This window comes from Flagellimonas meridianipacifica, assembly GCF_003001695.1.
In the GTDB taxonomy this organism is placed as follows: domain Bacteria; phylum Bacteroidota; class Bacteroidia; order Flavobacteriales; family Flavobacteriaceae; genus Flagellimonas; species Flagellimonas meridianipacifica.
This window is the reverse complement of sequence record NZ_PVYX01000002.1, coordinates 1,614,193-1,729,535: the sequence shown is the minus strand read 5'-3', so window position 1 is coordinate 1,729,535 and position 115,343 is coordinate 1,614,193. Positions and strand designations below refer to the sequence as shown.

Below are 115,343 nucleotides of genomic sequence, written 5' to 3'. Positions count from 1 at the left end.
GAATTAATGTCCATAGAGAATAACCAACTTTTAAGATTTACCACAGCTGGAAGTGTGGATGACGGAAAAAGCACGTTAATAGGCCGACTTCTCTATGATTCGAAATCTATTTTTGAAGACCAACTGAAGGCCGTTGAGAGTGTAAGCAGAAAAAAGGGAAATAACTGTGTAGACCTTGCGCTCTTTACCGATGGTCTTCGTGATGAAAGGGAGCAGGGAATCACTATTGACGTGGCCTATCGCTACTTCACCACACCCAAACGGAAATTCATTATCGCAGATACTCCAGGGCATATTCAGTACACGAGAAATATGGTGACTGGGGCATCCACAGCCAACGCAGCTATAATTCTGATTGACGCAAGACACGGAGTCGTAGAACAGACCAAAAGACATACATTCATTGCTTCTTTGTTGAACATACCCCACCTTATTGTATGCATCAATAAAATGGATTTGGTGGATTTTAAAGAGGAGGTCTTTAATACCATCGTTCAGCAATTCGTGGAGTTTACATCGAAAATGATTATTCGGGATATCCGTTTTATCCCATTGAGTGCTCTCTTGGGCGATAACGTGGTAAACAAATCCCAAAATATGGATTGGTACCTCGATGCGCCATTGCTGCACACCCTCGAAACGATACATATAAGTAGCGATGTAAACAAAATAGACTTAAGATTTCCTATTCAGACCGTATTGAGGCCCCAAAGCAAGGAGCATCCCGACTTTAGGGGATATGCAGGCAGAATCGCCAGTGGTGTCCTGCGTGTAGGTGATACGGTAATCATTATGCCGTCTGGCTTTGCCTCAACAGTAACCGGCATTCAAGGTCCAAAGGAATCGCTCAAAGAAGCATTCGCCCCAATGTCAATAACAGTTACGTTAAAGGATGATTTCGACATTAGCAGAGGTGATATGATAGTTCGCCCCAACAATGTTCCTGATACGGCCCAGGATATTGAGGTAATGCTTTGCTGGTTGCATAGAAATCCAGCCAGAACAAGAGCTAAATATATCATAAGGCACACCACAAACGAACAAAAAGCAATTATAAAGGAGGTTATTTACAAACTTGACATTCAAACATTGAGCAGAAATCTAGAAGACAGCCAAATAGATATGAACGATATCTGCAAAGTCAGAATTAGAATTACAAAGCCATTGATGGTCGATTCCTATCGGGTAAATCGAATAACTGGAAGTATTATTCTGATAGATGAGTCAACAAACGAAACTGTTGCCGCTGGAATGATTTCTTGATTGTACATCATATGAAAAGTGAATCTAATTAAAGTTCGAAATTGCTTAGTTCAGAATCTCACCTAAACTTTCAGGATATAGTGGTTAAACTAAATCAATATTCCATTTTATTAATATTTCCCTATCTCGAACTTATTTAGTAGTTCAGTTCATAGACTTTCGAAAGTTACTATTAAGGCTAATTTGTTTTCAGATTTTTCCCATATCCAACTCGGGAATCATGTTGGCGGCCTCTTTCATCTTCTTATCAATGATTTTTGCATAAATTTCTGTCGTTCGAATTTCTCGATGTCCCAAGCGTTTTGAAACCGTATAAATATCCGCCCCATTTTCAAGTAATAGCACTGCATTAGTGTGTCTTGCGCTATGGAAAGTTATATGCTTTGTTATTCCACCTTTCATGCACCATCGAAGGATTTCAGTATTGTAAACCGCACCATATTTTAATCCTTTAAAAACTCTTTCATTTCTATTAGTTCTCTTCCCTAATAATTCTCTCGCTTGGCCTGAAATATAAAGGTATTCAAGCCCATCGGTTTTTTTCTGCCTAAAAATAATTCGTGAGGTTCCATCTTCGTCTCTTACTTCCGCCCAGGTTAATTTGTTGATGTCACTCCATCGCAATCCAGTAAGACAACTGAATATGAACGCATTCTTAAGGATGGGATATTTACATTCGGTTTGTGTCAAGGCTTGTAATTCAGAATAGGTTAGATATTCCCGTTGTGATTCGGCCTGCTCAAATCCCTTGACCGATTTGATAACATTGGTATCAATATAATTCTCGTTGTAGGCTTCCCTAAGCGCGGCCTTAAGTTTATTGAAATAGGTGTATTTAGAATTTTGAGATAGGGGAGTATTACTCTTAGTTTTCGCCTTAGTGTTAAGGTAACGTCTGAATCCTCTAACAAAATCGGTATCAACATCCTTTAATTGAATATGTGTAGGAGCATATTTTTCTAGATGTTTAAAGGCAGCATCCCAATTCCCGTAGTTCCCTTTGGATTCGTAACGCTCTTCTTGCAATTTTTTATAGAAATCAAAAAGGAGGATATTCCCTTTTTTATTGTCTTTTAGTTTATACTTACCTTGATAGAATTCTGATTTCCGAATCGAAAGGATTTTCTCAGCCAATTCATAGATCTCTTTGTTCTTTCTTTTTTCATCCGGAGTCGAGGGATTTTCCAAAGGGTACATTTTCAAATACTCAAAATCCCTGTTGTATTTATTGATTCCGTTCTTGTCAATAAAGTGACCCTTATAATATTCTATAAAAAGGCTCAACTTTCCATTTTTAATCTTTTTGCTTTTTAGACTTATTTTCATTTCGAGGTGAAATTTTTTCACCTCTTTTGTCAAAAATCATGTTAAGGTGAAAATTAGGTGAAATAAATGTATGAAAATAGGCTATAAAAAGAAACGAAGAAAAGAAATATTTTTAAACAACTTATTGATTATCAATTAAATGAAAACAAATGAATCTAAATGAAATTTAAAAATCAACTTATTTATTTTCCGATGCAAAAGTTGGAAAAAATATTTCCCAATAAATCATCTGTGGTTACACTTCCGGTAATTTCTCCTAAATGAAACAAGGCTTGACGAATATCTATGGCCATTAAATCTCCTGCTACGCCGATATCCAAGCCCTCTTTTACCTTTTGTATTTCTTCCAGTGCTTTCAAAAGGGCATCGTAGTGTCTGCTGTTGCTTACAACAATGTTGTCACCTTTCAAGGTCCCAGTCTCAACAGAATTATATAGTTTTTCTTTCAAGGTTTCAACGCCTTCCCCAGTTTTTGCCGATATAAATGAGACGCCAGGAACGGAAGCTTTTAATTTTTCCATCGTTTCCTTATCCAAAGTATCGGTTTTGTTGCAAATGGGCAAAAGAGGTTTGTCTGGAAACTTTGTTGTGATTTCTTGGAGGGTTGAATCATTATAGTTTTTTCCATCAAAAAGGTAAATAACCAATTTAGCCTTATTAATTTTTGAAAAAGTAAGTTCAATTCCAATTTGCTCGACAGTATCTTGGGTATCTCGAATACCTGCCGTATCAATAAATCTAAAGTTTATTCCTTTAATGCTTATTTGGTCCTCAATGGCATCTCTAGTGGTACCTGCAATATCGCTAACAATGGCTTTTTCCTCATTCAACAGCACATTAAGTAAGGTGGACTTTCCAACATTGGGTTCTCCCACTATGGCAACAGGCACCCCATGTTTCATCACATTTCCTAGAGAGAATGAATCAATGAGCTTTTTTAGGACTTCGCTTATTTTTAAAAGAAGGGTGTTGAATTGATCTCTATTGGCAAACTCAACATCTTCTTGCGAAAAATCCAATTCCAACTCAATCAGCGAGGCAAAGTTCAAGAGTTCTTGACGCAATTCTTCAATTTCGTTACTGAATCCACCCCGCATTTGTTTCAATGCGATTTCATGGGCCGATGCACTGTCGCTGGCAATCAAATCGGCAACGGCTTCTGCTTGGCTGAGGTCCATCTTTCCATTTAAAAATGCTCTTAGGGTGAATTCACCGGCCGAGGCAGTTCTACAGCCATTTCTCAATAAAAGCTGTACAATTTGTTGTTGGATATATGGAGAGCCGTGGCAGGATATTTCAACAACATTCTCACCTGTATAGGAATTAGGGCCTTTAAAAACTGAAACCAATGCTTCATCCAATGCCTTGGTTCCATCTTTAATATGTCCCAAATGGACAGTATGTGTTTTTTGATTGCCCAATTTCTTCCCTCGAACTGAGGCGAACAAGGAGTCGACTATGGAAATAGCCTCTTCTCCTGATACGCGAATTATTGCGATTGCCCCAACGCCTGGAGGGGTTGCCAAAGCTACAATGGTATCTTGATACGACATGGGCGCAAAAATACAAATTAGTCAAGTGTAACGTTATGAAGAAATTATATACTAATATGTTATATCATCAATATCAATCAAAAAATGGAATTAGTTAATCAAAATGTTCTACGCAAGGATAATACCTTGCTAACTATTATGCACCTTACCCAATTATTAAGTTACGCCATTGGATTTGGAGGATTTATTGTACCCCTGATTATCTGGTTAAGTTCTCGAAAAAGTGTAGAAGGAATGAACGAGCATGGTAAGGCGGCAGTGAATTTACAGTTGAGCTTATTGCTTTATATATTGATAAGCATCCCGGCTATTTTACTTTTAGGTCTAGGGATATTAGGCTTAATTGGAGTGGCTATTTTAGGGTTTGTGCTTCCGATAGTAAATGCAGTTAAAGCGTCTAATGGAGAATCGCCATCAAATTTCTTGACCATACCTTTTCTATAAAAAGAAAAAGCCAAAGCATTTGCCTTGGCTTTTTCCAATTTTTATGGTTGGTGACTAATTGTTCAACATAACGGGCATAACCAGCATAGTGATATGTTCGCCTTCATCCAATCCATCTGCAGGGGTTAAAATACCTGCACGATTGGGAAGACTCATCTCCAAAGTGACATCATCTGCGGAAAGATTGCCCAACATTTCTACCAAAAATCTGGAATTGAAACCTATTTGCATATCATCCCCTTGGTAGGAACAAGACAAACGTTCGTCCGCCTTATTGCTGTAATCCACGTCTTCTGCTGAAATATTCAATTCCGCTCCAGCAATTTTCAACCGGATTTGATGGGTGGTTTTATTGGAGTAAATGGATACCCTTCGCACCGAACCCAAAAACTGTCCTCTGGAAATAGAGAGTACATTTGGATTCTCTTTAGGAATGACCGCTTCGTAATTGGGGTATTTTCCATCTATTAGCCTACAAATAAGCTCGGTATTATCAAAAATAAACTTGGCATTGCTATCATTGTACTCAATGGTAACCTCAGATTCTGAACCTGCCAAAATTCCCTTCAAAAGATTCAAAGGCTTTTTGGGCATTATAAATTCGGCGGTCTGATTTGCCTTTACATCAGTACGTTGATACTTTACCAATTTATGGGCATCAGTGGCTACAAAAGTTAGGTTCTCTGTTGAAAACTGAAAAAATACACCACTCATTACTGGTCTCAGGTCGTCATTGCCAGCTGCAAAAATCGTTTTGTTGATAGCGGTCGCCAATATATCTCCTAGAAGTACCGTGGAACTAGGATTAGAAACCTCTATGGCCTTGGGGAATTCAGCCCCGTCAGCATAAGCAAGGGCATATTTTCCATGATTGGAACTGATTTCAACCGTATTATTATCTTCAACGACAAAGGTTAGGGGTTGTTCCGCAAATGTTTTTAAAGTATCCAAAAGAATTCTTGCTGGTACCGCAATAGCACCCTCGGAATCGGAATCAACATCCAAAACAGAGCTCATAGTGGTTTCCAAATCGGAAGCAGATACCGTTAACTTATTCTGCTTTAAGTCGAACAAAAAATTGTCCAAAATTGGCAAGGTGTTGCTGTTATTGATAACCCCACCTAAAACCTGAAGATGTTTTAATAAATATGTACTGGATACTATAAATTTCATTAAAGAAAGTCTTTTGGAATTTTGTTCGAGCCCATCACGTCAATCGGCCAAAACTAAATCGATAAAAACAAATATATCTCAAATGAGCGAAGCTAAGAAACAAATTTATCAACACTTACGTGCTATATTTCCGTTTTCGGAAATAGCCGAAAGCCAATCCCGATAGCAGCGTTAAAACCACGGGAAGCCCTATGTTCAGTAACCGCCATTTGGTTCTTTTGTTCGCTACCTTTTCTACGTCCAAAACTGGGATGGTCACTTTTTTGTTCCGGATGTTTATAAGTCCGGTATCATCCAAGAGGTAGTTGGTACAGTTAATCAAAAATTCCTTGTTACCGTAAAAGCTGCTTGTCCATTTATCAAACCCGAGTTCAAGGGGTTGACCGTTCCGTAGTTGGTTTTTTATAAGATCTCCATCAGCAATGACAATCATCTTGTTAGCTTCTCCATCTTCCACAGCGTTCTTTGGTTGAAAGGGCTTGACCCTGTTTTTATAGGCAGAGCTGAATTCTCCTTCCACCAGTACAGCCAAAGGTTGATTCCCATCATTATAAGAATCTTTGTTTGGAGGCGTGTTCAAAATATCCAAACCAATTTGTTTGGGCGTTCCCTCGGTTTTGGACAATGGTGAACTTTGTAGCAAAATCGTTTTCTCATAGCCATTATCCAACAAATCAATTGAATTTGCAAATTGATAGCGCACAGCTTCGATATTGGAGTTGATGGGGTGGCTGTTTTTTGAAAAAACCATGGGATTATAGTACCAGGGCACTGGATTGAATTGTGAATCATTTCCTTCTCCAGATGCCAATACGATTTGAGTAAAGTAAAGGTCATTTACAAGCACTGGATTAATGCGAACGCCATATTTGAAAAAGAAATCATTCAGGTTTAGTTCCCTTGGAAGGGCCATGGCCTTACCACCGCCTGCAAATATACTGTCTACTTCCATGGCCACTTTATCAATGAGCCAAATGGATTTGCCTCCATTCACAATAAACTGGTCCAATACATATTTTTCTTTTTCAGAAAAGGCTTTTGTCGGCTTGGCAATGAGTGCCAAATCAAAATTGTTCAGTTGGTCCAGAACTGCCTGAGGGTTGCCGGCCACTGAATCCAAAGTGATGATTCCCAAATTATAGTAATCCCGTATTGAAGTGAGATAGTCGGCTATATAGATGTCATCCAACTCCCCATTACCCTTTATTACTGCGATGCGTTTCTTTTCTTTAAAACTTAGCTTGGTGAACGCATCAGCAAAAACATATTCCAATTGCTGCACAGAGTTATTGATACGTTCTTCGGCACTTGACCCCAGCTTATTTTTGAGTAAAGGGACTTTTACCGTTTGGTCATTGTAATTCACCATGGCCCATGGAAAAATAAGCTCTTGGGACACTTTGCCTCCTTCTTCGACGGTGACATTGGCAGGTTTCAAACCAATACGTTGCAAATCCAAAATGGTCTGTTGACTTTGCGCTTCGTCTTCCAAAGGATTGACAAGGTTAAATTTGATATTACTGTTAATTGAAGAGAAGGATTTAACCAATTGCAGCGTTTCTGATTTCAGTTTTGCAAACTCGGGTGGGATATTCCCATCCAACAGAACATCAATTATCACGGGACCTTTAAACTTTTTTACAGCTTTCATAGCAGGCTCTGACAGGGTAAAGCGAGCATCTTCGGTTAAGTCAAATCTTTTGTAGATAAAACTTCCCAAAATATTTAGCAAAAGAAGAATTGCCAGACCTTTTATAATACTAATAACAAACTTTCCTTTCATTGGGTCAAACGGCTTAATCGTGCATGGGTCAAATACAAAAAGAAAAAGGCTATGGATAAGAAATAAATCAAATCCCGTGTATCCATGATTCCCCTGGCTATGCTATCAAAATGGACTCTCGCCCCCAGCTGTTGGATTTGAAGCTGTGTATCTCCATTGGGAAACAAAGTGGAGAAAGCATCAAACCCGTTGAACAACAAGAAACAAAGCAAAATTCCAATGATAAATGCGACAATCTGATTCTCCGATAGGGTAGAAGCAAAAAGACCTATACCAACGTAAGCCGAAATAAGAAAAAGAAGGCCAAAATAAGACCCGAGTACGACGCCCAAATCATAGTTTCCTGGAATGATGCCCAAATCAGATATGGCAAACACGTATATTATGGTTGGTATTATGGCAATCAAACAAAGAGAAAAGGTTCCGAAAAACTTTCCAAGGATCATTTTCCAGATAGAAATAGGCTTTATCAATAGCAATTCGAGGGTGCCAAGCTTTCGTTCTTCAGAAAAACTCTTCATGGTTATGGCAGGAATAAGAAATATAAAAACCCAAGGAGCCAATAAAAAGAAGTTGCCAAGGTCTGCAAAGCCATAATCAAAAATGTTGTAATCTCCTTTAAAAACCCAAAGGAACAAACCATTCAGCAAGAGGAACAATCCAACTATAAGATAGCCAATGGGTGCTGTAAAAAATGATTGGATTTCTCTTCTAAAAACTGCAAACATTAAAATTCATTTGAAGATTGAAGTTTGTTGACGCTCCATGCCTCTGGCTTTTCGGAAAACAAGGTTTTGGTATTCTGCCAAACTTCTTTAAAAAAGCTTGAATTTCTGTAGGCCTCCAAGCAAGATTCATTTTCCCAGAAACTGTAGGTGAAAAATATGTTTGGACGTTCTATGTCTTGGTACAATTCCAATAAGTTACAACCTGAAAATCCCAATATTGTGTGTTTGGATGATTCAAAAATGCTTTCAAAACTAGCGATATTTTCGGGTTTAAAGGTCAATTTTACAATGCGTATCAACATTTATAAAAAATTAATGGTTATGGTATCGCGATAGTTAAGTCCCAATAGGGTGGAAGCTCCTCCAACACTATTTAAATCACTTTTATAAATGGACAGCTCCACAAGACCCGCAGTATTAAATAAGGCTAATGCATCTCCTGGCCCCTTCCTTTGACCTTTGTCAAGTTCATAATTAATAATGCCATTATAGGCATTGTGCAAGGTTCTTATTTTGTTGGTTCTCGCGACTATTTCGAAATCCCTTCCATTTCGATAGGCTTCAAAAAGGGTTTTCCGAATATTGGTGACAGCATTTCCATAATTATCAATGTAAATTACATTGCCAATAATGGTTCTTCCGTCATTGGTAATTCTAGGTTCAAATTCTTTGGATTCCTTAAGATTTTTAAAAGGCCGACCTATGACTTCCAACTTTCCGCCACGGGCCAAATGGCATGCCACCGGGACAAAAACCGCCAGTGCAGGGAATGAATCTATCTCATCTTGTGGTAAAATGATTTCCATAATGGAATCAATATTTAAATCAGAAGTTACTAGGGATATGATTCCATTGTTGGCCCCAATAAAAAAATGACCATCTGCCTCAACCACAATGTGCTCATTCTCTGGAGAAAGCTCGGAATCCACACCAATCAAATGAATGGTTCCCTTAGGGAAATAATGGTAACTGTTCTTCAGTATATAGGCGCATTCTTGAATATTAAAAGGACTAATTGTGTGGGAAATGTCAACAACAGTTACTTCAGATACATGGTTTAGAATAGTTCCCTTTATGGCGCCTACAAAGTGGTCTTTTTGCCCAAAATCAGTAGTTAAAGTTATGATTGCCATGCAATACTGTTGATATGTTTTTCGGCGCCCAAAATGATTTTTGGTTAAGTTTGTGGGGTAAAAATAAACAAATTAGAACGAAAACATTTCTTCGAAAATAACCCTAAAACACCCCTCTTTTTTTGAACGAACTCATTATTGAACTTACAGAAATAAGCCCCCAAGATTTTTTTGGGCAGCGCAATGAGAACATAGAACTCCTTAAAAAGTATTTTCCCAAACTTAAGATTGTAGCCAGAGGCAATAAGATAAAGGTCTATGGTGATGAAGAGCTTTTAGAGGAATTTGACCAACGTTTTGATATGTTGACCTCTCACTTTGCCAAGTACAACAAGCTGGATGAAAACATGATAGAACGTGTTTTGACCAGTAATGGCGAAGAGGATTATCAATCTTCAAAGGCGAGCAATGAAGTATTGGTTCATGGAGTCAGTGGTAGATTGATAAAAGCGCAAACGCTTAACCAAAGAAAAATGGTGGATTTGTGTAGGGAAAACGATATGGTTTTCGCTATTGGCCCCGCTGGTACTGGAAAAACATACACCGGTGTTGCTTTGGCAGTAAAGGCTTTGAAAGAAAAACAGGTGAAGCGCATCATCTTAACACGTCCTGCTGTTGAAGCGGGGGAGAACCTTGGTTTCTTGCCAGGCGATTTAAAAGAGAAGCTCGATCCCTATATGCAGCCTCTGTATGACGCTTTACGGGATATGATTGCCCCGGAAAAGTTGGCCAAATACATAGAGGACGGTACCATACAAATAGCGCCTATGGCCTTCATGCGGGGTAGAACGTTGGACAATGCCTTCGTAATCTTGGACGAAGCCCAAAACACAACCCATGCCCAGATGAAAATGTTTTTGACACGTATGGGGAAAAATGCAAAGTTCTTGCTTACAGGAGACCCAGGTCAGATTGATTTGCCTAGAAGAGTTATCTCTGGCCTCAAAGAAGCACTACTTATTTTAAAAAATGTGAAGGGCATTGGTATCATTTATCTTGATGATAAAGACGTCATTCGACATAAGTTGGTCAAAAAGGTAATAGACGCCTACAAGAACATAGAACACCAAAACTAGCAGTATGGCCAATACCTTGATGGAAACCAATTTTCAGTTTCCAGGACAACGTTCAGTGTATAAAGGTAAAGTTCGCGAAGTGTACACCTTGGACAATGATATTTTGGTGATGATTGCTACAGACCGTCTATCTGCTTTTGACGTAGTAATGCCAAAGGGAATACCTTATAAAGGTCAGATTCTCAATCAGATTGCCACTCAAATGATGAAAGCTACAGAGGACTTGGTTCCCAACTGGCTTTTGGCTACGCCAGACCCGAATGTTGCTGTAGGGAAAGCATGCGAGCCATTCAAGGTTGAAATGGTAATTCGGGGCTATCTTTCTGGTCACGCAGCTAGGGAATATAAGGCAGGGAAACGAGTGTTATGCGGGGTAGCCATGCCTGAAGGAATGAAAGAAAATGATAAATTTCCTGAACCAATAATCACTCCGGCCACGAAAGCAGAAAAAGGAGACCATGATGAAGATATTTCAAGGGAAGAAATTCTTGCGAGAGGCATTGTTTCTGAAGAAGACTACCTAATTCTTGAAGAGTATACCCGAAAGCTTTTTCAAAGAGGAACTGATTTGGCTGCTGGTCAAGGGTTGATTTTGGTGGATACGAAGTACGAATTTGGCAAAACCAAAGAAGGTGAAATTGTATTGATTGATGAAATACATACACCGGATTCATCTCGTTACTTTTATGTCGAGGGTTATGAAGAGCGGCAAGAGAAGGGAGAGGCCCAAAAGCAATTGTCCAAAGAATTTGTGAGGCAATGGCTTATATCCAGTGGTTTTCAAGGGCTTGAAGGACAAAGAGTTCCGGAGATGAGTGATGATTACATCCAAACAGTTTCTGACCGTTATATTGAACTCTATGAAAGTATTACTGGGGGAAGCTTTGATAAAGCCGATGTTTCCAATATTCAAAAACGTATTACAAAGAATGTTTTGGGTTGTTTAGAACAGCTTTGAACCAATTTCTTATTATCTGAAATCCTTTATTTTTTTGATAGTTTGTTAAGGCATTGATTTTAATGATTAAACAATTGTTTTGTTTAATGCTAAATTGATATATTTATGCTAAATAAGTATATCTCAAATGGATTCCTGTCCAAATTGCTCATCTGAACGTTATATTAAGGCTGGGGTTGTTAAAAATCGGCAACGATACAAGTGCAAATCCTGTGGTTATTTTTTTACCGTTGGAAAGCTTGGGAAGCAGATTGATGACTATTATGTAAATAAAGCACTTCAATTGTATCTAGAGGGCTTGACGTATCGTGAAATAGAAAGGATTCTTGGAGTTTCCCATGTTTCTGTAATGAACTGGGTACGCAAATACAATATTAAACGCCCTTACAACTCCAAATATCATCCAACCTACAAAATTCTTAATCAAAGCGAGCTTCAGCAATATTTTCAAAATTCCGATAATATTACGGGTGCCGGCGTTTTGGTTACAGAGCTGGGAGATAAGTTTATGCTTATAAAATGGGAACGTTTTAGGGAATAGATATACTTAATTTACAAATAAATATATTAACTTTCAATTAAGACATTTTTTTTAGGATGTTCGTGGTGCATGCAAAAAAACCATAACATCTTAAAAATGAAAAAAATAGTTTTTGGATTGGCATTTTCACTGCTAATCATCCCATTGGCTTTTTCGCAAGGAAGCACCGAATATACAGGTGGTTACAAAGTTAAGTTTAACGAAGATGGTTCAAAATATCTTCGAATAATCGCGTGGGGTCAATTTTGGGCCCAGTACAATGAAGACGTACCTGATGATGTAAGTCAGTTTAACTTTAGCATCAGAAGGGCAAGGGTTTTGACTTTTACCCAGTTAAACAAAAAGTTCTTGATCCTGACCCATTGGGGTCTCAACAGTCTTAACGGTAATAATCAAAGTCCCCTTGGTTTTGGTGAAAATGCCCAGTTGTTCTTCCACGATTTTTGGGGAGAATGGAAAGTAGTGGACAACCATGACATAGGGGCTGGATTGCATTATTGGAACGGCATTTCAAGGTTAAACAACCAGAGTACGCTTAATATGATGACCTTGGATAACAATCGTCAGTCTTGGGCCACTATTGGACTTTCAGACCAATTTGCCAGGCATATTGGAGTGTATGCCAAAGGAAAATTTGGCAAATTGCAGTATCGCGTAGCATTTAACGAGGCGGGAACCAGTACTTTGGATACCAGAGACCCTGTAGCTGACGGAGTAACCGTTTATGGTGGTCGTCGCATATTGGGCTCTGCAGATGCAGGTAAGGTTTTACAAGGATATTTTGATTTCAACTTCTTAGACCAGGAATCCAACTTCTTACCTTATAAAGTGGGGTCTTACTTGGGTAGTAAAAAGGTATTCAATATCGGTGCTGGCTTTTTTAACCATGCCAATGGTGTGGTTGAAGCTGATGGAGAAGGAGCCGATGTCAATATTTTTGCTGTTGACGCCTTCTATGATGCACCCCTTGGACAAGATGGTTCAGCAATTACCGCCTATTTAGTGTATCAGAACAACGATTATGGGGAAAACTACAATTTTGGGCCCTACGCAACTGGCAACATGGTCTATGGCCATGTAGGATATTTAGTACCCGGACCAGCAGATAAGACGCGATTACAGCCCTATGTCTCATATAACAACAGGTCTATTGACGCTATAGATGACAATGCGACACGATTTGGCTTGGGAGCCAACATCTTCATGACTGGCCATCATTCCAAACTGAGTTTAGAATATGCAAACTCCAAAGTCGGAGATGCTGATGGGACAGGTGTATTTACCGTTCAAGCAATGATTTACTTATAAACCAACATATTATGACAGAAAAGCAAAAAAAGGCTACTGCGTATTGGAAAGAGAACCTAAGGTATTTGGTTATCCTTTTGATTATTTGGTTCGCAGTTTCCTACGGTGCAGGCATCATCTTTAAAGATGCGTTGAACGCAATTCGAATCGGAGGCTTTAAACTCGGTTTTTGGTTCGCACAGCAAGGTTCTATCTACGTATTCGTAATACTCATTTTCGTGTATGTACGATTGATGAACAAATTGGACAAAAAATACGGATACAACGAGGATTAACTAACTAAAGAATTAAAATTATGAGTGTACAACTTTGGACATATATTTTAGTCGGCATCACCTTTACGCTTTACATCGGTATTGCAATTTGGTCAAGAGCTGGTTCTACAAAGGAGTTTTATGTTGCTGGTGGAGGAGTTTCTCCGTTGGCGAATGGTATGGCCACCGCTGCGGATTGGATGTCGGCAGCATCTTTTATCTCCATGGCCGGAATTATATCATTTGCAGGATATGATGGGGCAGTATATTTAATGGGATGGACAGGAGGTTATGTACTTCTGGCATTGCTTTTGGCACCTTACCTGCGGAAGTTTGGAAAGTTTACAGTACCGGATTTTATTGGAGAGCGATATTATTCAAAAACCGCTAGAGTAGTTGCTGTAATCTGCGCATTGATTGTTTCGTTTACCTATGTCGCCGGACAAATGCGTGGTGTAGGTATCGTATTCTCTCGGTTCTTGGAAGTAGATATTGATACCGGTGTGATCATAGGTATGGTTATTGTACTTTTCTATGCTGTATTGGGCGGAATGAAAGGTATCACCTATACCCAGGTTGCACAATATTGTGTTTTGATTTTCGCCTTTATGGTCCCAGCTATTTTTATTTCCATTCAAATGACAGGAAATCCAATTCCACAATTGGGTATGGGGGGAACCATTGCAGATGGCAGCTATCTTTTGGACAAATTGGATGGACTCTCAACTGAACTTGGTTTTGCAGAATACACTAATGGTTCCAAGAGTCTAATTGATGTTTTTGCCATTACTTGTGCTTTGATGGTAGGTACTGCTGGATTACCTCACGTAATCGTTCGCTTCTTCACTGTAAAACGTGTTAAGGATGCTAGAAAATCCGCTGGGTTGGCATTGTTATTTATTGCCATTCTATATACCACAGCACCTGCTGTTGCCGTTTTCGCAAGAACAAACCTCATTGAAACCGTAAGCAATAAAGAATATGACGCGATGCCTGAATGGTTCAAAAATTGGGAAACCACGGGTTTAATTGGTCATGACGATAAAAATGGTGACGGAAAAATTCAGTATGTCGCAAATCCTGAAATCAATGAACTAAAAGTGGATAGGGATATTATGGTACTAGCCAACCCTGAGATAGCCAACCTCCCGGCATGGGTAATTGCCTTGGTGGCCGCGGGTGGTTTAGCTGCCGCTTTATCTACTGCAGCTGGATTGTTATTGGTAATTTCCTCATCCGTTTCCCATGACTTGATTAAGAATGTATTTAATCCGGGTCTTTCGGAAAAAGGAGAGCTTTGGGCCGCTCGTTTGTCTGCAGTTGGCGCAGTATGTATCGCTGGATATTTCGGAATCAATCCGCCAGGTTTTGTAGCTGCGGTGGTGGCACTCGCCTTTGGTTTAGCTGCGGCTTCCTTCTTTCCGGCGATTATTTTAGGGATTTTCTACAAGAAAATGAACAGTAAGGGAGCTATTACCGGTATGGTTGTAGGTATTTCTCTCATGCTATTCTACATGCTCAAATTCAAATTTGGAATCTTTGATGGAGGAAAAGAAGCCGTTGGTAGTCTTAAAGATAGCTGGTGGTTTGGTATTTCACCAGAAGGCTTTGGAACAATTGCAATGGTTGTGAACTTTGCTGTAGCCCTTGTGGTAAACAAATTCACTGAAGAACCACCAGAAGAGGTTCAGGATATTGTGGAGAATATAAGAATTCCTAGTGGAGCAGGAGAAGCTGTATCCCACTAAAAATTGTTAGTTGGTTAAAGAAAGCGGTGTGGTGTTTAAATACCGCGCCGTTTTCATAATTTTATGGAAGGACCTGAGAGATGAAAATGAAAAAGAGACATCAGCAGAAATTAGTGATGGTTGCGATTATCCTGTTTTTTTTATGGAACGTTCCCTTCGTTACCATTTTTGATGGTGATTTTCATCTATTTGGATTTCCGGCATTTTACGTTTTCATTTTTTTGAGCTGGTTTATTAGTATAGCAGTGGCGTATTACATCCTAAAAAAATTCTATGAGTAATTATGCCCTGATACTGATTATAGTCGCCTATCTAGCATTTCTTTTTTTCTTGGCGTACTGGGCCGAAAGGAAGCATCGGGGAAAGTTGGTCAATAACCCATACATCTATGTGCTGTCTTTGGCAGTTTATTGTACAGCGTGGACCTACTATGGAAGTGTGGGTATAGCTTCACAATCCGGAATTAGTTTTTTGACCATATACCTTGGACCTGTAATCGCAATGCCACTTTGGATTGTTCTCATGAGAAAAATCATTCGAATATCCAAACAACATAAGATTTCAAGTATTGCTGATTTTATTTCAATGCGTTATGGTAACAACAGACCTCTAGGGGCTTTGGTCACGGTAACCTGTCTTTTGGCCATTATCCCTTACATATCATTGCAGCTAAAGGCAGTCTCAGAAACTTTTGCGTTGGTATCCAGTAACAACAGTTATATTTCTTCAGGCATATTGGACGATTCGACTTTTTACATTGCCTTGCTCATCGCCATTTTTGTTGCTTTTTTCGGAACTCAATCCACTGATGCCTCACTTGGGAAAAGAGGTATTATGGCAACGGTGGCTTTAGAATCTATTTTGAAATTAGTTTTCTTCTTGGCCATCGGAATTTTTGTAGTGTATTTTCTATTTGACGGAACAACAGATGTCTATCAAAAGGCATCCCTAACCGAAAACTTCCAGAAACTGAGTTCATTTGGTGGTTTGGAAAATGGCTTTAATTGGATGTTTACCATATTCCTTTCCTTTTTTGCCATTTTCTTATTGCCCAGACAGTTTCATGTAGCGGTTGTAGAAAATCAAAATATCAATCACTTAAAAAAGGCAATTTGGTTATTTCCTTTGTATCTCCTGGTGTTCAATGTTTTTGTGATTTTTATTGCATGGGCTGGTAACATCAAACTACCGGATACGGTAAACCACGATTATTACTCACTTTTGCTTCCTATTCAAGAAGGTAATACGTTTTTGACTCTATTGGTTTTCATTGGAGGTTTCTCTGCTGTTATTTCCATGATTGTGGTGTCCACCTTAGCATTATCCACAATGGTAAGCAATAATGTCATCATTCCTTATGGTTTTATTAAAAAACTTGTAGAGGGTAATCCTGAGGAAAATGCTAAAAACATTAAAAACATAAGGAGAATAGCCATCTTTATATTAATCATTGTTGCCTATTTTTTCTACATTCTCTTTTCCAATCAACTTTCCTTATTTTCTATTGGCCTGATTTCATTCGTGATAATTGCCCAATTAGCCCCTTCATTCTTTCTGGGACTTTTTTGGAGACGTGGAACGGCCAAAGCGGCCAAAGCAGGTATGGCTGTTGGAATAATGGTAGTTATCTATACGCTATTACTTCCTATTGTGGCCGATGTAATCTCTCCGGATTTGCAAATAACCGACAAGGGGCTATTTGGCTTTTCATGGTTACGTCCAACCCAGTTATTCGGTCTAGAATACTTAACTCCAGAAAGCAATGCTTTCTTATGGAGCATGAGTTTTAATACCATTGCTTTCGTGGGTTTCTCCCTTATGGCAAAAGGGAATTACCGTGAGCGGAATTATGCGGAAATGTTTGTCCACAATGAGAATTACGAAAATCTACAAGAAGGTGCTTTTGTCTGGAAAGGAGAAGCATATGTTGCCGATATTAGAAGATTACTGAATCGGTTTTTGGGGGAGACAAGAACAAAACGCGCCCTTACTATCTTCAATAGAAAATACAATATTTCAGAACAGGAAGAAAAAGCCGATGCTCGACTCATCAACTTTTCTGAAAAGCTACTTACAGGTTCTATAGGAAGTGCATCTGCCAAGATACTTTTAGCTTCGGTATCCAAAGAGAAACCAATTAGTCTGGTTGAGGTCTTAAATATTTTAGAGGAAAACAAGGAAACTAAAGCCACCAACAAACTTCTTGTTGAAAAATCGGAGGAGTTGTCCCAAATGGCTTCCAAATTACAGTTGGCCAACGATGAACTTTTGTTTCAAGATAAACAAAAAGACGAGTTTTTGGATACAGTTGCCCATGAGCTCAAGACACCAATTACTTCAATCAAAGCTGCTTCAGAAATTCTCGAGGATGATGAAATGCCATCCGAGCTCCGTCAACAATTTTTAAAAAACATCAGCAAAGACACGGACCGTTTGGCAAAATTGATTCATGACATTTTGGATCTTGAAAAGCTTTCTTCTGACCGCACTGAACTGAAAATACGAAGTGGTAAAATCAATAAAACCATTAAGAAGGCGATAAACGGAATAGAACGTATCGCAGAGCAACGAAAGGTACATGTGGTTTTTGAGGAATCTGATTATTTGGAAGGAATGTATGATGAAGACAGAATTCTGCAGGTTCTAACTAATTTATTGTCCAATTCTTTGAAGTTTACAGATGAAGAGAAAGGAATGATTAAAGTGTTGCTGGAAGAAAAAGAAAAAGAAATAGCAGTGGTTGTTGAAGATAACGGAAGAGGAATTCCAGAAGAAGACCACAACTACATTTTTGAAAAATTTTATCAGTCGAAGAATCAGAACACCAAAAAACCTCAAGGAAGTGGTTTTGGTTTGGCCATTTGCAAGCAAATTGTTGAAAGCCATAACGGAAGTATTTGGGCTGATAAAACAGTTACGCACGGAGCGAGACTGGTATTCACAATACCTAAGACAATATGAGTAGAAAGATTTTGATAGTGGATGATGAACCCAACATTGTGATGTCGTTGGAATATGCATTTAAGAAAAAGGACTTTGAGGTGTTTATTGCACGGGACGGGACTGAAGCCTTGGAAATAGCAGGTAAAGAGCTTCCCAATATTGTTCTCTTGGATATTATGATGCCCAAGATAGATGGATATGAAACCTTAAAACAAATACGAAATAATAAGGATCTCAACGGAACCAAGGTGGTTTTTTTATCGGCTAAAAGTAAACTTGCCGATGTGGAAAAGGGCCTAAAACTTGGAGCCGATAGTTATGTGACCAAACCATTTTCAGTAAAGAAGGTCATTGCAGAAATTGAAGAAATGATAGCCTGAATCAGCATGAAGTACAACGATTTTTATTCAGAAAGTATCCGAAATCCAGAGGATTTTTGGAAGGAACAAGCCCAGGCTTTGGCTTGGAACCGTTTTCCAACGGAAATATTGAAGGATGCTCCAAATGGCGGAAACGAGTGGTTTTCGGATGGGGAATTGAACATGAGTTATCTCTGCATAGACAGGCATATTGAAGCGGGCTTTGGAGACCAAGTGGCTATTTATTATGACTCTCCAGTAACCAATGTCAAAGCCAACATTACCTATATGCAACTTAGGGATGAGGTATCAAAACTTGCAGGAGGTTTAAAGCATTTGGGGTTGGAAAAAGGTGATACGGCCATTATCTATATGCCCATGATTCCACAAGCCGTTTATGCCATGCTTGCCTGTGCCCGTTTGGGCCTAATACATTCAGTGGTTTTTGGAGGATTCGCGCCGCATGAACTCGCTATTCGAATAGATGATTGTAAGCCAAAAGTTATCATCACTGCTTCAAATGGGATTGAAATCGAAAAAATTATTCCCTACAAGCCATTTGTAGATGAAGCTATCGCCCTGGCAAAGCATAAAACGGAACGCGTGGTTATATTCGACAGAAAGTTAGGGGTACACATTCCAAAAATGAACTATGATGTGGATTATGATACGTTGGTGAAAGAATCAGAACCTGCAGAACCCGTGCAGGTGAAATCCACACATCCCCTCTACATTTTATATACCTCGGGCACTACGGGAACTCCCAAAGGAATAGTAAGGGATACTGGTGGATATGCCACAGCGCTCAAAGCATCTATGAAATATGTGTATGGAATTGAGGAGGGCGATGTGTATTGGGCGGCAAGTGATGTAGGTTGGGTGGTAGGGCACAGCTATATTGCGTATGCTCCGCTTCTAAACCGAAACAGCACTGTGCTTTTTGAAGGTAAACCTATCAAGACCCCAGATGCATCAACCTTTTGGAGAGTGATTTCTGAATATAAGGTCAAGGTAATGTTTACGGCACCTACGGCCATACGGGCCATAAAAAAGGAAGACCCTGATGGGCTTTTGCTCAAAAAATATGACTTGAGTTGTCTGGAATATCAATTTTTGGCAGGGGAACGATGCGATGTAGCTACTTTGGAATGGACCCAAGAGAAACTGGGCATACCCGTTATTGACCACTGGTGGCAAACGGAATCCGGTTGGCCCATGTTGGCCAATATGGTGGGAGTTGAACTTCAACCGATAAAACCTGGTTCGGCCGGATTTCCCGTTCACGGATACAATATTCAGATAATGGGAGAGGATGGTAACCTTTGCGGCACCAATGAAGAAGGTTATGTATTGGTGAAGTTACCACTACCTCCCGGTTGTTTGTTGGATGTATGGCAAAACACCAAACGATTTGTTTCCGGATACCTCGAAAAATTCCCAGGATATTATTTTTCTGGTGATGGAGGATATAAAGATGAAGAAGGATATGTATTCATTACGGGTAGGGTAGATGATATAATAAACGTAGCGGGCCATCGACTTTCAACAGCTGAAATGGAGGAAATTGTGGCTTCACATCCGGCAATTGCGGAATGCGCCGTTTTTGGAATTCATTGCGATTTAAAAGGTCAGAGACCCTTAGGCCTAGCGGTTCTCAAGTCGGGAACGGATATCACTTCCCAGAAACTGGAAAAGGAGGTAATACACAATGTACGCCGAGATATTGGTGCTGTGGCTTCCTTTAAAGAACTATTGGTGGTGAACCGATTGCCAAAAACTCGATCAGGGAAAATCTTGAGAAAGCTGCTTCGAAATATTGCGGACAAATCAGAATATCCCATTCCATCTACCATAGATGATGTGGCCATTATTGACGAAATTAAACAAGCATACAGTGCTAGAAACATTGGAAAACCTAAAAAACAAACCATATGAGTAATTATCACATAAAACATCTTGAAGAATATTTTCAAGTATATCGAAAGTCCGTTCGTGACCCAGAAAATTTTTGGGAAGAAGTTGCAGAAGAGCACTTCGTTTGGCGGAAAAAATGGGACAAAGTCTTGGAGTGGGATTTTAGTAAACCTGAAATCAAATGGTTTCAAGGGGCACAATTGAACATTACCGAAAACTGTATTGACCGACATTTGCGCATTCGGGGCGAAAAAACAGCGATACTCTTTGAACCCAACGACCCAAATGAGGAAGCAGAAAATATCACATACAAAGACCTTCATGGTAGAGTATGTAGAATGGCCAATGTGCTCAGTGAAAAAGGTATCAAAAAAGGGGATAGGGTAGTTATTTATCTTCCCATGATTCCAGAACTTGCAGTTTCGGTGCTTGCCTGTGCGAGAATAGGGGCAATTCACTCCGTAGTCTTTGCCGGTTTTTCCTCGACAGCCCTGTCAACACGAATCAATGATTGTGGAGCTAAAATGGTGATTACTTCCGACGGTTCGTATCGCGGTAAAAAGACTATCGATTTGAAGGGAATTGTAGATGAAGCATTGAATGATTGTCCTGACGTTGAAACAGTTTTGGTAGCAAAGCGTATTGATTCTAAAATAGACATGAAAGCAGGCCGTGATGAATGGCTGGCTCCACTGTTGGAAGGCGCTTATGGCGATTTTCCACCTGAAGTAATGGATGCAGAAGACCCTTTGTTTATTTTATATACTTCAGGTTCTACGGGCAAGCCCAAAGGGATGCTTCACACCACAGGGGGGTATATGATTTATACTGCTTACACGTTTAAAAACGTTTTCCAATATCGGGAGAACGACATCTATTGGTGTACAGCGGATATTGGATGGATTACGGGACATTCATACATTATTTACGGACCATTGGCCAATGGGGCTACCACCGTAATGTTTGAGGGGGTACCTTCCTATCCTGATTTTGGCCGCTTCTGGGAAATCGTACAGAAGCATAAGATCACCCAGTTTTACACGGCACCGACTGCTATAAGGGCTCTGGCCAAAGAAAACCTGGACTTTATCAAAAAATATGATTTATCCAGTTTGAAGGTTTTGGGTACGGTAGGTGAACCCATTAACGAGGAAGCTTGGCACTGGTATAACGACCACGTCGGGGAGAAGCAGTGTCCTATAGTGGATACTTGGTGGCAAACTGAGACAGGCGGAATTTTGATTTCTCCAGTTCCATTTTCAACACCTACTAAACCGACCTATGCCACGCTTCCACTACCAGGTGTACAACCTGCTCTTATGGATGAAAAAGGTGCGGAAATAAAAGGAAACCCTGCTGATGGCCGACTTTGTATTAAGTATCCTTGGCCTTCCATGGCACGTTCCATTTGGGGAAATCATCAAAGATATAAGGACACCTATTTTTCTGCTTTTGAGAATAAATATTTTACAGGAGATGGTGCCCTGCGCGATGAGGTCGGGTATTATCGAATCACAGGCCGCGTGGATGATGTAATCATAGTTTCAGGACATAATTTGGGAACGGCTCCAATTGAAGATGCCATTAATGAACATCCTGCGGTAGCTGAATCGGCAATTGTAGGATTCCCTCATGACATAAAGGGGAATGCCCTCTATGGATACGTGACTTTGAAAGAAACCGGTGAATCCAGGGATAGAGACAATTTGCGCAAAGAGATAAATCAGGTAATCACAGAACATATTGGACCTATTGCGAAATTGGATAAGATTCAATTTACCTCTGGGCTACCGAAAACTCGAAGCGGTAAGATAATGAGACGAATTCTGCGGAAAATTGCATCCAAAGACACAGGAAACCTTGGTGATACATCCACTTTGCTGAATCCAGAAGTAGTGGAGGAAATAATGGAGGAGGCCCTTTAGAAGGACTTCCAGAATTCCCAAAACCTGTCTCTTTTGAGTAATTGTTCAAGGGAGACGGGTTTTAAAGTATCCATAATTCTTAAGAAAGCTATTGCAGTTATATAGGCATCTCCCAAAGCCGTATGCCGGTCGGTTTTTGGAATGTTGAATTCTTCACAAAGAACATCCAAACTGTAATGCCCATCGGTTTTACGTTTTGCTCTAGGCAAACTTCTATTAAACAGTACTGCAGTATCCAGTGTTTTATTCAATAGTTTAGGCATTCCATGGCGTACAAGTGCTTGGTTTATCATCCCGACATCAAAACCAACATGATGAGCCACTATCACCGCATTGTTTTCAAGAAGTTTCAATAAGATTTTTAGTCCCTCCAGTTCTTCAATCCGTTTCACTTTTCCTTTTTTCAAGATTCCATGGATTTCAACGGTTTTTGCATCGAAAGTGGTCTGTTTCAAAAACACTTCAAAGGCATCTTTTGCAGGGATGGAGCCATTTATCAACCGAAGTGCACCAATGCTAAGCATGCGGTCGTTTTTAAGACTAAAACCTGTAGTTTCTGTATCCAAAACAACAAAAACAGTTTCGGCTATACCCTCTGGAAGCTTCTTCTCGAATGAAGCTTCATAGGTCTTCCAAAATTCAGGTAGGTCCTCTTTTTTAGATGCCATGGATAGAGTTATCGTATTCTTGAGACCATAAAACGAACGTTCAGCACTTCTTGAATCTGTTTAATGGTTTTAAAGGTCCGTTTCAATTTCATTTTTTCTTCCTTGGTCAATTGCTCCAAGTTAATGTACCTACCAGAATCGTTATTCGCCAACCCCTGTTTGGTCCTAAAGCGAAGCAAAGCCTTTGTGGCATAGCTACAGGCCAGGAACAACTCTCTGTTGCTAGGTTCCAGTTCCGCCATTTTTTCATAACGCTCCCAGGTATTGCTTATATCTGGGATGTTCTTCGAAAGGATGAGTACCCTTGCGGCATCTACCAAGGGCATTAGGGCACGTTGTTTCAAATCAAAAAAGTCTTTGTGAACGCCATCTTGCTCTACCAAAAATTCCCTAAAAAATCCAGATGGTGAAGGATTCATTAAGGCTCCACTGGCAAGATGAGTGAGAAATATGGGATACTGCTCTACTGTATCAAATATGTGATGGGACAGTTTGGAAACCAATTCCTTATCACCGTAGGTTCGATTGTAATCAAAGAAAATGGAAGAGAGCAGTACTTCGTCCGGCCCAGGGTTGGTAATCCATTTGGAGGTCATTTTTTTAAAACCTGATAAACTGTTGCACCATTTTGGGTTAGACCCCATCATATCGGCGGGGCAGTATTCATATCCAATGGTATTGAGTCCCATGGTAATAAATCTGGCCAATTTTAGAAAATAGTCCCTAGTTTTATCAAACTTGGAATCAGGTACATCCTCAAAAAGCAAGGCATTATCCTGGTCTGTGTGCAATAGTTGTTCGCTTCTTCCCTGACTTCCCATGGCCAACCATGCAAATTTCACAGGCGGGCCTGAATCCATGCGTTCCAGGGATAATTCCACAACTCTTTTGATGCAGGCATCATTTAGCTCGGATATGATTTTGGACGTTAAGGTGAGGGGGATATTCTGTTCTAGATATCCTCTCAATAGATTCATCACGCCATTCCTTAGAGGTTTAATCTCTTCGGCTTTGTTGGTCCTTTTAATTGCTTTTACCAACACGGCCGGATTATTCCCTAGGGACAGCATAATATCGTGTTTAGATAAAATTCCAACCGCTTTGCTGTGCACCGTACCATCTTCAGTCAAAACCAAATGACTGATATTGCTTTTCATCATGGCCATTTGTGCCTGTGTTATTGTAAGCTTGGTAGGGTAGGTGATTACCGGGGAGGACATAATGCTTTTGGCTTTTGCAGTAATGGAATAATCACCTGTGGCAATTTTGTTTCTTAAATCTTTGTCCGTGATTATACCGATAGGCAATCCTTCTTTTTCGATAAGCATGGCTCCAATCCCATGCGAGGTCATTTTATCTGCAATGGATTTAATTGAAGTTTGCTCGGTGGATGAGACTATTTTTTTTGAAAAATCGACAAGTTGCAGGTCAAATAGGGGAGTGTTGTTTTTGGAATTGGATTGGAAGGCATCACCCAACAATTGCCCCCTATTGGTCTTGTCATAAGGATTTCGGGTATTGGATGCAAAGCTCTCCACCAGGAAGTCCGCTACTCTTCTGTTTTCTTTAATGTAAGGTCGGAATTTTTCAATAGGGATGGCGTAGAGTATTGTTTCTTCCTCACTTTTGGCCGTTAGTCGGTAATTCTCATTGGCCATTAAAGGTCTAAGTCCAAAAATATCACCCTCATCACAAATATCTAGAACGGTTTTCTCATCCTTATCCCAAAGGGCAATTGCCCCTTTATGCACCACATAAAATTGATGGTGAGCGGACTCATCCACGGTAAACACAAAGCTGTTTTTCTCCTTATATATTATGGTAACTTCTTCCGAAAGTGATTCAAGTTCCTTTTTAAACAAATTGGAAAATGGTGGGAAAGCTTTGAGAAAATCCGCAATACGTTCAGAAATAGTGTTCTTCATAATTATAAAGGTAATTCTATTGGCGATATCTTGGGAAATTTTCAAACTTTGAATTGGGATATACCACTATCTTAGCGGCCTGCTTGAAATCCAATACGTATTTTCAATTTCTATTGAATGAAAGACCCAAGACCATTTTATGAGAATGAAATAGCAAAGCTCAAGGATACACTTGTAAAACAAAAGCAAGTGCTTACCCAGATAAGCCTGATGCGCCTATTGGTTTTTGTTGGAACTTGCGCTTTACTCTATCTATTTTCCAAGAATGCAATATGGATGTGGACTTCATTTGTTTTTGGCGCAGGATTGTTTCTCTTCTTGCTACGATCGCATGCGGATAAGAGAACCATATTTGAACTCAACAAGGAGCTCAAAAGAATAAATGAAGAAGAAATAGAGGTTCTAAAAGGGAATTATTTGGACCGCTTTGATGGAAAGGTTTTTGAAGAACCTTCGCATTTTTTTAGTTCAGATATTGATTTGTTTGGCAGGGGCTCGTTCTTTCAATATGCAAACCGAACAGGACTGAAGAAAGGTACCGATTATCTGTGCAATATGCTTTTGTCCAATTCCATTGATAATATTCATAGGAAGCAGGAGGCGATTCAAGAGCTATCTACAATGCCGAAATGGGTTCAAAGATATACGGCCTTGGGAAGATTAACCAAAACAGAACTGAGCTCGAAAACCATTATTAACTGGTTGCAAACCTATGTTCCCTTTATACCAGACAAATTAAAAAGGGTACCCGCCATCTTTGGATTTATATCAGTTGTCTTTTTTACGCTTGTAGTTCTTAAAATAGTGAATTGGTGGTTTTTGGGAATTTGGTTTTTGCTGGGACTTGTTTTTTCAGGATTCTTTCTTAAGCGGAACAATGAGCTAAATGCAAAGACCAGTAAGGTAAAGGATACGATTGAACAATATTCACTTTTGCTACAGGAAATTGAAAATCAGAATTTTAGAACCGATTTGCTGCTGACCGAGAGAAAGAAGATAGAGTCAGGTCAAGAAAAGGCATCAATCATCTTTAAGCGATTTTCAAACGCTATGGATAGATTTGATAATCGGAACAATGTTTTTGTGGCACTACTGGGCAATGGATTTTTTCTTTGGGATTTACAATCAGCGTATCAAATTGAGCAGTGGATTGTTAAGTATAATCATTTGGTAGGTCAGTGGTTTGCGACGATAGCTTTTTTTGATGCCTATAATTCCTTCGGGACATTTGCTTTTAACCATTCTGAGTTTACCTTTCCAACAATTGAAAAAGATACTGATTACTTGATTCAAGCTAAATCTCTAGGTCATCCATTGATTGAAACTGAAAAAAGAATCAACAGTGATTTACGACTTGGAAAAGATGACTTTTTTGTGGTAACAGGAGCAAATATGGCAGGAAAAAGTACCTTTTTACGAACAGCTTCTTTGTATGTTCTCATGTCAAATTTGGGATTGCCTGTTTGTGCAGAAGAAAGCGCTTACGTTCCGATTAAGTTGATTACCAGCATGCGCACTACAGATTCTTTGGCGGACCAGAGTTCTTATTTCTTTTCTGAGCTCACAAGACTGCAGTTTATTATGGAGCAATTGGAACAGGATACCTATCTAGTAATATTGGACGAAATTCTGAAAGGTACCAATAGCGTGGATAAGGCGCAGGGCTCCAAAAGACTCATTGAACGCCTTGTAGAAAGAGGAGTTCCGGGTATCATAGCTACCCATGACTTAAGTCTATGTGAGATAGCCAGTAGTTTAAAAGAGGTGAAGAACTACTTTTTCGAGACTGAAATCAAGGATGACGAGTTACATTTTGATTACCAGTTAAAAGAAGGGGTATGCAAGAATATGAACGCTTCTTTTTTGTTGAAAAAGATGAAAATAGTGGAATGATTTAATTACCATACCAAAAAGGCTCAACACGAAAACCCTGATTTTTTTTTAGATAGTGTTTTGGGATGTTTTTCCTTTAACAGAATTACCTGCTGACGTAGGTCATTTTCTTCCTCTTTTTTAGTGATTATGTTTGTTTTTATCCAATAGTGATGGATTAAATCATTTACTAAAAATAACAGCCTATGTACCTTAAGAAAAAGACCTTCCGGACCCCTTCAAATTATTTAATGTTATTCATCTTAGCGTGTGGTGGACTGCTCATGAGCAGTTGTGATAATGAGTCGCGTGGATTTGCATTACCTGAGGGTGATATTGAACAAGGGAAGTTAACCTATGAAAGGTTGGCTTGCAATAGTTGTCATAGTATTTCAGGGATTGCATGGAAAGGAGGCAGTGATAGCCTCAATATACTTCTGGGTGGAGAAGTATCCTCCAAGAAGACCTATGGCGAACTGGTAACTTCAGTGATAAACCCTTCGCACAAAATCGCTCCCAGATATAAAAAAATAGCCGTGACCGAAGAAGGTGATTTAAAGATGGATAATTATAATTATGTCATGACCGTACAAGAACTTATTGATTTGGTCACTTTTCTTCAGTCGGAGTACAAGGTTGAAGTGCCTAACACAAATTACTATCCCTATTATTGAATATTTTTGAAGTACACAAAAACTGAGGAAATGCTCAAGTGGCTTTGGTTCGTTCAAAGCGGTACTATGTTGACCAAACTGCATGTCTCCAACAGCCAATTGTTGTCATTTTTCCAGTTCTGTTGATAAAAGTATTATCCATCCAAAGTAAAGATTGGGGACACTATGATTGAGTTCAGGCCTTTGAATTACTTATCTGTTTATTTAGAACGTCTAGTAAAGGGACAATTATGGCTCAAGGTAGTAATCGGTTTGGTATTGGGAGCGGGTTTGGGAATTCTTCTCAACCCATCAACAGGACTGTTTTCGGAGAATTTTAGTTCACGACTAGCAGAATGGCTTGACTTGCCAGGGCAGTTGTTCATGCGATTGGTCCAAATGATTATGATACCTCTGGTATTTACTTCGATACTTACGGGTATAGTGAGCAATACAGCGGGTAATCTTAAATCTTTCGGCCTTAGACTCCTGTTGTATTTCATTTTCACCACTTCCGTTGCCATACTGATAGGCCTCGCAGTAACCCTCGTTTTGAAACCTGGTCAATACATTTTTTCGCTTGGCGGATTTTCCAGTACCAATGATGTGAATGAGATACCCATTGAGCAAACCAATCTTATGGAAAATATTCCAAAAGCCATCTCAAACCTTATTCCAAACAACCCGCTTGAGTCTATTTTGACCGGGGAAATGTTGGGGGTTGTAATTTTCACAATACTCATAGGTGTCGCCGTAACCCAACTTCAGGATAAAACAGCGAGACCCATAATTCAGTTTTCGGAAGCCATTCAAAAAATATGTATGATAGTGGTTTCTTGGGCGATGATGCTAGTACCTTATGCCGTATTCGGTTTAATTGCCGCCTTGTTGTCTAGAACAGGTATAGAAATATTCATAGGATTGGGCTATTATATGGGGGTGGTAATTCTGGGATTAATATTCTTATTACTGTTTTATTTGATACTGGTGACTGTAATAACCGATATACCTCCATTAAAATACCTAAGGGAAATCAGAGAACCTCAGTTACTGGCTTTTTCTACAGCCAGTTCCGCAGCTGTAATGCCATTGTCCATGAAAACTGTTGATGAAAAGTTGGGAGTATCCTCTAACATCAGTGATTTTGTTATACCCATTGGAGCTACAATAAACATGGACGGTACGGCTCTTTTTCAATGTGTTACTACCTTGTTCATGGCACAGGCATATGGGATAGATTTATCCGTGATGAACCTTTTATTGATTACTTTCACTGTAGTAGCTGCATCTATCGGAACCCCAGCCATTCCAGGAGGTGGGGTGATAATTCTTGCATCAGTATTGGAAAGCGCCGGGATACCGGTAGAGGGTCTTTTGGTCGTCATTGGAATAGACCGTATTCTGGGAATGTTCAGAACATCGGTCAACGTGACCGGGGATTTAACCGCTTGTTTGGTCTTTAATCGATACTATGGAAACAAACAGGAAGATGAAACCCTGACCAGCCAAAGTTAAAGCTAATTATAAGGTTTGGTTTGCTAGCTACTCATCTAGGTTAAAACACACAAAAGCAGTCAATTTTTTTCTCAAGGTGTTCAAAACTACCGAATACATTTTGTGATTTGTCTCGGTTTGAACCATGATTCAGTTTTATCAAAAAATCATATTCTAAATCAATACCATGCAAATTATATCGGGAATATCCAACAGCTTATCTATTGGTTAAAACACCTCTTTTTTTAGATACTGCACCTAAATCATCAATTATTCAGCACTTTACCGATGTTTATGGATGCATTGTCAAAGAATCAATGTTTGGTTCGTACCCTTGTTCTATTTTCGAAGTGAACATAATACTTACACAGATGAATCAAATTTTACTTGCAAAAAGAATCTACAAAGAAGCATTCATGAATCTTGGACATAGAGTTTTGAGAAATGGATTCAAGCTATATTTTTGGACCTGTACTGCACTACTTGCAATGGTGCTATATGCTTTCTGCTATCGATTGTTTACCGGATTTGCCTGGGACTAGATATTTTCAAACGCTGGTCATTAGTTTAGGGCCAGAGATTTTTGTACCTAGCTAAATTGACCGATATATTTATTTAAATCACCCATCTTCAAACCAATTTGAAGATGGGTGATTTTTTGTTTTCGCATTCTTTGGATAGAAGTCAAACCTTGTTTAACTCGCCTCCCTTAACCTTTCATGATATACAGGAACCGTATGTGGTTTTTCTATCTTTTGTTTGGCACATTTATTTTTGATGACTCGTTCGATTGACTTTTCAAAACGAGGCCTTGCCATAGGTTTGGTCAAGTAATCCTTTACTTGATTGTATTGGAAAGCGGTGAGTGCAAATTGGGAACGTGTGGAGTTCAAAATTACCTGGCAATCATGGTTGAGATTTTCAAGGAACTCAAAGCCATTTAAACCAGGCATTTCAACATCTAGAAATACTACATCAGGACAAAAACGGTTTACAGCTTCAAGCCCAACTTTAGGATCATTAAAGGATGCAGTTAGTTTTAAATTGGGGTTATTATTAATCAGTTTACATGTAGCGAATTGCTGAAGGGGCGAATCATCAATTACAATAGCGGTTAAAGTCATGTTACGTTAGTTTGGTTTGCACAAGTAAAACAAGCTTGGGGAAAGACTTCCTGATTGAAACCGATGAAAGGAAATAATTTTCGATTAACGGAAAACCCCCTAAATGAAATACCTTTCAAATAGGGGGCTAACTGTGTTTATCCAATATGTTTGGATTGGTTTAGTGTGTCTTATGCATGGAATTTAGTTTCCATTACCATTACCATTACCATTACCATTTCCGTTTCCATTGGTACAGGCATCTTTAAAACGAAGTATATTTCCGTCGCCTTCAACAAGCGTTATCATGGTCACTCCTGGAGTATCTAAAATTCTATTCAGGGTCCATTGCAAATTGAAATCATCCAAACCGGTAATGTTTATCATAACGGTAATATCGTTCCCTGATCCATTGGCTGACCAAGTTCCAGCAAAGTTTTCGGTATCGGAAGTTGCCGTTACCGAACCATCTGCTTGAAAGTTAAACGAAAGATCATCGTATTGGCTTTTTAGGTTGTTTCCATTAAGGTTGAACTTATTCACACCAAAGTCCGTACATTCAGCAAAAGCAGCTTGTAGTTGTTCAACCGTACAGTTGTCACAATTATCATCGTCAAAATCGTTGTCATCATCCTCATCACAGTCATCTATGACACTTTCAATAATGTCTTCAAGTTCTTCAAGGTTGGAAGCTTCCAGTTCTGTATCATCGGTTAATACCAAAACAATCGGGAATTCTATGTTTACAATATCGTCCTCATCCAAATCATTTATGAAATCATAAAGCATTTTGTCATCCTCCAAGGATATGGTATCAAACAGTTCAGTGGTCTGATTAAAAACGGAAACATTTATGGGGTAAACAATATCAACACATTCTATATCTTCATCCTCTTCATTTTCGTCAGGACATGTATTGGCAAAATCCTCCAGTTCTTCCGCATTTGAAACTTCTGCTTCTGTGTAATCGGAAAATATTATAGTTACAGGGAAAACAATTTCTAAAGTATCCGTATCCTCATCGCTCTCTTCAAAAATGATTTCAATTTCATCAAGGTCTTCTTCTTTTTCTACGGTGATTTCAGTACCATTGGCAATAACGGTTACCGGAAGTGCAATGGAAAAACAACTGGCATGATCTAATATATTATCATCAGAACCATCCTTCATGGAAGTTCTAACCAGAAGGTTTGCCACATTTGAATTTGGCAAAATACTTTGGTCTGAATCGTTTCCTATTGACTCAAATTCTTCTTCTCTACAAGAAACATTTAACAACCCCACTGTAAGGAGTAAAAGGCCTAAAAATTTTATACTGTTTTTCATGTTCGCGAGGTTTCTAAAAAATTAGGTGTTTACCTATGAAACAACCAAACGGGAAAAACTCCTGAAAAGTTTTTATAAAAAAGTTTTTTTAACTTTTGAGCGACCAAAAAACCAACTTAATTGAAGAAAAACCTGCACGAGAACATCTGTGATGACACCTTGTTTGCCAGTATTTACAGCAAACACGCCCAAAACCTCCACGATTTTCTTTATTATAAATATGGAGAAAAGTTAAATCCAAGTGACAAGGCGCAAGACGCTTTTGCCAAGCTTTGGGAAAATTGTAAGAAAATTACCTTAGACAAGGCCAAGTCTTTTCTGTATACCGTGGCCAATAATTTAATGCTCAACGAGGTAAAACATCAAAAAGTAGTATTAAAATACCAAAGCAAATCTCCAAAGGAACATACCAATGAAAACCCAGAATTTCTTCTAGAAAAGGAAGAGTACTATAAAAAGTATCAAAAAGCGCTTTCCAGATTGTCCGAAGAACAACGTGTTGCCTTTATGTTGAATAAGGTAGAAGGTAAAAAACACGAAGAAATCGCACAATTATTGGGTGTTACGCGAAAGGTTGTAGAGTACCGTATTTACTCAGCTTTTGACCAGTTAAAAAAGGAATTGGAAAATTTTAAGATAAAATAATCAGGAGAAATTGATGCTTGGTTGTTATATACACAAAGATTTGAAGTTATGGAACAAGAAACCTTGATACAAAAGTGGCTTTTAGAGGACCTTTCCGTTGAGGAAAGCAAAGCTTTCGACGCTCTTGAAGATGCACCTTTTTATAAGGGTATCATTGATGATGCAGCTCAATTCAAGGCGTCCAATTTCTCTAAAATAGATGACTTTGAAACATTTAAGGCGCGGTTGATTACAACAGACCCTAAAGTGAGAAAACTTCAAGGGATTAAACCTATGCTGCGCATTGCCAGTGTGGCCGTGATTCTTTTTGGACTTTCCTATTTCTTTTTGTTCAGTAACCCTACAGAGGTGCAGACACTCGCAGCTCAAAAAACTACTATAGAACTAGCGGATGCTTCTCAGGTAGTACTCAATGCCCTCTCTGAAATTAGTTATGATGAAAACAAATGGGACACACAAAGGGAAATCAAGCTGGAAGGGGAGGCCTTTTTTGATGTGGCCAAAGGAGCGAAGTTCGATGTAGTCACCTCAGAAGGTACAGTTAGTGTTCTAGGTACCGAATTCAATGTAAAACAACGAGGTTCCTTTTTTGAAGTTGCCTGTTTTGAAGGTACCGTTCGTGTTGTCACCGATGAGCATACCCAAATACTCCAAGCAGGAGATAACTTCAGATTGTTCGATGGTGAAATGGCTACCGGAAAAAACAGTTATGAGGAGCCTCAGTGGACCAAGAATAAGAGCTATTTTAAACGCGTCCCTGTTTCTGAAGTATTTGCAGAATTGGAAAGGCAATACCAAGTGAGCATAATCTTTGAGAATATTGATACAAATCAACTTTTTACGGGTATTTTCTTACATGACGATTTGAATACAGCTCTTATGTCTGTAAGTGAACCTCTTGATTTACACTATCAAATACTAAAGCCCAACACGGTACGTTTTACAGGGCGTGAATGAAAGACTACTCGTTCTAGTTTTTTTAGTCCTATCACTTCATAGCATAAATATCGTCGCCCAGACAGAGACCAACCAACCTCTGACCATTATTTTAGAAACGTTGCAAGAACGTTTTGGGGTGCAATTCAATTATGCCTCGAAGTTGGTGGATGATGTAAATATTGTTGCACCAGATACTTCGTTAGACCTTCAGAAATCAATTGCATATTTAAACTCGAATATCAATCTCAGCTTTGTTTTTGTATCTGATAAAATCATTTCAGTCAAAAGAAAAAAATTGCGCATCTGTGGTCATCTAAAGGACAAGGACACAGGCGATGTACTTCCTTATGTGGCTCTGCAAAAAGGCTCGGAAGGTATTATTGCAGATGATCAAGGGTATTTTGAGATTGATGGACTAAAAGAAGATGATATTATACACATTAGGCATATTGGCTATAAACCCTTGAAAAGGGAAGTCCGCTATTTTAACACCTCTGAATGCATCACTTTGTACTTGGTTCCCTATCAGGAAAAGCTTGCGGAAGTTACTGTTTATGATTATCTGGTAAGAGGAATTGATAAGCTAGACGATGGAACGGTTGAGCTAGATTTTGATAGGTTCAGTATTCTCCCCGGACTTGTTGAGGACGATGTATTGTTTTCCATACAAGCGCTACCAGGTATACAAAGTATTGATGAAACCGTATCCAATATCAACATTAGAGGGGGGAGCCATGACCAAAATCTAATTACTTGGGACGGAATAAAAATGTACCAATCCGGACACTTTTTTGGCCTGATTTCCATGTATAACCCTCATATTACCCAAAAAGTGCAGCTTCGGAAAAATGGAAGTAGCGCAGCCATGACCGACGGTGTTTCGGGAACTATTGCCATGGAGACCGATGAGTACCTTAATACAGGCTTAAAAGGCGGTATAGGGATAAACCTTATTGATGCTAATGGTTCTTTGGATGCGCCATTGGGGAAAAAGGCCTCTTTGCAAGTCGCCGCACGAAAATCTATCAGCGATTTTGTGGAAACACCAACCTATTCACAGTATTTTGATCGTATTTCCCAAGACACAGAAATTGAGCAGAATACAACAGCAGTGACCAATTCGGACATAGCTTTTGATTTTTACGATGCTTCATTCCGCCTCTTATATCAACCTACGGAAAAGGACCGTTTCAGAATCAATTTTATCCATACAGCCAACGAGGTAATTTTTAACGAGGTGGCGCAAATATCAGGAGCAGAGCAGGCAAGGGAAAGCAATTTGGAACAAACTACGATTGCTGCGGGAATCAACTATCGGCGAAACTGGAACGAAAAGTTAAGAACACAAATTGAGATTTATAATACAGATTATGCATTAAAGGCAAAAAACGCCAATATTCTGCTGGACCAGCGTTTTCTTCAGGAAAACAAAGTTTCGGAAACAGGCATCAGATTGAAGGCTCTGAATGTGCTAACCCCAAGGATGAACTGGACAAGCGGATATCATTTCGTAGAGACTAAAGTTACCAATCTAGATGATGTGGACGACCCTCGTTTTCTTCGTTTGGAGGGTGAAGTTCTGCGTGTTCATGCCATTTTTACAGAATTGGGGCTTTCTTCCAAAAACTCGGCCACACAGTTGACGGCAGGAATTCGCTTCAATTATCTTGATGATTTTAAAAAACAAATTTGGGAACCCCGACTTAATTTTAGCCATTCTTTCTGGGAGCATTTTGATCTTGAAGTATTGGGGGAGTTCAAACATCAAAGTACCTCGCAGGTAATAAACTTTCAAAATGACTTTTTGGGCATAGAAAAACGTAGGTGGCAACTCTCCAATAACGAATCCATTCCGGTCATTACGAGCAAACAAGGCTCTGTTGGACTTGGATTTAATAAAATGGGTTGGTTGGTAAATGCCGTTTCTTTTTACAAAAACGTGGATGGAATTACAACACAGAGTCAAGGTTTCCAAGATAGGTACGAATTTGTAAGAACCTTAGGTTCCTATGATGCATTCGGACTGGACCTGTTACTACGTAGACAACTTGGGAAAAACAGTATATGGCTGAGTTATTCTTTTTTAGATAGCGAGTATTTTTTTGCCCAACTTCCAGAGACCCGTTTTCCCAGTAATTTTGATATTACCCATGCGTTATCCATAGGCACGAATTACAATATTGGTGGACTACTTATTGCCGCTGGATTGAACTGGCGTACAGGTAAACCCGTAACAAGGCCTGTTTCAGACAATCCCATTGCTGATGGTGAAATCAACTATGCCGACGCAAATAATGACCGTCTTAATGACTATCTGCGATTGGACATTTCAGGAAAATATGAATTTAACTGGAGGGAAAACAAAACCGTTCAATTAGGGATGGCTATATGGAATGTACTTGACCAAGACAATACGATAAACAGCTTTTACCGACCCAATATGTTGGGAGAGGCACAGGAATTTCAGCAAAGTTCTCTTGGGATTACACCTAATGTTTCAGTAAGAGTGATTTTTTGAAGTTTAGCATTCAAATCATAGAAAACCAAAGAACAAATTGAATCACAAAAAAAATCACAATGGCTATGACTTCTTTGTTGTAAACGTCAAACATTTTTTGGATTTTTTTGTTCTCTTCAATTCTTGAGATGTCGGTAGATAGGGACTTTTTCATCACTTTTTGCAGTTTAGTTACATATATATAACAACTGACTTATAAAAATTCCTGAAAGGGGTTCATCTTTTAAGACTAAGGTAAGGCATTGACAGTGTTAAAAACAGATTTTTTTTAGCACAAGGTTGTTTGGTACTTTATTAATCAATGATTGATGAATGTGCCAATTGAAAACAGGAAAAAGAAAATTCTTTGAATCTGACATTGTAAGTAGCACCCAAAAAAATAATAAGGCTTCCAATTTCTTGAAAGCCTTAATTTTTGTAGCGAGAGGGAGACTTGAACTCCCGACCTCAGGGTTATGAATCCTGCGCTCTAACCACCTGAGCTACCTCGCCATGGTGCTATAAAGCGGGTGCAAATATAGAGTTTAATTTTTCCCGAATCAAAAAACCATATTAATTTATTATTTGATATTTATTTTTATATCTTACCCAATTATATCCAGTGTTAAAAGGAAAAAACAAAGCATAAGAATGAGCGATAAAATTAAATTTGAACTTGAGTTCGTCATACAGGCTTCCCCCCAGTTGCTGTACCAATACATTTCCACACCATCCGGGCTATCCGAGTGGTACGCGGACAATGTAAATTCCCGCAGTGAACGCTTCACATTCATTTGGGATGGAACTGAGGAAAATGCTAAAATGCTGAAGCGAAAAAGTGATGAATTCGTGAAGTTCTCTTGGGAAGAGAATGAAGATGACAGCTTTTTCGAGATGCGAATTATAGTAGATGAAATCACTAAAGATGTTTCTCTTTTCATTACGGACTTTGCCGAAGAGGATGAAGTGGACGAAGCCAAGATGTTATGGGAAAATCAAGTTTCTGACCTAAAACAGGTACTTGGTTCCAAATAGGCAAAAATAGAATTGTAACGTATCTTTGGTCCCTCTCAAAAAGGGACTTTTTTTATGGTCAATTACAACGGACATTTTTTTTCCTCAGATGAACCCATTTTCACTCACGGTAACAGAGGGTATAAGTATGGCGATGGGGTATTTGAAACGCTTCGTGTGGTTAATGGTGATATTTTCTTTTGGGAAGACCATTACTTTCGTTTAATGGCTTCCATGCGGATGTTGCGGATGGAGATTCCCATGAATTTTACCTTGGAGCATCTTCAGGAAGAAATCTTAAACACGGCCCAAAAAAATAATCTTGATGAAGGTTTGGCTCGGGTAAGGTTTACCGTTGCCCGCAACGAAGGAGGCCTCTATACTCCGGATAATAATTCTATTTCTTATACAATTGAAGCAAGCCAATTAAGCGCTCCATTCTACACCTTAAGGGATGAGGTTTACGAAGTGGAATTGTTCAAAGATTACTATGTGAACAAGGACCTACTTTCCCAACTGAAGACTACAAACAAGTTGTTGAATGTTTTGGCCGGGGTTTATGCCAAAGAGAATGGATATGACAATTGCATCTTGTTAAACACGGACAAACAAGTAATAGAGGCGGTAAATGGAAATGTTTTCCTGGTCCATGGAAATACAATAAAGACCGCTCCCTTGGAGGATGGGTGTTTAAATGGTATTATTCGTAAGAAAATCATGGAAATTATTGAGGCAAGCGAAGAGTTTGAGTTATCGGAAACTTCAATTTCTCCATTTGAACTTCAAAAAGCGGATGAGTTTTTCGTTACCAATAGTATTAGCGGAATCATTCCTATTACTAAGTACAGAAAAAAGACGTATACAAATACGGTCGCAAGGAATCTGTTAGGAAAATTAAATGCTAAAGCTAGACTGGAGTTGACTAGTTAAGCGTAGGATTTTCAGGGGCATTGGACCAAATAAGATAGTCCCCGCCAAGCTCCACCATCTTTTCTTTCCAAAAAGCACCAGAGGGTTTTTCAAGAATGGCGCTTTGATAATCGTTCTGAAGTACCACCCATGAATTTGAATGGAGTTCTTCATCCAACTGGCAAGATGCCCAACCGGAATACCCTAAAAAGAAACGTATATCCTGCTCGGAAATAGTTTTGTTATTGATAAGCTCTACCGTCTTCTCAAAATCACCACCCCAAAATATGCCATCCGAGATTTCAATGCTATTATCTATCAAATGAGGTACTTTATGTATAAAATATAGATTATCCTGTTCCACAGGTCCACCATTAAACACCTTAAAGGGAATGGTAATTTCGGAAATAAGGTCACAGATATTGTAATCCAAGGGTTTATTCAAGATAAAACCAACTGAACCTTCTTGGTTGTGCTCTGCCAACAAAACCACTGACCGGTTGAATGAAACGTCCCCAGTTAGGGAGGGTTCTGCAACCAACAACTTTCCTTTTGTAGGCTTATTAAAATCCATTATAAAAAGTTCTCGCTTTTAAATGTAATATTTTCTTGTTAATAACAAAAATCGATGCACACCAAAAAAAAAGCACTTCTTAGAGAAGTGCTTTCGTATATTTTAAAACAAATTGATTAGTTTACCGCAGAGCTCAATTCTGCTCCTGCTTTAAATTTCACTACATTCTTGGCAGCAATTTTGATAGTTTGTCCAGTTTGTGGATTTCTACCGTCTCTTGCTTTTCTGTGATCAACAGACCAAGAACCAAAACCTACCAAAGAAACTCGGTTTCCTTTTTTAAGTGATCCCTCAACATTTCCCAAGAAAGATTCCAATGCTTTTTTAGCTGCTGCTTTTGTGATGCCTGCATCAGCTGCCATAGCATCGATTAATTCTGTTTTGTTCATAACGGAAATAAATTAATTGTTGTTAAAAAAAGTTTAATGCTGAACAAATTTATACGGATTTGCTATCCATGCAAGCAAAACCAAGGGAATTCAGGGTTTTTGTTGATAACTTCAAACGTTTGTTGATAAAGTAGAAGCAAAATTGATGTTTTCCGAGGCCAGTAATGGCAAGGCTTCAGCGCATTTTTGCATTTTCACCAATATGAAAGCCTCGTAGTGTATCAGCTGTTTTCATCCTTTTTTTGCCAGGAAGTTGGATTTCTAGCAATGAAATAATACCGTCTTCAACTGCTACTTTTAAGGTGTCTTTTGTTGTGATAACCTCTCCTATACTATAGGACTGGTTGGAGGGTTCAATGGCGCTCTTAAAGACCTTTAATACCATGGGATTGTCGTTCCCTGTTTTTTGGAAATGTGTCCATGCACCAGGATAGGGGCTTAAACCTCTTATATGATTTTGGATTTGCTCTGCAGGTAGGTTCCAATCTATCTTACAGGTTTCCTTATGAATTTTGGGCGCTGCTTTGAGAATGGAACTTTGCTCCTGGGGAATGGTTTTTATCTCGCCTTTTGTAATCATGTTGCAGGTTTTCACTACAAGTTCTCCACCAATTTGCATCAACCGGTCGTGAAGACTTCCAGCATTTTCATCCTGTTCAATCTGTATTTTATCTTGCATGATAATATGACCCGTGTCAATTTTATCATCAATAAAAAAAGTGGTGACACCAGTTTCTTTTTCTCCATTGATAATGGCCCAATTGATAGGTGCCGCACCGCGATATTGTGGCAGAAGCGAAGCATGAAGATTAAAGGTGCCGTATTCTGGCATCTGCCATACCACTCTGGGCAACATCCTAAAAGCCACCACTACTTGAAGATTAGCCTTTAGCTGTCTTAACTCCTCAATAAATTGCTCATCTTTAAGATTGGTGGGCTGTAATACGTTTAAGTTATTTGCCACGGCAAATTGTTTCACAGCGGATTCTTGAACTTTCATTCCACGACCTGCAGGTCGGTCCGGCGCAGTAATAACTCCTACCACATTAAAATCTGCTTCCAACAAAAGCTTTAGACTTTCTACGGCAAACGCCGGAGTGCCCATAAAAACTATTCTCAATGATTCATTTTGTTGCAAGGCTATACTCATTTTTTTGGTTCAATTCAATCTGTTCTTCTTCAAGTAAGTGTTTTAAAATCTTCAAAACTTCCTTCTCATCCGAATCAATTTGTGCCACTAACTCCCTTGAGGTTAATGATTTGTTTTTAAGGGTGTCAAGAATACTGCTTTTGAGATAAAAGGAAGAGGTCTTTTTACTTTGGATGCAAATATCGCATTTACCACAATTCTTGTTCGTCGCTTCACCAAAATACTTTAGTAAAAAACGATTTCTGCATGTACGTGAGTTTTCAATGAAATCTAACATGGATTGCAGGTTGTTTCTTTTAATTTGATGAAGAGATTTTATTTTTTTTGAAAATGAGTTTATGGTAAGGTCATCTTCCCTTGGAGCTAGAAAAGTAATTTCAAAATCACCTTCATTGGATTTATAGGCAACTACTTCGTCTTTTTGGAGCTGCTTCAGCATGGTATGCAAAACAGATTCCTGTAAGCCCGTTTTTTTCACAAGGAGTGAAATGTCAACCTTAGTTTCGAATTCCAGGATACCTCCATAGGTACGCAACAAGGTTTGGATAAGGGTTTGATAGCTTGGATGGCTGTCCAAATAGGAAAAAATGTGCTGTTTCTTTGATACAAATTGAATGGTCGTGCGTTGTTTGAAATTCTCCGAAAGCGAAATGATTGAGTTTTGATCCAGAATTTTCAACCCTTGATAGGTAAGGTTTGAATCGAGTTCATAGTGCTTGCAAAATTTTGCAAAAGGAAAAGGATAGGTTTCCAGAGGCAGCTCTCCGTATGAAATCTGATGGAAACTGTTCAGTTTTCGATAAAGAGTTTTTAAAAAGTTAGAATCGGGTAGGGACTCCAAGAACTGCTGTTTGGCCAGCATCCTGTCCGCTTCATTGGTAATTAGAAGTGCGGTAGAAGTCAGACCATCCCGACCTGCCCTTCCAACTTCTTGAAAATAGCTTTCTAGACTATCGGGTATTTGGTAATGCACCACGGTTCGCACATCTGGTTTATCCACCCCCATTCCAAAGGCATTTGTGGCTACCATGACGTGTACTTTGTTATCCAGCCACAGCTTCAACCGCTTTTTCTTCTCCATTCCTGATAATCCCCCATGGAAAAAAGAAGCCTTTAATCCATTTCGTAAAAGAAAATCACTAAGCTGAACCGACATTTTTCGAGACCTTACATAAACTATGGCGCTCGAGGAGTTCTTTTCAAGGATTTGCTTTAAACGGAACCGTTTGTCTTCTCGATGTTCTACCAAAAGCCCAATATTGTTCCTTGAAAACGAATCCTTAAAAATTTTGGCTTCGTTCAATTCCAAGTTTTGAACTATATCATCAACAACTCTCGGTGTTGCCGTGGCGGTCAAGGCAATTAAAGGTGCTTTGGGAACGAGCTCCCGCAGAATAGCGCAATGCAGATAGGCAGGTCTAAAATCATTTCCCCACTGGGAGATACAATGGGCTTCATCAATAGCAACCAGATTAACATTCATCCCCTTAATGCGCTCTTGAATCAAAGGCTGCTGAAGGCGTTCAGGAGACAAATACAAAAATTTATAATTTCCATAAAGACAATTGTCCAGAAGGGCATTAACATCTTCAAAGGAAAGTCCTCCAGTAAGTGCTACAGCCTTTATTCCTTTGTTTTTGAGTTCTTCGACCTGATTTTGAATAAGGGCGACCAACGGAGATACCACAATACAAATCCCTTCCATCACCATTGCCGGGACTTGATAACAAATTGATTTGCCACCACCGGTAGGCATCAAAGCCAAGGTGTCTGTTTTTCTCAGAATATGATTTATGATGGCCGCTTGCGAACCTCGAAAATCCTGATGCCCCCAATATGTGTTCAGAATCGTTTTTGCTTTGTCAAGCATATCTAAGATTTGAGCGTTTTCAGAATGAAGTCTATTCGCTCAGAAACTGGTTTTTTGGGCACTAGTATCGGATTATACCCAAATCCAGTGTAGGTATTGTATAGCGCATCATCGATTTTTTGCGCTTCTGCATAACTCTCCAATCGCTCATTATCCGAAACATAAATTTCTTGCCAAGGCGGTAACAAAAAAATTTGGTCGTAAGGGTTGTGTTCACAAGTGTTCGTGAACTCTTTATCATAAGGTTGATTGAAGAAATCCATATAGGCCAACACATCTGGAATACCCCTATCAAAAAAAATAATGGGTTCACTCAAACTCAAAGAATCTTCATAATGTTTGGCTCTTCCGTACAGTAAATCCTTGTTGAATTGAAGAGCATCATCCACAAAAACCAAAGGATTGGAAATAAAGGAATCTGTGTTTCCCTCTTTCTTTGCTTTTGACGTCATATCCCGTATAATCTCATGGAAACAGTGAAATCCCAGTTGCTCCAACCCTGTGATTATTGAAGTTTTTCCCGTTCCCGGGGCTCCGGTTATGACGACTTTTTTACTTTTCAAAAGGTACTGTTTTGGCGAACAAATTACGGAAAACACCATCAGGAAAAAAATTGTTGAGTAAGCCATATCTTTGTAAAAAATATGGGGATGGACCAGAACAAATCTGATGAATTTTATAGTAGGTTAAAAGAGCAATTGTTGGATAACTCTTCATGGCCTTCAAGCTATCTATATAAATTTATTGTTCCTACAGATGAGGAAAAGATAGAACAGATAAATTCCATTTTTGATAACACTGGAGCGGTAATTGAATCGAAAAAATCCAAAAAGGGAACTTATACAAGTATTTCCATTACGGTAAATATGAAGGATCCGGATGCGGTAATATCGAAATACAAGGAAGTCTCCTCGGTTGAAGGCGTTATTTCCCTTTAGGCCGTCTTTATCATAATTTTATTATTTTGCGGTCGTTATTGGTAGTACTTCCCATTCCATTAATCACTTAATATATCTTGATTTGAATTCAGTAGAGCATTTAGAATACAATACAGAACGTCCTAAACTTTTTATTCCCGAATATGGGCGTCATTTTCAAAAAATGGTAGACCATGCGGTTTCCATTGAAGACCGTGAAGAAAGAAACAAGGTCGCCAAAGCTATCATCAGCGTAATGGGCAACCTACAACCCCATCTTAGAGATGTTCCGGATTTTCAACACAAACTTTGGGACCAACTTTTTATAATGTCCGATTTTAAACTGGATGTGGATTCTCCTTTCCCGATTACTTCCAAAGAGGTATTACAGCAACGTCCAGAGCCCTTGGGTTATCCTCAAAACCATCCCAAGTATCGCTTTTACGGCAATAACATCAAGCGGATGATAGATGTGGCCATTAAATGGGAGCAAGGAGATATGCGTACTGGCTTGGAGTATGCCATTGCCAACCACATGAAAAAATGCTATCTAAATTGGAATAAGGATAGTGTGGAAGACACTGTTATTTTTGGTCATTTGAAAGAATTGAGTGATGGAGCAATAGATTTAGCCCCAAAGGGCGAAAGTCTTACGGACAGCGAGCAGTTCTTAAAGAACAGAGTTGTTAAATCACAAAGAGGCAGCGGCGGCAAAAAAGGACAAAGAAGCAATAGGTCTAAGAAAAGATATTGATTCCAAAAGCTTATGGGAACTTTTAGAATTGAAGGCGGGCAACAGCTTTCAGGAGAAATTACACCTCAAGGGGCAAAGAACGAAGCACTTCAAATTTTATGTGCGGTTCTTTTATCCAGCGAGAAAATCACCATCCACAACATTCCAGATATAATTGATGTCAACAAACTCATTGCCTTACTGGAGGATCTGGGTGTAAAAATCCAGAAGAGAGGGAAAGGTTCCTATACGTTCAAGGCCGATGACATCAATTTGGATTATCTACAATCCGACCAATTTAAACAAGATGGAAGGGGCCTTAGAGGTTCAATTATGTTGGTAGGTCCTCTGTTGGGGAGGTTTGGTAAAGGCTACATTCCTAAGCCTGGAGGCGATAAAATTGGAAGAAGACGCTTGGATACGCACTTTGAAGGATTCATCAAGTTAGGAGCTAAATTTAGATATAACCGAGAAGAATACTTCTATGGTGTAGAAGCCGAAAAGCTAACGGGCACCTATATGCTTTTGGATGAAGCCTCCGTTACGGGTACAGCCAATATTGTTATGGCTGCTGTGTTGGCTGAAGGAACAACCACCATTTATAATGCGGCATGTGAGCCTTACCTACAACAGCTTTGTAAAATGCTGAACAGGATGGGAGCCAAGATATCCGGTGTTGGGTCCAATTTACTCATCATTGAAGGTGTAGAATCCTTAGGTGGCACAGAGCATACTATGCTGCCTGATATGATTGAAATTGGGAGTTGGATTGGTTTGGCTGCCATGACACGTAGCGAACTCACCATAAAGAATGTAAGTTGGGACGATTTGGGACAGATTCCCAATGCCTTTCAGAAATTAGGGATTAAACTGGAGCGCAAAGACGATGATATCTATATCCCAAAACATGAGAACGGATACGAAATCCAGAATTATATAGATGGTTCTATCCTTACCATAGCAGATGCTCCTTGGCCCGGATTGACACCAGATTTATTGAGCATATTATTGGTAGTGGCCATTCAAGCCAAAGGGGAGGTTGTGATACATCAAAAAATGTTTGAAAGTCGCCTGTTCTTTGTGGACAAGTTGATTGATATGGGTGCTAAGATTATTTTATGTGACCCGCACCGCGCTACCGTAATCGGCCATAATTTCAAATCTACGCTTAAATCAACAACCATGGTTTCTCCGGACATACGTGCTGGGATTTCTCTTCTAATTGCTGCGCTTTCGGCCAAAGGTACTTCAACCATTCACAATATTGAACAAATTGATAGGGGCTACGAAGACATCGATACCCGTTTAAGAGCTATAGGAGCCAATATTGTAAGAGTCTAAGACTCAGACATGATTTAATTGTGTTGGATTGAATAGAATATCCTTTACATTGGCAAAGAAGGGAATGGCCAAAGTGCTTGGCTTCATGAATGCATCCGACTTTTCAAAAAAGTTATCTATCTGCTTTAGTTTCAAGTGGGCAGACGTCCCGTTGAGCCCATAATCATGAAATGCCATACTCCATTCGTCAAAAAGTCGTAAAGAAGACCTTTCTTCGCAAATAATTTCCATACTATGATGCCTAGCGTCTTTTCTAATTCTTTTGAATAGTCTTTCTACTGCTTTTTCCTCTCCTTCCAAAAGCTGTAAAAACTTCTTGTCGTGGTACAATAAACATCCGGTAATGTTGTGTTTTGAATTAAAGAGGCGCGCATCACTCAACATTTTGTAGATGTCAGGAAGCTGAAAATTCTCAACTGCCACTGAACGATAAACCAGTGAATGCATTATTATATATTGGTATAGGTTATCTCAAATATACCTTTTTGTTGAAGTTTTTCAAACTAAATTCGCTGAAAAAGGCTGTTTTGGGTGAACAAAAAGTGGATTTTTGGGTTGTTTTTCTGATTTTCCAAATTCTCTTTCCTGTCAGGATATAATCCTTATCTGAAATTAGGGAGTCCTATGTCTATCAGTTTTAAACTACTTTTTTGATATGTACCTGATCTATTTGAACAAAGTCTTTTTTAGGAATTAGAATAGTCACTTTTGTTCCTGTCTTGTCCTTATCAGTATAGTTTTTCACAGTAACAAGCTGCTCATGGGTAACCCTCTTCAAAGCATCGATTCGTCTGGCGGTAATGGACATTCCCCTTGAGGGACCCTTCGATTTCTCGCTTTCGGTCTTGCCTGAATATATTCCAACACCATTATCTTCCACGATACATTCAATGTACTCCTCTAGATTATTGAAGGTAATGGTCAGTTCTTTTGAACCTTCCTTTGGCATCAACCCATGGACAATGGCATTTTCAACATAGGGTTGTACCAGTAGCAATGGTATCTCGTGCTCTTCAACATCCAAATTCTCATCAACCACAATATTGAAACTAAATGCATTATCAAAGCGAAGTGATTCCAACTCAAGGTAGATCTTAAGCAATTCAATTTCTTCCCTAAGCAGTAGATTCAAGTTCACTGAACTTTCCAAAACGCTGCGCAGCAGTTTAGAGAATTTGGTAAGATATTTTAATGAATCGGTTTTATCTGTTGAATTAATTATCAAGTGTTGGATTGAGTTCAGCGAGTTGAAAATAAAATGCGGGTTCATTTGTGCTCGAAGCATACGTTTTTCAAGCTCCGCGTTAATTTTCTCAATGGTTTGGTTTTGTTTAGAAATCAACTCATTTTTTTCTCTAAAAACTTCGTTGGATTTTTTCTTGTCCGAATAAAGGAAATAGAACAGCACGGCAGATAGTAAAAGTAAGATTGTAATTATCAAAAGGTAAACAAATCGCCTATTGTTTGAGGACATTTCAGTGTTCAGCAGTGCCAACTGCAACTCATTCTCTTTGATTTCTTTATCCTTTAGGTATATGTCGTGCTGTATTTGAAGGTTTTGTATTTCTTTAACTTTAGTCTCATTCAAAAGACTGTCCTTGTAAGCCATTGTCTTGTTCAAATGGTATACCGCTTGGGATAGATTGCCACTAGCTTCGTGTATTTCATATGCCATTTCATGTCCTTCTTTTTTTGATTGAAATCCAGATTCATCCAATAAGGCTAAATTTTTTCTTGAAAAATCCAATGCTTCTTTGTAGTGTTTTTGTCGCAGCATAAGGTCGGCTTTACTAAGATATATGGTAGGCTTCAACTGTCTTAGTGATAGCTGCTGTGCTAACTCCATGGCTTTTTCCAAACTACTTTCGGCTTGATCCCATTTTTTCAATTCAATATAACAATTCGCAATGTTTAGATATGCTCCTGCAAGTACAACTTTATCATTTCGCTCCAGGTTAAACTCTACTACCTTAAGATACTTGCTTAAGGCACTTTCGTAATTCTTGTTGCCCTTATCAATAATAGCGAGGTTATGCAATACATTGTTTTCCAAATCTTCTCTATCTTGGCCTTTGTAAACTTCCAATGCTTTTTTGTAGCTTTCGACTGCCTTGTCTTGTTCTCCCATGAGATCATACAGAATACCTAAATTCGAATAAGAAGAAGAAATGCTATACGGCAGATTTAAAGAATCGACAAGTCTTATGCTTTTTAAATAGTATTCCTTGCTAGTGGTATAATTCCCAATTTCTTTATATACGATTCCCAAGGCATTGTAAACCATTTTCATATACCTATGATTATTTTCCTGGGAGGAAAGCTCTTGGCATTGTCTCAGATATCCCAAGGATTCGGCATAACTTCCAGTCATTCCATGGGTTAGCCCTAAATCATAGAGAGCCATTATCTCACCTTTTATAAAACCAATCTCTTTGGATTTATCTAAACTTTGCAGCCCATATTCCAACGCTTTTTGCTTGTCAATGGACCTGGAATATTTTCCCATCCATCTAAGGACATTAACTTGCGTAGTATCATCAGCAGTTTCCAGTAAAACCTTGAGACTGTCCAGTTTTTGTGTTTGGGCAGAAGAATGTGCAATAGCCAAAAGAAAAAAGAAAAACCAGATTTTCGGAAAAACAAATTTTGCCATGACCAAGCAGTTTCAACAATAATATAAGGAAAACCTAGAACAAAACTATGGGTTTTCCATAAAGTAGGGAGTAGTTTATTTAAAGCATAAGGAAAGGGCTCTCGATTTTATCTGACTAACAGTTCTTCCAATCATTAATCTTTCTCAACAAGTTTTCCATCCGGATACTGAGCAAACCTACCTTTCTCTTTTTCATGAACGTTATCAGGATAGGGCCAGGGCCAACCACCAAATTGAGTGAGACGATATTCATCCATGGCATTTTGGATTTCTTCCTGTGTGTTCATTACAAATGGGCCATATTTTGCCACTGGTTCATCAATAGGTTTTCCTTGGAGCAACAGAAAATGCGCTTTCTCATGTGCTATTTTAATGGAAACCTCTTGGGAGGGATCCAAAGCAATTCCAAAATTTGGATTTACTTTTCGTTCCCCGATGTGTATTTCATCTCCTTCGTAAAAATATAGGGTTCGTGTAACCAGTGTTTTTGAACTGGGAAGTACATATTCTGAATTTGCATCAACATGGATGTTCCAGATAGCCACTTCATTTTCATTTTGGGATGCCCAGGAATTAGGAGCGGGGTCGTTGGCCGCTGTTCCTTTATAGTTCCCGGCAATTACCTTGATTACGGCATGCTCTTCTTCAATAATTGGAATGTCCTCATGCCAAAGCATCTTAAAATGTGGTTCTACAAACTTGTCCTTCTTCGGCAAGTTGAGCCATATTTGGAACAGTTCCAGAGGGTTATCAGAGTCCTGATTTAAAAGAGGAAACATTTCAGAATGTTGTACACCCCTTCCTGCAGTCATCCATTGCACATCTCCGTTACCAAAACGTCCTGCCGCGCCCAAAGAATCTGAATGGTCGCAATATCCTTTATTCACAATGGTAATAGTTTCAAAACCTCTATGCGGATGATACGGAAACCCGGGAATAGTGTTTCCATGATACATTCGCCATCCATCCTTGATTGTGAAGTCATTTCCGATATTCCTGCCTTCTAAAAGTTTAGGGTCCGGGCCCATGTTTTCTTCCCCTTTTGGATAATGGTCCAAATGGTATACACAAAATAAAAAAGGGTCTTGTGTTTGCCAGGGAAAGCCTAGGGGAAAAGTTTGAAGAACTGCATCGGACATAGTATAGATTTTATTTAAAAATAAAGATAAATAGTATCTATTTCGATTTTGATAAGAGCACATATTCCCAAAAAGTGTTAAGAAAATGTATGGAATGCCGATGACAAACGTCATAATCAACATCACATGTAAATTCCATGAAAAAGATTCTCCTACTTTTCCTATTGGTATCTTCAGTCACATTTTCTCAGGGTACTATAGATAGTTTAGGTTTTTCTGGCTTAAAACGTACCAAAGAACGGTTTCTTCGAAGGTTGGTCAAGGTAAAGCCAAACAGCGTTTTTGATACCTTGAAAATCAATACGGATATAGAGCGATTGAAGAGATTGCCGGGTATTGCCAGTGCGTCTTATTCTTTTGAAGAAAAAGATGGAAGAACGATTGTGAACTATGAGATAGTTGAAAACTTCACTATCATTCCAGGACTAAGAATTTCCACCGCTAATAATGGGGATTTTGCATTTAGGCTTTCAGTTTTTGAGTTCAATTTTTTGGGCAACAATCAATTGATAGGAGGTTTTTACGCACGGGACGTCTTTGATTCCTATGGCTTTTTTTATGAACATCCCTTTCTGTTCAGTGATAAACTCGGGGTTGGATTTAGCTATCAGGACCAAACGACCCAAGAACCTGTTTTCTTTACCGAAGGGACCAAGGATTATCGATTTAACAGCAAATCAATAGAAGGAAATCTTATTTTTTCCTTTGACTTTCACAACGAGGCAGAGGTAGGGGCGAGTCTGGTATCAGAATCCTACAACTTTATAGGTGAGGACCCCGTTCCAGGGGGTCCATTTTCCCTTGAAGCAGACAGATTGGCCTATAGGGCTTTCTATAGACACATCAATGTGGATATTGATTATCAGTACATTGACGGAATCAACAATGAGTTTACCGCACAATACTTCACGTTTTTGGATGGTGATGAAGAGGCCGAAACATTTCTAGGAGACTTTGTTTCACTACGAAATGACTTTATCTACTATAAAAAAGTAAAAGAAAAGGGTAATTGGGCCTCAAGATTACGCCTAGCTACGGCGTTTGGAAATGAAGATTCACCTTTTGCTCCTTTCACTTTAGATAACCAGTTAAATATACGTGGAGTAGGAAATACTGTGGATAGAGGTACTGCCGCGATTGTTTTGAATACAGAATACCGTCATACTTTTTATGAAAAAGGATGGTTTGCTTTTCAGGGGAATGCATTTGTGGATGCCGGAACATGGAGAAATCCAGGAGAGAGCTTTTCCGAGCTTTTTTCCGGGAATAATGTGCGAGTGTTTCCCGGTATTGGCGTCCGATTTATTCACAAGCGAATTTTCAATGCCGTATTTAGATTGGATTACGGACTAGGTGTTTCAGAAGACGGCACGAATGGAATTGTCTTTGGAATTGGACAATATTTTTAATGCTGGGCGTCATTTATTTCTATCCAATATCCTTCAGGGTCTTGAATGTAGATTTGTTTTACTCCATCGGCCCGATGCGTAACGGAGTTTAGATTTCCAGGCCAATCGTAAAATGTAATCTGTTTTCCCATAAGTTTTTCTATAAAGCTTTCTAGGTCTTCAGTGGCTAAACATAGGTGAATGCTTTTATCTTTTTTAAACTCAACAACATCTTTCTTTATCAGGTGCAACTGAGAATTTCCGTACATCTTGAACCATCGAAATCCTGGTTTGCGTTCTGGATGTGGGATTTCTTCAAAACCAAACACATCCCTGTAAAAGTCCCCAGTTTTCATCAACTGGGTGACCACTAATGATTGATGGTCGAACTCAAAAGGTTCCTTTTGAATGGGCTCAGCTATAAACTGGGTGGAAAGATATACTTGCTTCCAATATCCATCTACATAGTTGCCAACCTTGAAATTATAGGTATTCTCATCGATATATTCCCACATATCAGTGACTATGGATTCTCCATAGCGATATGAATAAACAATATTTCTATTTTCAGTTGTTACGGTTCCCTTGGTTAATCCACCAAAAACATCGAATTCCCAAAACTCAATAGCTTTTGTCTCGGGGTTGTATTTTCGAATACCATGATTTCTATTTCCAAACTTGGTTTGTTCCTTGTCAGTAAAACCTTTGGATTTGGCAATCACCAAAGTACCGTCCAAAACATACTCAAAAGTTATTTCTTGACTGAATTTTGAACCATCACCCCAATTCCCTTCGGCTTTCCAGGTTTTTCCGATAAGTCCATCAAAAAAAGAAAGATAGTTTTCTTGCCCATGTATACTCAAAGCCATGCAAAAAATGCACAGCAAACCATACTTCTTCATGAATTTCTAATTGAGTTTGTTTATTGTTGTTTTAAGCAGGGTTAGTTGCTACCTATGGGTGGTGGTCCATCAATCATGGCTTCATACTTTTCATCACCTTTTCTTGTTTTGAACTCTTCCTTCACTTTGGCCACGAGTTTGGGGTTTTCGAAAAGATCGGCCATCGTCATGGCCATAGCTTTTGAAGCATACACCATCCCTTTATGCCCAATACTCATACCACCACAGGCAACCACCGCCCATGAATGCCAGGGAGTTCCTTTGGGAGCAGTGGTTACCCGTAAATTAATGTTCGGGACATTCCAGCTTACGTCTCCTACATCTGTGGAGCCGCCACCAGGATTTTTTTCTGTTTCTCTAAGAGGTTCAATCGAGCTATCCATACCTACTTCTTCTTTTCCCGTTGCCTTTTGAATACCTTTCCCAAACAATACTTCTTCCTCGGTATAACTAATAGGACCTAGAAGCTCTAGGTTTTTCTGCATGATTTCTCCTCCGGCTCTATTTACCAAAGTTTCGTAAATACCGGAAACCAAAGAAATTTTATAATCGACGTTTGCCATGATGGCAGCCCCTTCGGCCATTTTCTTAACTTGCTCATAGGTGGGGAGCATCACTTTTCTTTTTGGATCGCGAACGCGAACCCAAATTTTGGAGTAATCCGGAACAACGTTCACCACTTGACCACCATCTTGTATATGATAATGGATACGAGAGGTAGGTTTGATATGCTCCCGATAATAATTTATTCCGGTAGTATATAGTTCCAGAGCATCCGAAGCACTACGACCGTTCCATGGGTCAGATGATGCGTGGGCCGCTTGTCCATAGAATTCCACAATAAAATCAATTAAGGATAAGCCGGTTTGCACACTTGCTTCAGTGTTAGCACCTGGGTGCCAGCTTATATTGACGTCTACATCGTCCCATAGGCCGGCCTCAACCATCCATACCTTGGCAAAGAATTTTTCCTCGGCAGGCGTCCCCAAAAACTTAACGGTTCCCTTGAGCTTACCTGCTTCAATCTGCTCTTTTATGGCAATAGCAGCTCCTAAACTGGCTGCTCCGAACAAATTGTGTCCGCAACCATGTCCGGGAGCACCAACTGTGATAGGATTCTTTGTGGGTTCAGTTTTCTGGGAAAGTCCTGGGAGGGCGTCAAATTCACCCAAAACACTGATTACGGGTTTGCCAGAGCCGTATGTCGCTGTGAAAGCTGTTGGGATATCGGCCACTCCACGTGTTACCTTTAAACCGTTTTTTTCGGCATAAGCCGCCAAGACTTCGGCAGACTTAGATTCATTGAAAGCTGTCTCTGCATAGGACCAAATAGAGTCACTTATTTTAATAAGATTTTCCTTATGCGCTTCTACCGAAGCAATAACGGCTTTTTTGGTGGAGCTCAATTTTTGGGCTTGAACTGCGGTGAGTGTTAAAACACCTACCGCTAGGAGAGTGAACTTTTTCATGGAGAGTGAGTTGAAGTTAGCTATAAAACAGGTCACCATATAAGTTATGGTTCACCAGAATACCTAAAAGTACTAAAAAAGTCCTATTCGAGAGCTGTTTTGTAAGTGCTAAGACAGCGTTCCCTTGCCATTTTATGGTCCACCATCTTATTGGGGTATGTAAGTTCTTGTAATTCTGGAACCCAAGTATTGATATACTCCTTTTGTTTGTCAAATTTATCCACTTGGGTCATGGGATTGAAAATTCTAAAATATGGCGCTGCATCCACACCACTTCCTGATGCCCATTGCCAATTGCCCACATTGCTCGCCTGTTCGTAATCCAAGAGTTTTTCAGCGAAATAAGCCTCACCCCATCGCCAATCTATGAGAAGGTGTTTGCATAAAAAACTGGCGACTAACATTCTTACGCGATTGTGCATATATCCAGTAGCATTGAGTTCCCGCATTCCGGCGTCCACTAAGGCGTATCCGGTCTGGCCATTTTTCCAAAGCTCAAATTCTTCCTCATTGTTTCTCCATTCAATGCGATCGTATTTGGGTTTAAAAGCCTTATCAATAGTATGGGGAAAATGCCATAATATTTGCATAAAGAACTCCCTCCAAATAAGTTCATGCCAAAAAACATCATTCTCTTCGGCAATAGCCTTTTTAACCATTTTCCGAATGGAAACTGTTCCAAAACGAAGATGGGGACCTAGTCTGGAAGTTCCTTCCTTAATTGCAGGGAAGTTGCGCGTTGCTTCATAGTTGTTTATTAGCTTGGGGGTAGCAACGTACTCTGGGACTTTGATTTTGGAAGGCAGAAAACCAATATCTTTTAGGCTTGGATTTGGAAAATCTTGTAAGCTCGCTAAATTATCAAAATTGGGGGTATGGTCTATTAAATGTATGGAAGGATTGAAAATATCTTTCCATCGATTTTTATAAGGTGTGTAAACTACATATGGCTTTCCATCATCTTTGACAACTTCATCCTTTTCGAAAATGACCTGGTCCTTGAAAGTCTTGAAAACAATACCTTGTTCTTCCAGAAGCTTCTTTATTTCCGAATCCCTTTGTCTGGCATACGGTTCAAAATCATGATTGGTAAAAACCGCATCAATATTGAAATTTCGGATAAGCTGGGACAAAACTTCTGCAGGCTTACCGTGATAAATAGCTAAATCACTTCCATGTTTTTGATTCAACTCTTTTTTGATTTTTTGAAGCGCTCCATGAATGAAAGATACTCTTGCATCCTCTTTTGGCAATCGCTCTAAAATGTGGAAGTCAAAAATAAAAATGGGCAAGACCTCGTTTTCAGATTGCAGGGCATGATACAGTCCAACGTTATCGTCCAAACGCAGGTCTCTTCTGAACCAAAAAATGTTCAGCTTTTTAGACATTAGTTTACATTTAAAGAGGACATACCGCCATCAATCTGAATAACCTGACCCGAAATCCAACTGTTTTCAGGATTCAATAAAAAGGTGACCATATTGGCGATATCATTTACATTACCTACTCGTTTCAGAGGATGCCGCGCTGCCATCATCTCTTTCTTTTTGTCATTGTTCAACAGCCTTTTGGCCAAAGGTGTGTCAACTAATGAAGGTGCAATGACGTTCACTCTAATTTTTGGTGCATTTTCGGCTGCAAGGGACTTCGCAAAACCTTCAATGGCTCCTTTTGCAGATGATACACTTGTGTGAAAAGGCATTCCCGTATTGACTGCGACTGTACTGAAAAAGACCATACTGGCACCTTCTGACATTTTTGGAAGAATCGCTTTTACCGCTGAGACCAAAGCAAAAAAATTGAGTTCCATGTCTTGACGAAAGGCATCAATAGTCAGCATTTTCAGGGGCTTTAGATTGATGGATCCTGGACAAAAAACAAAACCATCAATAGTGTCAGGGAGGGATATTGCCGATAAATCATCGGCTAGTACATCAAACGTAATGTGCTTTATATTTTCCCTTTCGAGATATTCGTTTGTGCGGGAAGCTACATAGACATTATGGAATTCTGACATTTGTTTTGCCACTTCATATCCAATACCATAAGACCCACCAACCAAGACTATGTTTTTTTTCATTTTATATTGATTTAAGTTCAAGAACGGGAGTTTCGCCCTCCACTGTACCAAAGAGTTCAGTTAATTTTTCTTCCCGGTACGCAAATATTTTTTGCAACTCTTTTTTGACTAGAAATGGATGCATCAATTGCCCCAAAATGCCAAAAGGAAGTTTGTAATCCACAACATCTAACATTTCAACACCATTGTCCAATTCTTTTAAAAAGTGTTTATGATGCCACAGCGAGTAGGGACCAAACCGTTGTTCATCCACAAAATAATTGCCCTTTGAAACATGGGTTATTTCTGTTACCCACTTAACAGTATAGAAAGGAAACGGTTTTACAATATATTGAATGAGTTGCCCTGGGAACATTTCGGTATCCGCTCCATCCAAAATGTGGAATCCCATGTGTTCTGGAGTAATCACTTTAAGATTTGCAGGGTTGGAAAGAAAGTCCCATGCTTCTTGTTTGGAAATGGGAAATACCTGTCGTGACCGCAGTTGATAGAGTTGCATACCTGATTTTCTACAAAGATAAATCTATTTTGTTTAAAGAAAAATATAAATTATTAAACAAAAATGTATTATGGTTTGTACTAAGTGTTTTCTAAGTGATTCCTGAACGTTTCTCGACCTTATTTCATCGAAACGCTGTTCGCCTTTTAAGGGTTTGTTAACAAAGCCAACCTAGCATTATATTTAGTTTTGTTTCACTAACAAATCTAAAACACTTTCAAATGAAAAAATTCGTTGTATTCATGTTTGCATTGACGCTTTGTTTATCAGCGGAAGCACAACTGCAAACACCTCAACCCAGTCCTTTCTCAAAAATGACCCAGACGGTTGGTTTAACAGAAGTGACTGTGGAGTATTCTAGACCCTCTATGAGGGGCAGGACAGTTTTCGACAATCTTGTTCCATATGACAAGTTGTGGAGAACAGGGGCCAATAAAAACACCATGGTAAGTTTCAGTGATGACGTAACTGTGGATGGACAAACTCTTAAAGCAGGAGATTATGCCATTTATACAAAACCAGGTAAAGCTTCTTGGGAGGTTATTTTTTATTCTGATACCAATAACTGGGGTACACCTAGAGAATGGGATGACAGTAAAGTGGCAGCCAAAACCACCGCCGAAGTATTTCCAATAGAGTTTCCGATAGAAACTTTTACTATAACCATCGATGATCTTCATAACAATGGAGCTACCTTGGGACTGATGTGGGAGAAAGCATATGTTGGAGTAAAGTTTGAAGTTCCTACTGCAAAAAAGGCGGATGAGAGTATCACCAGAGTAATGGCCGGACCAAGTGCCAGCGAATTGTATGCTGCAGCTTCCTACTATTATGAGGAGGGAAAAGATTTAAACAAGGCCAAGGAATGGATAGATAAAGCCGTTTCCATGAATGATAAGGCTTATTGGGTAATGAGGAGACAATCTTTGATTTATGCCAAGCTAGGAGACAAAAAAGGTGCTATAGATGCCGCTAAAAAGTCACTTGCAGCTGCAGAGACAGCGGGTAACCAAGATTACGTAAAACTGAACAAAGACTCACTTAAAGAGTGGGGGGCATTATAAGCCGAAATCAAATATTAAGAGCCCACCCATCGGTGGGCTTTTTTTATGTTTTTATCGGAGGTTTTCGTAGGTATCCATCAAAAGTTTCCAAAAGTAATGCCAAGACAATTACCAATAGGCATCCGAAAGCATTTAGCCACAAATAGGACATCCAATCGAAATACCAACCCACAATGACAATAATCTGGGTCACTATGGCAGCAATAAAAACCGAATCCCCCTTTACGAATTTGAAGAAAAATGCCAGCAGAAAAATACCCAATACGTTTCCGTAAAAAATAGAACCAATAATGTTGACGAGTTGTATAAGATTGTCAAAAAGGTTGGCAACGCAAGCAATGAGTATGGCTACTATGCCCCACAGCAAGGTAAATCCCTTGGTGGCTTTTAAATAGTGTTTTTCATCCTTTTGTTCTTTCTGGTTTCTTTTGTAAAGATCAAGCGCTGTAATGGTACCCAGGGCATTGAGTTCAGAGGCTGTTGAAGACATCGCTGCAGATAAAATAACGGCAAGCAACAAGCCGATTAGACCATTGGGCAAATTGTTCAAAATAAAGTGAATGAACACATAGTCCTTATCATTGGTTTCAACCGAATCATCGGCCAATGCAATTAAATTTCTAGCTGCTTCCCGATTCGCCCTTTCCTGTTGGTTTATTTTTTGAATGTTTTGTTCTGCTTGAACTATGGTATTGTACTCCTTTAATTCCAAAGCTGCTGAAAAATCCTCTTGTGCCATTCTCTTTTCCTGTTCAAGTGCTAAATGACTTTCCTCTAGAGCGATATACTTTTCACTTTGTTCGGATTGAAGAACAGCTTCGGTAGCGGCTGGATTGAAGTTTAGAGGAGAAGCATTGTATTGATAAAAAACAAAGACCATAACTCCAACCAGCAAAATGAAGAACTGCATTGGAATCTTGAAAATTCCGTTGAAAATTAGGCCCAATTGACTTTCGCGAACGGATTCTCCTGAAAGATAGCGTTGTACTTGACTCTGGTCGGTTCCAAAATACGCCAATGCTAGAAAGAACCCACCCGTGATTCCACTCCAAAAAGTATATCTGTTCTGGGTATCAAAACTGAAGTCCAATATTTGCAGTTTGTTGTTTGCGCCAGCAATTTTGAGTGCTTCACTAAAGGAAACTCCGGTTGGTAAGGAACCAAGAATAAAGAAAAAGGCAAAGAACATACCCACCATGATAATGAACATTTGCTGTTTTTGAGTAACACTAACGGCCTTTGTACCCCCTGAAACGGTATATGCAATTACCAAAATCCCTATAATGATGTTCAAGGTTCTTAAGTCCCAACCCAATACGGCAGACAAAATAATGGACGGTGCAAAAATGGTAATTCCGGCAGCAAGGCCACGTTGAACCAAAAACAAGATTGCGGTAAGGGTACGGGTTTTTAAATCAAATCTGCCCTCAAGCATTTCATAAGCGGTAAAGACCTTAAGTTTTCGGTATATCGGGATGAAAACCATACAGATGAATATCATCGCCAACGGTAAGCCAAAATAAAACTGTACAAAACCCATTCCATCATGGAAGGCTTGTCCAGGGGTCGATAAAAAAGTAATAGCACTCGCTTGGGTGGCCATTACCGAAAGTCCAATGGTCCACCATTTGGCGTCATGGCCCCCTAATACATAATCGTCAACATTTTTACTGCCCTTTGTTTTCCATACACCATATGCCACAATAAAGAGCAGCGTGCTGCCCAGAACAATCCAATCCAGTATACCCATTTGGTGGTTAATTGTTAAATGCCATGATTAAATAGAAAATGGAGATATAAAGTACATTCAATACTATTACAATTGTGTACTCTTTTTTCCAGCGGAATTCATTTTCCATTATCCTTTAACGTTGTTTTCTGATTTCATTTCACTTTTACCGATGGAAAGCATATTGGCAAAAAGCTTGTAAGCTCCTGATACACCGGCGGGAAGTTCTCTGAAAAAGCTCAAACCCGTGTAAATGTAATGTCCTTTTCCATACGGGGCAATTAGAAGGCTTCCTTCTTTCGGAGATTCGCCTTTATCGTTCATGGAGAGTATAGGGGTAAACTCTGACCCCCATTGATTTGGAAAGTATAGACCTCGTTCTTGCACCCAATTATCAAAATCTCCCTCTGTAATTGCATTGGGGAAGTTTACCAAAGAGTGGTCTTTGGCCAAAATATTTACAGGTGCATTTTCATTGGTTACCCTATCCCGAGAAATAGATAGCTCAAAAGGGGCAATGTTGTCAATTTGCTTGCGCCATCTGTTGGCGGTATTGTATTGAACTATAAGGTTTCCACCGTTCTCAACATATTCAAACAAAAAGGGTTGTTTAAACTTCAATGTTTCAACTACGTTATAGGCTCTAATTCCTACAACAACGGCATCGTATTTTTCTAGCGAACCACTTTGGATGTCATTGGGGTCAATCAAATGTACCTGATACCCTATTTGTTCCAAGCTCTCGGGAATTTTATCTCCTGCACCCATTATATATCCAATGTGCTCTCCTGTTTTGGAAATATTCATTCGGACTACCTTGGCCTCAGAAGTGAGTAAGACCGATTGTTTTGGGATATGGGCATAGGCGATTTCAACCAATTCCTTGTCAAATTCCTCACCGTTGATTCTTGCCACTGGAGAAATCTTACCCTCGCTATCTCCACTTGGAGGAACCACTTTGAAGGTTAGGATTTGTTCTTGACCCACTTTATCTATTGAAAAGTTTTCAGTCTTAGGGGAAACGACCCAGCCTTCTGGGTGATTCAATTGAACTTCTCCTGAAACATTGTCTTTTCCTGCCCTTACTTTTACTGTAACATTGCGAGGTTCATTGGAAGCAAAAATCAGTACTTTTTCATCAATTTGCGTTGTCACTTCCGGTAAGACCACAAATGGCTCGTAAAGTTCACCCCTGTCTGGCTTGGAAAACCGATATACCACAGATTTTCTAAATGGGATGTTGAAACCATCAAACGAAAGAATAAAGTCTACTTCAAAGGCACTGGGTGTTTCTGCCTTTCCAATCATGAGTTGATTGTTGACTTCATACATTCCCAAGCTCCACGGCTTGTTTAGCCAATATGGTCCAGAAATATTTTGGTTATCCGCAATTGAAAAATCCAAAGAGAGATTTTCCTTCTTGTTATTCGATAAGCTGATATTTGGAGACAACTTTGCGCTGGAACCTACCAGTTGTATTTCTTTCAAATCAAAAGCGACATTGCTTCTGTTCAATATTTCAAAATTGAGCTCTACAGAATTGTTAGGTGTAGTTGAGGAAGTGGCAGCGCTGGCTTCTAGATAAAGACCGGAACAGGCTAAAATCAAATCTTTAAGCTCCACCAATTTTAACTTTTTCCAATGTTCGTTGCTTACGTTTTGAAGCAATTTGTAGGCTTCAATCAATTGTGGAACATGGGTTGCTGGATTGGTAAAATCAAAATTGTTTTCAATTCCGTATAAAATATCACCAATAGCTTTACCGCCTTCAATTCTTGACCACGTAGTGTTTATACCTTCAAAAAGATTATTGGTTTTGGGCATATCACCTTTTAGAAGCTCAACATATTCGTCCTGGGAACCACGAGTAGTAAGTCTTCCAAAACCTTGACATAAATGTTGGCTGCTGGCAACCGCCGCAATTTCATTGTTGGATAACCCTAATTCTGGATAAAATACTCCAGTGTCCAGTTTTAATAGATTAGATTTATCTGCCTTTTCAAAGTTTTCCCTACCTCCATAGAACCACCAAGAGGTATTGAAAAACACTCTTTTAGGTTGCCAAACCTCTGTAAATTCCAATTGCTCTGGATAAATATTTGGGTCATTGACTAAATCGAACGCTTCAACACTCAGCATTGCAGATGTGGTATGGTGCCCATGTGTTGTTCCAGGGGTTCTGTGGTCAAAACGATTTATGATAACGTCAGGCTTTAGATTCCGAATGGCCCAAACTACGTCTCCCAATACTTTCTCTTTGTCCCAAATGGTCAAAGTTTCTTCAGGATGTTTTGAAAATCCAAAATCATTGGCACGTGAAAACCACTGTTCACCACCATCCACACTTCTTGCCGCCAATAGTTCTTGCGTGCGCAAGACTCCCAATAGTTCTCGTAATTCCGGTCCAATCAGATTTTGACCACCGTCACCTCTGGTAAGAGAGAGATAAACAGTTCTTGCCTTCTCATGGTTGGACAAATACGAAATGAGCCTGGTATTTTCATCATCAGGGTGAGCAGCTACATAAAGTGCGGTGCCTAAAAAATTCAACTTTTTTAAGTTATGATGAATCTCGGTTGATGATAGTTTGGAGGGCCTTTGTGCAAAAGAAAAGGGTACGACAAGCAGTAAAGTCAGAAATCTGACCCAAAAATTTCGCATGTTAGCGGTTTTAGTGGTTAGCCAAATATAGAAAGATTCAATTCAGACCAAACACAATTTAGAACATCTTTAACAAGGTGCAATTAGGACATTCTTGGGGGTATGAACCAAGATTTAAAGCCCCAAACTATCCCTTAAAACCAAATCATCATTGCCATTTTGTCCCCAATAGGGTGTTTTAAGGGATTTCAATCGTGTTGCTTTGGTTTGGAGCGTTTTGGCATTTGGACCAAAGCCACTTTTAAATTCTTCATTCCAGCTTTCAACAGTATACGGGAAAGACGAAGAGAAGGTTATGGAAAGCCTCCTTTCCAACTCCGGGTAGGAAATCGTGTAAATGGTATTATCACCTTTGGATTCCATTGAGGCATTTGCGCTATAAGCTTTAAACTCTTTATGCCTTAGACGGATGTACTCTAAAGAGGGAACCATTTTAATATCGCCAATAGGTAAATCATTGGGGTCGATTCGAATTTTGGTCCAAATCTCATTTTCAAGAACACTTTTATCGATACTCAGGTTTTCGTCAGCCTCACTTTCAAAATAAGAGTGTGAAGTAAACTCGAATTTATCCCTATTGTTAATTTGGGAGTAGACATGCCCACACCACTCCTGTACCGAAAGGCTTGTCTTTATAGCGTGTTGATTATCAGAAACAGGATAAAACGTACTCGACATAATGGAGTAGGGGTAGATACCTGTCAAATATTTTTTAGTGGCATTCAACTTTAGCACTTGAACGTTGCCTGGATTGCTACGGTCTGCCTTTACCTGCTTGCTAGGTAGAAAAGGTTCGGTTACATAAATCAAAACAGATTTTCCTGTTCTAATTTCACCATACCTGGCCTGCTCCAATTCGAAGGATGTAATCTCTGCATTTCCTGCATACCAGTATTTCTTAAATTCTTCTGAAAGTGGCTTTTTGGGAAGTTCCGTAACAGAACTGGCAATCTCTTTTTCATTGTTTAAAGCTAGCTCCTTGTCATTTGTCTTTGTGGATGTATTGCATGCAGCTACAATAAGAAGAGCTATAAAAATAGGAATGAATTGAAGTTTGGAGGGTTTTAACTTTTTCATATCAACACGGGTTTCTACAAAATTAAGCAACCCATATCAAGAAACCATGTCCATTAACGTTTTGTAAACGAGATGTGTAGGCAGACCAACCACATTCGTATATGAGCCTTTTATTTCAGATATACCGATTAGGCCCAACCACTCTTGGATGCCATAAGCTCCAGCCTTGTCAAAAGGTTTACACGTTTCAACATAGTATTCGATTTCGGTATCGGAAAAGTCCATGAACTTTACATGGGTGGTTTGGGAAACCGTTTTTTGTATTTTTTTCGAAGTAATACAAACAGAAGTAATGACTTCATGCCATTCTCCAGATAGTATACGAATCATCTGAAAAGCTTCTTTTGCATCTGAGGCCTTGGCTAAGGATTGATTCTTATGCCATACCACCGTATCTGAAGTTATCAGGATATCGTGTTCTTCCAGTTCAGGTTTAAATGGAAATGCTTTAAGTTCTGCAAGATATCGGGATATTTCCTCTCCTTTCAAATGTTCTGGATAGATTTCTTCCACTTCCTTTTTCCGTACTTCAAAATCCAATCCAAGTTGCTCTAAAAATAGTTTACGTCTTGGAGAACCAGAACCCAGAATAAGATGGTAACCTTTAAGTTTTTGGGCCAGTGGATTTAGACTAGTCATTCTTGGCACTGAAATTATCATTCCAATCCCCCCGGACTTTTAAAACCTGTTCGATAATATCCCGGACACATCCCTCACCACCATTTTTATGCGAAACGTAATCAGAAATAGCCTTTACTTCAGCAACGGCGTTTTGAGGTGCAGCAGCCAAACCTACTAAGCGCATCGGAGGTATGTCTGGGAGATCATCGCCCATATAGACAACATTCTTGCGGTCAATATTATAAATGTCCAAATATTCCTCCAAAGGGTCTTGTTTATGATGTGCTCCTAAATAGATATCAGTAACGCCCAAGCCCCTAAGTCGTTCTTTCACTCCCGCATTGGTTCCTCCTGTTATTATACAGACATTATATCCTTTTTGCAGGGCAGTTTTCAGGGCATATCCGTCCTTTACGTTCATTCTTCGCAACATTTCACCTTTGGTGGTGACCAAAATGGAGCCATCAGTGAATACGCCATCCACGTCAAAAACAAAAGTGGTAATATCGTTCAAAAGTTCTTTATAGTTCTTTTTCATAGGTCTTTGTGATTGCCTGGCTAAGTAATTTATATAGTTTTTTATGTTGGTTGTCCGATAATAGCTCCAAGTGTCTTTCCATGCTTTCTGTATCCTTTCTTCTCGCGGGACCCGTCTGAGCTTCAAAGGGGGAAAGGATTTCCAGCTTTTCGACAGTTTCCAAAATTAGGGGTTTTAACAGTTCGAATGACAACCCTTCTTTAACACAAAGTGTTTCGCTTATATGAAAGAGGTGGTTTGAAAAATTATTTGCAAAAACTGCAGCCAAGTGTAGTTTTTTACGTTGTTCAGAATTGACTTCATATACTCTTTTAGAAATGCAAGCTCCAAGTTCTCGGAGCACGAAGACCCCCTCTGTATTGGATGCTTCAACACAAATGGGAATGTTTGAGAAGTCTAAAACTCTTCCTTTTGTAAAGGTCTGGAGTGGATAAAAAACACCTTTTTTTTCTGATAAGATGCTATTCATTGCAGTAGCACCTGAGGTATGCACAACAATCCCCTGTTTTTTCGAGAGTTTTTTCGAGACGGTTTCTATCGCACCATCGGAAACGGCTATAATATAGATATCCACGTCTTCTATGTTCCCAAAATCCCATGTGACGTTGGCTATGTTCGTATACTTTTCCAGTGTATGCCTATCCCGCCCAACAATTTGTACAAGCTTTACTTGTTCTGACTCATTCAAAGCATGAATCAAGTTTTCTGCAACATTTCCCGTGCCAATCACAACTACCTTGAGCATGGTCAAAACTACAAATTTGACTTAAATCACTTTTTAAAAAGAATTAACAAAACTGTTTAACTTTTTAAAGCAGTACCATTCACTTAGAATTATAAAAAGGTGGTAATTTTGCAAGCCAAATACAGCTTTGTATACATGGTCGATATTTTAAAGAAGACACTTTTCTCCACTAAACTCATGGCCGTCCTGTTTTTGGTTTTTGCTACGGCAATGGCCTTAGGAACTTTTGTGGAAAGTTGGTACAGTACGGAAACAGCTCGAATTTACATTTACAATGCCACTTGGTTTGAAGCGATAATGGTATTTTTTGTAATCAATTTTGTGGGGAATATTTTTAGATATAGACTACTGTCTTGGAAGAAATGGCCAGTTCTCCTTCTTCATCTTTCATGGATTTTGATAATTGTTGGTGCTTTTGTAACCCGATATATTAGTTATGAGGGGATGATGCCTATCCGGGAAGGAGCCTCAGAAAGTCGATTTTATTCGGATAAAACCTATTTGACTGCCTACGTTGATGGAGAGATTAATGGTGAGGTAAAGCGCAGGATATTGGAAGACGATATACTTGTTACAGCAGAAGGAATGCGTTCCAGTCTTCCTTGGCGGTCGGATTTCAATGGACAGGATTTTTCCATAACCTATATGGATTTCATTGAAGGTGCCAAAGAAGGCCTTGTTCCTGATGAAAATGGAAAATCCTATTTAAAAATAGTGGAAGCGGGTGATGGCCAACGCCACGAACACTACTTGGAAGATGGACAGATTGCCAGTATACACAACGTCATTTTTACCCTTAATAATGAAACTCCAGGTGCGATAAACATTTTTGCTTCAGATGATTCTGGATATCGCATAAAGACATCATTTGGGGGTGGATTTATGAGAATGGCAGATCAGTTTCAAGGTGATGTGGTCCAAGATAGTCTTCAAATACTGCAACTTCGGTCTTTGTACAATTTGGCCGGAATGCAATTTGTAATTCCAGAACCTTTAGTGAAGGGCAGTTATGGAATCGTCAAAGTACCAGAGGAAGAAGTAACGGATGCCACTATGGATGCTCTTGTAGTGGGCATTTCTTCGAATGGTGAAACCAAGGAACTAAAACTTTTGGGCGGTAAGGGAACTTCTGACTTTTCGGACAAAATCAATGTTGGGGGACTTGGATTTTCCTTAAGCTATGGCTCTAAAATCCATGAATTGCCTTTTGCTATCCAGTTGAATGATTTTATAGCTGAAAAGTACCCAGGAACAGAAACAGGTTATGCTTCTTTTATGAGTAAGATTACAGTTGAGGATGAACGTAATTTTGATTATGACATCTTCATGAATCATGTATTGGACCATAAAGGATATAGATTTTTTCAATCCAGTTTTCATCCAGACGAAAAAGGAACCGTTCTTTCGGTAAATCATGACCTTTGGGGTACCTGGATTACATATATTGGATACTTCTTGTTGTATGTAGGTTTGATGGGAATTATGCTTTTTGGCAAAACCAGATTTCGCGATTTAGCTACATCATTGAAAAAAGTGCAAAAGAAAAAAGCGGCTTTAGCGGTATTTGTTTTTTTTATTAGCTCCCTTTCTTTCGCACAGGAAACTTCTCAAAATCATATCACCGCACCTACACGTGCTCAAATTGACTCTGTAATTAAGGCGACCACCGTTTCTAAAGAACATGCTGAAAAATTTGGAGCGTTGGTGGTACAGGATGAAGGAGGACGTATGAAACCCCTGCATACTTTTACTTCCGAACTTCTTAGGAAGTTAAGTGGTAAGGATAAATTTCGTGGACTTGATTCTGATCAAGTTTTCTTATCCATGATGCTTAACCGAGTTGCTTGGTACCACACTGAATTTATTGTTACCAACTTAGGCTCAAAGCAAAATGATAGTATTCGGGAGATACTAAAAGTAAAAAAGGGAGAGAAATACATTAAAGCCACAGATTTATTTGACGCTACTGGTATGTATCGCCTAAAGCCTTATTTGGAAGAGGCGACTTCTACAACGAATCCCAATAAGTTTCAAAAAGACTTCATTAAACTGCATGAACGATTCAGTCTATTGGAAATGGCTTTGAGTGGTCAAATTTTAAAAGTATTTCCTTTACTGAACGATGAGAACAATAAATGGATTTCTGCGGTGGAATTTCGCGGGGGTCAATATCAAGTGCAAGACTCCTTGTATGCCAATTTTATGGCCAACGCACTTCCATACTACCTGAATACGCTTCAAAATTCCATTGCAACCGGAGATTATGCGCAGGCAGACAAGCTTTTAGAAGCTTTTAAGCAAAACCAAAAAAACCACGGTTCCGAAGTCCTACCTTCCGATGAAAAAATAAAGACCGAGATTATTTATAACAAACTGGATATTTTTAATAGGCTTTACAAATACTACATGGTACTGGGGGTCTTTCTCTTTTTTGTATTGATATTCAGAATCTTCAAGGAGAGGGAAATTTGGAAAGCGGCAACTTACTTTTTTAAGGGCATCATTGTGATTCTTTTTATTTGGCATACGACTGGATTGATACTGCGATGGTATATATCCGGTCATGCTCCATGGAGTGATGCCTACGAGAGTATTCTCTACGTGAGCTGGGCAACTTTGGGCTTAGGATTGCTTTTTATTAAAAAAAGCGACCTTACTTTGGCAGCCAGCACATTTGTTGCTTCCATGCTCTTATTTATTGCCCACCAAAGTTGGGTTGACCCTGCCATTAGCAATCTTGTTCCCGTATTGGACAGCTATTGGTTGATGATTCATGTGGCTGTAATTGTTGGAAGTTATGGTCCTTTGACCGTCGGTATGATTCTGGGTGTGACAGCTTTGATTCTGATGATTCTTACTACCAAAAAGAACAAAACCCGGATGGAAATCAATCTAAAGGAGTTGACCATTATTAACGAATTGGCTCTTACAATTGGATTGGTCATGTTAACCATAGGAAACTTTTTGGGAGGACAATGGGCCAATGAAAGCTGGGGGCGCTATTGGGGTTGGGACCCAAAAGAAACTTGGGCATTGATTTCTATTATGATTTATGCCTTTGTTCTCCATATGCGTTTTGTTCCTGCTTTGCGTGGAAGATGGTTTTATAATTTCATGAGCGTTGCTGCTTATGGTTCAATCATGATGACCTACTTTGGGGTCAATTTCTATCTTGTCGGTTTGCATAGTTATGCCCAATCAGGTTCTGCTGCCATTACTCCTGATTACGTAAAATACATCGTATTGGGGGTATTGATTCTTGGTGGCATCAGTTACTGGAGGTATCGTGTGAATTACATTGAAACTTCATCAAAAAAATCAGACAACAAACCTCAAGGCGAAGGGTTGCCCAAGATGCTAAGTGAACAGTAAAGGTCAGTTTTCTTTAAGTAGTAGTTCCATCAATTCTTCTGCGGCAACTTCACCTTTTTCCTTCAAAAAGTCGCGAGGCGTGTTATCTCCAAGTTCAAAAACTATGGCAGGCATATCATGCTCTACAAACAGATAGGTACGCGAAACCATGGTTGGATTCAATTGGTCTGAGGGTTTTACATTGGTTTGTTTTTGGGGCAGTCTATCACTTATTTGTTTTATCCAGTCAAAGACAATTTTCCCTTTTTGGCCGGTTACCGTGGTGTCCAAGGGATAATAAATATCATCCCAAGTAGAATGAAAATCAACCCCAAATACAAACTCATATCCTTCTGTTTTTTTGTTGGTTAGAAACTTTCTGATACTTTGAGTTTCGGGCTGATTAAAGTTCTGCCAATCCCTGTTCAAATCGATACCGCCCATATTGTGTCTCCAATGTCCGTTGTCCACACCATCGGGATTCATATTGGGAACCGCAAATACCGTAAATTCATTTCTAAACTTCTTTGCTTGTTCCGAATCCCCTGAAATTTTTTCAATAAAGGATTTCATTGCTAAGAAACCGGTGACCTCGGGAGGATGTTGTCGTGAGATAATCATAACAGCTTTTTTCTGCGTACCACCATTGGAAATCTCCATTAAGTTAAGGGGACGTTTTTCATGACTTCTTCCAATCTCATAGGATTTTACATAGGTATTCATGGATAAAGAATCCACCCAACTTTCAACGCGTTTTGATGTGTAGAGTTCTTGAGCAGAGACCCATAAGGGTTCTTGATTTACTTCAAGCTTAAGTTCAGCGAATTCTGGTGCAGCTTTAATACCAAAGTCTCCTTCTCCAGGATTTATTGCCTTAAAACTTATGCTGTCAATTGGTTTAAAATGAATTCCGTCCCTGCTCAGTTTGGGGTAGTACCGACTTCTTGAATCTTGATAGCTTAGTTTAATCGTTATTTCTTTAGGCTCTTTGGACCAAACCTTAAAGGCATACCAGGGACTTACATTTATAGGCGTGTTCTCAGCTGTAATCCAAACCGTGAAATGATTGTTTCCATCGGATGCAACACCGTTCAACCGCGCCCCATCAAAATCATTGCTAAAGAAGACCGATTCATCCTCAAATGACCAAATTCCCTTCCATTGTCTCTGTACAGGTTTGTCCACTGTAGGGACAATAGGGCTCGGAGCCTGTCCTTGATATCCTTGAGAAGTTGGTGGGGTAGTTTCAGAATCAGCTACCGCGATAGAGTTCTTGCAGGACAGAAAAAGTATACAGATTAGTATAAATAAATAAACAGAGCTTCTCATTTTGTTTGGCGGAGTTAAGAGGTGGTTGAAAAATTTTTATTGGGGAATTTACACCAAAATTGAAAAAAAGTATCATCTTTGTGCCATTATGAAGCTATAAGAATTATGTCAGCAATAGATGTCATAGCCACTTCCGGCAATTTCTAATCGGTATTTAACTGAGCTGACCCGCTGTTTACTTTTCTACAACATAATTCTTATCAATAATGACGAATTCAAATACAAATTCATTCAAAAAATTTTTCAGTTACTTCTGGATTGCAGTAACGGGCAAAGAAACTAATTTCACATCTGGTAGTATCCGAAAGGCTATATTCATGCTTTCCATTCCCATGATTCTGGAAATGCTGATGGAATCCATTTTTGCCCTAGTGGATATTGCATATGTATCTCAGGTAAGTGTAAATGCAGTTGCCACCATTGGATTAACAGAATCCGTAATAACCTTGATTTATGCCTTGGCGATAGGTTTAAGTATGGCGGCGACTGCCGTTGTTGCCAGAAGGATTGGGGAGCAAGATGTTTCAGGTGCCAGAATAGCGGCTGTGCAGGCCATTATGCTCGGTATTTTAGTAGCTGTACTTTTAGGCCTGGTAGGCATCTTTTACTCCAAGGAGATTTTGGGTCTCATGGGTGCGGAACCCGATTTGATAGCGGAAGGATATGGGTACACCCAGTTTCTCATAGGCGGAAACATTACCATAATGCTGCTGTTTCTAATCAATGCCATCTTTCGTGGTGCTGGTGATGCTTCCATAGCCATGTGGGCGTTGGTCCTTTCCAATGGGTTAAACATTATTTTGGACCCAATATTCATTTTTGGATGGGGTCCTATCCCTGAATATGGGGTAATGGGTGCTGCTATTGCGACCAATATTGGGCGGGGAACCGCAGTACTTTTCCAAATCGGTATTCTGTTTTTTGGATGGAGTAGAATCAAGCTTGCAATGAAGGATGTTGCTGTTAACATCAAGGTAATGGTGAATCTTATCAAAGTATCCTTAGGGGGCATAGCCCAGTTTTTAATTGGTACTTCGAGTTGGGTTTTTCTTATGCGAATCATGTCCGAATTTGGTAGTGAGGTTCTGGCAGGATATACTATTGCCATACGGGTAATCATGTTCACATTGATGCCTTCATGGGGCATGAGTAATGCTGCTGCTACAATGGTCGGCCAGAATCTTGGTGCTCAAAAACCGGATAGAGCCGAAAAATCTGTGTGGATAACTGGAAAGTACAATGCGTATTTTATGGCCTTGATTTCTGTGATTTACTTTTTTGGGGCAGAGTACATCATATCACTCTTTAATTCTGAACCAAGTGTAGTGGATAGTGGTGCATTGTGTTTACAGATTATTGCGGTGGGTTATGTTTTCTATGCCTATGGAATGGTAGTCGCCAACGCGTTTAATGGAGCAGGGGATACCACAACGCCAACCAAAATCAATTTGATTGCATTTTGGGCATATCAACTACCTTTTGCATATTTGGCAGCCTTAAGTTTTGGTTGGGAAGCCAAAGGAGTTTTTGTGGCTATAACATCTGCTGAGGTCTTGCTGGCCATTATCGCAATAATTTGGTTTAAAAAGGGTAAGTGGAAAGAAGTTCAAGTATAGTTGGTTTCGTATATTTAATCAAATTTTTGATGCCATGACGAAATCACCAAAAGGAACAAATACGGTATGCACTCACGTTGGCACTTTGGAAGATAAGGAATACAAAGGAGCTGCATCACCACTTTATATGAGTTCATCTTATGCCTTTGAAGATGTAGATGTAAAAAGGTATCCTAGATATTTCAATACACCCAATCAAGAAGCATTGAGCAAAAAAATGGCTGCCTTGGAACATACCGAAGCAGCCATGATTTTTGGTAGTGGTATGGCGGCCATCAGTACCGCTCTCATGACTTTCTTACAAGCCGGGGACCACATTGTTTTTCAACAGACCTTATATGGAGGCACATATAATTTTGCCGTCACCCAACTGGAGAAATATGGTATAAGCTATTCATTTACAGATGGATGGGAAGTATCCGATTTTGAAGCTGTTGTTAAACCAAACACCAAGTTGATTTATGTAGAAACCCCTTCTAATCCATTATTGACCATTACCGACTTAAGGGGAGTTGCCGAACTGGCATCCAAACAAGGTATTCTTACTATGATCGATAATACTTTTGCTAGTCCAATCAATCAAACTCCAGCAGATTTAGGTATTGATGTTATTCTGCACAGTGCCACAAAATACATGGGCGGACATTCCGACATTTGCGCAGGTGTCGTAGCATGTTCCCAAGAGAACTTGGATAAGGTATTTCATACGGCAATTTGTTTTGGTGGAAGTTTAAGTGACTATACTGTGTGGTTGTTGGAGCGTAGTGTAAAAACTATGGGGCTTCGTGTAAAGGCTCAAAACGATAATGCCATGAAGATGGCCACTTACTTGAAAAATAACCAAGATGTGGAAAATGTATATTATCCAGGTCTCGAGTCTCATCCGGGTCATGATTTGGCCAAATCCCAAATGACAGGTTTTGGCGGGATGCTTTCCTTTGAATTGAGTCCTGACATTGATGTTTCCTTGTTTTTTAAACACTTGGAGCTTATAAAGCCATCAATGAGCTTGGCTGGGGTAGAAAGCACAATGATTTCCCCAACTAAAACTTCTCATGCGCTCATGAGTCCAGAAGACCGTCAAAAACAAGGAATCAAGGATTCCCTAATACGTTTTTCGTTAGGTATTGAGGAAACAGAAGACTTAGTTCACGATATTGAGCAAGCGATTTCCAAAACGAAATCGATGACTGTACCAGCATAAAAAGATATTGATGAAATTAGATATTCTAGTATTTGGCGCCCACCCTGATGATGCAGAGTTGGGAGCAGGGGGCACTATTGCAAAAGAAGTGTCACGAGGTAAGAAAGTGGGTATAATCGATTTAACAAGAGGGGAACTAGGCACACGAGGTTCTGCAGAAATTCGGGATAAAGAGTCGGCCAAGGCTGCGGGTATCTTGAATGTTGCAGTTAGGGAAAATATGGAGTTTGCCGATGGGTTCTTTATCAATGATAAAGCTCATCAACTGGAAATCATTAAAATGGTACGCAAGTATTGCCCTGATATTGTTCTTTGCAATGCCGTGGATGATCGCCATATTGACCATGCCAAAGGCAGTAAGTTGGTGAGCGATGCCTGTTTTTTGAGTGGGTTGACAAAGATAGACACCAAAATGGATGGAGAGGAGGAATGGCAGGAGGCTTGGAGACCTAAAGTAGTGTACCACTATATTCAATGGAAAAACCTAACACCTGATTTTGCTGTAGACGTTTCCGGATTCATAGATAAAAAAACAGATGCTATTTTGGCATATGGCTCTCAATTTTTTGACCCTAACAGTGATGAACCTGAGACACCTATCAGTAGCAAAAACTTTATTGACAGTGTTAATTATCGAGCTAGGGATTTAGGCAGATTGATTGGAGTGGAATATGCTGAAGGGTTTACCGTAGAACGATTTGTAGGGGTTGACAATTTGGACGACCTTATTTGATTAACTCGCCTGCTGATATCTTTTTTCAGCTTTTGGAATGGTAAAATAGAATGTGGAGCCTTTGCGAAGCGTACTTTCTACCCAGATTTGTCCCTTATTTTTGTTGATCATCTCTTTACACAGGGTTAAACCTAAACCGGTTCCTTTTTCATTATTGGTACCATAGGTAGTAATGTTGTTGGAGTCGGCAAAAACCTTTTTCTGAATTTCTTTGTTCATTCCGATACCGGTATCTTTGATCATTATCTGCCATACATCGGCATCTTCTTTGGCTTCAATGGTAATCAATCCATCATCTGGTGTAAATTTTATTGCGTTGCTCATTAAATTCCGCACCACAATGTCAATTTGATTGTAGTCTGCCCATACTAGCATGTTTTCCGGCAAACGATTGATAATTTTGATGGATTTACCTGCCGCTATTTCAGACAAAAGCTTGACGTTGTCCAAAACTAGTTTTTCCAACTGTATACGCTTGGGCTTGGTAACCACACCATTTAATTGTGTTTGCCCCCAAGAGAGCAGATTGTTCAGCGCGAAGGAAATGTTTTCAACATCGCTGCGTAACTTGGGAATAAAGGATAAGAACTCTGTTTTGCTGATTTCGCCATCAGAAAATAGTTTCAACATACCCTGTAGTGCTCCAATTGGGCCTCTAAAGTCATGCCCAATGATTGAGAACAATTTGGTTTTTGTCTTATTAATCTCAGAAAGCTCGTTTTCTCGTCTGCTTACTTCTATGGACTTTAACTTGAGTTCCTTGTTCAATTTCTTTTGAACCTTTTCACTACGACGAATTAGAAGCAGAACCGTTAAAAGAATCAAAACCATCAAAACAGAAAAATAGATGTAGTTTCTTTGTTTTGCCAAGGCCGATTTATTGGATGCAATCAGTTCCTGTTTTTCCTGCTGGTACTGTAATTTGGTCTCCAATAGAGCCAAACTCTGTTTGTTTTTATCCTTGGAAAGTGAATCCGATAGCTTTTTGAAGGTTTCCAAGTATCCCAGCGCAATATCATTTGCCCCCTGTTTTTTATGAATTTGATAGAGTGTTTCAGAACAATCAATTTGCCCCTGCAAGGATTTGATTTTTTTGGAAAGGTAGTAGCCCTCTTTTACCGTGGAAAGTGAAAGGCTATCACGGTCCAATCCTAAATATACCTTGGCCATACCGTTCAATAGATTGATTTTCTCACGATCATCCTGCAAATGCCTTTTGTGTAGCATGTTACTTTGATCATACCAATGCAATGCCCATTGATACTTCTTCTGTTCTAAATAAATGCTACCTTTTACTTCATATGCATAGGCCAACCAATCATAGATTTTCTCCTTTTCAAAGGTTATGATACTCTTATTGATGTTGAACATGGCCAACTCATAATTTTTTGTTTGCTTGTATAATGAAGCTATGTTACTTCGTGTTTCAGCATGGAATATTTCGTCCTTAAGTTCTTCGTTTATTGCCTGAATTCTATCGTAAAAAGTCAGTGCGTTTTTAAAATCCTTTTGATCCACATACAGATTAGCGATGTTTTCATTGAGTATGGACAGCATCCGTTTTTGATTTGTCTGATGCGCAACGTCCAATCCCTTTAAATACAGGTTCAATGCTTTAGCGTAATCACCGATATAGGCATAGTCTTGCCCCATATCATTTATGATATCAAGCTCAGATTTGGTATCTTTGATGTTTCGGGCTACCTCTAGCGCATTTTTATAGTTTTGTAGCGCCTTCTCATAATTGCCTTTATCGGAATAGAACAATCCAATATTTTCCAGTGCTTTGATTTCTCCCTGCTTGTAATCAATTTCCCTACTAAGTTTCAAGACCCTTTTGGAAATAGTGTAAAGACTATCGTTGTTGATGAATCGATAATACTTTGAATAATTGGCCAATAAATCAATATGAGTGGAATCTTTTGTACTGAACTTATTGGTGGAGACCAAATGCTTAATTCTATAGGCGACACTATCTCTTTTTCTTTTCTGACCCTGCAGTTTCAGTGCGAATAAGAATAGCATCCCAAAAAGACATATTTTTTTAAGGGAACGAAGTAGGTAGGTTGGATTCATATTAGCGATTTGGGACATGGGAAATAAAATCTCTAACAAGGTAAAATTAGGCACAAAAAAATCGCCGTAGAATTTTATGTTGTGAACGTATAAAATATGTAGGTTTGCCAGATGAACGCATAGAATTTATCGATGTGTGGTTCAATAAATGATTGCACTGGATGCCAGCTTTGGAAAACGAACCCACTACTGGTATTCCATTTTAAATGGAAATAGCTTCTAATCCGTAGCATAAATCTTTTGATAGAATTGATAAAAAAATTTAACTTTGCATCCGCTTTTAAATGGTGGTTGTAGCTCAGTTGGTTAGAGCGCCTGATTGTGGTTCAGGAGGTCGTCGGTTCGAGACCGATCTTCCACCCATTAAAAAAGCCCCTTTTTAAAGGGGCTTTTTTGTTTTATGGAATTTCTTTTCTTACTCCGTGGGCTTGTCTACAACCACTCTTTTTTCTCTATTGGCTACTTCCCAAGCTGTGTGAAAGACCAATCGGGTTCTATTTTCAAGAAGGTCATAGTTTATTTTATCGGGAGTATCACCTGGTTTGTGATAATCTTCATGGGTACCGTTAAAATAAAAAATGATAGGAATGTTGTTTTTGGCAAAGTTGTAATGATCGCTTCTGTAATAAAACCGATTTGGGTCGTTTTCATCATTGTACTTGTAATCCAATTCAATTTGCAGGTATTTTTCATTGATTGCCTCCGATAAATCATGAAGCTCTGTGCTTAACTTATCCGAACCGATGAGGTAGATGTAATTTCTATCGCCTTCCCGTTTAGGGTCAGTTCTGCCTATCATATCAATATTTAGATTGGCCACGGTTTGTTCCAATGGTAAAATGGGGTCATAATCCGTGTAGTATTTGGAGCCCAACAACCCTTTTTCTTCTCCAGTTACATGAAGGAAAACAATAGAACGTTTAGGTCCGTTACCTTCGTTTTTGGCTTTTTTGAAGGCCTGTGCTATTTCCAAAAGAGCTACGCTGCCTGACCCATCATCGTCCGCCCCATTGTTTATTTGTCCATCTGCTGTAACACCAATATGGTCTAAATGGGAAGAGATGACTACATATTCATCAGGCTTTTCAGTACCCTTTAAAAGGGCTACTACATTTTCAGAATCAACAAGTCCGGTACTTACCACATCCAATGTGATATCCGTTTTTAGATTTTTGGGAATATCATCAGTTTCAATATCTGGGAGAAGACTTTTAGCTGCATCAAGACTCAATACCATAAGCAAAGTGTTATTTGCTTCATCAAGCAAGGACATTCTATGGTTGGTACTGTTTTTAATGAATGAGTAATATTCCGAATAGCGCGCATAGTTTTCTGAATCAAAATATAAAACGCCCTTAGCCCCTTTCTCTAGCGCTAACTGTGATTTCTTACCTATGGCTTCAGACATATTGCTCCAAACGGATGCTTCAATAGTGCCTGATAAAGCATAGGTTCCATCTTCATTTTTGGGCTCTCCTGACTTGATAAGGACAATTTTATCCTTTACATCAACTGAGGAGTAATCTGAATAGGTTTCTTCCTCAATACCATACCCCAAGTAAACAATTTGGTCATGATTTCCTTTCGCAGGGGCAAATGAAATGGCGGTTTCCCCAATAGTAAACTCCGTTCCGTTTATTGTAATGGCTCCAGTTGGAACACTTGATTTTAGCAATGGGACCTTTTGAAAATAATCTCCATCCGACTTGGCAGCCGGAATACCTAAAGATTCATAGTAATTCTTAAGATATGCCACAGCCTTTTTTTGACCCTCTGTTCCAGTTTCCCTACCTTCAAAATCATCTGAGGCATAGATATATAAATGTTCCTTTAAATCATTTTCAGTAATGGATTGGGCATAAGCTATGGGGTCTGCTTTCTTGTTTGAAGGTTTGTACTGTGCTACTGTTTTATGGGACGGGTTACAGGAGAAAATCAAAAAAAGAAATCCCCAGAAAACATTTTTCATACTCTTTTATGTTCAAAACTTTTCAAATGTAGTTAAAAGAAGATGAATCAGATGTGAGACTCCAAATTGCCTCATCAATAGGATAAGAGCAAATAGGAATTTTTGAAGATGGTTGTGAGCAGGATTATTTATAATTTCGACTTTTCGGTTGGTTAATTCTAAAATATGGCAGTTCATACGTTTGAATGCATCGATGCACACACCTGTGGTAATCCCGTTCGTTTGATAATTTCTGGGGGACCTGATTTGACAGGAAATACCATGGAGGAAAAACGGCAGCACTTTATGAAAGAATACGATTGGATAAGAACCGGGCTTATGTTTGAACCTCGAGGCCACGATATGATGAGCGGCAGTATTCTGTATCCGCCACATGAACCCGAAAATGATATTGCGATTCTTTTCATTGAAACCAGTGGATGCCTTCCTATGTGTGGTCACGGAACAATAGGTACTATTACCATAGCCTTGGAAGAAGGGCTCATTCTTCCAAAAGCTGATGGTATAGTTCGGATGGAAGCACCAGCAGGCCTGGTAGAAATTAGATATCACAAACCGGATAAAAAAGTGGAATGGGTCCAGATTACCAATGTAAAAAGTTATTTGGACGCTGAGAATCTTGAGATAGATTCCTCGTTTTTAGGAAAGTTGAAGTTCGATGTAGCTTATGGAGGTAATTTTTATGCGATAATTGACCCGCAAGAAAATTTTACGGGAATTCAAGAGTATTCTGCGAGCAACTTGATTCAGTTTTCACAAGAACTGCGAACCAGAATAAATGAAAAGTATGTTGGTGCTTTTGTGCATCCCGAAAATCCTAATATAAACAAAGTATCCCATGTTTTATGGACCGGAGCCCCTATGCACAAGGGTTCATCAGGACGAAATGCCGTGTTTTATGGAGACAAGGCCATTGACCGTTCTCCATGTGGTACAGGTACTTCTGCACGTATAGCCCAACTGCATGGCAAAGGTTTATTAGAAGTTGGGGATGTATACATCCATGAAAGTTACATAGGATCCAAATTTGTGGGTAAAATTGAAAAGGCAACCACTTTGGCCGATAAAGAGGCAATAGTTCCGTCAATCAAGGGATGGGCCAAGGTATATGGAAGGAATACGATTACCATTGATACAGATGATGATCCCTATGCCACCGGTTTTCAGGTAATTTAGGGAAGCACCAAAGTAACCAACTTGATATTTTTAAGTTATTTTTTAAATATGGCATCTCTTTTGATTTTTTTATTGGTGTCATAAAACTAATTTTGCACTATGATAAAAAAATACACTCTTCTTTTTTTTACAACTTTGTTTTTCAGCGGGATAGCTTTTTCGCAAGAAATTCAGATTTTCAAAGTAGAGGATTTTGATTTACGTGGTAAGGTAAAATCATGTCTTGTCATTACCGATTATGGCAGGGAGCTTTTTGAGTTTGACAAGATGGGAAGATTGAATCGGACCATAACCCAATACAATGAATCTGATCAGGACATCACCTTGTATAAATATGAGGGTGACAACTTGGTTGAAAAGAGAATGGAAAGCTATAAAGACGATGTTTTGGATGCCGCTACTTCCATGGTGAATTTTTACTCCATTGATACTGTTTCACCTCGAAAGGTTTTGGAAAAAATCATCTCGTACGACAAACAATTTCTGGAACAACAGGAGTATTTCTATGATGAAGAGAATAGGTTGCGGAAAATAGTGATTTCCAATGCTGAAGGTGTGGATGAAACCACTATTGAGTATCAGCAATACAAAAATGAAACTACCCAGAGCGTTTTTCATAATGGTCTTTTGGAAAAGATGGAACGGGTTTCAGAAAAGAAAGTAGGAAACACGCAGCATAAGGTAATACTTACCAAGGAATTTGTAGATGGGGAACCAAATAGCGCGGTCGAAAAAACTTTTGACGCCTCTGGAAGACTTTTAAAAACAGAAACGTTCAACTATGATGTTTCCAAAAAACAGTTTGTTTCTTCTCAAAAGGTTCGTGTAGGTTATGGTAGTGATGGCATGCCCATGAAAGAAACCACAGAGACCCAAAATGCAAAATCCGTAAAGGAATTTATTTTCCAATTTGATAATAGCACAGAGAAAAACTGGATAAAGAAAATCACTACTCCTAGCAACGCATATAGCACAAGACGAATTACCTATTACCCGGAAGAAGAAGCCCAAGACCAAGAAAAAGGCGAGAACCCCAATTGAATATTTGCTATATCATATTTTCGATTATCCCAAGTACAATTTCATGACCTCCGTCGAAACTGATAAGTTCAAAATTACCTCGAAATAAAGCATTCAGCTTTTCTTTTTCCATCTTCAGTCTTTCCGGATTCAAGAATTCATCTTTGTCCCCATAAATGGATTTAATTTTGACTTTGGAGTAATCCAGATAACCAAAATCTTCACTTTTCAGTTCTTTGGGAATACCACCGGCATAAAGGGCTAGAGCAGAGGGTTGAACTTGATTTCTTACCATCCATCTTAAAGCAATGGAAACGCCCTGCGAAAAACCAAATACTATCAAGTTTGGATGGTCCAAAATGTTTTCCGACTTAAATACCTGCTCTAAATAGGACATAACATTCTCTGTTTCGGTGAGCGTATTCTCCTTGGTCAGCCAACTTGCACCCACATACTTATATTCATTTTTTAAATAGTATTTGGAAGGAGCTTGGGGAGCTACAACATAATGCTCTTCGGGATTTAATCCATTGAAGTGTTTTAAAAAATACCGACTTAAATAGCCTATCCCGTGAAATACCAACCAAACGTATTTTGTGTTTTCATTTAATTGATTGAGAGTTGCATAGGTATTTTGTGTGGTGTAAGTGACGTTCTTTTCTTGGATGGACATAGCTATTCGGGAATCTATTGTAAAAGCTTTACGTAATTTTACAAAAATTTAAAGGATGACCGAGCACAGGGAAAAAATTCTATCTATTTGCAATTCCATTTGCAAAAACACTTTGATGGAAACATTAGAAATAGAGTACGTTGATGTAGGAGAGAATTACCTCACCGCTCGAATGCCTGTAAGTCCTAAGGTGCATCAACCCGATGGTGTTCTTCATGGTGGAGCTTCCGTTGCACTGGCGGAGAGTGTAGGTAGTGCCGCATCCTATGTTTTTTTAGATGCCAAAGAATTTTTTGTCCGTGGGATTGAGATTTCCGCCAATCACGTAAAATCGGTTCAAGAAGGTTTCGTGTTTGCCAAGGCAAGTATCATCCATAAAGGTAGAACCACACAACTCTGGGAGATTAAAATTACCGATGAAGAAGGAAACTTGGTATCGAATTGCAAATTGACCACCATTGCTCTACCCAGAAAATAAGGAATTTCAGCATCTACTTGATAAAGTCAAAAATGCCATAGAGCAAAGACTTCCTGTTTGCCTCTACAGAAAGCCCAATCAAGAGAAGGTCAAAGCGGTTTTCCAAAATTCTGACCAGCTTCTTTTTACTTCTGATTTTGAAAATACCGGATTTGTTTTCGCCCCTTTTGATTTAAGGGATAATGCGGTATTGTTAAGACCAGACAAAATATTAAGCGCCACTTATCTAATCCCTATTGAAGAGAAGGGGGCTAGTGGATTGAAACTTGCTGAAACTGGGAAATCAATCCATTTGGATTTAGTTGAAAAGGGATTGAAATCCATTGCCAAAGGAGATTTGGAGAAAGTGGTATTATCACGAAAAATTGAAATTAAGCATCAAATCTCTCCCGAAAATATAGTCTTGCGCCTGCTGAACGCATATCCATCAGCATTCTGTTATTTGTTTTTTCACCCTAAAATTGGACTTTGGTGCGGAGCTTCCCCTGAAACTTTCCTTCAAGTAGAAAACGATGAAGTAAAAACCATGTCGCTGGCAGGAACATTGCCATATCAACCGAATGCTCATCCAGAATGGGGACAAAAAGAGTTGGATGAGCAGGCAATGGTAACGGATTTCATCAAAAACCGATTATTAAAAGAAGTTGATGATTTACAAGTAAACGGTCCGGAAAGCTCAAAAGCGGGATTACTTTGGCATTTGAAGACGGAACTAAGAGCTAAACTGTCATTAAATTCCTCGTTAAAGGACATTGTCAAATCCTTGCATCCAACACCTGCTGTGTGTGGATTGCCTTTTGATGAATCCAAAAAATTCATTTTGGAACATGAAGGGTATAACCGAGCATACTATACCGGGTTCTTGGGCGAACTGTCAATGGGAGAATCTCCAGATACTTCTTTATATGTAAACCTTCGCTGTATGGAGTTGACCCAAAATGGGGCTTCGATTTATGTAGGTGGGGGAATAACTGCAGATTCGAATCCAGAGAAGGAATGGGAAGAAATTCAAAACAAAAGCAAAACCATGTTGAGGTTACTTCAAATTCCTGAATAGGTTTTGGAGTAATACCATTTTGGGCCGTATTTTTGTAGAGCATGATGTATTCAGAAATCCCCTCAGCGCAACTTCTTGTTTTAAGTTTTAAGGCCAAGGGAATCAAAAACATTGTCATCTCACCAGGCTCAAGAAACGCACCTCTTACTTTAGGCTTTTCCAAAAATCCTTTTTTTAAATGTTTTAGCATTGTGGATGAACGATGCGCGGCATTTTTTGCTTTGGGAATGGCAAGACAGCTACAGGAACCCGTTGCGGTGGTATGTACCTCTGGAAGTGCCCTTTTGAACTACTATCCGGCGGTGGCTGAAGCATTTTATAGTGAAATTCCTTTGATTGTGGTTTCTGCAGACCGACCGCCATATAAAATTGATGTGGGAGATGGACAAACCATTCAGCAATCTCATGCTTTTGGGAAGCATATCGGTTATGAGGCAAACCTAAAACTGGATGTAAGTCATTCCACGGAGACAATAAAAGAGTTCGATGAGTCACTTTTGTCCCATTCTCAACAAGAAATTGAAGTTTACAATAAAAAGGAGATAATTAGCGCTTTGCAGCTAGTGAGCTCGGAAAACCTTCCGGTTCATATCAATATTCCATTTGAAGAACCTTTATATGGTCAAACCGAAGAACCAGAAATAAAAGTTACAGGGGATATTCGCACAGAGGACTCCAATCCGGCAAACTATGATTTAGAAGAATACTCAAACATTTGGTCAACATCTCCCAGAAAAATGGTACTCATTGGAGTGCAGCAGCCGGATGTTCTGAGCAAATCTGTTTTGGACAAATTGGCTTTGGATTCCACTACTTTGGTCTTCACGGAGACCACATCCAATATTCACGATTCCCGGTTTTTCGCAAGCATCGATAGTATTATTGCCCCAATTGAAAAATCAGCAGCTAGGGACGAATTATTCGAAGCATTAAGACCGGATGTTCTTATCACTTTGGGTGGTCTGATTGTTTCCAAAAAAATCAAGGCTTTTCTAAGAAAGTATAAACCCAAACATCATTGGCATGTGGGCAAGAATAAGGCTTATGATACTTTTTTTTGTTTATCATCCCATGTTAGAACAGAACCAAATACATTTTTAAACAATCTGCCTCATTGGGAACAAAAAGAGGGTTTTAGACTCAGATGGGACGAAGTGAAAAATCATTATCAGAATAGGAGGGAAGCGTATTTGGAAAAAATCGGGTTCTCTGACTTTTGGGCATTTAATGAAATCCAAGGTTCCATTCCAGATAGTTATCAAGTCCACCTCGCTAATAGCTCAACTGTTCGGTATTCCCAGTTGTTTCCCATGAACGAAACCCTTAGTGTGTTTTGCAATAGGGGCACCAGTGGAATTGATGGTAGTACATCAACCGCTGTGGGGGCATCAATTTATTATCCTGAACCAACAGTTTTAATAACAGGAGATCTCAGTTTTTTTTATGATAGTAATGGTCTTTGGTTTGACAACCTTAGAAGTGATTTTCGGATTATTCTAATCAATAACGGTGGGGGAGGTATATTCAGAATTCTACCAGGTAGTGAACAAACAGATGAATTCTCTTCCTATTTTGAAACTGTCCATAGTTTGAATGCGAATAACTTGGCAATGATGTATGGGTTGGACTATGCGAATGTGTCAAACAAACAGGATTTGAAAAACGAACTTGAAAGCTTTTATATAAGCTCTGATACGCCGAAGATTTTAGAAGTCTTTACCCCAAGATTGCAAAATGATAAAATTTTGCTTGATTATTTCGATTTCATATCTTAGAACCAAGAGTATTTTTCCTGTTAACACTTAATAAACACTAACTATTATGAGTAGAAGAGATGAATTGGTAGTAAAGTATGCGGCTGATATAAAAGACAAGTTTGGAGAAGCCCCGGATATGGATTTGTTGAATAAAGTAGCTTTAGGGTTGGGCCCCGCTATTTATAATGCAGATGCCTCCAAGGTTTCTGGTTCTGATGAAAAAGAACTGGAAACAGTCAAAAATAATTTTTTGATAAAGAAGCTTGGCCTTTCCGATAATGGAGAGCTAATGGACGCTATTAATAGCGTTATTGACAAATACGGAAGGTCAGATAAGAACAAGCACAGGGCCGTGATTTATTATATGTTGGCAAAACATTTTGGCAAAGAGTCCATTTATAATTAGTACCAAACAGAACGATTACAAAGCCGCCCAATTTAGGTGGCTTTTTTTATGTCCATTTTGAACCTACCTTTGGTCCCGTGATAGAACTGGGAAATTACAACACTTTAAATGTGCTTCGTAGCACACGAATCGGACTTTTTTTAGGTGATGATGAGGGAACGGAGGTTTTACTCCCCAACAAATATGTTCCAGAAGATTTTGAGATAAATGAAAAAATGGAAGTGTTCTGTTATCTGGACAGTAGTGAACGTCCTATTGCAACCACTTTACAACCCTTAATTAAACGGGGAGAGTTTGCTTACTTAGAGGTTAAGGAAGTTGGAGCTTTTGGTGCTTTTTTGGATTGGGGTCTGGAAAAACACTTACTGGTGCCATTTAGAGAACAACAGGTACGCATGGAAGAAGGAAAGAAGTACCTGGTGTATTGTTTTCTTGACGAGATAACATTTCGTTTGGTAGCAACAAGTAGATTAAATAGGTTCTTGTCCAATACTGCATTTGATATTGCTGTAAACACCCAAGTGGATATTTGGATATACCGAAAAACCCCATTGGGTTGGGAAGTTATCATAGAAAACCAATATAAAGGATTGGTTTTTGAAAGCGATGTTTTCCAACCGCTTAGCATCGGTATGCGCTTAAAAGGATATATAAAAAATGTTAGGCCGGATAACAAGGTTGATGTTAGCCTTCAACCCATAGGGGTATCCATGCTGGAACCTACAGCGACATTTATATATGAGAAGCTAAAGGAAAACGATGGTTTTTTAGCACTTCATGACAAATCCTCCCCTGAGGAAATTAAAGAAACCTTGCATCTGAGCAAGAAGGCCTTTAAGAAGGCAATCGGTGGCTTGTACAAGGCAAAAAAAATCATGATAAAGGAAGACGGTATCTATATTAAATGATTACCAGTCCTGATTCGGTGAATAATTTAAAAACAAAATTGTTTCGCTAAATTTTTTTGTGTTTACAAAAATTTTACATTTGTAAGGACTAGAGTAAGTAGCTGATGTAGATGTTTTTACGCTACTTCGAACAAAAAAACCTCCCTAATATGCCGTTTATTGAAGAAAGTGATTTGCTGGAATTACACAAGGATGTTGATAAAGCACAAATCATCAATGAGAGACTCTTAGACCAAATTAAATTCAAGAACAAAGATTTAAAAAAACTAAAACTACAGAGGAATATTTTTGGTGGAATTACAGCTGCCATCTTATTAGGTATTTTTGGACTTTGGTCTTATTTTTCTGGCCTAACAACATCTGCCAATTTTAAGAATGAGGAAATCCTTTCAGAAGCCGTAGACAGCTTGGATACGTTCAGAACAAGAATAAGCAACTTACAAAAACAGAACAGAGAGTTAAGTTTGGTAAAGGAATTCTATTTGGCAAAAGAATTTTTGGATAAGGAAACCATTTACTCGGTTCAGGTAAAATCCTTTGTGGATAACAATGTGACCCTAGCCTCTGAAGCATTGACCAATACCTTATTTGTAAAAACCAATCCATTTTATGCATATTCCTTAGGCACCTTTGAAACCTTGGATGAAGCCCAAATTTTTAGAAAACAGCTAGTAAATATGGGTTTCAACGATGCGTTTGTTGCCTCATATAAGGATGGTAAAAGACTTAAGATAGAAGACCCCTATTAGCATTGAATCCTTTTAAGGCTTGGTTGATGGCCGCTCGGTTGCGGACACTTCCTCTATCACTTTCTGGAATACTTATGGGTACCGCCCTGGCTATCTCTGATGGGGCTTTCAATGGTCAAATACTCATTTTAGCTTTACTGACCACTGTAGGTTTTCAGATAACATCAAATTTTGCAAATGATTATGGTGATGGTGTTAAGGGTACGGATAATGAGGATAGAATCGGTCCATCTAGAGCTTTGCAGTCCGGCTTGATTTCCAAACAAAGTCTAAAGATGGGCATACTGGTTTCATCAGCGATTAGTCTTGTTTTGGCACTCCTTTTACTTTACGTAGCATTTGGTGTAGCGTACATTTCCTATTTTTTGATTTTCACTTTCTTAGGAATTCTGAGTATTTGGGCGGCAATAAAATATACTATGGGGACTAAACCATATGGATATCAAGGCTTGGGCGATTTAGCGGTATTCATGTTCTTTGGTTTACTGGGTGTGTTGGGCAGCCTGTTCTTGTATACCAAAACATGGGATTGGATTGCCGTCTTGCCTGCCATCACAATAGGACTTCTTTGTGTTGGAGTTTTAAACTTGAATAATTTGAGAGATATAGTTTCAGATAAAAAGTCTGGCAAAAATACCTTAGTGGTCCAGATGGGTTTTGAAAATGGAAAAAGGTATCATCTCTTTTTGATTGTTATCAGTTTTCTTTCCATGTTCTTTTATAGTTGGCTTGAAAAGATTCCTATTGCAGGTGGTTGGTTTTTTCTGGCATTTGCCCCTATTTTCCTACATTTGATTAAGGTGATGCGTACTACTGAACCTATTGAATTAGATGGAGAATTAAAGAAATTGGCGTTGAGCACATTTCTGCTCTCTATTCTGTTTTTAATCGCCGTAAATTATTTTTTGTAATTTTGATTGCTAACTATCTAAACGAGACTAAACTTGGAAAACCCCATTAAGATATTGATTGTAGAGGACAATGTGATCATCGCAGATGATATGCAGTCCATGTTGGAGGAAATCGGTTATGAAATAGTGGACAATGTCATTGTCTATGAACAAGCCGTGGATGTCCTAAAAAACAACGAAGTTGATTTGGTTTTGATTGATATCATTTTAGCTTCTGATAAAACGGGAATTGATCTGGGCAAACATATTAGACAGCATTATAACATTCCATTCATTTTTGTTACTTCCAATTCGGATAGAGCAACCGTGGAGAATGCAAAAACAGTGAAGCCTGATGGATACTTGGTAAAACCTTTTGAACAGCAGGATTTGTATACTTCTATAGAAATTGCATTATCCAATTTCAACTATTCACGTAAAGAGAATACCAAAGAAATTGCAGGCAACGAAGGAGATGCTTTCACTTCAAATTCTGTATTGAAGGATTCTATTTTTGTAAAGAAACAACACCTATATTACCGTATTCAGTTCAGCGATATACAATTCATCAAAGCGGATAATGTATACCTAGAAGTAAACACCGCTGATAAAAAGTTCTTGGTTCGTTCTCCTTTGAAGGATTATTTGGAGAAGTTGCCAAAAAACAAGTTTTACAGAGCCCACAAATCCTACATAGTGAATGTGGACCATATAGACGCTATCAACTCCAAGGATATTGTAATCAACAATAATTTGATACCCATCTCTAAAGACTTCAAGGAATTTATTATTTCTTCCATGAACAGCTGATGAGTATAGGGAAATGATATAAAAGCGCCTTTTGGCGCTTTTTTTATACGATAAAACGAGCTCACCACAGTTTTTTTCGCTTTCGCAACAATTCTTTTCAAGAAAACCAATCCGGGTGTACTTTAGCTATGTATTTAAAACAGAAAGTAATTTTTTCATTTTCATATAGTGTTCTCGTAAAAGGGTCTTGTTTTGGTTAGCAAGGCCTTTTTTGTTTTTGGGTACGTATATGGTCAATACTAGCTCTATCAAGTGCTTAAAACATCGATAAAATACACTTTCATATACAAGGGAATGTCTTACACAACATAAATGGACACTTTCACAACAATACTCGACATCTCAGTTCTCAACAATTTAATTTTGAGATAAAATGAACGTTCTCTATTAGGAGTGGATGGTAAAAAAATAGGTACCCCCCAAATCTGAAACATTTAGCCTAAGAAAACCTTGAAAAGAACGATTTCATATAAGGAACATACTAAGAATATGATTACCGGATTCCGATTCGGTAAGGAACACTATCTATTGAGGAGAATGAACATTTACTTTAAGGGGGGGTTAGCAGGATATCTTTTTCTTTTTTTCTTCATTTCATCGACCTACTCTCAAGAGTCGGATGAACCGTCAGTTTTACAGGAATTTCAGAATGCCGAAGCACCAGAGGAACGGTTCAATATCTTTTTTAATTCCATGGACCGCTATAACATCAATTCGGCATACGATTGGTTGGATACGGTCAAAGTGTATTTAGGAAATTCGCAAAAAACAAGCGACGATACAGCTATACTTCAGTACAAATTGATGCAAGCCCAGATTTATAACGACTTGGGCGATTACGATAAGAGTATTGTTTTGGCCCGGGAATTGTTCGAATCAAGCGACACTCTGGACATTACTTCCCAAAAACTGATTTTGGATGTGTTGGACGACAACTATGCCAAGTTACAGCTCTACGACAAGCAAATTGTAATTAGAAAACGTAAAAGGGAGTTGGGTATCACCGAGAATGTGGCCTTTTATGACATTTACAGTAACCTAGGTCTTCATAGAAAAGCACGTAACCAATATATAATGGAGGTAAAGCCTACCATAGCGGACAATGATTCCTATGGCTTGGCAAAATACCATAGCAAGGTTGGAAACTATTTACGATTGGATAACTCTGCACCTACTGCACTTAGTGAATTGAAGAAGGCCAAAGCGTATCTGGATGTTTTCATTAATGATATTTCCAAACAAAAAACCGAAAAGGAATTATTCGACACCGAATTTCTGAAGGCCGAGATAGAGGGGAACATTGGCAAGTGCCACGTGCTTTTGGGTGAATTTGAGGAAGCTATCCCACTTTTGGAAAGCAGTATAGAAGTTTTAAAGACATCTCCGGTTAATTCCCATCAGATAGAAGTGGTGGACAATACCTTGGATTTAGCGGATGCAAATCTACAACTAGAAAGGTTCAGGGAAGCGAAGAAAAACTTGGATATAGATTTTGACAATACATCCATACTTCAGGACATAAAAAGGAATAGGCTGTTGGCCTCTTTTTATGATCGCGTAGAGAATTATCGGAATGCAGCGACCTATTATCGCAGAAATGAGCGTATCAAAGATTCCCTAAATCAGAAACAAGCCTCTTTGCTCAAACAACAATTGGTTACTATTGTTGCCAATGAAGATTTAGAAAACTCACAACGCCTTATCGATGAGCAGAAACGTATCAATGAGCAGGCAAGAAATGAGATGAAAGCCAAGGATGAACGCATCAATCTAGTTTTCATATCCTTGATTTTTACCCTTTTGGGATTTGCCGGATTGGTTTACGCTTATCTAAAAAGTATTAAGAACCAAAGACTGATTGCCGAGCAGAAGCACATAATTGAAAATTCACTTATTGAAAAGGATTCGTTACTGAAGGAAATTCATCATAGAGTGAAAAACAATCTGCAAATGGTTTCAAGTCTTTTAAGTTTACAGACGAAAAACACTCGCAGTAAATCTGCAATTGAGGCCTTGGAAGAGGGAAAGAGTAGGGTAAAGGCAATGGCCCTTATTCATCAAAAACTGTATCAAAACGACGATCTTTCCGTAATTGAAATGCAGGGTTACATAGAAAGCTTAATCAACAGCGTGCAATCGGTTTATAAAAAAGGAGGTCATAACATTAGCATTACCATAGATGCCGAAGGTACGGAACTGGACATTGACCGCGCCATTCCTTTTGGATTGATTCTCAATGAATTGGTATCGAATTCTTTCAAATATGCCTTTCCAGAGAGCGACGAAAATGGGAAGATTTATATCCACCTCCGTAAAAACGGAGACCAAGGCTATTTTGAGTATACCGATAATGGTGTAGGTATGCCAGAAGATGCGGATGAGCGCACTAATTCTTCCATGGGTATTCGATTGATGAATCGATTGGTGAATCAATTACAGTCCAAGTTGAACATAGACCGAGATTCTGAAGGGGTTCGTTTTTGGTTCAACTTCAGCTAGTTTCTAATTGTGGAGTTTGTCCCATTTTATACCTAAATTTGGGAACACTGCATGAAGGCTACCTATACACGTTACATCCTTAATTTTAAAAGACCTAGTGGAACTTCAAGGGGAATTCTTGAAGAAAAAGAAACTTGGTTTATCATTCTTGAAGAAGATGGAATTCAAGGTATTGGGGAATGTGGACTTCTAAGGGGCCTTAGCTTTGATGATGTTCCCAATTTTGGGGAGAAGCTTCAATGGGTATGTCAAAATATCGACTTGGGATTTGAAGTTCTTTTTTCAGAGCTAAATGAATTTCCTTCCATTCAATTTGGCCTAGAGCAAGCCTTTATATCTTTGAAAGCAGACAATCCATTCGTTCTATTTCCTTCCCACTTTGTTGAAAACGAGGTCCCTATTTCCATTAATGGCCTTATTTGGATGGGTGATGAAGCATTTATGTTATCCCAGTTGGAGCAAAAACTGGAAGAAGGTTTCCGATGCATTAAAATGAAAATTGGAGCTATCGATTTTAATACTGAATTATCCATTCTTAAATCAATTAGACAGCAGTTTTCATCATCAGAGATTGAACTAAGAGTGGATGCCAATGGGGCTTTTTCTCCTGACGAAGCTTTAGACAGATTAAAACAATTGGCTGAATATGAAATTCATTCCATTGAGCAGCCGATAAAACAAGGACAATGGGAGCGTATGGCTACTTTGTGCAAAGAAACGCCATTGCCGATTGCTTTGGATGAGGAACTTATCGGCATTTTTGATGTAACAAAAAAAGAACGATTACTACAAACCGTAAAGCCACAATACATCATCTTGAAACCTAGCCTGCTGGGCGGATTCAAAAAAGGGCAGGAATGGATAGATTTGGCAAAAGAATATCGGATTGGATGGTGGGTGACCAGTGCTTTGGAAAGCAATGTTGGATTAAATGCTATAGCGCAATGGACCTATACTTTGAACACTAGAATGCTTCAAGGTTTAGGAACAGGAAGTCTTTATACCAATAATTTGGAAAGTCCTCTTGAGGTTGCCGATGGTAAATTGTTTTATAGAAAAAACAAAAACTGGAAACAGAATTTAATACACGAATTATGTACATAGAACAGGGATACAAAGGATTTCATGAATTTTGGAGATATATTTTAGGGTTCTTCTCCGTCTTCGTGGTTTGGCAATTTGTTGGGTCTATTCCTTTGTTGGTCGCACTTTTTATGAATTCAGGAATGAATGCAATGGCTTCAGGTGATATTAGCGCTATGTCTGAAGTGTTGGGAGTGAACACATTTTTGTTCCTTATGCTCCTTACTTTCGCTGTTGGACTGATTGCCCTACTTTTCTTTGTTAAGGTGGTGCATAGACAGTCAATAACATCTTTGACCACATCTAGAAGGAAAACGGATTGGAACCGGATTTTCTTCTCCTTTTTGCTCTGGGGAATTGTTTCCATAGCCTTTATTCTGATAGACGTGTACCTTTCTCCAGACGACTATGTTTTCAATTTTAACCTTCAACCTTTTCTTATTTTACTGGCCATTGCGGTTATCATGATTCCAATACAAACCAGTATGGAAGAATATTACATGCGAGGATATCTAATGCAAGGTCTTGGAATTGCCGCCAAAAGAAAGTGGATTCCTTTGGTCGTAACTTCTCTACTTTTTGGATCATTACATCTTTTTAATCCTGAAGTGGAGAAACTCGGGTATGGAATCATGATTTTTTACATTGGAACTGGACTGTTCCTGGGAATCCTCACCTTGATGGATGAAGGATTGGAATTAGCATTGGGTTTTCATGCTGCCAACAATCTGATTACGGCATTACTTGTCACAGCAGATTGGACTGCTTTTCAAACAGATTCTGTTTACAAGGATATCTCAGACCCCGTATTGGGATGGGACATATTGATTCCGGTTTTTGTTGTTTTTCCTTTGTTGTTGTTCTTTTTTTCAAAGAGGTATAAATGGAGCAATTGGAAAGAAAAACTCTTTGGTAGAGTGTTGTCAAAAGAAGAATTCTTGACTTTAGAAGATAGTGAATCCCAGTTGGCAGAACATTCATAAGCAATTTGCGCTAAATGGTGTTTCCCATTCAAAGGAAGCATTGTTGGAAGTGGCATATAGTCTGATAAAGGAGGGAAAAGACTTTGAGAAACCCATTGGAGATTTCCTTTTGGATTGGTGCTCACCCAAACCCAGTTTGGATGTTTATACTTCAGGGTCGACAGGGGCGCCAAAAAAAATTACTCTCCAAAAAAGTCAAATGCTAAATTCCGCCATGGCCACTGGACAATATTTTGGCCTGGAAGCAGGTAATACAGCATTGTTGTGTCTTCCAGTAAGTAGTATTGCAGGCAAAATGATGCTGGTTCGTGCTATGGTTTTAGGGTTAAGATTGGATTATGTGATGCCATCATCCCGACCTTTATTACATACTTCGTGCACTTATGATTTCTGTGCCATGGTTCCGTTACAAGCAGAAAAATCTTTAGAAAAAATAGGTGATATTAAAACCTTGATTTTGGGTGGAGCGGCGATATCTTTTTCTTTGGAGAAAAAGTTGAAAAAAGCTCCATCAAGAGTGTTCGAAACATATGGGATGACTGAAACAATAACCCATGTCGCGGTAAGGCAAGTAAGTCCTACCACGGATAATGATTTCAAGCTATTGCCCTTTGTTGAAATCTCACAGGATGATAGGCAATGTCTGGTTTTGAAGGCCCCAAAGGTTTCCAGTAACCCAGTTGTGACCAACGACCTAGTTGAGTTGACTTCAAAAACCAGTTTTAAATGGCTGGGAAGGTATGATAATGTGATTAACTCCGGGGGAATTAAGCTCATTCCCGAACAGATTGAAAAGAAACTGTCTTCAATGGTTGAAAACAGATTCTTTGTAATTGGTGTTCCTGATGAAACCTTAGGACAAAAGCTTATTCTTGTAGTAGAGGGTGAAGTAAAAACAAATAATCTAAGCCAAGCCATTGCAAAATCACCATTACTCGGGAAATATGAAATTCCCAAAGAAATATTCAGTACGAAGAAATTTATTGAGACAAAAACGGGGAAAGTTCAACGTGATAAAACATTGGATTTGATAAAAAATTCATTTCCCTAATTGAAAAGGGTACTTCCCTAATCCTCACTTTCCTTTGGGAGGATTCGCATGTAGGTTTGTTTAAACATAAAACCAAGCCTTATGAAAACAAGTATTCTCATTTTATTCTTTGCAGTCAGTGGTTGGACTGCCTCTTTGTATAGTCAAACTTCAGAAAAAGTAGAAACCGCTTCACTTAATCAGTACACTTCAGATAGTAATGAAGATAAGCAACCATTATATGTGGTAAATGGCATTCCCGTTTCGGATAAAAGTGTCGTTAAAAACCTTGACCCGGATAATGTTGTTTCCGTAGATGTCATAAAGGGCGAAAAAGCACGTGCTCTTTATGGAGAATCCGGTAGTAATGGTGTAGTTATTATCCAGACAAAAAACACGAAAGATCTTAAGAAAATTGATGAGTTTGAAAAGTTGCCTTTTCAAGTGTATTCTATAAAGAATGAGGGTTGGGTTATCCAGCAAGATATTTTTAACGCCCTTCAGGTTAAGATTCCATCATTGACCATATCCAATAACATCAATTCACTTTCAACCCCAGCAATCCGAATTCGTGGTAACGATGCTCCAATTATACTGCTGGACGGAATACGCGTGGATGCTTCAATTTTGAATACCCTTAATCCGCAGGATATTGAAGCCATTCATGTGGCCCCTTCAGCGGCAGGAACCAACTACTTTTTAAATGGATATAGAACCAACTAAACCTTGAAATTATGAAAAATCTAATCGCATTATGTATTGTCTTCGTGCTTCCTTTTATCGGGAATTCCCAAAAATCATTTGTTTCGGGAAATGTATCTGATTCTAACTTACCCTTACCTGGGGTCAATGTTGTCATTAAGGGAACCGCAAAAGGAACTCAAACCGATTTTGAAGGAAACTTTAAGATTGAAGTATCAAAGGGACAAATTCTGGTTTTCTCTTTCATAGGTTATAAAGACCATTACGTAACGATTGAAGAACCTGAGAAATTCTTAACGATTGAATTGGTAGAAGATTTGAAGTTGTTGGAGGAAGTTGTGATTACAGGTTATGGTTCAAGAAAATCAAGAGACGCCGTCGGTTATTCTGTTTCGGACTATGGAGAGGGTGGTGCGAGCGGTTCGAAGTCTTATGGGAACTATCCCTATGGAGTACTTACTGCAGGAGAAATCAATGACATCAAAGACTATTCAGAATGGTTAAGTGTACTTAAGCAAAAAAAGTTTAAAAAGATTCAACAGGATTGGGGTTTCTATTTAGAGCACAAAATAGAAGTAATGGTTAAGGACAATGACGGTGAACCCATAAACAATGTAAAAGTTGTTCTTTTCGCGGAAAAGGAAGCAGGAATAAAAGCTGAAATGGTATCCAGAACCGATGTTACTGGCAAATCTGTATTATTCAGAGATTTGAATTGCAGTACCATTGAAGAGTACTACTATGTTCAGGTTTTTCACAATGATAAAATTTTAGGAAGAAAAGTTAAAACCAGCACGAAAGAACTAGCTTTTACCTTCAGCAAACAAACTGAATCTAAAAATGTCGATATTATGTTCACCATTGATGCTACTGGTTCCATGGGTGACGAAATGAACTATCTTAAAGCGGAGCTCCAAAACATTATAAGTAGGGTAGACCAAAACATCGGAGAAAAACGGGTGGCTTTAACATTTTATCGGGATGTTAGCGATGAATATACCGTAAGGGAATTTGATTTTAACTCGGATATCAAAAAAGTACAAGCATTTTTAGATAAACAATATGCAACGGGTGGAGGAGATTATGAAGAAGCAGTGGAAGTAGCACTTAAGGAGTCGTTACTGAACAATTGGGATGAAGAGGCAAGGGCAAAGCTTATGTTTCTTCTTCTGGACGCACCGCCCCATTGGAATGAACAGAACGTAATGACCATAAGGAATGAAATCAGAAAAGCACAGGAGATGGGGATAAAGATAATCCCGATAGTTGCCAGCGGAGCTGATAAAACAGTTGAATTCTTAATGCGTTTTTTTAGTGTTTCCACGAATGGAACTTACGTATTCCTGACTGATGATAGTGGAATTGGAAATCCACACTTAAAACCCACAAAATCCAATTACAAAGTAGAAAAATTGAACAACTTGATTGTCCGGTTAATAAATGAGTACGCCATGATTTAAGAAGTAGAAGTTTTGTGACATGGCCAAAATGTAGTTCTGTGATTCTTTTTTAATAGATATAGATAGTGTATTTTGAGAGAAGAAAAACCAAAAGATGAAGAAAACAATTCTATTGCTATTGATGATAGGTCCAATCTTGGCTATATCACAACAAATTCTCCCAGAAGTTGAACGCGCTCGTGTGGTCGATGAAATCCTTGAGGAACGTTTTAATACCCTACTTCCTAAATTGATGGATGATGCAGGAATCGATATGTGGATATTAATATCCAGGGAATACAATGAAGACCCAGTGCTAAAGACAATGCTTCCATCGACTTGGTTGAATGCGAGACGAAGGACCATATTGTTGTTTTACAGAAATAAGGATAGTGGAACTATGGATAAGTTGGCCGTTGCAAGATACAATGTGGGTAAAAGTATTAGCTCTGCTTGGGATAAGGAGAAAGAGCCCAACCAGTGGAAACGTCTAATGCAACTCATTGATGCACGTAACCCGAAAAATATAGGCTTGAATTTTTCCAAAGACTTCAATATTGCAGACGGGTTGGACAAAACGGATTATGATGAGTTTATGGCAAACCTTCCGAAAAAATATCACTCCAAAGTAACCTCCGCAGAACAACTTGCAGTTCGTTGGATTGAAACGCGAACGGAAAGGGAAATGGTATTGTACAATCAACTCGTGGATGTTACCCATGATATCATTGCAGAAGCCTTTTCCGAAAAAGTAATAACCCCAGGAGTGACCACAACATCAGAAGTGGAATGGTGGATGAGACAGAAAATAACGGATTTAGGTCTTGATACATGGTTCCACCCTACGGTTGATGTTCAACGAACCAGCGAAGAGTTGTCTGGGCATTTATATTCATTTTCAGGGAGGCCAGAGGATATGGTAATCTTACCGGGTGATTTATTGCATTGTGATGTGGGAATAAATTATTTAAGACTCAATACGGATTGTCAAGAGTTGGCTTATGTTTTAAAACCAGGAGAAAAAAACGCCCCAAAATTTTTAATTGATGCAATGAAAGAAGGCAACAAGGTCCAAGATATTTTGACAACCAATATGATACAAGGTAGAACTGGAAATGAAATATTGACCAAATCTCTGGAAGATGGACGAGCAGCGGGTTTACGCCCTGCTATTTATACCCACCCTTTGGGAACATATGGCCATTCGGCAGGGACGACCATAGGTATGTGGGATGCACAGGGTGGTGTTATGAAAGATGACGGAGAAAACTATCCCCTAAACCCCAACACTGTTTATGCTATTGAGTTAAATACCACAGTTACAATTCCAGAGTGGAAAAGAGATATCCGAATCATGTTGGAAGAAGCAGGATTCTATGGTGAAGATGGATTCAGATATGTTAATGGAAGACAAACAGAGTTACTTCTCGTTCCTAGAATTAAGAAACATTTGGGAAATTAAAATTGTGCTTGGTAAGGAGTTTGATTATCTTTTTGATGTAATTTTCTCACAACCATAAGGTTACTTAAAAATTTAGCTATGAAAAAAACGATAATCTTTTTGGTCGCTCTGTGTATGTCATTTGTTGGTTTTTCACAGGAGCGATGGATTTTTGGTATCGTAACGGATGGTGATAGTCCATTGTCCGATGTCAATATCCAAATTATTAATCAAGGTACTTCCGTAAAACCTAATGCTGAAGGGAAGTATAAAATCCAAGCTTCAGCAGGAGACATCCTATATTATACTAGCCCTGGTATGGAGGCCATTCAAATTCGTGTAGAAGATGTCACGCGAATTTTAAATCTGGAGATGTTTCCCAAAATTGAGAAATTGGATAATGTAACAGTCACTAAAAAACGAAGGGCCAGTCAAAAAGAATTGGAAGAAGATTACTATTTCAACAAAGGTATAATCAATACGGTGTTCGGGTATTTGGACAGAGATTTGGTTGCATATACAGTTCGTACCATAGACGCAGACAGAATATTGCCAGGAGAGTATGACTTGGCCAATGTTTTACGCAATAGATTCCCGGGGATAGCGGTCTCAGATGGACTAGGATTTGGAACTTCTTTTGCCGCGGGGGCATCAACCGGTTTTGCCGGTGCGTCCGGGGTCAATACTGGCAGAAGTGTTCGAATAAGGGGGCGTAGGGCGATTTTTGATATCGACGGTCAAATCTTCACCCAATTTCCAGATTTTATAGACGTTCAAAATATTGAACGTATTGGGATTATTTCTTCATTAGCAGGTACTGTGAGGTATGGTAATCTTGGAAATGGAGGTGTCGTGGTTATAAATACTAAAAATGGGATAGGAGTTCCCCGAAGAGATAAAGAAGGGTTCATTATTGATAGGGCGAGACTTAAAAATAACTTTTATGATGGTAAGGCGCTGACGGCTGAGAACGTTTTGAACAATGCCCCAGAATACCTTAAAGAACTTAAGAAAGCTACTTCTTTTGAAGAAGCCAAATCCTCTTATGAGGCAAATGCCCAAAAGTATACGTCATCACCTTATTTCCTTTTGGATTCCTATCAATACTTTTATGATACCTGGAAGGAAGAAAAGTATGCAGACCAAATTATCGAAGAAAGGTACTCGGATATTAGTACGAATCCTGTTCACTTAAAGTCTTTGGCCTATATCTACGATTCCCAAGGACGCGATGACAAGGCCAATGAAACCTATAAGGAAGTTTTTATACTTCGTCCTAATTATCTACAATCCTATATGGATATAACAAACAGTAATCGTAGGGTTGGTAAACCTAAAAAATCGGCGATTTTGTATGCGCGTTACTTCTATTTGTTGAGAGAAGGCTTTTTAAATTCAGATACGGCCATGTTCTCAACCATGATAAACAGAGAATTCAACAATCTATTGAGCTTGGAAAAAACGGATATGGTGGGCTCCTCCAGAAGCAAAAAGATAAAAGTAGATAGAGAGGACTTTGATGGTACGCGGTTGGTTTTTGAGTGGAGTGATAGCGAAGCTGAATTTGAATTACAGTTTGTAAACCCAGAAAATCAGTTCTATACATGGACCCATAGTCTTGAGGCCAATCCCGATATCATAAAAAGAGAAAAGGATTTTGGGTATTCAACTTCTGAGTATCTGATTGATGATTCCTTGACCGGAACATGGAAAATAAACGTAAAGTATTTGGGCAACAAGAGTTTGACCCCCTCATATTTAAAGACTACCATATATCACAATTATGGCACAAAGTCCCAACGAGAGGAAATCAGGGTCTTTAAACTGGACATCAAAGATGTCAATCGTGAGCTTTTTCAAATAACCAAAACGTCCAAAAGCGGTAGTTAGGATTCATGTTGCGTTTAAAGCAGGTCTTACTATTTTGCATTGCAATTCCTTTAACGATTGCTGCACAGAAGGATTTTAAAGGAAGGGTATTAGACGCAAAGACGAATGCTCCCATTCCTTATGTGAATATAGGAATTGTAAATAAGGGTGTTGGCACAGTGAGTGATGAGGAAGGACTTTTCCATTTGCCTTTGGATGCCAATGAATTACAGTCTGATGAGAGCATACTATTTTCCTCTTTGGGGTATCAACCCTTGGAAATACCTGTTAAAAAAGTTGAATTTGTTTACAACGAATATCCTGAGATAAAATTGATGCCCGAAGCCGTTAGGCTTGAAGAAGTTGTGGTTACCAATATAGAAACTGAATTAGTTGATGAGTTGGTAGGTAATAAAAGTTCTTTTGGATCTAACTCCTATGGTTATTGGAAAGATAACGTTGCTTTAGGAGGTGAACTAGCTTCACGCATTAGGGTTAAAAAAGGTTATAGAAAATTAAATACCTTAGGATTTGAGATTGCAGCCAATCCAATGGATAGTGTGCTTTTAAGAATAAACATTTATGACATCTCAGGAACAAAAGATGGCCCAAAAATCAATCTGAATAAGTCAGGAAAGAATATATTATTTAAACTGAAAAAAGAAGATTCACAACCAAGAATCAATCTTACGGACTATTCTATTTTTGTAGAAGATGATTTTATAGTTTCCCTGGAACTGGTAAAAGTTTATGGAAACGACCCCGTCGCTCTTGCAATTCCGGCAATACATAATGAAACGGGCTCTTTTCGTCGATATGCAAGCCAAGATAAATGGGAATGGATATCCGATTCGGGAATGGCATATTTTCTAGAAACATCTGTCTTTCTTCCAAAAAAAGAAGCGGAGAGAATAATAAAGAAAGAAAATAGACGTAAAAAACGAATGTACAGAATATATGGATTTGTCATTAATAACGGTGTAATGCTATCACAAGTTAGAGTAACTAATACAAGGACAAAGGAAAGTGCGGATACCGATGAAAAAGGAACGTATTCTATTTATGCCAAGTCAACTGATATTCTTTGTTTTGAAAAACCAAATTATACAACAAGATGTTTTAAAATGAAAAACAGAGCTACTTTAAATGTACAGTTGAGTTTAGACAAGAAATAATTCGTACTTCAGTCTAGTTACTTTTTTATGTTCAATATCAAAAAACCCAAGGCATTAACTTCGGCAAAGAAAAAACTGTTGCTATCTGTTGTTTTAGCTCTGTCCATTAGTGTTTTTTATGCTCAAAATTCTCAGAAGACCACTATTTTTTGGGACACTTCAAGTTCTAGAATACAAAGGGATGCAGGACTGGAAATGGAATATTTGGATGCCTACTTTAAACGATTTGCAAACGTAGAAGTGTCCCTAATTGGTTTTAGCAATTCAGTTCATTCTAAAGAAGATTATTCGGTGAGCAACGGAAATTGGGAGATTTTGAAAAAAGGAATCCAAGCTTTTGAATATGATGGTGCAACTTCTTTTCTTGACCTTGAGCCCTATGCCGTGGAGGGGTATAATCTCATTTTTACCGATGGCTTTCAGAATGCGGGAACAACAAATCCTAAACTTCAGGGGAAAACTGTGGTCATAAATAGCTCAAAGATTTATGATAAAAGGACCATCAATTTGTTTTCCATCTTAGGTAAAGCTGAATTTCTAAATCTCAGAAAGCTAAAGCAAGACAGTTTGAAGAACACTTCGAAGCTTGTAGAAAAGAAAAGACAACCTTTGGATTCAACTGCTACCGGTTTGAAACAGGGAGTTCAGTTAGAAGAAGTAGTGGTTACCGAAACTATTAAGGAATCAACAGAATTGGAAGCTACAGCACTAGGTCCAAAGGACAATGACGCAGTGGGATATGCTGTCCAAAGTATAGGCTCTGAGAAGTTATTGGATGCAGCTACAACATTGAACACAGGGATTCAAGGAAAATTTTCAGGGGTCACCATCGGGCAAAATGATGATTTAAGCCAAGTGGTCATGCGACCCAGCAATTCCCTTTTGGGAAACAATTACGGATTGATTGTGGTGGATGGGGTTCCCTTGCCTCCCTCACAATCATCAAACAATGGCACTGTATTCAGTACCAGTTTTCTAGACCCGAGGAACATAGAAGATATCACCGTTCTTAAAGGATTAGCGGCTACTAATATCTATGGAACCCAGGGGGCCAATGGAGTAATGCTAATTACAACAAAAACAGGCAGTTATGGTAAAACGACCAATGGGAGTTCAAATGCGATGCAATTGAAGGATAATTACTATGATTCAAAAATTAAGATAGACAACAAAGCGCTTGTGACCCCTTATCTAAAGGAACTGAAAAAAGGAAAAGATGTCCAAAGTGCGTATAGTATTTACCTAGAGCAGAGAGACAAATACAAGGATACTCCAAACTACTTTGTTGATGTATTCGACTTCTTTTACGCTTCTTCACCTACAGTTGCCTTCAGAATCTTATCCAATGTCCTTGAAATGGAATCCCCAAGTTATGAAATGCTACGTGCCGCATATTTGAAAAGTAGCCAAACCGCTAATCATCAATTAGCCCTAGCTATTGTAAACAAGTTATCGGAAACGTATCCGGACAAACTGCAAAACAGTTTTGATTATGCGGTATCCAATAGAAGACTTGGAAATTATCAGATGGCTTTGAATACTCTCAATGTACTGGTTAAGGATAAAATCAATTCAGTTCCAGACCTTAAGGGATTTGAAAAGTCGGTTGGGGCAGAAATTCGAAACTTAATAAATCAACATAGAAAGGACCTTGACATTACTAAGGTCGACATCAAATATCAGAACAATATTACCTACAACGCAAGACTGGTTTTGGAATGGAGCAATCCAGAAGCTGAGTTCGTAGTTCAATTTGTAAATCCGCAGAAACGATTTTTTGATTGGGAACACACCATGCAGGCCGATGGTAGAAGGTTACAAGAAGAAATTAGACAAGGATGTTTTACCGAACAATTTGAGATTGTAGGTGCAGAAACGGTAGGAGATTGGATACTGAACATTACCTCGAGAGGAAACACAATTACCAATAATGTAACTCCAACGTTTGTAAAGTGCACGGTTTTCAAAAACTTTGGAAAGAGCAATCAAAAATCAACTTCATATATGGTCAGGCTTGAAGAGTCCAACGAGAAGCAACAATTGGCGAAGTTCACCATAGACTGACTATACCTGTAAGACCCCCATATTAAATGGTTTTTCAATAGGGGCATGGTTGGCCGCCTCAATTCCCATAGAAATCCAGGTTCTAGTGTCCAATGGGTCGATAATGGCATCGGTCCATAGTCTAGCCGCAGCATAATACGGGGAGATTTGATTATCGTATCGTTGTTTGATAGTATCAAAAAGTGCTTTCTCTTTTTCTGCATCAAATGCTTCTCCTTTTTTCTCCAGAGCTGCTTTTTCAATTTGCAGAAGTACCTTAGCGGCAGAGTTACCACTCATTACGGCAAGTTCAGCACTGGGCCAAGCCACTATGAATCTTGGATCATAGGCTTTTCCGCACATGGCGTAATTTCCTGCACCATAACTATTGCCAATAACAATTGTGAATTTGGGGACCACTGAGTTACTTACCGCATTTACCATTTTAGCCCCATCTTTTATAATCCCCCCGTGTTCACTTTTGCTCCCAACCATGAATCCAGTCACATCTTGCAGGAAAACCAGCGGAATTTTCTTTTGATTACAATTGGCAATAAATCGGGTAGCCTTATCCGCAGAATCAGAATAAATGACTCCTCCAAACTGCATTTCCCCCTTTTTCGTTTTTACCACTTTTCTTTGGTTGGCTACTATTCCCACGGCCCAACCATCTATTCGGGCATAACCTGTGAGTATACTCTGGCCATAACCTTCTTTGTATTGTTCAAACTCAGAATCATCCACCAATCGCTTTATGATTTCCAGCATATCATACTGGTCAGTTCTTTGCTTTGGTAATATCCCATAGATATCTTTTTGGTTTTCTCTTGGGTCTTTTGATTCAACACGATTGAATCCCGCTTTGTTAAAATCACCAATTTTGCTCACGATGTTCTTAATGGTGTCCAGAGCATCTTTATCGTCTTTAGCCTTATAATCTGTTACACCGCTTATTTCAGAATGGGTAGTGGCGCCCCCTAGGGTTTCGTTATCAATACTCTCACCAATGGCTGCTTTTACCAAATAACTTCCAGCTAGAAAAATACTCCCAGTTTTATCCACAATAAGAGCTTCGTCGCTCATAATGGGCAAATATGCACCTCCGGCTACGCAACTTCCCATCACAGCAGAGATTTGAGTTATTCCCATACTGCTCATCACGGCATTGTTTCTGAATATACGTCCAAAATGTTCTTTATCTGGAAAGATTTCATCCTGCATGGGCAAGTAAACACCGGCGCTATCTACCAAGTAAATTATTGGAAGTCTATTTTCTATGGAAATTTCCTGGGCTCTTAAATTCTTCTTTCCGGTTATGGGAAACCATGCACCTGCTTTTACAGTAGCATCATTTGCGACAACAACGCACTGTTTTCCTTGAATATATCCCACTTTTACAACTACTCCTGCGGAAGGACATCCCCCATGTTCTTCGTACATTCCATCTCCTGCAAATGCTCCTATCTCGATAGCATCCTCGCCATCATCCAATAAATAGGTAATACGCTCACGGGCTGTCATTTTACCTTTGGCATGGTGTTTTTCAATACGTTTTTGTCCACCCCCTAACTTTACCTGGGATAGTCTTTTTCTTAATTCTGAGAGTTGTAGTTTGTTGTGGTCTTCGTTTTTATTGAAGTTCAAATCCATAGTAGATAAAGCGTTTTCTAACGGCCTGATAAAGATACGGAGTATTAATCATTACTTTTGAGTTGTATGGAACCGAAAATTAAATGGGGGATAATTGGCCCAGGTAAAATAGCGAGAAAATTTGCTTCTGATTTATTGCTATTTGAAGATGCAGAGGTGACAGCTGTGGCTTCTCGAAATTTGGAAAGGGCAAAGAGTTTTGCGTCAGATTTTGGAATACGTTATGTCTTCGGGAGTTATGAAGAGCTTTTTGAATCGAATGTGGTCGATGTCGTCTACATTGCCACACCTCATACTTTTCATAAGGAACTATCCGTAAAGGCAATACAAAATGGAAAGCACGTATTGTGCGAGAAACCTTTAGGGGTGAATCTGATAGAAGTTGAAGAAATCATTAAAGTTGCCAAAGAAGAAAGTGTGTTTCTAATGGAAGGGCTTTGGTCCAGATTTAATCCTTCCATACAAAAAGCAAAGGAGCTAATAGACAACAATGAGATAGGTCCAATTTCATATCTACATGCCGACTTTTCTTTTTATGCCTTGGATAGAGGAAAGGAATCAAGATTGTTAAATCCCGAACTAGCTTCCGGTTCGCTTTTGGATATTGGTATTTATCCCGTATTTCTATCCTATCTTCTTTTGGGAATGCCCAAAAAAATACAAGCTCAAGCAAATTTCCTTGAAAATGGGACCGAGGCACAAACTTCCATATTGTTCAAATATAAAAATGCACTTTCCATGCTATATTCCGGTCTTAAAGGTGAATCCAAAATGGAGGCTGAAATCTCTGGAGCCCACGGAGAAATATTTGTTCATCCCAGGTGGCATGAAGCAAACGGCCTTACTTTGAAGAAAGGAGAGGAAGTAGAAAAGTATAATCTTCCAACCAAAGGCAATGGCTTTGTCTACGAAATTCAAGAAGTGCATAAGTGTTTGAAAAACAAGCTTATGGAAAGTAAACTCTGGTCTCATCAAAACAGTTTGGACTTAGCCAGGTTGCTGAACGACATACGTCATCAAATCGGTGCCAAGTTTCCATTTGAATCTTAAGAGTGGGAAAATCATCTCTTTTCCCTTTTTTTACGATATTTGATTGACTAACGAAACCTTAAATATGGGAATGAACAAGAATACTGTTTTGGCCTGGGCCACTTGGATAATGATTTTTGTGGGCTTGGGTATGATTGCATTGGGAGCCTTTAAATACGATGAAGTTGCGGGATATGGATTTGCCGCCGTAGGTATCGGCTTTTTCGCCATTGCATGGGTGTTCAACGCGCTAAAGGGCAGAGTATAATTTCCAATTTTCACTTTTACTTATAAACCACCAAAAAATGTCAGACGATAAAAAGGTCATATTCTCTATGTCTGGGGTAACCAAGACATTCAAAACGGCCAATACCCCTGTACTCAAAAATATTTACCTCAGTTTTTTCTACGGGGCGAAGATTGGAATTTTAGGACTCAATGGTTCTGGTAAATCCACGCTTTTAAAAATCATTGCAGGTGTGGACAAGAACTACCAAGGTGATGTTGTGTTTTCCCCGGGATACACTGTGGGATATTTAGAACAAGAGCCCCAATTGGATGAGGAAAAAACGGTTTTGGAAGTGGTTAAGGAAGGAGTGGCCGAAACGGTTGCTATTCTGGATGAGTATAATAAGATAAATGATATGTTCGCCTTGCCCGAGGTTTATGAAGATGCCGATAAGATGCAGAAGTTGATGGACAAGCAGGCAACCCTTCAGGACCAAATCGATGCATCGAATGCTTGGGAATTGGATACCAAGCTCGAAATTGCGATGGACGCATTACGAACCCCTGATTCCGATAAGAAAATAAGTGTACTTTCAGGAGGTGAAAGGAGGCGGGTGGCACTTTGTCGTTTATTGTTGAAAGAACCAGAGGTTTTGCTTTTGGACGAGCCAACCAATCATTTGGATGCAGAATCTGTGCATTGGCTGGAGCACCATTTGGCACAATATAAAGGAACTGTAATCGCTGTGACGCACGACCGTTATTTTCTAGATAACGTGGCTGGGTGGATTTTGGAATTGGACAGAGGGGAAGGGATTCCTTGGAAAGGAAACTATTCCAGTTGGTTGGACCAAAAAGCCAAACGACTGGCTCAAGAAAGCAAGCAGGCATCCAAACGCCAGAAAACGTTGGAGAGAGAGTTGGAATGGGTTCGTCAAGGAGCTAAAGGACGACAGACCAAACAGAAGGCACGTCTAAAGAATTACGATAAATTGCTTAGTCAGGACCAAAAACAGCTTGAAGAGAAGTTGGAGATTTACATTCCCAATGGACCTCGTTTAGGGACCAACGTTATCGAAGCCAAGGGAGTAAGCAAAGCGTATGGGGAAAAACTGTTATATGAAGACCTAAACTTCAACCTGCCACAAGCTGGAATAGTTGGAATAATAGGACCGAATGGAGCTGGTAAGACCACGATTTTTAGAATGATAATGGGTGAAGAAACTCCAGATAAAGGAGAGTTTGTAGTGGGTGATACAGCGAAGTTGGCCTATGTGGACCAAAGCCATTCCAATATTGACCCCAACAAAACCATCTGGGAAAACTTTAGTGATGGGCAAGAACTTGTCATGATGGGTGGTAAACAGGTGAACTCAAGAGCATACTTAAGCCGTTTTAATTTTTCAGGCAGTGAACAGAATAAGAAGGTAAATATGTTATCTGGTGGGGAGCGAAACAGGCTTCATCTGGCCATGACACTAAAAGAGGAGGGGAATGTCTTGCTTTTGGACGAGCCCACCAATGATTTAGATGTAAATACCTTACGTGCACTTGAAGAAGGTCTTGAAAACTTTGCCGGTTGCGCCGTAATCATTTCCCACGATAGATGGTTCTTGGATAGAATTTGTACACATATTTTGGCCTTTGAAGGAGATTCTCAAGTATACTTCTTTGAAGGTTCTTTCTCGGATTATGAGGAGAATAAAAAGAAGCGTCTAGGCTCTGATATCATGCCTAAACGCATCAAATATAAAAAGTTGATTCGATAAAAACGAAGAGAGTCTATTTCTCTCCGAGCGCCTGTATACCTTCTTCGAGAATCTTTTTGGCTTCTTCCAAGTAAGCTCGTTGTTGTGCTACCAAACTATTGGTTTCACTTTCCTTAGTACTGGAATGTGGATTGTACGTTTTGGAGAGTAATACCAGCTTCTCCACAGCCTTTTTTGCAGAATCCAGTCTTGCTTCGGCATGGGCCTGAAACACTTTGGCCATCTCGTTTTCTAGACTTTCAGTAGAAGATTGCTTTTCTTGTTTTTGAGTATAGGCTTCATGCTCCAAGGTGACATTGTCACTATCCTCTACAACAACGGGAGCAGGGTCATTTTGGGTACATTCATCAATTGAGGTAATGAGTTCATTTATCATTGCCATTGACTTTTTGGTGTAAAAACGGCCGGCTTCCCAATCAAAAGGTTCGATGGCCTTTTCCAAAACTTCCATTACATCTAAAGTTTGGTCCTCCAATTTCGTACAGCCACATTCAGATTGATATTCCTTTGACTTTTCCAATGCGGTATAAGCTCTTTCGGCATAATACATTTGGTGCTCAAAGTTGGTAGCCGTCATAGCTTTTTTGGTATGACTTAAGCCATAAGTGACTTTGGCGTATAAATTATCACAGCGATTGGTCTGTGCCGATGCAAAAATGGACAGAAGCAGAGAAATACTGACCATGTATGTTTTTTGTGCCATGGTTAAGTTGATTTGGGTTAATCTTATGGGAGAACGAAGGGAAGTGTGTATTAGTATATTATCCTAAAAATCATCGTTAGGATACCAATCTAATCGAACAACGGTAATATTTTCCCCTTTTGCGTCTATTATTGACTCAAACTTATCCACATCACTCACGTTTGGCTTTCCACGATAATGATAGGGATAAACCTCTTTAGGGGAAAACGCCAGAACGGCATCTGCAGCACTTTCTACGGTCATGGTGTAAGGAAGGTTCATACAGACAAAGGCCTTATCAATGTTTTTGAGATTTCGCATTTCAGGAATATCCTCCGTGTCTCCTGAAAAATAAACGCGTTTACTTCCCAAATTCAGAATATAACCGTTTCCGCGTCCTTTGGGATGGAATTTCAACGCCTCTTCTCGCAGGTTGTACATAGGAATAGCCTCAACATGTATTCCGTATCGTTCTTTATTATCCCCATTGTTCAAAACATCAATTTGAGGAGTGAATTCATCTGGAATCATATCAGCCACAGCTTGGGGGACCATGATTTTTGCATTGTGGGTATCCAATTCTTGAAGGGTTTTCAAGCTAAAATGGTCTCCGTGGATATCTGTAATCAAGATTAAATCGGGGATTGCTACATCTTTAAAGGCTTCTCTGCCTCCTACTGGGTCTATATAAATGGTAATCCCTTTCCATTCTAAAACCGCTGTTGCATGTTCAATGGGAATGATTTGAATATCATCGTGTTCACTAGTTTTTGAGATGTTTTTTTGGGCACAAACTTGAGATACGGTTATTGGTAATAGGAGAAAAAGGTAGACAAGGTGAATTTTTTTTTTCATGACACAAGGTTTCCAATACCCATAAAATTAAGGGATTCAGGACTTTGCCAAATCTTTTTCTTGTTTTTTATTTCATGAATAAAATCCAAAATGAAAACCCGAGCGTATATAATCCGAACACGGTTGATAAACACACCAAATTAAGTGTCAATTAATTACTAAGTTATGACTGAAACAAAAAGTAACAACGGATTAAAGGTAATAGCAGGTCTACTAGGGGTAGTACTTTTGGGAACCATCATCTACACTGTAAGTCTTTACCAAGATAAAAAGAAGACAACCACAGCACTTCAACAAGAGAAGGATTTGGTTGTTGAAGATTTAAATAGCTTGAAATCTGAGTATGACAAAGCTATTTTGGAAAGCAACGCTACGAATGAAGAGTTGGTTGCTGCTAGAGACAATATTGCTAAGTACATCGATTCTGTGCAAGCTATGAAGACCGATATTGCTTCCCTTTCTCGTTACAGAAGACAAGTAAGCGTTTTGAAAAAGGAAAGAGAAGAGTTGTTGAAGCAGGTTGATTCTTTGACTCAATCCAATACTTTATTGGCCATGGAGCGTGACAGCACTTTTGTTGAGTTGGAAAAGCAAACGGTTTTCAATGATTCATTGATTGTACAGAACACACAATTGGCTGATGCTGTTGAAAGAGGTTCTGCACTAAGCCTATCTACTTTTAGTGTAGATGCAGTTAGAGAAAGAAACAATGGTAAATTGGTTTCTACTGCAAGAGCAAAAGCTACTGATAAATTCAAAGTATGTTTCACTGTTGCTGACAATGTAATTGCCGAAGCTGGAGACAGAGAATTCTTCATTGAGGTTCTTGATCCTCAAGGTAATGTTTTGGGTGATAGCTACACCAAATCTAGTGAAGAAGGTGCTTCCATTACCTATAGTAAAGGAACAAACTTCTACTACGAAAACAGTTCTTTGGATGTATGTGATTATATCAACAAACCAGCCAGTGACTTCCAAAAAGGAAATTATATGGTAAATGTTTATGACAACGGTCTGAAACTATTGGGAACTTCCAAGTTTTCCTTGAAATAATATACACTATCCATCATATTAAAAAGCCCGTTCCTAGTTGAACGGGCTTTTTTTTGAGCTTAATCTTAGGGTAATTCATTTTAAACTTCCCACCATATCTTCGGGTTTTACCCACTCATCATATTCTTCAGCGGTAACATAGCCCAGATTTATCGCCTCCTCTCTTAAGGTAGTTCCATTTTTGTGTGCGGTATTGGCAATCTCCGCGGCCTTGTAGTACCCAATTTTGGTATTCAATGCGGTAACCAACATTAGGGAATTGTTCAATAAGGTTTTAATTACCTCGTGGTTGGGTTCTATACCCACGGCACAATTCACATCAAAACTCACACAAGCGTCTCCCAAGAGTTGGGCGGATTGTAGAATATTGGCTGCCATCATAGGCTTGAATACATTAAGTTCGTAATGTCCCTGCGTCCCCCCAACACTTACCGCGACATCATTGCCCATAACCTGGGCGCACACCATGGTCAGTGCCTCACATTGTGTTGGATTTACTTTGCCTGGCATAATTGAACTACCTGGTTCATTGGCGGGTATGATTATCTCCCCAATTCCGGAGCGAGGTCCAGAAGCCATCATCCGAATATCATTTGCAATTTTATTTAAGGAAACAGCCAGTTGTTTTAGCGCTCCATGACTTTCAACTATGCCATCGTGGGAAGCCAAAGCCTCAAATTTGTTTTCGGCCGTTTTAAAGGGTAGTCCAGTGAATTCCGCAATGTATTTAGCGACCAAAACATCATATCCTTTTGGAGTATTTAAACCCGTTCCTACTGCTGTCCCACCTAATGCCAACTCACTTAAGTGGTCTAAAGTGTTTTTCAACGCTTTTAATCCATGGTCCAGTTGGGATACATAACCGGAGAACTCTTGGCCCAAGGTTAGGGGAGTGGCATCCATTAGATGGGTACGGCCAATCTTTACCACTTCGGTAAAAGCGTTGGACTTTGCGTGAAGCGTATTTCTTAACTGCTCAATGCCTGGAATGGTAACTTCTACAATTTTTTTGTACGCAGCAATGTGCATTCCCGTAGGAAAGGTGTCATTAGATGATTGACTCTTATTGACATCATCATTGGGCTGTATGGTTTTTTCCCCTTCTCCAATGGTTTTTCCGGCTATCTCATGAGCACGATTCGCAATAACCTCATTAACGTTCATATTGCTTTGTGTACCTGAGCCGGTCTGCCAGATGACCAGAGGGAATTGGTCATCGTGTTTTCCTTCCAGAATTTCATCACATACTTGGGCGATTAAGTCTCGCTTCTCCACAGGAAGCACGCCCAATTCATGATTGGTATATGCCGCTGCTTTCTTGAGATAGGCAAAGCCATACACCACATCCAAAGGCATGGAAGCTGCAGGGCCAATTTTAAAATTGTTTCTGGAACGCTCAGTTTGGGCACCCCAATATTTATCTGATGGAACCTGTACTTCGCCCATCGTATCTTTTTCAATTCTGAAATCCATTTGAAATGTTGCTGTTTAATATTTGTAAAGATAAGTCATCAAAACTTCATTAAATAATAAGGACAAACAATGGTAGTTGAACTAAATTCAACATAAAGGCGTTATACCCTTAAACTTATTTGGTTACCAATAACCTTATTATTAAAAACACCCAAACCATGAAAAACCTACTTTTAATTACACTAGCATTTTTTTCGTTGACTGCTTTTGGACAAATTGATTCTACAGCTACGAATTTGGAATTCGATGAAGCTGCATATCAAAAAGCTCTGGATAGCATTAACAACTCTTTTAATTTCCAACAAGGGAAAATTACCTTAGGGGTTGATTTAGCAACGCTTAGCGTCCCAACTGGGTTTAAATTTTTGGACGGTGAACAAAGTCAGACTGTATTAACTGACCTTTGGGGAAATCCGCCGTCTGAATGTTTAGGAATGTTGTTTCCCGAAAAAACAGACATCATAGGCGAAAACTTTACCTATGCTATTGAAATCACTTACTCTGAAGAGGGATATATTGAAGATGACGATGCTGAAGACATAGATTATGATGATTTATTGGAAGAGATGCAGGAAAGTGCATTGGAAGAAAATGACAGACGTTCTGCAGAAGGATATCCAACAATTGAGATTGAGGGATGGGCAGCACCTCCCTATTATGACAATGAAACCAAAAAGCTGTATTGGGCCAAGGAAATCAAGTTTCAAGGGGAAGATATAAATACCTTGAACTATAATATTAGGATTCTTGGCAGGAAAGGATACCTTAACTTAAATGCAATTAGTGATATGGATCAGTTGGGCCTTGTTCAACAGAACATTGATCAAGTTATTGCAAGTACAGAGTTCAATGAAGGATACCGATATTCAGATTTTAATCCAGATTTTGATGAAGTGGCAGCTTATGGTATAGGGGGCCTTATTGCTGGGAAAATATTGGCAAAAGCAGGTTTCTTTGCCATTCTTCTTAAGTTCTGGAAATTTATTGCCATAGGAGTAGTTGGTGTTTTCAGTGCATTTAGAAAAAAAATCTTTGGATCAAAAGAGTCATAAAACCAAAGTAGCATTTGCGTTTTGTTTTTTTTTCATTGTATCTTTGTGGTGCAAAAAGTAAGACTATGTTCGAATTCGACCAATATTTAGGATTTTTAGCGTTCTTGACCATTTTAACCATTGGCTTTTGGCTAATGATTTTCTTGTTAACTTTTGTTGTCCCCTATTGGTTGTTTGGCAATCTTATGGAAATGTATAAAGAGAAACGCGCGGCTAAAAGAGCTGCACGAAACGAATAAAAAAAAGGAGCTGTTAAGCTCCTTTTTTATTTAACTACTTTGTCTTTATTTCCTCCATTGATTTTTTCTTCACCGCATGTCTATCAAACCATGCGTTGATATAGCCATGAGTTCTTAAAAAGTTGGAGGGTTTACTGCTGGTACCGTGGTATTCCTTGTTAAACCTTACCATAACAGTTGGGACCTTGTTCATTTTTAAGGCTTGGTAATACTCTTCAGTTTGAGAAATAGGGGTTCTCAAGTCTTCTTCTCCGCACATTAGCATAGTAGGGGTTTTAACATTTCCCACATACATCAATGGTGACCTTTTGATATGCTCACTGGGGTCTTCCCAGGGGTACTTTTCGAAATTATAATACCAACCAGCACCATCAGTTGTTCCTACAAAAGAAAACCAATTGGTAACTGGGTAGTTTACAGAGGCTGCAGCAAATCTATCGGTTTGTCCTACTATCCAGCTAGTCAGGACTCCACCACCACTTCCGCCATATACATACATTTTGTTTTCATCGATATATCCTTTGGCTATCACCTCATCCACTCCTGCCATGATATCGTCATAATCATTGCCTGGGTAAGCGTTTTGGATGGCATTTGCAAAATCATATCCGTACCCTGTGGAACCTCTGGGATTTGTATAGAGAACGACTTGGTCCTGTGCGGCATGCAATTGAAAGTTATAGTTGAATCCTACATGATACATACCATGTGGACCTCCATGAATACGAAGTACCAAGGGATATTTTTTGTTCGCATCAAACCGAGGGGGTTTAACAATCCATCCTTGTACTTCTTTGCCATCCACTGAATTATATTTGATTTCCTCAACCTGCCCGAACTCCACATTGTAAAAAATATCATCGTTTACATTGGTAAGACGTTGGATATCCTTAGCCTTCTCGATCGGAAAGGTTACTATGTCACTGGGATTTGAGGGGTCGCTCCAGGTGGCTACCGCAAGACTACCCGCTAGGTCATTCATGGTTAGCATGTGGTTTCCGTTCGTTATCTTCTTCACTTTCCCTTTAGTATCAACATAGTAAACATTGCTTTGGCCATATTCTCTTACATTGAAATAAACACCCGAGCTCTTGGCATCCCAGATAGGAGCGCTAGGTGTTTGGTCAAGACTTGTAGTGATGCATTTCATGTTTGAACCATCAGAATCCATAATGTACATTTTGCGGTCATGATAGAAGTTTTTTGACCATGTGGACCCAATAAAAGCGATTTTAGAACCATCAGGAGAGACCCTGGGCGAAGATTCCGCCCCATCACGTGATGTAATCTCCTTTACTTCTAGGGAATTGATATTTACTGCGTAGAGGTTAGAATGCCCTCGGGCATATTCAGCCTCTGGCTTCTGATAGCTACTGAATATGATTGATTTACTGTCTTTTGTCCAGGTGATTCCTCTTGACACATCGTCATACTCCCCTATTGTGATTTGTCTAGCCGTTCCTCCATCTGCTGGTACAATGAACAATTGACGGAATCCTCGTTCAAGAAAGCCAACCCGATCTTGGGTGTAGTCCACCTGATCAACAACTTGAGGCGATTTGGTCCAGGATGCTCCTTTTGGAGGTGAAGGAACGCCTTGGGGCTTCAACGCAGGTTCTGAGTCTACGTGCATTATGAAAGCAATATGTTTACTATCGGGCGACCACTCCATACTAGAAGGTGATTTCTCAAGTTTGGTTATCTGCGTAGGTTCTCCTTCAACTCCCAAGTATTTTACAAAAATTTGCGTTCCACTAGGCTCACCTTTTTTAGTAAAAGCGATTTTTGTTCCGTCCGGAGACCATTTACCGTTAGAACCATTCAAGAAAAATCGGTTAGTGGAACCGTTACTATTCATAATCCATAAATCAGTCTCTCTTGTGTCATCCACTAGATTTATCCATGTTCTTGAGTAAAGGATTTGTTTCCCATCTGGAGAGAGCGTAGGATTTGATGTCCATTCGTAGTTTTCGTAATGATCCAATGAAAGTCTTGTCTTTTCCTGTCCAAAGCTAGGAACCAGAATTAATGAAAATAGAATAATGAGTGTATTCTTCATAGGTGAGTTTTTTAGTTGTGGATTCTTCTAAAGGTAAGAAATTTTCACGGTATTAAAGCAAGCAAAACGAACCCTATCAGGTTCCAAATTCTTCTCCGTCTCCATCAAAATTCCGGTTCCTGTCCCCGCCTCTTTTTTTCTTTTGGTTGAACCTGTACGTAAAGGAAAGGTTGTAACTCCTTACCCTAAATTGGAATTCACTGTCTGTGTTGAAAAAGGGGGTAACGGTTTCGCTCACCCTTCTTCTGCTATTGAACGCATCATTGATATTAAAGGCTAAAGAAGCTTTTTCTTGGAAAAAGTCTTTACTGAAAGCAAGGTTAAGAGAAAAAATACCTTGATTTCTGGTCTGTGCATTTTCGGTGGGTCCTCTATAGAAGATACGGGTCTGCCAATCTATGCTTTTCGGCAAGGTAATTTTATTGTTTACGCGAATAAACCAACTCAAGTTTTCAGCATCAAAATTCTGACCATTGAAATCACCTCGGGTAATCAAGTTGAAAATATTGACGTTTCCATTAAGGTTCCATTTGCGGGTTGGTCGAAAGTTGGTAGTGATTTCAAAACCATATCGTTCATTTTCCGCTAAATTGACTGGGGTGCGACGAAGGATGTTCACTATTTCACCATCAAAGAGGGTGGTTTCTCCAGTTTCTTCAGTAATAAATGTTATCACATCCGTGGCCCTTTGATAGTAAATGGACCCGTTTAAGGTCAGCTTCTTAAATCGCTTTAAATAGCCTAGATCAACTTGGTTGGAAAAAGAAGGCGCTAAATTGGGGTTTCCTTGAAACAGATTGGTCGGACTGGACCGGGAGGGGAAAGGATTCAGGAAAAAAGAGCGGGGTCTTCGGATTCTTCGGTTGTATCCGAATTGGAAACTTTCCCCCTCATTGAACTCATAATTTAAGTTAAGTGTAGGGAATAGTCCATTGAAATCATTTTCATTAAAGTCATTCGTCTCGAGTTGGTTTACGATTTGTTTAGTGGCTTCGTACCGAAGTCCACCGAGAAATGAAAATTTGCCGAACTTATTTCCGTATTGCGTGTAAAATGCATTGATACGCTGTTCAAAATCCAATAAATTACTTGGGTCGGTAATGCCTAGTTCATCCAGAGTTGGGTTAATGAAAATCACATCATAATCTGTATCCAGTTGATTAAAATCTCCACGATATCCCAGTTCGAACTGTGCATTTTTCCCAAGTGGTACTACATAGTCCATTTGAAAAAACAACCTTTGCTGGTCTTCCGCGGTGCGAACACTTTCACTGTCAAACCCATTTTGCACAATCAACGATTCTTCTACCTCGTCACTAGTTTCGTACTGGAAGGCAAATGTCAACTTATGCTGCGAATTTTCATTGAATTGCGTGTCAAAGTTGAATGCATACTGAAAGGTGTTATCATCTTCTGTTTCGGGGTCAAAACGAAAACCACCTGTTGTAACTCCATCAGAGTTGGTTTGACTAAAGTTATTTGTGGTTTCACTGGAATTATTCCTATCCCTAATAAAGACCGAATTCGTAATTGAGGTATTTTCTCCAACGTACCATTCAACTCCAAAGTTGGCATTCAATCCTTTTCGAATTCTTTCAAAATCCCTTTCCTCCCGAATTGAATTCGTAAAAACCCCATCTTGATCAAAAAAGTCCGTATCATTTAACGAATTGCCCGGACTCTCACGATAGTTGTAACCGGTATTTGTGAAAATATTGAGGGCCCCAGTTCTCAAATTAAGATTTCCATTTATTCCTGCTGAATAAGGGTATCCCAAATTTCCAGTAAGTGCTCCATTCAGACCTTGGAGCTTACTTCTTCTAAGTATAATGTTGATGATGCCTCCAGAACCTTCTGCGTCATAGCGAGCGGAGGGAGAGGTAATAACTTCTACCTTTTCAATGGATTCGGCGGGTAATTGTCGCAATGCATCTGTGCTGTTGAGACCTGTGATGGCAGAAGGTTTTCCATTTATGAGAATGCGTACATCATCATTTCCTCTGAGTTGTACATTACCCTCTACATCTACCGAGACCGAAGGTACGTTATCCAGAACATCGCTAACTGTTCCTCCGCGTACCGTCAAATCTTTACCTACATTGTATATTTTCTTATCCAATCGAAGTTCCACTGTGGTTCGTTCGGCAATTACCTCAACTTCATCCAATTGGGAGACGTCCAAACTCAAAGCAATTTGCCCTAAGTCCGTATTGGACCGCAGAAGTTGGTTTTCCAATTTGTAGGTAGAATAGGAAATGTATTCAACAGATATATTGTATCTGCCAATAGGAGTTTCCACTTCAAAATTTCCAAAAATATCGGTTATTCCTCCGGTGATTACATCTGGATTGCGCACACTTTGCAATACCAAAGTAGCATACTCTAAGGGTTGACCTGTATCTTTATCGATAACTGTTCCAGAAAGCTTAATCTGGGGCAGGTTTTGGGGTCTTTGTGCTTGTAATGATAAAGCTAAGAGAAGCACTAGCCCCAAGAAGAGTTTTCGCATATGTCACTCTTTGTTTTTCTTCTTTTTCTTTTTTTTCTTTTTTGCTTTGAATCTGTTCTTTTCGAGTTCGAGATATGCTTGGTATTTGTCTTCGGGTAATCCAGCTTTTAGTTCCTCATTTTGAAGCTTGCCCAATCTTTCATACTCCTCTTGCATTTTTTTTGGTTCAAGCTTTAATATTTGGAGCTCCAGTTTTTTCTGGACATATTTTGTCAAAGTGGTACGGACCACTGCTTCTTCAAATGGATTTAGTTCCAAGGCTTCTGTAATCGAAGGCATACGTTCATTGACAACACCTTCAGCTGTAATTGGCTCTGGTTCCTTGGGAGTGGGTTGAGCCTGAGGGACCGTGCTACGTTGTCTGCCAAATCTATTTCCAAATTGAGCACTAACTGATTGAATACCCACCAATCCAATCATCAGCAAAACTGTGGTAAGAAGTAGTGATTTTTTCATTTTGCAAAGTTTTTCAATTCGTTGTTAGCAAAGTATACAGCAATAATCGTTCCTTACAGATTTGTAAAAATAAGCTATTCTTAAAGGAGCTTAGAGTATTTCTTTTATTTTTTCGGCAGGTCTAGCTACAACTGCTTTGTCATTATTGATTACTATTGGCCGCTCTATAAGCTTTGGATGTTGAACCATGGCATTGATAACTTCATCATCTGTAAGTGATTTTCCCTTATAGTTCTCTTTCCATATGGATTCTGAAGTACGAACAAGTTGTTGAGGAGGTATCCCCAGTTTTTTAATTACTGATACCAGTTCTTCTTTGCTAACAGGATTGTCAAGATATCGAATCTCTTCAAAATCATGCCCGCCTGCTTCCAAAAAGGCAAGCCCTTCTCTCGATTTTCTACACCTTGGATTATGGTAAATCTTAATCATCTTGCATTAACTATTTCTAATAAACAATTGATAAAACCATTTTTTATTCAACCGACATCAGACATCAGACATCAGACATCAGACATCAGACATCAGGCATCAGACATCAGACTTCAGAATTATTCCTCCTTCTGCCCCATCATCATTAGATAGGCTTTTAAAAAAGGATTTATGTCTCCGTCCATTACTGCGTCTACATTGCCAGTTTCCTCACTTGTTCTAACATCTTTTACTAATTTATATGGATGCATCACATAGTTCCGAATCTGAGAGCCCCACTCAATCTTCATTTTGGAAGACTCGATTTCGGCCCTGGCCTCTTGTTTCTTCCTAAGTTCAATTTCATAGAGTTGAGACTTTAGCATTTTTAAAGCCGTG

Annotated in this window: 101 protein-coding genes and 2 tRNA genes (1 of these 103 running past the window's edge); 58 read left to right on the top strand and 45 right to left on the bottom strand. The window is 39.1% G+C overall.

Features of this window, described 5'->3' with window-relative positions; translation table 11 throughout:
• Positions 1–6: 6 nt before the first annotated feature.
• Positions 7–1,263: a sulfate adenylyltransferase subunit 1 gene (locus CLV81_RS17940; RefSeq protein WP_106146962.1), complete on the top strand. Its 1,257-nt coding sequence runs from the start codon at positions 7–9 to the stop codon at positions 1,261–1,263.
• A gap of 189 nt (positions 1,264–1,452) precedes the next feature.
• Here CLV81_RS17940 and CLV81_RS17935 read toward each other — a convergent pair whose 3' ends face one another.
• A complete protein-coding gene (locus tag CLV81_RS17935; RefSeq protein WP_106146961.1) occupies positions 1,453–2,589 on the bottom strand; it encodes a tyrosine-type recombinase/integrase in 1,137 nt (378 codons plus the stop codon).
• Between the two features lie 182 nt (positions 2,590–2,771).
• Positions 2,772–4,142 carry a tRNA uridine-5-carboxymethylaminomethyl(34) synthesis GTPase MnmE gene (gene mnmE / locus CLV81_RS17930; protein WP_106146959.1) on the bottom strand — a complete coding sequence of 457 codons (1,371 nt, stop codon included), beginning with the start codon at positions 4,140–4,142 and terminating at the stop codon, positions 2,772–2,774.
• 84 nt (positions 4,143–4,226) lie between these two features.
• Between mnmE and CLV81_RS17925 the strand changes: the two genes are divergently transcribed.
• The gene (locus tag CLV81_RS17925) at positions 4,227–4,586 is read left to right on the top strand and encodes a DUF4870 domain-containing protein (protein ID WP_106146957.1); all 360 of its coding nucleotides are present in this window, start codon (positions 4,227–4,229) and stop codon (positions 4,584–4,586) included.
• Between the two features lie 54 nt (positions 4,587–4,640).
• Here CLV81_RS17925 and dnaN read toward each other — a convergent pair whose 3' ends face one another.
• The 5 genes from dnaN to CLV81_RS17900 form a co-directional block, all read right to left on the bottom strand.
• On the bottom strand, positions 4,641–5,759 hold the full coding sequence (dnaN, locus tag CLV81_RS17920; RefSeq protein WP_106146955.1) for a DNA polymerase III subunit beta: 1,119 nt from the start codon (positions 5,757–5,759) through the stop codon (positions 4,641–4,643).
• Between the two features lie 115 nt (positions 5,760–5,874).
• Complete coding sequence (gldG, locus tag CLV81_RS17915; protein WP_106146954.1) at positions 5,875–7,542, bottom strand: gliding motility-associated ABC transporter substrate-binding protein GldG; 1,668 nt, start codon at positions 7,540–7,542, stop codon at positions 5,875–5,877.
• Complete coding sequence (gene gldF, locus CLV81_RS17910; RefSeq protein ID WP_106146952.1) at positions 7,539–8,270, bottom strand: gliding motility-associated ABC transporter permease subunit GldF; 732 nt, start codon at positions 8,268–8,270, stop codon at positions 7,539–7,541. Before gldF ends, gldG begins: the two co-directional genes overlap by 4 nt.
• Positions 8,270–8,572 carry a putative quinol monooxygenase gene (locus tag CLV81_RS17905; RefSeq protein ID WP_106146951.1) on the bottom strand — a complete coding sequence of 101 codons (303 nt, stop codon included), beginning with the start codon at positions 8,570–8,572 and terminating at the stop codon, positions 8,270–8,272. The genes gldF and CLV81_RS17905 overlap by 1 nt, the downstream gene beginning before the upstream one ends.
• Positions 8,573–9,403: an SAM hydrolase/SAM-dependent halogenase family protein gene (locus CLV81_RS17900; protein WP_106146949.1), complete on the bottom strand. Its 831-nt coding sequence runs from the start codon at positions 9,401–9,403 to the stop codon at positions 8,573–8,575.
• 122 nt (positions 9,404–9,525) lie between these two features.
• Here CLV81_RS17900 and CLV81_RS17895 point away from each other — a divergent pair, with 122 nt between their 5' ends.
• The 11 genes from CLV81_RS17895 (at position 9,526) to acs (ending at position 22,429) form a co-directional block, all read left to right on the top strand.
• Complete coding sequence (locus tag CLV81_RS17895; RefSeq protein WP_106146947.1) at positions 9,526–10,479, top strand: PhoH family protein; 954 nt, start codon at positions 9,526–9,528, stop codon at positions 10,477–10,479.
• Positions 10,480–10,483: 4 nt separating this feature from the next.
• Entirely contained in the window at positions 10,484–11,437 is a 954-nt protein-coding gene (locus CLV81_RS17890; RefSeq protein ID WP_106146945.1) for a phosphoribosylaminoimidazolesuccinocarboxamide synthase, read from the top strand.
• A gap of 127 nt (positions 11,438–11,564) precedes the next feature.
• Positions 11,565–11,978 (top strand): IS1/IS1595 family N-terminal zinc-binding domain-containing protein, encoded by a 414-nt coding sequence (locus tag CLV81_RS17885; RefSeq protein ID WP_106146944.1) that lies wholly within the window; start codon positions 11,565–11,567, stop codon positions 11,976–11,978.
• A 96-nt stretch (positions 11,979–12,074) separates the two neighbouring features.
• Complete coding sequence (locus CLV81_RS17880; protein WP_106147706.1) at positions 12,075–13,286, top strand: hypothetical protein; 1,212 nt, start codon at positions 12,075–12,077, stop codon at positions 13,284–13,286.
• Positions 13,287–13,297: 11 nt separating this feature from the next.
• Complete coding sequence (locus tag CLV81_RS17875) at positions 13,298–13,561, top strand: DUF4212 domain-containing protein (RefSeq protein ID WP_106146942.1); 264 nt, start codon at positions 13,298–13,300, stop codon at positions 13,559–13,561.
• Positions 13,562–13,581: 20 nt separating this feature from the next.
• Positions 13,582–15,288 (top strand): sodium:solute symporter family protein, encoded by a 1,707-nt coding sequence (locus CLV81_RS17870; RefSeq protein WP_106146940.1) that lies wholly within the window; start codon positions 13,582–13,584, stop codon positions 15,286–15,288.
• A gap of 86 nt (positions 15,289–15,374) precedes the next feature.
• Positions 15,375–15,569, top strand: a complete 195-nt coding sequence (locus CLV81_RS17865; RefSeq protein ID WP_106147704.1) for a hypothetical protein — start codon at positions 15,375–15,377, stop codon at positions 15,567–15,569.
• Positions 15,562–18,249, top strand: a complete 2,688-nt coding sequence (locus CLV81_RS17860; protein ID WP_106146939.1) for a sodium:solute symporter family transporter — start codon at positions 15,562–15,564, stop codon at positions 18,247–18,249. The genes CLV81_RS17865 and CLV81_RS17860 overlap by 8 nt, the downstream gene beginning before the upstream one ends.
• Positions 18,246–18,611: a response regulator transcription factor gene (locus tag CLV81_RS17855; RefSeq protein WP_106146937.1), complete on the top strand. Its 366-nt coding sequence runs from the start codon at positions 18,246–18,248 to the stop codon at positions 18,609–18,611. Before CLV81_RS17860 ends, CLV81_RS17855 begins: the two co-directional genes overlap by 4 nt.
• A gap of 6 nt (positions 18,612–18,617) precedes the next feature.
• Positions 18,618–20,525 carry an AMP-binding protein gene (locus CLV81_RS17850; RefSeq protein WP_106146935.1) on the top strand — a complete coding sequence of 636 codons (1,908 nt, stop codon included), beginning with the start codon at positions 18,618–18,620 and terminating at the stop codon, positions 20,523–20,525.
• On the top strand, positions 20,522–22,429 hold the full coding sequence (gene acs / locus CLV81_RS17845; protein WP_106146934.1) for an acetate--CoA ligase: 1,908 nt from the start codon (positions 20,522–20,524) through the stop codon (positions 22,427–22,429). Before CLV81_RS17850 ends, acs begins: the two co-directional genes overlap by 4 nt.
• Here acs and CLV81_RS17840 read toward each other — a convergent pair.
• Together CLV81_RS17840 and CLV81_RS17835 are read right to left on the bottom strand one after the other, a co-directional pair.
• Complete coding sequence (locus CLV81_RS17840) at positions 22,426–23,097, bottom strand: 3'-5' exonuclease (protein WP_106146932.1); 672 nt, start codon at positions 23,095–23,097, stop codon at positions 22,426–22,428. The two genes, acs and CLV81_RS17840, sit on opposite strands and share 4 nt — an antisense overlap.
• 8 nt (positions 23,098–23,105) lie before the next feature.
• Positions 23,106–25,022: a DUF294 nucleotidyltransferase-like domain-containing protein gene (locus tag CLV81_RS17835; RefSeq protein ID WP_106146930.1), complete on the bottom strand. Its 1,917-nt coding sequence runs from the start codon at positions 25,020–25,022 to the stop codon at positions 23,106–23,108.
• Between the two features lie 117 nt (positions 25,023–25,139).
• Here CLV81_RS17835 and CLV81_RS17830 point away from each other — a divergent pair, with 117 nt between their 5' ends.
• The 4 genes from CLV81_RS17830 to CLV81_RS20690 all read left to right on the top strand — a co-directional run bounded on the left by CLV81_RS17830 (position 25,140) and on the right by CLV81_RS20690 (position 29,583).
• Complete coding sequence (locus CLV81_RS17830; protein WP_106146929.1) at positions 25,140–26,915, top strand: MutS-related protein; 1,776 nt, start codon at positions 25,140–25,142, stop codon at positions 26,913–26,915.
• Between the two features lie 185 nt (positions 26,916–27,100).
• On the top strand, positions 27,101–27,568 hold the full coding sequence (locus tag CLV81_RS17825; protein ID WP_211298021.1) for a hypothetical protein: 468 nt from the start codon (positions 27,101–27,103) through the stop codon (positions 27,566–27,568).
• A 165-nt stretch (positions 27,569–27,733) separates the two neighbouring features.
• Entirely contained in the window at positions 27,734–29,062 is a 1,329-nt protein-coding gene (locus tag CLV81_RS17820) for a dicarboxylate/amino acid:cation symporter (RefSeq protein WP_106146927.1), read from the top strand.
• A 350-nt stretch (positions 29,063–29,412) separates the two neighbouring features.
• Positions 29,413–29,583, top strand: a complete 171-nt coding sequence (locus CLV81_RS20690) for a DUF6747 family protein (RefSeq protein ID WP_170068341.1) — start codon at positions 29,413–29,415, stop codon at positions 29,581–29,583.
• Between the two features lie 153 nt (positions 29,584–29,736).
• Here the strand turns inward: CLV81_RS20690 and CLV81_RS17815 are convergent, their stop codons facing one another.
• A complete protein-coding gene (locus CLV81_RS17815; protein ID WP_106146925.1) occupies positions 29,737–30,165 on the bottom strand; it encodes a LytR/AlgR family response regulator transcription factor in 429 nt (142 codons plus the stop codon).
• A 183-nt stretch (positions 30,166–30,348) separates the two neighbouring features.
• Positions 30,349–31,470, bottom strand: coding sequence for a lipocalin/fatty acid-binding family protein (locus CLV81_RS17810; RefSeq protein ID WP_106146923.1), 1,122 nt, complete (start codon positions 31,468–31,470; stop codon positions 30,349–30,351).
• Positions 31,471–31,590: 120 nt separating this feature from the next.
• On the opposite strand from CLV81_RS17810, the gene CLV81_RS17805 reads away from it, so the two are divergent.
• Genes CLV81_RS17805 through CLV81_RS17795 form a run of 3 tightly spaced genes read left to right on the top strand, consistent with a single transcriptional unit; the run spans position 31,591 to position 35,572 of the window.
• Positions 31,591–32,115, top strand: a complete 525-nt coding sequence (locus CLV81_RS17805) for an RNA polymerase sigma factor (protein ID WP_106146922.1) — start codon at positions 31,591–31,593, stop codon at positions 32,113–32,115.
• A 48-nt stretch (positions 32,116–32,163) separates the two neighbouring features.
• Positions 32,164–33,072, top strand: coding sequence for a FecR family protein (locus CLV81_RS17800; RefSeq protein WP_106146920.1), 909 nt, complete (start codon positions 32,164–32,166; stop codon positions 33,070–33,072).
• Positions 33,065–35,572 carry a TonB-dependent receptor gene (locus CLV81_RS17795; protein ID WP_106146918.1) on the top strand — a complete coding sequence of 836 codons (2,508 nt, stop codon included), beginning with the start codon at positions 33,065–33,067 and terminating at the stop codon, positions 35,570–35,572. Before CLV81_RS17800 ends, CLV81_RS17795 begins: the two co-directional genes overlap by 8 nt.
• Before the next feature lie 10 nt (positions 35,573–35,582).
• Here CLV81_RS17795 and CLV81_RS20620 read toward each other — a convergent pair whose 3' ends face one another.
• Together CLV81_RS20620 and CLV81_RS17790 are read right to left on the bottom strand one after the other, a co-directional pair.
• The gene (locus CLV81_RS20620; RefSeq protein ID WP_158259153.1) at positions 35,583–35,726 is read right to left on the bottom strand and encodes a hypothetical protein; all 144 of its coding nucleotides are present in this window, start codon (positions 35,724–35,726) and stop codon (positions 35,583–35,585) included.
• Positions 35,727–35,990: 264 nt separating this feature from the next.
• A tRNA-Met gene (locus tag CLV81_RS17790) sits at positions 35,991–36,064 on the bottom strand.
• Positions 36,065–36,202: 138 nt separating this feature from the next.
• On the opposite strand from CLV81_RS17790, the gene CLV81_RS17785 reads away from it, so the two are divergent.
• Entirely contained in the window at positions 36,203–36,586 is a 384-nt protein-coding gene (locus CLV81_RS17785) for an START-like domain-containing protein (RefSeq protein WP_106147700.1), read from the top strand.
• 54 nt (positions 36,587–36,640) lie between these two features.
• On the top strand, positions 36,641–37,495 hold the full coding sequence (locus CLV81_RS17780; protein ID WP_106146916.1) for an aminotransferase class IV: 855 nt from the start codon (positions 36,641–36,643) through the stop codon (positions 37,493–37,495).
• Here the strand turns inward: CLV81_RS17780 and CLV81_RS17775 are convergent.
• From CLV81_RS17775 to CLV81_RS17755, 5 genes are all read right to left on the bottom strand, one after another.
• Positions 37,488–38,048 carry a YqgE/AlgH family protein gene (locus CLV81_RS17775; RefSeq protein WP_106146915.1) on the bottom strand — a complete coding sequence of 187 codons (561 nt, stop codon included), beginning with the start codon at positions 38,046–38,048 and terminating at the stop codon, positions 37,488–37,490. The two genes, CLV81_RS17780 and CLV81_RS17775, sit on opposite strands and share 8 nt — an antisense overlap.
• Positions 38,049–38,164: 116 nt before the next feature.
• Complete coding sequence (locus CLV81_RS17770; protein ID WP_106146913.1) at positions 38,165–38,437, bottom strand: HU family DNA-binding protein; 273 nt, start codon at positions 38,435–38,437, stop codon at positions 38,165–38,167.
• A 175-nt stretch (positions 38,438–38,612) separates the two neighbouring features.
• Positions 38,613–39,587, bottom strand: coding sequence for a methionyl-tRNA formyltransferase (gene fmt / locus CLV81_RS17765; protein WP_106146911.1), 975 nt, complete (start codon positions 39,585–39,587; stop codon positions 38,613–38,615).
• Complete coding sequence (locus CLV81_RS17760) at positions 39,562–41,457, bottom strand: RecQ family ATP-dependent DNA helicase (protein WP_106146910.1); 1,896 nt, start codon at positions 41,455–41,457, stop codon at positions 39,562–39,564. Before CLV81_RS17760 ends, fmt begins: the two co-directional genes overlap by 26 nt.
• Positions 41,458–41,459: 2 nt before the next feature.
• Positions 41,460–42,020: an AAA family ATPase gene (locus tag CLV81_RS17755; protein WP_106147698.1), complete on the bottom strand. Its 561-nt coding sequence runs from the start codon at positions 42,018–42,020 to the stop codon at positions 41,460–41,462.
• Between the two features lie 87 nt (positions 42,021–42,107).
• Between CLV81_RS17755 and CLV81_RS17750 the strand changes: the two genes are divergently transcribed.
• From CLV81_RS17750 to murA, 3 genes are all read left to right on the top strand, one after another.
• Positions 42,108–42,395 (top strand): DUF493 family protein, encoded by a 288-nt coding sequence (locus CLV81_RS17750; RefSeq protein WP_106147696.1) that lies wholly within the window; start codon positions 42,108–42,110, stop codon positions 42,393–42,395.
• Between the two features lie 82 nt (positions 42,396–42,477).
• Complete coding sequence (locus CLV81_RS17745; protein WP_106146908.1) at positions 42,478–43,128, top strand: DUF4290 domain-containing protein; 651 nt, start codon at positions 42,478–42,480, stop codon at positions 43,126–43,128.
• A 12-nt stretch (positions 43,129–43,140) separates the two neighbouring features.
• Entirely contained in the window at positions 43,141–44,448 is a 1,308-nt protein-coding gene (gene murA, locus CLV81_RS17740) for a UDP-N-acetylglucosamine 1-carboxyvinyltransferase (RefSeq protein ID WP_106146907.1), read from the top strand.
• Between the two features lie 3 nt (positions 44,449–44,451).
• On the opposite strand, the gene CLV81_RS17735 is transcribed toward murA, so the two are convergent.
• From CLV81_RS17735 to CLV81_RS17725, 3 genes are all read right to left on the bottom strand, one after another.
• Positions 44,452–44,895, bottom strand: coding sequence for a BLUF domain-containing protein (locus CLV81_RS17735; RefSeq protein WP_106146905.1), 444 nt, complete (start codon positions 44,893–44,895; stop codon positions 44,452–44,454).
• A gap of 190 nt (positions 44,896–45,085) precedes the next feature.
• Entirely contained in the window at positions 45,086–47,101 is a 2,016-nt protein-coding gene (locus CLV81_RS17730) for a tetratricopeptide repeat protein (RefSeq protein ID WP_106146903.1), read from the bottom strand.
• A gap of 134 nt (positions 47,102–47,235) precedes the next feature.
• Positions 47,236–48,240: a pirin family protein gene (locus tag CLV81_RS17725; RefSeq protein ID WP_106146902.1), complete on the bottom strand. Its 1,005-nt coding sequence runs from the start codon at positions 48,238–48,240 to the stop codon at positions 47,236–47,238.
• A gap of 137 nt (positions 48,241–48,377) precedes the next feature.
• On the opposite strand from CLV81_RS17725, the gene CLV81_RS17720 reads away from it, so the two are divergent.
• Complete coding sequence (locus CLV81_RS17720; RefSeq protein WP_106146900.1) at positions 48,378–49,649, top strand: POTRA domain-containing protein; 1,272 nt, start codon at positions 48,378–48,380, stop codon at positions 49,647–49,649.
• Here the strand turns inward: CLV81_RS17720 and CLV81_RS20825 are convergent.
• The 5 genes from CLV81_RS20825 to CLV81_RS17695 all read right to left on the bottom strand — a co-directional run bounded on the left by CLV81_RS20825 (position 49,646) and on the right by CLV81_RS17695 (position 54,578).
• Positions 49,646–50,530 carry a VOC family protein gene (locus CLV81_RS20825; RefSeq protein ID WP_245912078.1) on the bottom strand — a complete coding sequence of 295 codons (885 nt, stop codon included), beginning with the start codon at positions 50,528–50,530 and terminating at the stop codon, positions 49,646–49,648. The two genes, CLV81_RS17720 and CLV81_RS20825, sit on opposite strands and share 4 nt — an antisense overlap.
• A gap of 41 nt (positions 50,531–50,571) precedes the next feature.
• Positions 50,572–51,999: an amidohydrolase gene (locus CLV81_RS17710; RefSeq protein WP_106146898.1), complete on the bottom strand. Its 1,428-nt coding sequence runs from the start codon at positions 51,997–51,999 to the stop codon at positions 50,572–50,574.
• An 83-nt stretch (positions 52,000–52,082) separates the two neighbouring features.
• Positions 52,083–53,387, bottom strand: coding sequence for a cryptochrome/photolyase family protein (locus CLV81_RS17705; protein ID WP_106146895.1), 1,305 nt, complete (start codon positions 53,385–53,387; stop codon positions 52,083–52,085).
• Positions 53,387–54,079: an SDR family NAD(P)-dependent oxidoreductase gene (locus CLV81_RS17700; RefSeq protein WP_106146894.1), complete on the bottom strand. Its 693-nt coding sequence runs from the start codon at positions 54,077–54,079 to the stop codon at positions 53,387–53,389. The genes CLV81_RS17705 and CLV81_RS17700 overlap by 1 nt, the downstream gene beginning before the upstream one ends.
• Position 54,080: 1 nt before the next feature.
• Positions 54,081–54,578: an SRPBCC family protein gene (locus tag CLV81_RS17695; RefSeq protein WP_106146892.1), complete on the bottom strand. Its 498-nt coding sequence runs from the start codon at positions 54,576–54,578 to the stop codon at positions 54,081–54,083.
• A 221-nt stretch (positions 54,579–54,799) separates the two neighbouring features.
• Here CLV81_RS17695 and CLV81_RS17690 point away from each other — a divergent pair, with 221 nt between their 5' ends.
• Positions 54,800–55,642 (top strand): DUF2911 domain-containing protein, encoded by an 843-nt coding sequence (locus CLV81_RS17690; RefSeq protein WP_106146890.1) that lies wholly within the window; start codon positions 54,800–54,802, stop codon positions 55,640–55,642.
• Between the two features lie 43 nt (positions 55,643–55,685).
• Here CLV81_RS17690 and CLV81_RS17685 read toward each other — a convergent pair whose 3' ends face one another.
• From CLV81_RS17685 to CLV81_RS17660, 6 genes are all read right to left on the bottom strand, one after another.
• A complete protein-coding gene (locus tag CLV81_RS17685; RefSeq protein ID WP_106146888.1) occupies positions 55,686–57,392 on the bottom strand; it encodes a sodium:solute symporter family protein in 1,707 nt (568 codons plus the stop codon).
• Positions 57,393–57,500: 108 nt separating this feature from the next.
• Positions 57,501–60,032, bottom strand: coding sequence for a PIG-L family deacetylase (locus CLV81_RS17680; protein WP_106146886.1), 2,532 nt, complete (start codon positions 60,030–60,032; stop codon positions 57,501–57,503).
• A 114-nt stretch (positions 60,033–60,146) separates the two neighbouring features.
• Entirely contained in the window at positions 60,147–61,109 is a 963-nt protein-coding gene (locus tag CLV81_RS17675; protein WP_211298020.1) for a septum formation inhibitor Maf, read from the bottom strand.
• Between the two features lie 36 nt (positions 61,110–61,145).
• A complete protein-coding gene (locus CLV81_RS17670) occupies positions 61,146–61,748 on the bottom strand; it encodes a Maf family nucleotide pyrophosphatase (RefSeq protein WP_106146884.1) in 603 nt (200 codons plus the stop codon).
• Positions 61,741–62,268 carry a KdsC family phosphatase gene (locus tag CLV81_RS17665; protein WP_106146882.1) on the bottom strand — a complete coding sequence of 176 codons (528 nt, stop codon included), beginning with the start codon at positions 62,266–62,268 and terminating at the stop codon, positions 61,741–61,743. Before CLV81_RS17665 ends, CLV81_RS17670 begins: the two co-directional genes overlap by 8 nt.
• Positions 62,252–63,013, bottom strand: a complete 762-nt coding sequence (locus CLV81_RS17660; protein WP_106146880.1) for a Rossmann-like and DUF2520 domain-containing protein — start codon at positions 63,011–63,013, stop codon at positions 62,252–62,254. The genes CLV81_RS17665 and CLV81_RS17660 overlap by 17 nt, the downstream gene beginning before the upstream one ends.
• A 135-nt stretch (positions 63,014–63,148) precedes the next feature.
• On the opposite strand from CLV81_RS17660, the gene CLV81_RS17655 reads away from it, so the two are divergent.
• Complete coding sequence (locus CLV81_RS17655) at positions 63,149–66,385, top strand: cytochrome c biogenesis protein (protein ID WP_106146878.1); 3,237 nt, start codon at positions 63,149–63,151, stop codon at positions 66,383–66,385.
• Positions 66,386–66,388: 3 nt separating this feature from the next.
• Here CLV81_RS17655 and CLV81_RS17650 read toward each other — a convergent pair whose 3' ends face one another.
• Positions 66,389–67,693: a M14 family metallopeptidase gene (locus CLV81_RS17650; protein WP_106146876.1), complete on the bottom strand. Its 1,305-nt coding sequence runs from the start codon at positions 67,691–67,693 to the stop codon at positions 66,389–66,391.
• A gap of 206 nt (positions 67,694–67,899) precedes the next feature.
• Between CLV81_RS17650 and CLV81_RS17645 the strand changes: the two genes are divergently transcribed.
• The 3 genes from CLV81_RS17645 to bshB1 are packed head-to-tail and all read left to right on the top strand — an operon-like array spanning position 67,900 to position 71,246.
• Positions 67,900–69,309 carry an MATE family efflux transporter gene (locus tag CLV81_RS17645; RefSeq protein WP_106146874.1) on the top strand — a complete coding sequence of 470 codons (1,410 nt, stop codon included), beginning with the start codon at positions 67,900–67,902 and terminating at the stop codon, positions 69,307–69,309.
• Positions 69,310–69,343: 34 nt separating this feature from the next.
• Complete coding sequence (locus tag CLV81_RS17640) at positions 69,344–70,513, top strand: trans-sulfuration enzyme family protein (protein WP_106146873.1); 1,170 nt, start codon at positions 69,344–69,346, stop codon at positions 70,511–70,513.
• A 10-nt stretch (positions 70,514–70,523) separates the two neighbouring features.
• Positions 70,524–71,246 carry a bacillithiol biosynthesis deacetylase BshB1 gene (gene bshB1, locus CLV81_RS17635; protein ID WP_106146871.1) on the top strand — a complete coding sequence of 241 codons (723 nt, stop codon included), beginning with the start codon at positions 70,524–70,526 and terminating at the stop codon, positions 71,244–71,246.
• On the opposite strand, the gene CLV81_RS17630 is transcribed toward bshB1, so the two are convergent.
• Complete coding sequence (locus CLV81_RS17630; RefSeq protein ID WP_106146869.1) at positions 71,247–73,322, bottom strand: tetratricopeptide repeat-containing sensor histidine kinase; 2,076 nt, start codon at positions 73,320–73,322, stop codon at positions 71,247–71,249.
• 286 nt (positions 73,323–73,608) lie between these two features.
• On the opposite strand from CLV81_RS17630, the gene CLV81_RS17625 reads away from it, so the two are divergent.
• A tRNA-His gene (locus CLV81_RS17625) sits at positions 73,609–73,684 on the top strand.
• Between the two features lie 53 nt (positions 73,685–73,737).
• On the opposite strand, the gene CLV81_RS17620 is transcribed toward CLV81_RS17625, so the two are convergent.
• Positions 73,738–75,291 (bottom strand): M28 family peptidase, encoded by a 1,554-nt coding sequence (locus CLV81_RS17620; protein WP_106146866.1) that lies wholly within the window; start codon positions 75,289–75,291, stop codon positions 73,738–73,740.
• Positions 75,292–75,456: 165 nt separating this feature from the next.
• Here CLV81_RS17620 and CLV81_RS17615 point away from each other — a divergent pair, with 165 nt between their 5' ends.
• Both CLV81_RS17615 and CLV81_RS17610 read left to right on the top strand, forming a co-directional pair.
• Complete coding sequence (locus tag CLV81_RS17615; protein ID WP_106146864.1) at positions 75,457–76,467, top strand: 4-hydroxyproline epimerase; 1,011 nt, start codon at positions 75,457–75,459, stop codon at positions 76,465–76,467.
• A gap of 99 nt (positions 76,468–76,566) precedes the next feature.
• Entirely contained in the window at positions 76,567–77,508 is a 942-nt protein-coding gene (locus CLV81_RS17610) for a hypothetical protein (protein ID WP_106146862.1), read from the top strand.
• Positions 77,509–77,515: 7 nt separating this feature from the next.
• Here the strand turns inward: CLV81_RS17610 and CLV81_RS17605 are convergent, their stop codons facing one another.
• Positions 77,516–78,160 carry an alpha/beta hydrolase gene (locus tag CLV81_RS17605; protein WP_106146860.1) on the bottom strand — a complete coding sequence of 215 codons (645 nt, stop codon included), beginning with the start codon at positions 78,158–78,160 and terminating at the stop codon, positions 77,516–77,518.
• Positions 78,161–78,215: 55 nt separating this feature from the next.
• Here CLV81_RS17605 and CLV81_RS17600 point away from each other — a divergent pair, with 55 nt between their 5' ends.
• The 18 genes from CLV81_RS17600 (at position 78,216) to CLV81_RS17515 (ending at position 99,500) form a co-directional block, all read left to right on the top strand.
• Positions 78,216–78,638, top strand: coding sequence for a PaaI family thioesterase (locus CLV81_RS17600; RefSeq protein WP_106146858.1), 423 nt, complete (start codon positions 78,216–78,218; stop codon positions 78,636–78,638).
• Positions 78,619–79,695, top strand: coding sequence for a chorismate-binding protein (locus CLV81_RS17595; protein ID WP_106146856.1), 1,077 nt, complete (start codon positions 78,619–78,621; stop codon positions 79,693–79,695). Before CLV81_RS17600 ends, CLV81_RS17595 begins: the two co-directional genes overlap by 20 nt.
• A 41-nt stretch (positions 79,696–79,736) precedes the next feature.
• Positions 79,737–81,470 (top strand): 2-succinyl-5-enolpyruvyl-6-hydroxy-3-cyclohexene-1-carboxylic-acid synthase, encoded by a 1,734-nt coding sequence (menD, locus tag CLV81_RS17590; protein WP_106146854.1) that lies wholly within the window; start codon positions 79,737–79,739, stop codon positions 81,468–81,470.
• 46 nt (positions 81,471–81,516) lie between these two features.
• Complete coding sequence (locus CLV81_RS17585; protein ID WP_106146852.1) at positions 81,517–81,858, top strand: DUF2853 family protein; 342 nt, start codon at positions 81,517–81,519, stop codon at positions 81,856–81,858.
• A gap of 77 nt (positions 81,859–81,935) precedes the next feature.
• Complete coding sequence (locus CLV81_RS17580; RefSeq protein WP_106146850.1) at positions 81,936–82,766, top strand: CvfB family protein; 831 nt, start codon at positions 81,936–81,938, stop codon at positions 82,764–82,766.
• A gap of 149 nt (positions 82,767–82,915) precedes the next feature.
• Positions 82,916–83,515, top strand: coding sequence for an SPOR domain-containing protein (locus CLV81_RS17575; RefSeq protein ID WP_106147692.1), 600 nt, complete (start codon positions 82,916–82,918; stop codon positions 83,513–83,515).
• A 2-nt stretch (positions 83,516–83,517) separates the two neighbouring features.
• A complete protein-coding gene (menA, locus tag CLV81_RS17570; RefSeq protein WP_106146848.1) occupies positions 83,518–84,426 on the top strand; it encodes a 1,4-dihydroxy-2-naphthoate octaprenyltransferase in 909 nt (302 codons plus the stop codon).
• A gap of 33 nt (positions 84,427–84,459) precedes the next feature.
• The gene (locus tag CLV81_RS17565; RefSeq protein ID WP_106146845.1) at positions 84,460–85,215 is read left to right on the top strand and encodes a LytR/AlgR family response regulator transcription factor; all 756 of its coding nucleotides are present in this window, start codon (positions 84,460–84,462) and stop codon (positions 85,213–85,215) included.
• Positions 85,216–85,665: 450 nt separating this feature from the next.
• Entirely contained in the window at positions 85,666–87,714 is a 2,049-nt protein-coding gene (locus tag CLV81_RS17560; RefSeq protein ID WP_313790292.1) for a sensor histidine kinase, read from the top strand.
• Between the two features lie 51 nt (positions 87,715–87,765).
• Entirely contained in the window at positions 87,766–88,818 is a 1,053-nt protein-coding gene (locus tag CLV81_RS17555) for an o-succinylbenzoate synthase (protein WP_106146841.1), read from the top strand.
• Complete coding sequence (locus CLV81_RS17550; protein WP_106146839.1) at positions 88,809–89,780, top strand: CPBP family intramembrane glutamic endopeptidase; 972 nt, start codon at positions 88,809–88,811, stop codon at positions 89,778–89,780. Before CLV81_RS17555 ends, CLV81_RS17550 begins: the two co-directional genes overlap by 10 nt.
• Positions 89,752–90,831 carry an AMP-binding protein gene (locus CLV81_RS17545; RefSeq protein ID WP_313790291.1) on the top strand — a complete coding sequence of 360 codons (1,080 nt, stop codon included), beginning with the start codon at positions 89,752–89,754 and terminating at the stop codon, positions 90,829–90,831. Before CLV81_RS17550 ends, CLV81_RS17545 begins: the two co-directional genes overlap by 29 nt.
• An 81-nt stretch (positions 90,832–90,912) precedes the next feature.
• Positions 90,913–91,533 (top strand): TonB-dependent receptor plug domain-containing protein, encoded by a 621-nt coding sequence (locus tag CLV81_RS17540; RefSeq protein ID WP_106146835.1) that lies wholly within the window; start codon positions 90,913–90,915, stop codon positions 91,531–91,533.
• An 11-nt stretch (positions 91,534–91,544) separates the two neighbouring features.
• Entirely contained in the window at positions 91,545–92,972 is a 1,428-nt protein-coding gene (locus CLV81_RS17535; protein ID WP_106146833.1) for a vWA domain-containing protein, read from the top strand.
• 94 nt (positions 92,973–93,066) lie between these two features.
• Complete coding sequence (locus CLV81_RS17530; protein ID WP_106146831.1) at positions 93,067–94,413, top strand: M24 family metallopeptidase; 1,347 nt, start codon at positions 93,067–93,069, stop codon at positions 94,411–94,413.
• A gap of 78 nt (positions 94,414–94,491) precedes the next feature.
• Positions 94,492–96,282 carry a TonB-dependent receptor gene (locus CLV81_RS17525; RefSeq protein WP_146129937.1) on the top strand — a complete coding sequence of 597 codons (1,791 nt, stop codon included), beginning with the start codon at positions 94,492–94,494 and terminating at the stop codon, positions 96,280–96,282.
• A gap of 5 nt (positions 96,283–96,287) precedes the next feature.
• Positions 96,288–97,436, top strand: a complete 1,149-nt coding sequence (locus tag CLV81_RS17520; RefSeq protein ID WP_106146827.1) for a carboxypeptidase-like regulatory domain-containing protein — start codon at positions 96,288–96,290, stop codon at positions 97,434–97,436.
• Positions 97,437–97,463: 27 nt separating this feature from the next.
• The gene (locus CLV81_RS17515) at positions 97,464–99,500 is read left to right on the top strand and encodes a YfaP family protein (protein WP_106146825.1); all 2,037 of its coding nucleotides are present in this window, start codon (positions 97,464–97,466) and stop codon (positions 99,498–99,500) included.
• Here CLV81_RS17515 and CLV81_RS17510 read toward each other — a convergent pair whose 3' ends face one another.
• A complete protein-coding gene (locus CLV81_RS17510; RefSeq protein WP_106146823.1) occupies positions 99,501–101,129 on the bottom strand; it encodes an acyl-CoA carboxylase subunit beta in 1,629 nt (542 codons plus the stop codon).
• A gap of 66 nt (positions 101,130–101,195) precedes the next feature.
• Here CLV81_RS17510 and CLV81_RS17505 point away from each other — a divergent pair, with 66 nt between their 5' ends.
• From CLV81_RS17505 to ettA, 3 genes are all read left to right on the top strand, one after another.
• On the top strand, positions 101,196–102,179 hold the full coding sequence (locus CLV81_RS17505; protein ID WP_106146821.1) for a Gfo/Idh/MocA family protein: 984 nt from the start codon (positions 101,196–101,198) through the stop codon (positions 102,177–102,179).
• Between the two features lie 70 nt (positions 102,180–102,249).
• On the top strand, positions 102,250–102,426 hold the full coding sequence (locus tag CLV81_RS20685) for a CAL67264 family membrane protein (protein WP_168796318.1): 177 nt from the start codon (positions 102,250–102,252) through the stop codon (positions 102,424–102,426).
• Positions 102,427–102,463: 37 nt separating this feature from the next.
• Positions 102,464–104,155: an energy-dependent translational throttle protein EttA gene (gene ettA / locus CLV81_RS17495; protein WP_106146816.1), complete on the top strand. Its 1,692-nt coding sequence runs from the start codon at positions 102,464–102,466 to the stop codon at positions 104,153–104,155.
• 13 nt (positions 104,156–104,168) lie between these two features.
• Here the strand turns inward: ettA and CLV81_RS17490 are convergent, their stop codons facing one another.
• Together CLV81_RS17490 and CLV81_RS17485 are read right to left on the bottom strand one after the other, a co-directional pair.
• Positions 104,169–104,858: a hypothetical protein gene (locus tag CLV81_RS17490; protein WP_106146814.1), complete on the bottom strand. Its 690-nt coding sequence runs from the start codon at positions 104,856–104,858 to the stop codon at positions 104,169–104,171.
• Between the two features lie 63 nt (positions 104,859–104,921).
• A complete protein-coding gene (locus tag CLV81_RS17485) occupies positions 104,922–105,692 on the bottom strand; it encodes an MBL fold metallo-hydrolase (RefSeq protein WP_106146812.1) in 771 nt (256 codons plus the stop codon).
• Between the two features lie 165 nt (positions 105,693–105,857).
• On the opposite strand from CLV81_RS17485, the gene CLV81_RS17480 reads away from it, so the two are divergent.
• On the top strand, positions 105,858–106,745 hold the full coding sequence (locus tag CLV81_RS17480) for a hypothetical protein (protein WP_106146810.1): 888 nt from the start codon (positions 105,858–105,860) through the stop codon (positions 106,743–106,745).
• A gap of 75 nt (positions 106,746–106,820) precedes the next feature.
• Here CLV81_RS17480 and fumC read toward each other — a convergent pair whose 3' ends face one another.
• Positions 106,821–108,218, bottom strand: a complete 1,398-nt coding sequence (fumC, locus tag CLV81_RS17475) for a class II fumarate hydratase (RefSeq protein ID WP_106146808.1) — start codon at positions 108,216–108,218, stop codon at positions 106,821–106,823.
• 158 nt (positions 108,219–108,376) lie between these two features.
• Between fumC and CLV81_RS17470 the strand changes: the two genes are divergently transcribed.
• Positions 108,377–109,270 (top strand): DUF2167 domain-containing protein, encoded by an 894-nt coding sequence (locus CLV81_RS17470; protein ID WP_106147690.1) that lies wholly within the window; start codon positions 108,377–108,379, stop codon positions 109,268–109,270.
• A gap of 65 nt (positions 109,271–109,335) precedes the next feature.
• Entirely contained in the window at positions 109,336–109,509 is a 174-nt protein-coding gene (locus tag CLV81_RS20680; RefSeq protein WP_170068340.1) for a hypothetical protein, read from the top strand.
• A gap of 34 nt (positions 109,510–109,543) precedes the next feature.
• Here the strand turns inward: CLV81_RS20680 and CLV81_RS17465 are convergent, their stop codons facing one another.
• The 5 genes from CLV81_RS17465 to prfB form a co-directional block, all read right to left on the bottom strand.
• Positions 109,544–111,568 carry a S9 family peptidase gene (locus CLV81_RS17465; protein ID WP_106146806.1) on the bottom strand — a complete coding sequence of 675 codons (2,025 nt, stop codon included), beginning with the start codon at positions 111,566–111,568 and terminating at the stop codon, positions 109,544–109,546.
• Positions 111,569–111,644: 76 nt separating this feature from the next.
• The gene (locus CLV81_RS17460; RefSeq protein ID WP_106146805.1) at positions 111,645–114,077 is read right to left on the bottom strand and encodes a TonB-dependent receptor; all 2,433 of its coding nucleotides are present in this window, start codon (positions 114,075–114,077) and stop codon (positions 111,645–111,647) included.
• Between the two features lie 3 nt (positions 114,078–114,080).
• Entirely contained in the window at positions 114,081–114,533 is a 453-nt protein-coding gene (locus CLV81_RS17455; RefSeq protein WP_106146803.1) for a hypothetical protein, read from the bottom strand.
• 90 nt (positions 114,534–114,623) lie between these two features.
• Positions 114,624–114,965 carry an arsenate reductase (glutaredoxin) gene (gene arsC, locus CLV81_RS17450; RefSeq protein ID WP_106146801.1) on the bottom strand — a complete coding sequence of 114 codons (342 nt, stop codon included), beginning with the start codon at positions 114,963–114,965 and terminating at the stop codon, positions 114,624–114,626.
• A 119-nt stretch (positions 114,966–115,084) separates the two neighbouring features.
• Positions 115,085–115,343 (bottom strand): peptide chain release factor 2 gene (gene prfB / locus CLV81_RS17445; RefSeq protein ID WP_146129936.1) (it continues 837 nt past the right edge of the window). Within the gene, positions 115,085–115,343 belong to an annotated coding region that runs on past the window's edge; the region does not span the whole gene.

Coding starts and splice junctions, on each gene's coding strand:
- CLV81_RS17775 (WP_106146915.1), bottom strand. CDS start 38,048: ATGGATTTTAATAAGCCTACAAAAGGAAAGTTGTTGGTTGCAGAACCC.
- CLV81_RS17465 (WP_106146806.1), bottom strand. CDS start 111,568: ATGAAGAATACACTCATTATTCTATTTTCATTAATTCTGGTTCCTAGC.
- CLV81_RS17860 (WP_106146939.1), top strand. CDS start 15,562: ATGAGTAATTATGCCCTGATACTGATTATAGTCGCCTATCTAGCATTT.
- CLV81_RS17815 (WP_106146925.1), bottom strand. CDS start 30,165: ATGACTTTAACCGCTATTGTAATTGATGATTCGCCCCTTCAGCAATTC.
- CLV81_RS17520 (WP_106146827.1), top strand. CDS start 96,288: ATGTTGCGTTTAAAGCAGGTCTTACTATTTTGCATTGCAATTCCTTTA.
- CLV81_RS17710 (WP_106146898.1), bottom strand. CDS start 51,999: ATGAAAAAGTTCACTCTCCTAGCGGTAGGTGTTTTAACACTCACCGCA.
- CLV81_RS17680 (WP_106146886.1), bottom strand. CDS start 60,032: ATGCGAAATTTTTGGGTCAGATTTCTGACTTTACTGCTTGTCGTACCC.
- gldG (WP_106146954.1), bottom strand. CDS start 7,542: ATGAAAGGAAAGTTTGTTATTAGTATTATAAAAGGTCTGGCAATTCTT.
- bshB1 (WP_106146871.1), top strand. CDS start 70,524: ATGAAATTAGATATTCTAGTATTTGGCGCCCACCCTGATGATGCAGAG.
- CLV81_RS17885 (WP_106146944.1), top strand. CDS start 11,565: ATGGATTCCTGTCCAAATTGCTCATCTGAACGTTATATTAAGGCTGGG.
- CLV81_RS17485 (WP_106146812.1), bottom strand. CDS start 105,692: ATGAAAAAAAAAATTCACCTTGTCTACCTTTTTCTCCTATTACCAATA.
- menD (WP_106146854.1), top strand. CDS start 79,737: ATGATGTATTCAGAAATCCCCTCAGCGCAACTTCTTGTTTTAAGTTTT.
- CLV81_RS17605 (WP_106146860.1), bottom strand. CDS start 78,160: ATGTCCATCCAAGAAAAGAACGTCACTTACACCACACAAAATACCTAT.
- CLV81_RS17695 (WP_106146892.1), bottom strand. CDS start 54,578: ATGCAACTCTATCAACTGCGGTCACGACAGGTATTTCCCATTTCCAAA.
- CLV81_RS17735 (WP_106146905.1), bottom strand. CDS start 44,895: ATGCATTCACTGGTTTATCGTTCAGTGGCAGTTGAGAATTTTCAGCTT.
- CLV81_RS17620 (WP_106146866.1), bottom strand. CDS start 75,291: ATGAAAAATGTTTTCTGGGGATTTCTTTTTTTGATTTTCTCCTGTAAC.
- CLV81_RS20825 (WP_245912078.1), bottom strand. CDS start 50,530: ATGAAGAAGTATGGTTTGCTGTGCATTTTTTGCATGGCTTTGAGTATA.
- CLV81_RS17460 (WP_106146805.1), bottom strand. CDS start 114,077: ATGCGAAAACTCTTCTTGGGGCTAGTGCTTCTCTTAGCTTTATCATTA.
- CLV81_RS17655 (WP_106146878.1), top strand. CDS start 63,149: ATGGTCGATATTTTAAAGAAGACACTTTTCTCCACTAAACTCATGGCC.
- CLV81_RS17585 (WP_106146852.1), top strand. CDS start 81,517: ATGAGTAGAAGAGATGAATTGGTAGTAAAGTATGCGGCTGATATAAAA.
- CLV81_RS17865 (WP_106147704.1), top strand. CDS start 15,375: ATGAAAAAGAGACATCAGCAGAAATTAGTGATGGTTGCGATTATCCTG.
- CLV81_RS17825 (WP_211298021.1), top strand. CDS start 27,101: ATGTACCTTAAGAAAAAGACCTTCCGGACCCCTTCAAATTATTTAATG.
- CLV81_RS17785 (WP_106147700.1), top strand. CDS start 36,203: ATGAGCGATAAAATTAAATTTGAACTTGAGTTCGTCATACAGGCTTCC.
- CLV81_RS17650 (WP_106146876.1), bottom strand. CDS start 67,693: ATGAGAAGCTCTGTTTATTTATTTATACTAATCTGTATACTTTTTCTG.
- CLV81_RS17810 (WP_106146923.1), bottom strand. CDS start 31,470: ATGAAAAACAGTATAAAATTTTTAGGCCTTTTACTCCTTACAGTGGGG.
- CLV81_RS17690 (WP_106146890.1), top strand. CDS start 54,800: ATGAAAAAATTCGTTGTATTCATGTTTGCATTGACGCTTTGTTTATCA.
- CLV81_RS17880 (WP_106147706.1), top strand. CDS start 12,075: ATGAAAAAAATAGTTTTTGGATTGGCATTTTCACTGCTAATCATCCCA.
- CLV81_RS17840 (WP_106146932.1), bottom strand. CDS start 23,097: ATGGCATCTAAAAAAGAGGACCTACCTGAATTTTGGAAGACCTATGAA.
- CLV81_RS17600 (WP_106146858.1), top strand. CDS start 78,216: ATGACCGAGCACAGGGAAAAAATTCTATCTATTTGCAATTCCATTTGC.
- CLV81_RS17925 (WP_106146957.1), top strand. CDS start 4,227: ATGGAATTAGTTAATCAAAATGTTCTACGCAAGGATAATACCTTGCTA.
- CLV81_RS17685 (WP_106146888.1), bottom strand. CDS start 57,392: ATGGGTATACTGGATTGGATTGTTCTGGGCAGCACGCTGCTCTTTATT.
- CLV81_RS17615 (WP_106146864.1), top strand. CDS start 75,457: ATGGCAGTTCATACGTTTGAATGCATCGATGCACACACCTGTGGTAAT.
- CLV81_RS17830 (WP_106146929.1), top strand. CDS start 25,140: ATGAAAGACCCAAGACCATTTTATGAGAATGAAATAGCAAAGCTCAAG.
- mnmE (WP_106146959.1), bottom strand. CDS start 4,142: ATGTCGTATCAAGATACCATTGTAGCTTTGGCAACCCCTCCAGGCGTT.
- CLV81_RS17940 (WP_106146962.1), top strand. CDS start 7: ATGTCCATAGAGAATAACCAACTTTTAAGATTTACCACAGCTGGAAGT.
- CLV81_RS17510 (WP_106146823.1), bottom strand. CDS start 101,129: ATGGATTTGAACTTCAATAAAAACGAAGACCACAACAAACTACAACTC.
- CLV81_RS17525 (WP_146129937.1), top strand. CDS start 94,492: ATGAAAAAAACGATAATCTTTTTGGTCGCTCTGTGTATGTCATTTGTT.
- CLV81_RS17935 (WP_106146961.1), bottom strand. CDS start 2,589: ATGAAAATAAGTCTAAAAAGCAAAAAGATTAAAAATGGAAAGTTGAGC.
- CLV81_RS20685 (WP_168796318.1), top strand. CDS start 102,250: ATGAACAAGAATACTGTTTTGGCCTGGGCCACTTGGATAATGATTTTT.
- fmt (WP_106146911.1), bottom strand. CDS start 39,587: ATGAGTATAGCCTTGCAACAAAATGAATCATTGAGAATAGTTTTTATG.
- CLV81_RS20690 (WP_170068341.1), top strand. CDS start 29,413: ATGAATCAAATTTTACTTGCAAAAAGAATCTACAAAGAAGCATTCATG.
- CLV81_RS17470 (WP_106147690.1), top strand. CDS start 108,377: ATGAAAAACCTACTTTTAATTACACTAGCATTTTTTTCGTTGACTGCT.
- CLV81_RS17905 (WP_106146951.1), bottom strand. CDS start 8,572: ATGTTGATACGCATTGTAAAATTGACCTTTAAACCCGAAAATATCGCT.
- CLV81_RS17670 (WP_106146884.1), bottom strand. CDS start 61,748: ATGACTAGTCTAAATCCACTGGCCCAAAAACTTAAAGGTTACCATCTT.
- CLV81_RS17720 (WP_106146900.1), top strand. CDS start 48,378: ATGAAAAAGATTCTCCTACTTTTCCTATTGGTATCTTCAGTCACATTT.
- CLV81_RS17455 (WP_106146803.1), bottom strand. CDS start 114,533: ATGAAAAAATCACTACTTCTTACCACAGTTTTGCTGATGATTGGATTG.
- ettA (WP_106146816.1), top strand. CDS start 102,464: ATGTCAGACGATAAAAAGGTCATATTCTCTATGTCTGGGGTAACCAAG.
- CLV81_RS17850 (WP_106146935.1), top strand. CDS start 18,618: ATGAAGTACAACGATTTTTATTCAGAAAGTATCCGAAATCCAGAGGAT.
- CLV81_RS17660 (WP_106146880.1), bottom strand. CDS start 63,013: ATGCTCAAGGTAGTTGTGATTGGCACGGGAAATGTTGCAGAAAACTTG.
- CLV81_RS17530 (WP_106146831.1), top strand. CDS start 93,067: ATGAAGAAAACAATTCTATTGCTATTGATGATAGGTCCAATCTTGGCT.
- CLV81_RS17800 (WP_106146920.1), top strand. CDS start 32,164: ATGGAACAAGAAACCTTGATACAAAAGTGGCTTTTAGAGGACCTTTCC.
- arsC (WP_106146801.1), bottom strand. CDS start 114,965: ATGATTAAGATTTACCATAATCCAAGGTGTAGAAAATCGAGAGAAGGG.
- CLV81_RS17540 (WP_106146835.1), top strand. CDS start 90,913: ATGAAAACAAGTATTCTCATTTTATTCTTTGCAGTCAGTGGTTGGACT.
- fumC (WP_106146808.1), bottom strand. CDS start 108,218: ATGGATTTCAGAATTGAAAAAGATACGATGGGCGAAGTACAGGTTCCA.
- CLV81_RS17835 (WP_106146930.1), bottom strand. CDS start 25,022: ATGAAGAACACTATTTCTGAACGTATTGCGGATTTTCTCAAAGCTTTC.
- acs (WP_106146934.1), top strand. CDS start 20,522: ATGAGTAATTATCACATAAAACATCTTGAAGAATATTTTCAAGTATAT.
- dnaN (WP_106146955.1), bottom strand. CDS start 5,759: ATGAAATTTATAGTATCCAGTACATATTTATTAAAACATCTTCAGGTT.
- CLV81_RS17725 (WP_106146902.1), bottom strand. CDS start 48,240: ATGTCCGATGCAGTTCTTCAAACTTTTCCCCTAGGCTTTCCCTGGCAA.
- CLV81_RS17575 (WP_106147692.1), top strand. CDS start 82,916: ATGCCGTTTATTGAAGAAAGTGATTTGCTGGAATTACACAAGGATGTT.
- CLV81_RS17480 (WP_106146810.1), top strand. CDS start 105,858: ATGACTGAAACAAAAAGTAACAACGGATTAAAGGTAATAGCAGGTCTA.
- CLV81_RS17900 (WP_106146949.1), bottom strand. CDS start 9,403: ATGGCAATCATAACTTTAACTACTGATTTTGGGCAAAAAGACCACTTT.
- CLV81_RS17770 (WP_106146913.1), bottom strand. CDS start 38,437: ATGAACAAAACAGAATTAATCGATGCTATGGCAGCTGATGCAGGCATC.
- CLV81_RS17610 (WP_106146862.1), top strand. CDS start 76,567: ATGATAAAAAAATACACTCTTCTTTTTTTTACAACTTTGTTTTTCAGC.
- CLV81_RS17555 (WP_106146841.1), top strand. CDS start 87,766: ATGAAGGCTACCTATACACGTTACATCCTTAATTTTAAAAGACCTAGT.
- CLV81_RS17550 (WP_106146839.1), top strand. CDS start 88,809: ATGTACATAGAACAGGGATACAAAGGATTTCATGAATTTTGGAGATAT.
- CLV81_RS20620 (WP_158259153.1), bottom strand. CDS start 35,726: ATGAAAAAGTCCCTATCTACCGACATCTCAAGAATTGAAGAGAACAAA.
- CLV81_RS17870 (WP_106146940.1), top strand. CDS start 13,582: ATGAGTGTACAACTTTGGACATATATTTTAGTCGGCATCACCTTTACG.
- CLV81_RS17640 (WP_106146873.1), top strand. CDS start 69,344: ATGACGAAATCACCAAAAGGAACAAATACGGTATGCACTCACGTTGGC.
- murA (WP_106146907.1), top strand. CDS start 43,141: ATGGGAACTTTTAGAATTGAAGGCGGGCAACAGCTTTCAGGAGAAATT.
- CLV81_RS17760 (WP_106146910.1), bottom strand. CDS start 41,457: ATGCTTGACAAAGCAAAAACGATTCTGAACACATATTGGGGGCATCAG.
- CLV81_RS17515 (WP_106146825.1), top strand. CDS start 97,464: ATGTTCAATATCAAAAAACCCAAGGCATTAACTTCGGCAAAGAAAAAA.
- CLV81_RS17855 (WP_106146937.1), top strand. CDS start 18,246: ATGAGTAGAAAGATTTTGATAGTGGATGATGAACCCAACATTGTGATG.
- CLV81_RS17780 (WP_106146916.1), top strand. CDS start 36,641: ATGGTCAATTACAACGGACATTTTTTTTCCTCAGATGAACCCATTTTC.
- CLV81_RS17665 (WP_106146882.1), bottom strand. CDS start 62,268: ATGAAAAAGAACTATAAAGAACTTTTGAACGATATTACCACTTTTGTT.
- CLV81_RS17675 (WP_211298020.1), bottom strand. CDS start 61,109: ATGAAAAAGTTAAAACCCTCCAAACTTCAATTCATTCCTATTTTTATA.
- CLV81_RS17630 (WP_106146869.1), bottom strand. CDS start 73,322: ATGAATCCAACCTACCTACTTCGTTCCCTTAAAAAAATATGTCTTTTT.
- gldF (WP_106146952.1), bottom strand. CDS start 8,270: ATGTTTGCAGTTTTTAGAAGAGAAATCCAATCATTTTTTACAGCACCC.
- CLV81_RS17505 (WP_106146821.1), top strand. CDS start 101,196: ATGGAACCGAAAATTAAATGGGGGATAATTGGCCCAGGTAAAATAGCG.
- CLV81_RS17645 (WP_106146874.1), top strand. CDS start 67,900: ATGACGAATTCAAATACAAATTCATTCAAAAAATTTTTCAGTTACTTC.
- CLV81_RS17700 (WP_106146894.1), bottom strand. CDS start 54,079: ATGAAAAAAAACATAGTCTTGGTTGGTGGGTCTTATGGTATTGGATAT.
- CLV81_RS17750 (WP_106147696.1), top strand. CDS start 42,108: ATGGACCAGAACAAATCTGATGAATTTTATAGTAGGTTAAAAGAGCAA.
- CLV81_RS17730 (WP_106146903.1), bottom strand. CDS start 47,101: ATGGCAAAATTTGTTTTTCCGAAAATCTGGTTTTTCTTTTTTCTTTTG.
- CLV81_RS20680 (WP_170068340.1), top strand. CDS start 109,336: ATGTTCGAATTCGACCAATATTTAGGATTTTTAGCGTTCTTGACCATT.
- CLV81_RS17490 (WP_106146814.1), bottom strand. CDS start 104,858: ATGGCACAAAAAACATACATGGTCAGTATTTCTCTGCTTCTGTCCATT.
- CLV81_RS17705 (WP_106146895.1), bottom strand. CDS start 53,387: ATGTCTAAAAAGCTGAACATTTTTTGGTTCAGAAGAGACCTGCGTTTG.
- CLV81_RS17890 (WP_106146945.1), top strand. CDS start 10,484: ATGGCCAATACCTTGATGGAAACCAATTTTCAGTTTCCAGGACAACGT.
- CLV81_RS17875 (WP_106146942.1), top strand. CDS start 13,298: ATGACAGAAAAGCAAAAAAAGGCTACTGCGTATTGGAAAGAGAACCTA.
- CLV81_RS17535 (WP_106146833.1), top strand. CDS start 91,545: ATGAAAAATCTAATCGCATTATGTATTGTCTTCGTGCTTCCTTTTATC.
- CLV81_RS17820 (WP_106146927.1), top strand. CDS start 27,734: ATGATTGAGTTCAGGCCTTTGAATTACTTATCTGTTTATTTAGAACGT.